At 62.8% G+C, this 113,394-nt stretch carries 107 protein-coding genes, 1 other RNA gene and 1 pseudogene (1 of these 109 only partly in view); 58 read left to right on the forward strand and 51 right to left on the reverse strand.

Annotated elements, in window-relative coordinates:
* Positions 1-287: 287 nt before the first annotated feature.
* Complete coding sequence (gene hexR / locus KZO25_RS13935; RefSeq protein ID WP_066449094.1) at positions 288-1,151, reverse strand: transcriptional regulator HexR; 864 nt, start codon at positions 1,149-1,151, stop codon at positions 288-290.
* Between the two features lie 211 nt (positions 1,152-1,362).
* Between hexR and KZO25_RS13940 the strand changes: the two genes are divergently transcribed.
* Positions 1,363-1,563, forward strand: a complete 201-nt coding sequence (locus KZO25_RS13940) for a PA3496 family putative envelope integrity protein (RefSeq protein ID WP_066449100.1) — start codon at positions 1,363-1,365, stop codon at positions 1,561-1,563.
* Between the two features lie 69 nt (positions 1,564-1,632).
* On the opposite strand, the gene KZO25_RS13945 is transcribed toward KZO25_RS13940, so the two are convergent.
* Positions 1,633-2,979 carry a sodium-dependent transporter gene (locus tag KZO25_RS13945; RefSeq protein ID WP_066449102.1) on the reverse strand — a complete coding sequence of 449 codons (1,347 nt, stop codon included), beginning with the start codon at positions 2,977-2,979 and terminating at the stop codon, positions 1,633-1,635.
* A gap of 723 nt (positions 2,980-3,702) precedes the next feature.
* Between KZO25_RS13945 and KZO25_RS13950 the strand changes: the two genes are divergently transcribed.
* Positions 3,703-4,305, forward strand: coding sequence for an undecaprenyl-diphosphatase (locus KZO25_RS13950; protein ID WP_066449104.1), 603 nt, complete (start codon positions 3,703-3,705; stop codon positions 4,303-4,305).
* 42 nt (positions 4,306-4,347) lie between these two features.
* Here the strand turns inward: KZO25_RS13950 and glmS are convergent, their stop codons facing one another.
* The 4 genes from glmS to KZO25_RS13970 form a co-directional block, all read right to left on the reverse strand.
* Positions 4,348-6,180: a glutamine--fructose-6-phosphate transaminase (isomerizing) gene (gene glmS / locus KZO25_RS13955; RefSeq protein WP_223137434.1), complete on the reverse strand. Its 1,833-nt coding sequence runs from the start codon at positions 6,178-6,180 to the stop codon at positions 4,348-4,350.
* Between the two features lie 10 nt (positions 6,181-6,190).
* Positions 6,191-7,558, reverse strand: coding sequence for a bifunctional UDP-N-acetylglucosamine diphosphorylase/glucosamine-1-phosphate N-acetyltransferase GlmU (glmU, locus tag KZO25_RS13960; protein WP_223137435.1), 1,368 nt, complete (start codon positions 7,556-7,558; stop codon positions 6,191-6,193).
* A 79-nt stretch (positions 7,559-7,637) separates the two neighbouring features.
* Positions 7,638-8,699 (reverse strand): FAD:protein FMN transferase, encoded by a 1,062-nt coding sequence (locus tag KZO25_RS13965; RefSeq protein WP_223137436.1) that lies wholly within the window; start codon positions 8,697-8,699, stop codon positions 7,638-7,640.
* 44 nt (positions 8,700-8,743) lie between these two features.
* Complete coding sequence (locus KZO25_RS13970; protein WP_223137437.1) at positions 8,744-9,541, reverse strand: undecaprenyl-diphosphate phosphatase; 798 nt, start codon at positions 9,539-9,541, stop codon at positions 8,744-8,746.
* Between the two features lie 162 nt (positions 9,542-9,703).
* Between KZO25_RS13970 and KZO25_RS20045 the strand changes: the two genes are divergently transcribed.
* Positions 9,704-9,826, forward strand: a complete 123-nt coding sequence (locus tag KZO25_RS20045; protein WP_262489027.1) for a hypothetical protein — start codon at positions 9,704-9,706, stop codon at positions 9,824-9,826.
* A gap of 17 nt (positions 9,827-9,843) precedes the next feature.
* Here KZO25_RS20045 and mgtE read toward each other — a convergent pair whose 3' ends face one another.
* The 19 genes from mgtE to argC all read right to left on the reverse strand — a co-directional run bounded on the left by mgtE (position 9,844) and on the right by argC (position 27,577).
* Positions 9,844-11,217, reverse strand: coding sequence for a magnesium transporter (gene mgtE / locus KZO25_RS13975; RefSeq protein WP_066452122.1), 1,374 nt, complete (start codon positions 11,215-11,217; stop codon positions 9,844-9,846).
* 160 nt (positions 11,218-11,377) lie between these two features.
* Complete coding sequence (locus tag KZO25_RS13980; protein WP_066452123.1) at positions 11,378-11,806, reverse strand: F0F1 ATP synthase subunit epsilon; 429 nt, start codon at positions 11,804-11,806, stop codon at positions 11,378-11,380.
* A gap of 25 nt (positions 11,807-11,831) precedes the next feature.
* Entirely contained in the window at positions 11,832-13,208 is a 1,377-nt protein-coding gene (atpD, locus tag KZO25_RS13985; protein WP_066452124.1) for a F0F1 ATP synthase subunit beta, read from the reverse strand.
* Positions 13,209-13,273: 65 nt separating this feature from the next.
* Positions 13,274-14,155, reverse strand: a complete 882-nt coding sequence (gene atpG / locus KZO25_RS13990; protein WP_066452125.1) for a F0F1 ATP synthase subunit gamma — start codon at positions 14,153-14,155, stop codon at positions 13,274-13,276.
* A gap of 68 nt (positions 14,156-14,223) precedes the next feature.
* Entirely contained in the window at positions 14,224-15,768 is a 1,545-nt protein-coding gene (gene atpA / locus KZO25_RS13995; protein ID WP_223137438.1) for a F0F1 ATP synthase subunit alpha, read from the reverse strand.
* 16 nt (positions 15,769-15,784) lie between these two features.
* Complete coding sequence (locus KZO25_RS14000) at positions 15,785-16,321, reverse strand: F0F1 ATP synthase subunit delta (protein ID WP_066452127.1); 537 nt, start codon at positions 16,319-16,321, stop codon at positions 15,785-15,787.
* A gap of 12 nt (positions 16,322-16,333) precedes the next feature.
* Complete coding sequence (locus KZO25_RS14005; RefSeq protein WP_066452128.1) at positions 16,334-16,804, reverse strand: F0F1 ATP synthase subunit B; 471 nt, start codon at positions 16,802-16,804, stop codon at positions 16,334-16,336.
* A 73-nt stretch (positions 16,805-16,877) separates the two neighbouring features.
* Positions 16,878-17,105, reverse strand: a complete 228-nt coding sequence (gene atpE, locus KZO25_RS14010; RefSeq protein WP_010625958.1) for a F0F1 ATP synthase subunit C — start codon at positions 17,103-17,105, stop codon at positions 16,878-16,880.
* Positions 17,106-17,170: 65 nt separating this feature from the next.
* Positions 17,171-17,998 carry a F0F1 ATP synthase subunit A gene (gene atpB, locus KZO25_RS14015; RefSeq protein ID WP_066452129.1) on the reverse strand — a complete coding sequence of 276 codons (828 nt, stop codon included), beginning with the start codon at positions 17,996-17,998 and terminating at the stop codon, positions 17,171-17,173.
* Between the two features lie 12 nt (positions 17,999-18,010).
* Complete coding sequence (locus KZO25_RS14020) at positions 18,011-18,415, reverse strand: ATP synthase subunit I (RefSeq protein ID WP_223137439.1); 405 nt, start codon at positions 18,413-18,415, stop codon at positions 18,011-18,013.
* 206 nt (positions 18,416-18,621) lie between these two features.
* A complete protein-coding gene (locus KZO25_RS14025) occupies positions 18,622-19,536 on the reverse strand; it encodes a ParB/RepB/Spo0J family partition protein (protein WP_066452131.1) in 915 nt (304 codons plus the stop codon).
* A 54-nt stretch (positions 19,537-19,590) separates the two neighbouring features.
* A complete protein-coding gene (locus tag KZO25_RS14030; protein ID WP_066452132.1) occupies positions 19,591-20,361 on the reverse strand; it encodes a ParA family protein in 771 nt (256 codons plus the stop codon).
* 28 nt (positions 20,362-20,389) lie between these two features.
* Entirely contained in the window at positions 20,390-21,055 is a 666-nt protein-coding gene (rsmG, locus tag KZO25_RS14035; RefSeq protein ID WP_223137440.1) for a 16S rRNA (guanine(527)-N(7))-methyltransferase RsmG, read from the reverse strand.
* A complete protein-coding gene (gene mnmG / locus KZO25_RS14040) occupies positions 21,052-22,947 on the reverse strand; it encodes a tRNA uridine-5-carboxymethylaminomethyl(34) synthesis enzyme MnmG (RefSeq protein WP_223137441.1) in 1,896 nt (631 codons plus the stop codon). The genes rsmG and mnmG overlap by 4 nt, the downstream gene beginning before the upstream one ends.
* A 542-nt stretch (positions 22,948-23,489) precedes the next feature.
* Positions 23,490-24,251 carry an amino acid ABC transporter ATP-binding protein gene (locus KZO25_RS14045; protein ID WP_262489028.1) on the reverse strand — a complete coding sequence of 254 codons (762 nt, stop codon included), beginning with the start codon at positions 24,249-24,251 and terminating at the stop codon, positions 23,490-23,492.
* A 35-nt stretch (positions 24,252-24,286) separates the two neighbouring features.
* Entirely contained in the window at positions 24,287-24,958 is a 672-nt protein-coding gene (locus KZO25_RS14050; protein WP_114478196.1) for an amino acid ABC transporter permease, read from the reverse strand.
* A 100-nt stretch (positions 24,959-25,058) separates the two neighbouring features.
* Positions 25,059-25,847 carry a transporter substrate-binding domain-containing protein gene (locus KZO25_RS14055; RefSeq protein ID WP_223137442.1) on the reverse strand — a complete coding sequence of 263 codons (789 nt, stop codon included), beginning with the start codon at positions 25,845-25,847 and terminating at the stop codon, positions 25,059-25,061.
* Positions 25,848-25,955: 108 nt separating this feature from the next.
* Positions 25,956-26,276, reverse strand: a complete 321-nt coding sequence (erpA, locus tag KZO25_RS14060) for an iron-sulfur cluster insertion protein ErpA (RefSeq protein WP_410505412.1) — start codon at positions 26,274-26,276, stop codon at positions 25,956-25,958.
* Between the two features lie 266 nt (positions 26,277-26,542).
* A complete protein-coding gene (gene argC, locus KZO25_RS14065) occupies positions 26,543-27,577 on the reverse strand; it encodes an N-acetyl-gamma-glutamyl-phosphate reductase (RefSeq protein ID WP_223137443.1) in 1,035 nt (344 codons plus the stop codon).
* A gap of 96 nt (positions 27,578-27,673) precedes the next feature.
* Between argC and KZO25_RS14070 the strand changes: the two genes are divergently transcribed.
* The 5 genes and pseudogenes from KZO25_RS14070 to KZO25_RS14090 all read left to right on the forward strand — a co-directional run bounded on the left by KZO25_RS14070 (position 27,674) and on the right by KZO25_RS14090 (position 33,565).
* The gene (locus KZO25_RS14070; RefSeq protein WP_223137444.1) at positions 27,674-29,431 is read left to right on the forward strand and encodes a chloride channel protein; all 1,758 of its coding nucleotides are present in this window, start codon (positions 27,674-27,676) and stop codon (positions 29,429-29,431) included.
* 65 nt (positions 29,432-29,496) lie between these two features.
* Positions 29,497-29,928: a protoporphyrinogen oxidase HemJ gene (hemJ, locus tag KZO25_RS14075; protein WP_223137445.1), complete on the forward strand. Its 432-nt coding sequence runs from the start codon at positions 29,497-29,499 to the stop codon at positions 29,926-29,928.
* Position 29,929: 1 nt separating this feature from the next.
* Positions 29,930-30,718: pseudogene (locus KZO25_RS14080) on the forward strand (bifunctional hydroxymethylpyrimidine kinase/phosphomethylpyrimidine kinase); the annotation flags it as partial.
* Between the two features lie 252 nt (positions 30,719-30,970).
* Positions 30,971-32,260 carry a glutamate-1-semialdehyde 2,1-aminomutase gene (gene hemL / locus KZO25_RS14085; RefSeq protein WP_223137532.1) on the forward strand — a complete coding sequence of 430 codons (1,290 nt, stop codon included), beginning with the start codon at positions 30,971-30,973 and terminating at the stop codon, positions 32,258-32,260.
* A gap of 60 nt (positions 32,261-32,320) precedes the next feature.
* Complete coding sequence (locus KZO25_RS14090) at positions 32,321-33,565, forward strand: AAA family ATPase (RefSeq protein ID WP_223137446.1); 1,245 nt, start codon at positions 32,321-32,323, stop codon at positions 33,563-33,565.
* A 72-nt stretch (positions 33,566-33,637) separates the two neighbouring features.
* Here the strand turns inward: KZO25_RS14090 and KZO25_RS14095 are convergent, their stop codons facing one another.
* Positions 33,638-34,309, reverse strand: a complete 672-nt coding sequence (locus tag KZO25_RS14095; protein ID WP_066446061.1) for a response regulator transcription factor — start codon at positions 34,307-34,309, stop codon at positions 33,638-33,640.
* Positions 34,310-34,982: 673 nt separating this feature from the next.
* On the opposite strand from KZO25_RS14095, the gene KZO25_RS14100 reads away from it, so the two are divergent.
* The 4 genes from KZO25_RS14100 (at position 34,983) to KZO25_RS14115 (ending at position 38,532) form a co-directional block, all read left to right on the forward strand.
* Positions 34,983-35,594 carry an XTP/dITP diphosphatase gene (locus KZO25_RS14100; protein ID WP_223137447.1) on the forward strand — a complete coding sequence of 204 codons (612 nt, stop codon included), beginning with the start codon at positions 34,983-34,985 and terminating at the stop codon, positions 35,592-35,594.
* Positions 35,591-36,793 carry a radical SAM family heme chaperone HemW gene (gene hemW, locus KZO25_RS14105; RefSeq protein WP_316935708.1) on the forward strand — a complete coding sequence of 401 codons (1,203 nt, stop codon included), beginning with the start codon at positions 35,591-35,593 and terminating at the stop codon, positions 36,791-36,793. The genes KZO25_RS14100 and hemW overlap by 4 nt, the downstream gene beginning before the upstream one ends.
* 27 nt (positions 36,794-36,820) lie before the next feature.
* A complete protein-coding gene (locus KZO25_RS14110) occupies positions 36,821-37,501 on the forward strand; it encodes an OmpA family protein (protein ID WP_066446054.1) in 681 nt (226 codons plus the stop codon).
* Positions 37,502-37,668: 167 nt separating this feature from the next.
* Complete coding sequence (locus tag KZO25_RS14115; RefSeq protein ID WP_223137448.1) at positions 37,669-38,532, forward strand: 23S rRNA (adenine(2030)-N(6))-methyltransferase RlmJ; 864 nt, start codon at positions 37,669-37,671, stop codon at positions 38,530-38,532.
* 12 nt (positions 38,533-38,544) lie between these two features.
* Here KZO25_RS14115 and mnmE read toward each other — a convergent pair whose 3' ends face one another.
* The 4 genes from mnmE to rpmH all read right to left on the reverse strand — a co-directional run bounded on the left by mnmE (position 38,545) and on the right by rpmH (position 42,359).
* On the reverse strand, positions 38,545-39,915 hold the full coding sequence (gene mnmE, locus KZO25_RS14120; protein WP_066446050.1) for a tRNA uridine-5-carboxymethylaminomethyl(34) synthesis GTPase MnmE: 1,371 nt from the start codon (positions 39,913-39,915) through the stop codon (positions 38,545-38,547).
* 121 nt (positions 39,916-40,036) lie between these two features.
* Positions 40,037-41,722 carry a membrane protein insertase YidC gene (gene yidC, locus KZO25_RS14125; RefSeq protein ID WP_066446048.1) on the reverse strand — a complete coding sequence of 562 codons (1,686 nt, stop codon included), beginning with the start codon at positions 41,720-41,722 and terminating at the stop codon, positions 40,037-40,039.
* Positions 41,723-41,839: 117 nt separating this feature from the next.
* Positions 41,840-42,211 carry a ribonuclease P protein component gene (rnpA, locus tag KZO25_RS14130; protein WP_223137449.1) on the reverse strand — a complete coding sequence of 124 codons (372 nt, stop codon included), beginning with the start codon at positions 42,209-42,211 and terminating at the stop codon, positions 41,840-41,842.
* 13 nt (positions 42,212-42,224) lie between these two features.
* The gene (gene rpmH, locus KZO25_RS14135; RefSeq protein ID WP_043514730.1) at positions 42,225-42,359 is read right to left on the reverse strand and encodes a 50S ribosomal protein L34; all 135 of its coding nucleotides are present in this window, start codon (positions 42,357-42,359) and stop codon (positions 42,225-42,227) included.
* Between the two features lie 501 nt (positions 42,360-42,860).
* Here rpmH and dnaA point away from each other — a divergent pair.
* From dnaA to gyrB, 4 genes are all read left to right on the forward strand, one after another.
* The gene (dnaA, locus tag KZO25_RS14140; RefSeq protein WP_066446042.1) at positions 42,861-44,327 is read left to right on the forward strand and encodes a chromosomal replication initiator protein DnaA; all 1,467 of its coding nucleotides are present in this window, start codon (positions 42,861-42,863) and stop codon (positions 44,325-44,327) included.
* 69 nt (positions 44,328-44,396) lie between these two features.
* Positions 44,397-45,500, forward strand: coding sequence for a DNA polymerase III subunit beta (gene dnaN / locus KZO25_RS14145; protein ID WP_066446039.1), 1,104 nt, complete (start codon positions 44,397-44,399; stop codon positions 45,498-45,500).
* Positions 45,501-45,581: 81 nt separating this feature from the next.
* The gene (recF, locus tag KZO25_RS14150; protein WP_066446038.1) at positions 45,582-46,706 is read left to right on the forward strand and encodes a DNA replication/repair protein RecF; all 1,125 of its coding nucleotides are present in this window, start codon (positions 45,582-45,584) and stop codon (positions 46,704-46,706) included.
* Between the two features lie 3 nt (positions 46,707-46,709).
* Complete coding sequence (gene gyrB, locus KZO25_RS14155) at positions 46,710-49,130, forward strand: DNA topoisomerase (ATP-hydrolyzing) subunit B (RefSeq protein ID WP_223137450.1); 2,421 nt, start codon at positions 46,710-46,712, stop codon at positions 49,128-49,130.
* A gap of 313 nt (positions 49,131-49,443) precedes the next feature.
* Here the strand turns inward: gyrB and gmhB are convergent, their stop codons facing one another.
* The 3 genes from gmhB to glyQ form a co-directional block, all read right to left on the reverse strand.
* The gene (gmhB, locus tag KZO25_RS14160) at positions 49,444-49,995 is read right to left on the reverse strand and encodes a D-glycero-beta-D-manno-heptose 1,7-bisphosphate 7-phosphatase (RefSeq protein WP_223137451.1); all 552 of its coding nucleotides are present in this window, start codon (positions 49,993-49,995) and stop codon (positions 49,444-49,446) included.
* A gap of 168 nt (positions 49,996-50,163) precedes the next feature.
* Positions 50,164-52,230 carry a glycine--tRNA ligase subunit beta gene (gene glyS / locus KZO25_RS14165; RefSeq protein WP_223137452.1) on the reverse strand — a complete coding sequence of 689 codons (2,067 nt, stop codon included), beginning with the start codon at positions 52,228-52,230 and terminating at the stop codon, positions 50,164-50,166.
* A 2-nt stretch (positions 52,231-52,232) separates the two neighbouring features.
* A complete protein-coding gene (gene glyQ / locus KZO25_RS14170) occupies positions 52,233-53,225 on the reverse strand; it encodes a glycine--tRNA ligase subunit alpha (RefSeq protein WP_223137453.1) in 993 nt (330 codons plus the stop codon).
* Between the two features lie 101 nt (positions 53,226-53,326).
* Between glyQ and rfaD the strand changes: the two genes are divergently transcribed.
* Together rfaD and waaF are read left to right on the forward strand one after the other, a co-directional pair.
* Entirely contained in the window at positions 53,327-54,292 is a 966-nt protein-coding gene (gene rfaD, locus KZO25_RS14175) for an ADP-glyceromanno-heptose 6-epimerase (RefSeq protein WP_223137454.1), read from the forward strand.
* Entirely contained in the window at positions 54,289-55,332 is a 1,044-nt protein-coding gene (gene waaF, locus KZO25_RS14180) for a lipopolysaccharide heptosyltransferase II (protein WP_262489030.1), read from the forward strand. Before rfaD ends, waaF begins: the two co-directional genes overlap by 4 nt.
* A gap of 6 nt (positions 55,333-55,338) precedes the next feature.
* On the opposite strand, the gene KZO25_RS14185 is transcribed toward waaF, so the two are convergent.
* Positions 55,339-57,015, reverse strand: coding sequence for a sulfatase-like hydrolase/transferase (locus KZO25_RS14185; protein ID WP_223137455.1), 1,677 nt, complete (start codon positions 57,013-57,015; stop codon positions 55,339-55,341).
* 161 nt (positions 57,016-57,176) lie between these two features.
* On the opposite strand from KZO25_RS14185, the gene KZO25_RS14190 reads away from it, so the two are divergent.
* Positions 57,177-57,956: a glycosyltransferase family 2 protein gene (locus KZO25_RS14190; protein ID WP_223137456.1), complete on the forward strand. Its 780-nt coding sequence runs from the start codon at positions 57,177-57,179 to the stop codon at positions 57,954-57,956.
* Here KZO25_RS14190 and KZO25_RS14195 read toward each other — a convergent pair.
* Positions 57,910-59,004, reverse strand: a complete 1,095-nt coding sequence (locus tag KZO25_RS14195) for a glycosyltransferase family 9 protein (RefSeq protein WP_223137457.1) — start codon at positions 59,002-59,004, stop codon at positions 57,910-57,912. The genes KZO25_RS14190 and KZO25_RS14195 overlap by 47 nt on opposite strands.
* A gap of 40 nt (positions 59,005-59,044) precedes the next feature.
* Between KZO25_RS14195 and KZO25_RS14200 the strand changes: the two genes are divergently transcribed.
* Both KZO25_RS14200 and KZO25_RS14205 read left to right on the forward strand, forming a co-directional pair.
* Complete coding sequence (locus KZO25_RS14200; protein WP_262489031.1) at positions 59,045-60,187, forward strand: glycosyltransferase family 4 protein; 1,143 nt, start codon at positions 59,045-59,047, stop codon at positions 60,185-60,187.
* Positions 60,184-61,227: a glycosyltransferase family 9 protein gene (locus KZO25_RS14205; protein WP_223137458.1), complete on the forward strand. Its 1,044-nt coding sequence runs from the start codon at positions 60,184-60,186 to the stop codon at positions 61,225-61,227. The genes KZO25_RS14200 and KZO25_RS14205 overlap by 4 nt, the downstream gene beginning before the upstream one ends.
* Here the strand turns inward: KZO25_RS14205 and KZO25_RS14210 are convergent.
* Positions 61,194-61,919 carry a 3-deoxy-D-manno-octulosonic acid kinase gene (locus KZO25_RS14210; protein WP_223137459.1) on the reverse strand — a complete coding sequence of 242 codons (726 nt, stop codon included), beginning with the start codon at positions 61,917-61,919 and terminating at the stop codon, positions 61,194-61,196. The genes KZO25_RS14205 and KZO25_RS14210 overlap by 34 nt on opposite strands.
* Between KZO25_RS14210 and KZO25_RS14215 the strand changes: the two genes are divergently transcribed.
* Genes KZO25_RS14215 through waaA form a run of 3 tightly spaced genes read left to right on the forward strand, consistent with a single transcriptional unit; the run spans position 61,918 to position 65,748 of the window.
* The gene (locus KZO25_RS14215; RefSeq protein WP_223137460.1) at positions 61,918-63,015 is read left to right on the forward strand and encodes a glycosyltransferase family 9 protein; all 1,098 of its coding nucleotides are present in this window, start codon (positions 61,918-61,920) and stop codon (positions 63,013-63,015) included. The two genes, KZO25_RS14210 and KZO25_RS14215, sit on opposite strands and share 2 nt — an antisense overlap.
* On the forward strand, positions 63,005-64,435 hold the full coding sequence (gene hldE / locus KZO25_RS14220; RefSeq protein ID WP_066446012.1) for a bifunctional D-glycero-beta-D-manno-heptose-7-phosphate kinase/D-glycero-beta-D-manno-heptose 1-phosphate adenylyltransferase HldE: 1,431 nt from the start codon (positions 63,005-63,007) through the stop codon (positions 64,433-64,435). The genes KZO25_RS14215 and hldE overlap by 11 nt, the downstream gene beginning before the upstream one ends.
* Entirely contained in the window at positions 64,435-65,748 is a 1,314-nt protein-coding gene (gene waaA, locus KZO25_RS14225) for a lipid IV(A) 3-deoxy-D-manno-octulosonic acid transferase (RefSeq protein WP_223137461.1), read from the forward strand. The genes hldE and waaA overlap by 1 nt, the downstream gene beginning before the upstream one ends.
* Positions 65,749-65,828: 80 nt before the next feature.
* On the opposite strand, the gene rpiA is transcribed toward waaA, so the two are convergent.
* The gene (rpiA, locus tag KZO25_RS14230; protein WP_223137462.1) at positions 65,829-66,503 is read right to left on the reverse strand and encodes a ribose-5-phosphate isomerase RpiA; all 675 of its coding nucleotides are present in this window, start codon (positions 66,501-66,503) and stop codon (positions 65,829-65,831) included.
* 265 nt (positions 66,504-66,768) lie between these two features.
* Here rpiA and ilvA point away from each other — a divergent pair, with 265 nt between their 5' ends.
* Complete coding sequence (gene ilvA, locus KZO25_RS14235; protein WP_066446004.1) at positions 66,769-68,283, forward strand: threonine ammonia-lyase, biosynthetic; 1,515 nt, start codon at positions 66,769-66,771, stop codon at positions 68,281-68,283.
* Positions 68,284-68,668: 385 nt separating this feature from the next.
* Here the strand turns inward: ilvA and KZO25_RS14240 are convergent, their stop codons facing one another.
* The 3 genes from KZO25_RS14240 to KZO25_RS14250 form a co-directional block, all read right to left on the reverse strand.
* A complete protein-coding gene (locus KZO25_RS14240; protein ID WP_223137463.1) occupies positions 68,669-69,304 on the reverse strand; it encodes a 5-formyltetrahydrofolate cyclo-ligase in 636 nt (211 codons plus the stop codon).
* 9 nt (positions 69,305-69,313) lie between these two features.
* A non-coding RNA gene (ssrS, locus tag KZO25_RS14245) (6S RNA) lies at positions 69,314-69,498 on the reverse strand.
* A gap of 36 nt (positions 69,499-69,534) precedes the next feature.
* On the reverse strand, positions 69,535-69,855 hold the full coding sequence (locus KZO25_RS14250; RefSeq protein WP_223137464.1) for a cell division protein ZapA: 321 nt from the start codon (positions 69,853-69,855) through the stop codon (positions 69,535-69,537).
* 156 nt (positions 69,856-70,011) lie between these two features.
* On the opposite strand from KZO25_RS14250, the gene KZO25_RS14255 reads away from it, so the two are divergent.
* From KZO25_RS14255 to KZO25_RS14270, 4 genes are all read left to right on the forward strand, one after another.
* Positions 70,012-70,587 (forward strand): UPF0149 family protein, encoded by a 576-nt coding sequence (locus tag KZO25_RS14255; RefSeq protein ID WP_223137465.1) that lies wholly within the window; start codon positions 70,012-70,014, stop codon positions 70,585-70,587.
* Positions 70,588-70,631: 44 nt separating this feature from the next.
* Complete coding sequence (pepP, locus tag KZO25_RS14260) at positions 70,632-71,969, forward strand: Xaa-Pro aminopeptidase (protein WP_223137466.1); 1,338 nt, start codon at positions 70,632-70,634, stop codon at positions 71,967-71,969.
* Positions 71,970-72,043: 74 nt separating this feature from the next.
* On the forward strand, positions 72,044-73,273 hold the full coding sequence (gene ubiH / locus KZO25_RS14265) for a 2-octaprenyl-6-methoxyphenyl hydroxylase (RefSeq protein WP_410505411.1): 1,230 nt from the start codon (positions 72,044-72,046) through the stop codon (positions 73,271-73,273).
* Positions 73,274-73,318: 45 nt separating this feature from the next.
* Positions 73,319-74,566 (forward strand): UbiH/UbiF/VisC/COQ6 family ubiquinone biosynthesis hydroxylase, encoded by a 1,248-nt coding sequence (locus KZO25_RS14270; RefSeq protein ID WP_223137468.1) that lies wholly within the window; start codon positions 73,319-73,321, stop codon positions 74,564-74,566.
* Positions 74,567-74,630: 64 nt separating this feature from the next.
* On the opposite strand, the gene KZO25_RS14275 is transcribed toward KZO25_RS14270, so the two are convergent.
* From KZO25_RS14275 to gpmI, 3 genes are all read right to left on the reverse strand, one after another.
* Entirely contained in the window at positions 74,631-75,923 is a 1,293-nt protein-coding gene (locus tag KZO25_RS14275; RefSeq protein WP_223137469.1) for a S41 family peptidase, read from the reverse strand.
* A gap of 71 nt (positions 75,924-75,994) precedes the next feature.
* The gene (locus KZO25_RS14280; RefSeq protein ID WP_223137470.1) at positions 75,995-77,161 is read right to left on the reverse strand and encodes a murein hydrolase activator EnvC family protein; all 1,167 of its coding nucleotides are present in this window, start codon (positions 77,159-77,161) and stop codon (positions 75,995-75,997) included.
* A gap of 19 nt (positions 77,162-77,180) precedes the next feature.
* Positions 77,181-78,755 (reverse strand): 2,3-bisphosphoglycerate-independent phosphoglycerate mutase, encoded by a 1,575-nt coding sequence (gene gpmI / locus KZO25_RS14285; protein WP_223137471.1) that lies wholly within the window; start codon positions 78,753-78,755, stop codon positions 77,181-77,183.
* A 224-nt stretch (positions 78,756-78,979) separates the two neighbouring features.
* On the opposite strand from gpmI, the gene KZO25_RS14290 reads away from it, so the two are divergent.
* The 16 genes from KZO25_RS14290 to KZO25_RS14365 all read left to right on the forward strand — a co-directional run bounded on the left by KZO25_RS14290 (position 78,980) and on the right by KZO25_RS14365 (position 94,402).
* The gene (locus KZO25_RS14290) at positions 78,980-79,402 is read left to right on the forward strand and encodes a rhodanese-like domain-containing protein (RefSeq protein ID WP_043511766.1); all 423 of its coding nucleotides are present in this window, start codon (positions 78,980-78,982) and stop codon (positions 79,400-79,402) included.
* 30 nt (positions 79,403-79,432) lie between these two features.
* Entirely contained in the window at positions 79,433-79,960 is a 528-nt protein-coding gene (secB, locus tag KZO25_RS14295) for a protein-export chaperone SecB (protein WP_043516760.1), read from the forward strand.
* Positions 79,961-79,980: 20 nt separating this feature from the next.
* Entirely contained in the window at positions 79,981-80,733 is a 753-nt protein-coding gene (locus tag KZO25_RS14300; protein ID WP_223137472.1) for a 16S rRNA (uracil(1498)-N(3))-methyltransferase, read from the forward strand.
* Between the two features lie 403 nt (positions 80,734-81,136).
* Entirely contained in the window at positions 81,137-82,114 is a 978-nt protein-coding gene (locus KZO25_RS14305; protein WP_223137473.1) for a Bug family tripartite tricarboxylate transporter substrate binding protein, read from the forward strand.
* Between the two features lie 86 nt (positions 82,115-82,200).
* A complete protein-coding gene (locus tag KZO25_RS14310) occupies positions 82,201-82,647 on the forward strand; it encodes a tripartite tricarboxylate transporter TctB family protein (RefSeq protein WP_223137474.1) in 447 nt (148 codons plus the stop codon).
* Positions 82,647-84,140, forward strand: coding sequence for a tripartite tricarboxylate transporter permease (locus KZO25_RS14315; RefSeq protein WP_223137475.1), 1,494 nt, complete (start codon positions 82,647-82,649; stop codon positions 84,138-84,140). Before KZO25_RS14310 ends, KZO25_RS14315 begins: the two co-directional genes overlap by 1 nt.
* A 236-nt stretch (positions 84,141-84,376) precedes the next feature.
* Positions 84,377-85,270: a 5-dehydro-4-deoxyglucarate dehydratase gene (gene kdgD / locus KZO25_RS14320; protein ID WP_262489032.1), complete on the forward strand. Its 894-nt coding sequence runs from the start codon at positions 84,377-84,379 to the stop codon at positions 85,268-85,270.
* A gap of 25 nt (positions 85,271-85,295) precedes the next feature.
* Positions 85,296-86,282, forward strand: coding sequence for a TRAP transporter substrate-binding protein (locus KZO25_RS14325; RefSeq protein WP_223137476.1), 987 nt, complete (start codon positions 85,296-85,298; stop codon positions 86,280-86,282).
* Positions 86,283-86,342: 60 nt separating this feature from the next.
* Complete coding sequence (locus KZO25_RS14330) at positions 86,343-86,882, forward strand: TRAP transporter small permease (protein WP_223137477.1); 540 nt, start codon at positions 86,343-86,345, stop codon at positions 86,880-86,882.
* Position 86,883: 1 nt separating this feature from the next.
* Positions 86,884-88,164: a TRAP transporter large permease gene (locus tag KZO25_RS14335; protein WP_223137478.1), complete on the forward strand. Its 1,281-nt coding sequence runs from the start codon at positions 86,884-86,886 to the stop codon at positions 88,162-88,164.
* A gap of 52 nt (positions 88,165-88,216) precedes the next feature.
* Positions 88,217-89,353 carry a mandelate racemase/muconate lactonizing enzyme family protein gene (locus tag KZO25_RS14340; protein WP_223137479.1) on the forward strand — a complete coding sequence of 379 codons (1,137 nt, stop codon included), beginning with the start codon at positions 88,217-88,219 and terminating at the stop codon, positions 89,351-89,353.
* A 4-nt stretch (positions 89,354-89,357) separates the two neighbouring features.
* Positions 89,358-90,221, forward strand: a complete 864-nt coding sequence (locus KZO25_RS14345; RefSeq protein WP_223137480.1) for an amidohydrolase family protein — start codon at positions 89,358-89,360, stop codon at positions 90,219-90,221.
* 30 nt (positions 90,222-90,251) lie between these two features.
* Entirely contained in the window at positions 90,252-91,052 is an 801-nt protein-coding gene (locus KZO25_RS14350) for an NAD-dependent epimerase/dehydratase family protein (RefSeq protein WP_223137481.1), read from the forward strand.
* A gap of 125 nt (positions 91,053-91,177) precedes the next feature.
* On the forward strand, positions 91,178-91,933 hold the full coding sequence (locus KZO25_RS14355) for a FadR/GntR family transcriptional regulator (protein WP_223137482.1): 756 nt from the start codon (positions 91,178-91,180) through the stop codon (positions 91,931-91,933).
* A gap of 56 nt (positions 91,934-91,989) precedes the next feature.
* Positions 91,990-93,567, forward strand: coding sequence for an aldehyde dehydrogenase (NADP(+)) (locus KZO25_RS14360; protein ID WP_223137483.1), 1,578 nt, complete (start codon positions 91,990-91,992; stop codon positions 93,565-93,567).
* Positions 93,568-93,655: 88 nt separating this feature from the next.
* Positions 93,656-94,402, forward strand: coding sequence for a S1 RNA-binding domain-containing protein (locus KZO25_RS14365; RefSeq protein WP_223137484.1), 747 nt, complete (start codon positions 93,656-93,658; stop codon positions 94,400-94,402).
* Between the two features lie 40 nt (positions 94,403-94,442).
* Here KZO25_RS14365 and KZO25_RS14370 read toward each other — a convergent pair whose 3' ends face one another.
* The gene (locus KZO25_RS14370; RefSeq protein ID WP_223137485.1) at positions 94,443-94,988 is read right to left on the reverse strand and encodes a VOC family protein; all 546 of its coding nucleotides are present in this window, start codon (positions 94,986-94,988) and stop codon (positions 94,443-94,445) included.
* A 164-nt stretch (positions 94,989-95,152) separates the two neighbouring features.
* Between KZO25_RS14370 and gshB the strand changes: the two genes are divergently transcribed.
* Genes gshB through KZO25_RS14395 form a run of 5 tightly spaced genes read left to right on the forward strand, consistent with a single transcriptional unit; the run spans position 95,153 to position 100,011 of the window.
* Entirely contained in the window at positions 95,153-96,136 is a 984-nt protein-coding gene (gene gshB, locus KZO25_RS14375) for a glutathione synthase (RefSeq protein WP_223137486.1), read from the forward strand.
* 45 nt (positions 96,137-96,181) lie between these two features.
* On the forward strand, positions 96,182-97,105 hold the full coding sequence (locus tag KZO25_RS14380) for an energy transducer TonB (protein WP_223137487.1): 924 nt from the start codon (positions 96,182-96,184) through the stop codon (positions 97,103-97,105).
* A gap of 38 nt (positions 97,106-97,143) precedes the next feature.
* Positions 97,144-97,716: a YqgE/AlgH family protein gene (locus KZO25_RS14385; protein ID WP_066445876.1), complete on the forward strand. Its 573-nt coding sequence runs from the start codon at positions 97,144-97,146 to the stop codon at positions 97,714-97,716.
* Positions 97,716-98,159 (forward strand): Holliday junction resolvase RuvX, encoded by a 444-nt coding sequence (gene ruvX / locus KZO25_RS14390; protein ID WP_223137488.1) that lies wholly within the window; start codon positions 97,716-97,718, stop codon positions 98,157-98,159. The genes KZO25_RS14385 and ruvX overlap by 1 nt, the downstream gene beginning before the upstream one ends.
* A 34-nt stretch (positions 98,160-98,193) precedes the next feature.
* A complete protein-coding gene (locus KZO25_RS14395; RefSeq protein WP_223137489.1) occupies positions 98,194-100,011 on the forward strand; it encodes a sigma-54-dependent transcriptional regulator in 1,818 nt (605 codons plus the stop codon).
* Between the two features lie 156 nt (positions 100,012-100,167).
* Here the strand turns inward: KZO25_RS14395 and KZO25_RS14400 are convergent, their stop codons facing one another.
* Positions 100,168-100,848, reverse strand: coding sequence for a phosphoenolpyruvate hydrolase family protein (locus tag KZO25_RS14400; RefSeq protein ID WP_223137490.1), 681 nt, complete (start codon positions 100,846-100,848; stop codon positions 100,168-100,170).
* 189 nt (positions 100,849-101,037) lie between these two features.
* On the opposite strand from KZO25_RS14400, the gene KZO25_RS14405 reads away from it, so the two are divergent.
* The 7 genes from KZO25_RS14405 to KZO25_RS14435 all read left to right on the forward strand — a co-directional run bounded on the left by KZO25_RS14405 (position 101,038) and on the right by KZO25_RS14435 (position 107,698).
* A complete protein-coding gene (locus KZO25_RS14405; protein WP_223137491.1) occupies positions 101,038-102,258 on the forward strand; it encodes a Tm-1-like ATP-binding domain-containing protein in 1,221 nt (406 codons plus the stop codon).
* Entirely contained in the window at positions 102,255-103,088 is an 834-nt protein-coding gene (locus KZO25_RS14410) for a phosphoenolpyruvate hydrolase family protein (RefSeq protein ID WP_223137492.1), read from the forward strand. Before KZO25_RS14405 ends, KZO25_RS14410 begins: the two co-directional genes overlap by 4 nt.
* Positions 103,089-103,159: 71 nt before the next feature.
* Positions 103,160-104,017 carry a branched-chain amino acid ABC transporter permease gene (locus tag KZO25_RS14415; RefSeq protein ID WP_066445864.1) on the forward strand — a complete coding sequence of 286 codons (858 nt, stop codon included), beginning with the start codon at positions 103,160-103,162 and terminating at the stop codon, positions 104,015-104,017.
* Positions 104,014-104,988 carry a branched-chain amino acid ABC transporter permease gene (locus KZO25_RS14420; RefSeq protein WP_223137493.1) on the forward strand — a complete coding sequence of 325 codons (975 nt, stop codon included), beginning with the start codon at positions 104,014-104,016 and terminating at the stop codon, positions 104,986-104,988. Before KZO25_RS14415 ends, KZO25_RS14420 begins: the two co-directional genes overlap by 4 nt.
* Positions 104,985-106,232: an ABC transporter substrate-binding protein gene (locus tag KZO25_RS14425; RefSeq protein WP_066445857.1), complete on the forward strand. Its 1,248-nt coding sequence runs from the start codon at positions 104,985-104,987 to the stop codon at positions 106,230-106,232. Before KZO25_RS14420 ends, KZO25_RS14425 begins: the two co-directional genes overlap by 4 nt.
* Positions 106,225-106,989 (forward strand): ABC transporter ATP-binding protein, encoded by a 765-nt coding sequence (locus KZO25_RS14430; RefSeq protein WP_066445855.1) that lies wholly within the window; start codon positions 106,225-106,227, stop codon positions 106,987-106,989. Before KZO25_RS14425 ends, KZO25_RS14430 begins: the two co-directional genes overlap by 8 nt.
* Positions 106,982-107,698, forward strand: a complete 717-nt coding sequence (locus KZO25_RS14435) for an ABC transporter ATP-binding protein (protein ID WP_158509925.1) — start codon at positions 106,982-106,984, stop codon at positions 107,696-107,698. The genes KZO25_RS14430 and KZO25_RS14435 overlap by 8 nt, the downstream gene beginning before the upstream one ends.
* 69 nt (positions 107,699-107,767) lie before the next feature.
* Here KZO25_RS14435 and KZO25_RS14440 read toward each other — a convergent pair whose 3' ends face one another.
* From KZO25_RS14440 to KZO25_RS14460, 5 genes are all read right to left on the reverse strand, one after another.
* The gene (locus KZO25_RS14440) at positions 107,768-108,205 is read right to left on the reverse strand and encodes an SRPBCC family protein (protein WP_066445851.1); all 438 of its coding nucleotides are present in this window, start codon (positions 108,203-108,205) and stop codon (positions 107,768-107,770) included.
* Positions 108,202-109,050 (reverse strand): phosphoenolpyruvate hydrolase family protein, encoded by an 849-nt coding sequence (locus KZO25_RS14445; protein WP_066445848.1) that lies wholly within the window; start codon positions 109,048-109,050, stop codon positions 108,202-108,204. The genes KZO25_RS14440 and KZO25_RS14445 overlap by 4 nt, the downstream gene beginning before the upstream one ends.
* Before the next feature lie 16 nt (positions 109,051-109,066).
* Positions 109,067-110,050 (reverse strand): branched-chain amino acid ABC transporter permease, encoded by a 984-nt coding sequence (locus KZO25_RS14450; RefSeq protein WP_066445846.1) that lies wholly within the window; start codon positions 110,048-110,050, stop codon positions 109,067-109,069.
* A 2-nt stretch (positions 110,051-110,052) separates the two neighbouring features.
* Complete coding sequence (locus KZO25_RS14455) at positions 110,053-110,940, reverse strand: branched-chain amino acid ABC transporter permease (RefSeq protein ID WP_066445843.1); 888 nt, start codon at positions 110,938-110,940, stop codon at positions 110,053-110,055.
* A gap of 74 nt (positions 110,941-111,014) precedes the next feature.
* Entirely contained in the window at positions 111,015-112,244 is a 1,230-nt protein-coding gene (locus KZO25_RS14460) for an ABC transporter substrate-binding protein (protein WP_223137494.1), read from the reverse strand.
* Between the two features lie 107 nt (positions 112,245-112,351).
* On the opposite strand from KZO25_RS14460, the gene KZO25_RS14465 reads away from it, so the two are divergent.
* Positions 112,352-113,197: a helix-turn-helix transcriptional regulator gene (locus KZO25_RS14465; RefSeq protein ID WP_083517431.1), complete on the forward strand. Its 846-nt coding sequence runs from the start codon at positions 112,352-112,354 to the stop codon at positions 113,195-113,197.
* Between the two features lie 6 nt (positions 113,198-113,203).
* On the opposite strand, the gene KZO25_RS14470 is transcribed toward KZO25_RS14465, so the two are convergent.
* On the reverse strand, positions 113,204-113,394 hold the 3' end of the coding sequence (locus tag KZO25_RS14470) for an ABC transporter ATP-binding protein (RefSeq protein ID WP_066445840.1). It continues 556 nt past the right edge of the window; only the last 191 of its 747 coding nucleotides appear in the window; its start codon lies off the right edge, out of view; it ends in the stop codon at positions 113,204-113,206.

The following is a 113,394-nucleotide window of genomic DNA, read 5'->3' on the forward strand; positions in this document are numbered from 1 at the left end:
ACTTCCACCGAGTTGTATGCACGCCTTCACGGGCGCACTTGGAGCGCTGCTCTGCATCGCGACTGGCGCCAGCAGGCGCCTTGGCGGAGGCGGCAACGGCAGTGGTTATCGGCAAGCACCGGCAACACCGCCGGGAGGCCTTCGGCCTCCAGTCGCGAGCTGAAGCTTCCTCCAACAGCGGCGTGGCATCGTCGGTGGGTAGAATCGCTGTTGGAGCGCTGCTCTGCATCGCGACTGGCGCCGTCAGGCGCCTTGGCGGAGGCCGCAGTGTTATCCCCAACGCTGGGCTACGGCTTGCCTTCCTGCTCCGGAAACCTGAGCGGCGTCAGGCTCTTCTTCACCGCCTTGAGCTGCTCGGCGAGCCTGGGGCCACGGGTCTTGGCCACCCCGACCGCCAGCACGTCGACCAGCACCAGGTGGGCGATGCGCGAGCTCATCGGGGTGTATATCTCGGTGTCCTCATGGACGTCGATATAAAGCGGCAGCGTCACCTCCTCGGAGAGCGGCGAACCGCTGGGGCAAAGGCCAATCACCGTGGCACCCGCCTCGCGGGCCAGGCGCACGCTGGCGACCAACGCCCGGGTCCGGCCGGTCTGGGAGATCGCCACGACGACATCTCCCTCCTTGAGGGTCACCGCCGACATGTTCTGCATGTGCGGATCGGCGTAGGCGGCGGTAGATATCTGCAGACGAAAGAACTTGTGCTGGGCATCGAAGGCAACCGCACCGGATGCACCGAAGCCATAGAACTCCACCCGGTTGGCCATGGCCAACGCCTGGATCGCCCGGCTCAAGGCTTCGTTATCCAGTCGATCACGCACAGAGAGCAAGGTGCCCACGGTGGAATCGAAGATGCTCTGGGAGAATTCGGCTACCGAATCGTCGTCGTTCATGGAGAACTGGGCGAACTGGCTTCCTGAAGCCAGCATCTGCGCAAGCTTGAGCTTGAAGTCCTGAAAGCCATTGCAACCGAGCGCCCGGCAAAAGCGCACCACGGTCGGCTCGCTGACCTTGGCCTCGGTAGCCAGATCGACGATGCGCATGTGGATGACTTCATCTGGATTGCGCAGGACATAGCGCGCCACCTTCTGCTCGGAGCGGCGAAAGTGCTCCATGCGGCGTCTCATTTCATCGAACAGGGCGCGGCTCACGCTGAACTCCTTGGTTGGCAGTCGCAGGGTTCAGTATGCCCCATCACGAAGGCGATATGGAATTTCGCCCTCCTGCGTGAAATGACCCACTTAGTCATCATCCTGTCAAGTAGGGTATAGTAGAAAAGCTTGGCCGCCATCTAGCAGGGTGACGGCATGCCGACAACCGTAGGCAAGAAGAGACGATAAAGAAGAAGAGGGAGAGTCGATCATGAGCAAGATCGAACGCGTAACTTCCGTCAAGAGTGAGCTTCTCGACATCTTCATGAGCTTGAAAGTCGCCGAACACGAGAAACGCTCACGCACCGCCGCTCAGCGCAATTTGCGGGCGCGCCGCGGCATCGAGCTGCACAACGAATTCAAGGAGCTGGAGCGAAATATCGCCGATCTGGCCGAAGACGAAAAGCATTGACGACGGCCGCCTGCCGGCGGCCGTCCAAGGCAGTCACTCAAGCCCCGTCTGGCGGGGCTCAGGGACCTGTCACCCCAGCAAGCTGTTGACAAACACCAGGATCACGCCCAGCGGCGCAATATAGCGCGCCACCACAAACCAGAGCGTCTCGCTGCCGGCGCTCAGGTTCAACTCCGCGGCAACGCTCTTTCGATCCAGGCACCAGGCCACGAAGACGATGGCGCCAAGACCGGTCAGCGGCAGCAGGATCGTGCTGGTGAAGGTATCCAGCAGGTCGAAGACATTGAGGCCGAAGATCAGGAACTCGTCCCAGACGTTGAACGACATCAATGCCGCGATACCCAGCGCCCAGACCGCAGCGCCGCCGGCAAGCGTGGCCATCACCCGGGTCAGGGGCGATCGCTCTTCGACGAACTCCACCACCGGCTCCAGCAGTGAAATCGCAGAAGTCAGGGCGGCGAAGGTCAGCAGCAGGAAGAACATCAGCCCGAGGATCATGCCACCGGTCATGTTGCCGAAGGCCAGGGGCAGGGTGACGAAGATCAGCCCCGGCCCTTCCCCGGCGCTGAGGCCGTTGGCAAAGACGATGGGGAAGATAGCCAGCCCCGCCAGCAGTGCGATCACGGTATCGAGAATAATCACCGTACGCGCCGTGCCGAGCAGGTTGACGTCCTCACCCAGGTAGGAGCCGTAGGCCATCATGATGCCCATCCCCAACGACAGGGTGAAGAAGGCCTGACCCATGGCGGCCAAAACGATATCGCCACTCAAGGCGCCCCAGTCAGGGCGGAACATGAAGGCCAGCGCCTCACCGAAGTGCCCCGTGGTCATGCCATAGCCCACCAGCACGATCATCAATACCACCAGCGCCGGCATCAGCGTGCGCACGGCCCCTTCCAGGCCCTTGGTCACACCGCGAGCAACGATCCATATCACCAGAGCCATGAAGGCGGTATGCCAAAGCAGCAGCACGCCGGGACTACCCAGCAGCCCACCGAAGATAGCACCGACACTGTCGGCATCCTGGCCGGTGAAAGTGCCGGTCACGGAGTTGAGGGTGTAGTAGAGAGACCAGCCACCAATGACGCTGTAGAAGGAGAGGATCAGGAAGGCGGCCAAGACACCGCTGACGCCGACCAGTGCCCAGGCCCTGGTTTGACCACTGCTGGACGCCAGTTTCAGCATGGCATTGACGGGGTTGTTCTGGCCACGCCGCCCGATCATCCATTCGGCGACGAGTATCGGTAGACCAATCACCGCGACACAGGCCAGATATACCAATACGAAGGCGGCGCCGCCGCTCTCTCCCACCATGTAGGAAAACCGCCAGATATTGCCCAGCCCCACTGCAGAGCCGGCAGCGGCTAGCACGAAGGTCATCTTCGACGACCACTGTGCGTGGACGAGTTTCGACATGAATCACCTATTATTGTACATGCGAGCGTTGGATGAGGTTATTGATATGCAACAAGACAAAAAACCAGTTTGAATGAGGTATTTTTGCCATTTAATCGGTAAATTTATCCGATAAATGGCCTGATGGCCAGTGATTGACCAATCCGATGCGGCTCTTCGGCAGTGATCGGGGCGAGTCGAACCTGCCATTTCCAGCGTGGCACGCCGGTGGTGAAGAGAAGGTAGGAGAGGCTGGTCATGCATGGAGGGTAGGCGCCACGGTGAGACGCCACGAATAGGTGCCGAAAGGACAAGAGAAAATAGAGTTTTCCCCCGTTTTATCCACAAGATGCATCGCTCTATTTTGAGTGTGGATTGGTGTCCGATAACCGCCTGATTGCACCAACGGGCGGTGTGATACGGAAGCTGCCCCCCGTGTAAAACGCGTGTAATGGGCCTTTCAGCGCTTCCGCCGCGCTAGTGGCACAAGCAGGTGGGGTTGAAGAGTCATGAGAACAGCGGACGAGGAGCGAGCCGTGTGGGACTACCCATCAATAGTTATCAACAGGCGCCATGACGGCACTCAAATGGCTCGCTGGGCAAAATCCGGATACAGTTCAGACATATCTGCATTTTTTCTGTAACAAAAAGAAGAGGCAGCGCCCCTCGCCTGGTGGCAGCATGGCCCTTCCGCGCCGTGGGGAGCATCAACCGGAGGCGTCAGTCTGGGAACAGTGGTGAATCATGGGAAAGAATCTAAACCTTGTTCTGTTCGAGCGCATCAATGCCGCTCCGGATAGCCAACCAGAATGGCTGATGATGGCCGAGATCTGTGCGGTCTATCTGATCTGGTTCATCCCTGCACTCTTGGTAATTGGCTGGCTGCGCGGCAGCGACCGGCTCAAGCAGCCCCTCCTCGAAGCCTTTATCGCCACGATGCTCGCCCTGGCGGCCAGCTGGTTGATCGGCTATCTGTGGCCCACGCCCAGACCTTTCATGGTGCCGCTAGGGCAGCATTTTCTCGATCATTCGCCAACCCCCGCCTTCCCCAGCAACCATATGACGATCATGCTGACCATGGCCTTCAGCCTCATGCTGCACGCGAAGACCCGGCGTATTGGTCGCTACCTGCTTCTCCTGGCTCTGCCCGTGGCCTGGGCGCGAGTATTCCTCGGCGTTCACTTCCCCCAGGACATGCTGGGCGCCACCCTGCTGGCCGCGGCCATGGCACTGCTGGTAGGAGCCAGCCGCAACTGGCTGATACTGCCCTTCTATCACCATGTGGCGAGACGACTCTATCATCTGCTTTTTGCACCGCTGATAGCCCGGGGCTGGGTACAGCGCTGAGCCCGATGCGGGCTCAGCGCCATCCCGGGGCTACTTCACGGGCTACTCGACGGTAACCGACTTGGCCAGGTTACGCGGCTGGTCGACGTCGGTGCCTTTGAGTACCGCCACGTGGTAGCTCAGCAGCTGCAGCGGAATGGTATAGAGAATCGGTGCCAGGGCATCATGCACATGGGGCAGCCTGAGCACACGTATGCCCTCTTCCTCTTCCAGCCCCACCGCTTCGTCGGCAAAGACGAACAGCTCGCCGCCACGGGCTCGCACTTCCTGAAGATTGGACTTCAACTTGTCGAGCAGTTCGTCGTTGGGCGCCACCGAGATCACCGGCATCTCGCTATCCACCAGGGCAAGGGGCCCGTGCTTGAGCTCACCGGCGGGATAGGCCTCGGCATGGATATAGGAGATCTCCTTGAGCTTCAGGGCGCCTTCCAGTGCAATGGGGAAATGCACGCCCCGGCCAAGAAAGAGCGCATGATTCTTCTCGGCAAAGGCCATCGACAGCGTCTCGATCTCGCCATCCAGTTTCAACACCTGCGACACCAGCCGCGGCAGGCCGCGCAGCCCGGCCACCAGCTCTGACTGAAGCTCGGAGGAAAGCCCCTTGATCCGGCCCAGGGCCAGGGTCAACAGCATCAGACCGGTGAGCTGGGTGGTGAACGCCTTGGTCGAGGCCACGCCGATCTCGGGGCCGGCCTGGGTCATCAGGGTCAGATCGGATTCACGCACCAGCGAACTGCCCGGCACGTTACAGATCGCCAGGCTGCCCAGATAGCCCTGCTCGCGGGCAAAGCGCAGCGCGGCCAGGGTGTCGGCGGTCTCGCCGGACTGTGACAGCGTCACGAAGAGGGTCCCTTCGGGCACGACCACCGTCCGGTAACGATACTCGGAGGCCACCTCGACCTGGGCCGGAATCCCGGCATAGCGCTCCAGCCAATAGCGCGCCACCATCCCGGCATGGTAGCTGGTACCACAGGCCACGATATGGATCTGCCGGACACGCGCGAACAGCGCTTCGGCTCCGGGTCCGAAACTCTCCACCAGTACCGACTTGTCGCCCAGCCGGCCTTCCAGCGCCGCGGCGATCACCGACGGCTGCTCGAATATCTCCTTCTGCATGAAGTGGCGGTAGTCACCCTTGCTGGCGGCGCCATCGGCGTGTTCGAACGTCTGGATCTCCCGCGCGGCCGGCCGTCCGGCTTCATCGACGACCTCTACGTGGCCACCCTCGGAAAGGCGAACGACATCGCCCTCCTGCAGATAGATGAAGCGGTCGGTGACCTGCAGCAGGGCCAGCGGGTCGGACCCCAGGAAGGCCTCGTCGATACCCACCCCCACCACCAGAGGACTGCCTTTGCGCGCGCCGACGATGACGTCGGGCTCATCGGCATGTACTACGGCCAGGGCATAGGCGCCTTCCAGCCGCTTCAGCACCCGCTGAACCGATGCCAGCAGGCCGTCGCCAAGACGATACTCACGCTCCAGCAGGTGGGCCACCACTTCGGTATCGGTCTGCGACGCGAAGACATAGCCGGCGTCCTTGAGCTCGTGTCGCAGCACCTCGTGGTTCTCGATGATGCCGTTATGCACCACCGCCAGCCGATCCCCCGAGGCGTGCGGGTGTGCATTGGCCTCACTGGGCTTGCCGTGGGTGGCCCAGCGGGTGTGAGCGATGCCACAGTGACCGGGCAGCGGTTCGGCGACAAGCCGCTGTTCCAGTGCGGCTACCTTGCCCAGCGCCCGGCAGCGCTGCAGCCCCGCCGAGGCAAGCACTGCCATGCCGGCCGAGTCGTAGCCGCGATACTCCAGGCGCCGCAGCCCCTCGAGCAAGATATTCTGCACATTGCGCTGGGCAACGGCGCCAACGATTCCACACATCGCGCTCTCCTCAGTAATCCTTTGCCTTGGTGGGCCGCGGCCAGTCCGCCTTGGCGATCTGCCGGCCTCGGGAGACCGCCAGCGCATGGTCGGCCACGTCCTTGCTGATCGTCGACCCCGCCCCCACGGTGGCACCACGACCCACGCTAAGCGGGGCCACCAGGGCGGTATTGGAGCCGATGAAAGCACCATCGCCGATCTCGGTGCGATGCTTGTTGGCGCCGTCGTAATTGCAGGTGATGGTACCGGCACCGACGTTGACGTTGCGGCCCAGTCGAGCGTCTCCCACATAGCTCAGGTGGTTGATCTTGCTATCCTCGCCCACCTCGACGTTCTTGGTCTCGACGAAATTGCCCACCTTGGCACCCACCGCCAGACGCGAACCGGGGCGCAGCCGGGCGAAGGGTCCGATACGGTTGCGGCCGGCGATCACGGCCCCATCGATGACACTATGGGCCTCGATCACCGATTCGGCACCGATATGGCTGTCGCGAATCACGCAGTGGGGGCCAATGCGAACACCTTCTCCGAGCTCGACCTCGCCCTCGAAGACACAGCCCACGTCGATCTCCACGTCGTGGCCGCAGGTCAGACGACCGCGCACATCGAGCCGCGCCGGATCGAGCAGGGCCACGCCCTGGAGCATCAGCTGCTCGGCGATGCGGGCCTGGTGTGCGCGCTCGAGCCGCGACATCTGCAGGCGGTTGTTGACTCCTTCCACCTCCAGCGGGTCGTCGGGCTGTGCGGTGGCGATCGCCACACCGTCGGCCGCCGCCATGGCGATGACATCGGTCAGGTAATACTCGCCCTGGGCGTTGTCGGCAGAGAGCCGCGGCAACCAGCGGCGCAGCTGGGCGGCGGTCATGGCCATGATACCGGTATTGCATTCGCGCACCGCCAGCTCCCCCTCGCTGGCATCCTTCTGCTCGACAATTGCCACGACCTCACCAGCATCGTTGCGCAGGATGCGTCCATAGCCATTGGGATCGTCAAGGGTCACGGTAAGCAGGCCCATGCGTGACTCGGTGACCTGATCGAGCAGTGCCGACAGGGTCTCGCGACGAATCAGCGGCACGTCGCCATAAAGCACCAGTACCTTGCCCTGGCCGAGGCCATCGAGCGCCTGGGCCACCGCATGGCCAGTGCCCTTCTGCTCCGCCTGCAGCGCCAAGCGTATCGGATACTCGCCGAGTGCCTGACGCACCCGGTCCGCCCCGTGACCGACCACGACATGCATCCGGTCTGCCTCGAGTCGCCGGGCGGTATCGAGGACATGAGACACCATCGGCTTGCCAGCCAGGCGGTGCAGTACCTTGGGCAGCTGCGAGCGCATTCGCGTCCCTTGCCCGGCGGCCAGAATCACCACGTCGAGGCTCATCTTGACTCCTTTTCCTTGGTTTATTGCGTGTCACGATAGTGTAACCGCCGACAGCTTCCGGTGCCGCCCGGTTTGCCTTTCAGCGAACCTCGATCTCCAATTCATCCATCTTCGACTGGCCAAAGTGGTCAGCAAAGGCAGGCGTGGCCACGCTGGCCCAGCCGTTCTCCTCACGGATCAGCATCAATACCTTGAGATCCTGGTTCCGAGCCAGCGCCAGGCCCTCTTCGTCGCCCAGTACCATCAGCGCGGTTGCCCAGGCATCCGCCCAGGCGTTGGAAGGATGCGCAACGGTGACCGATGCCAGGCGATGGTCGATGGGCCGTCCGGATCGCGGATCGAGAGTATGCGAGTAGCGCCGTCCCTCCTCCTCGAAGTAGTTGCGGTAGTCACCCGAGGTAGCCACCGAGATCGTCTCCAGCGGCAGGATATGCTGCGCCTCCTGGCGATCGTCCAGCGGCGCCTCGATACCGATACGCCAGGGCTGGCTCTCGGTATCGCGGTAGCCACGCACGATCAGGTCGCCGCCAAGGTTGACCAGGTAATGTTCGATGCCCTGGCCATCCAGATAGGCCCCCACCCGATCGGTGCCATGCCCCTTGGCCACCCCACCGAGATCCACCAAGACATCTCGCAGTCGCCGTGCCTGCAGGCCGTTCTCGTCAATCTCGATGCTGTCAGGCCCCACCTCGGCCAGGCGTTCGTTCAGCGTTACTTCATCCGGTACCTGCCGGGGGCGCGCCTCGGAGCCGAAGCTCCAAAGGTTGACCAGCCCGCCGATCGTTACATCGAAGGCACCGCCGCTGGCTTCGGCCACCGATTGGCTTATTGCAAGCACCTCGATCAGTTCATCGGAGAGCGGTTGCCACTCCCCCACCGGCGACTGGTTGAAGGCCATCAGTTCCGAATCGTCTCGGTAGATCGACATGGCGGCATCCACATCCTCGAGCACCTCGACCAATCCCTCCTCGAGCCGCTGAGCCTCTCCCTGAGTCAGGGCGTCGGCGATCGTAACCTGATAGAAGGAGCCGAAAATGGCACCTTCGAGCTGCACCGGCGACTCCAGGGGGCGGTCACCTTCCGAGCAGCCCATCAACAGCAGTAGCGCCGCAGAGGCAAGAAGGGGGGAAAGTCGGCTCATGATGATGAAGCTCTCCTCGAGAACAGCTGTGTTTCGCCTTGCGGCTACCAGAAGATCCATAGCAGCCAGAGGCCCAGAATGACGCGATAGACCACAAAGGGCTGCATACCGATCCGTTTGATGAACGCCAGAAAGTAATGAATACAGACATAGGCGCTGATACCGGATATTACCGCTCCCACCAGCAAAGCAGAAACCGCAATGGGTTCGGGATCCTGGATCAGTCCGAATATCTCGAGACCACCGGCCAGCACGATAACCGGAATCGACATCAGGAAGGAGAAACGTGCCGCACCCTCCCGGCTCATTCCCAGCAGCAGGGCTGCGGTAATGGTGATACCCGAGCGCGAGGTGCCGGGAATCAGCGCCAGCGCCTGGGCCCCGCCTATCAGGAGTGCATCTTTCAGCGTGAGTTGGTACTCACTTCGCCCCGCACGGCGCTTCCAGTCAGCATAACCCAACAGGAGACCGAAGCCGATCAGGCTCATGCCGATCACCAGCGGGGAACGCATCACGGTTTCGATGGGAGTCTTGAAAATCAGGGCGGCAAGCCCGACGGGGAAGGTGGCCAGCAGCACCCAGCCTGCCAGGCGCCCATCCGTATCCATGCCACGGCCGCGAGCGTAGCTCATCAGGCTCTGGCCCATACGTAACAGATCATGGCGGAAATAGACCACCACCGCCGCCAGGCTACCGATGTGCAGGGCCACATCGAAGGCCAGCCCCTGATCCTCCCACTGGGTCAGCACGGGTACCAGCACCAGGTGGGCGGAGCTGGAGATCGGCAGGAACTCGGTCAATCCCTGAACGAGGGCAAGTATCGCAACCTGAAGCCAATCCATATGGCAGTCTCCTGACTGGAGCGTCGTCAGCAGCGGCGATTGAACCCGCCAGACGCAGGGATGAAACGCTCCAGAGGATACACGCCCGATCGGCGGTTGACACGCCCCCGCCGCTCCGGGAGGCTATGCCTCCCCCTGCCCAGTGCTGACAAAGGAGTCCCCATGGCAGCCGAGATGATCAAGCCAGCCGTCCTGCTCATCGCCATCCCCTTCTCCATTCTGCTGACGGTCATCCTGATCTTCGGGATTCGTTCACTGTGGTTGCGGCACAAGGATGACGAATAGGCAGTAGCTGAAAGTGCTCAAAGTCCTGTCAGGATCGCCGTGGCAATGGTGAAATAGATCACCACGCCGCAGGCATCGATCAGGGTGGTCACCAGTGGCGCCGATGCAGTGGCAGGGTCCACCTTGAAACGCTCCAGCACGAAGGGCAGACACATGCCCAGCAGGCTGCCGAACAGCACGATGGTCACCATGCTCATGGCCACCACCATGGCCACCGCCTCACCGCCGCGCATCACCCCGATGGGGGCAACCGCCACCGCCATGGTCAGGCCCAGCGCACCGGCAACCAATAGCTCACGACCGAGAAGCTTGCTCCAGTCCTTGACACCGACATCGCCGGTGGCCATACCACGCACCATCAGGGTAGCGGCCTGAGCACCGGCGTTACCGCCACTGCCGATCAATAACGGCAGGAAGAAGACCAGCGCCACCTGAGCGGCGATGGTGTCCTCGAAGTAGGCGATGCCGGCGCCGGAGAATAGGTTGGCAAAGACCAGCAGTACCAGCCAGGTCACCCGCTTGCGATAGAGGCTCCATATCGGCACCCGGCTGACACCATCCTCGAGCTGGCCGATGGACATCCCCTTGTGGAAATCCTCGGTGGCCTCGGATTCCGCCACGTCCATGGCGTCATCGTGGGTGACGATGCCCACCAGCCGCTCATCATGGTCGGTGACCGGCATGGCCAGCAGGTCATAACGGGATATCAGTCGGGCGACCTCTTCCTGCTCCTCGTCCACCGAGATGCTGATCACATCCTTGATCATGAGGTCGTCGACCTGGGCTCCAGGCCTGGCAACCATCAGCTGACGCAGCGACATGGTGCCAGCCAGTCGGCCATCCCCGTCAATGATATAGAGCTGATAAACGGTCTCGGCATCCGGTGCGGTCTGCCGCACACGCATCATCGCCTGGGAAACGGTCATGCCACTGGGGATCGCCACGTAATCCGAGGTCATGATCGCCCCGGCAGTACCCTCCTCGTAGCTCGCCAGTCGCTTGAGATCCTCGCGTTCCTGACGCGCCATCCGGCGCAGCAGCGTCTCGCGACGGTCTTCACCCAGCAGGTTGAACAGGTCGACCCGCTCATCCGACCCCATCTCTTCGAGAATCAGCAGCAGCATGTCGTCGGAAATCGCCTCGGCAATCTCCAACTGTTCATCTCCCGGCAGGTAGCCGAGCACGTTGGCCCGGCGCTCGATCGGGAGACAGTCCAGCAATCCCAGCACGAGGGGAAGGTCATCCTCCTCCTCGATGATATCCTCAAGGATCTCCGCCAGGTCGGCGGCACGCAGTTCGGGGAGCAGCTCATCGAGGTGCTCCCTCTGCTCATCCTGCAGTGCCTCCAAAAGGGTATCTTTCTGTTCCTGAAGCGTTTCGTTCAGTGACATGGGCATCTCCTGGCGCAACCATGAAAGTCGATGACTTTCACCTGCTCGGGGCGGATGAGGACGTTTCGGGAGCGACCCGAGGCATGGGCGACATCATAGCAGAGACAAAAACGCCCCTCGAACAGTGTTCGAGGGGCGTTTTACACGGTAAGGGCTCGGTTCAGCCCTTGCCGGCCTTCTTGCGCAGCTGCTGGATGGTGCGCAGCTGGGCCACGGCTTCAGCGAGTTCAGCCGCAGCGCGGGTGTAATCCAGCTCAGACGACTTGTCGTTGAACGCCTTCAGCGCATGCTGACGGGCTTCCTCGGCGGCGGCCTCATCGAGGTCACCGGCCCGTGAAGCCGCATCGGCGAGGATGGTGACCACGTCCGGCTGCACTTCCAGGAAGCCGCCGGAGACGTAGAAGTTCTCTTCTGCGCCACCGTCGTGGATCACTCGAATCGGACCTGGCTGAAGCTCGGTCAGCAGCGGGGCGTGCCCGGGCAGTATGCCCAGGTCGCCCATCATGCCGGAAGCGACGAGCTGCTCGATCTCACCCGAGAAGATCGCCTCTTCGGCGCTGACGATGTTGCACTTGAAGCTGTTCGCCATAGCGAAGTCCCCCTGGTGGACGGCCTTACTTCATCTGGTTGGCTTTCTCGACGGCCTCGTCAATGCTGCCAACCATGTAGAAGGCCTGCTCCGGCAGATCGTCGTATTCGCCACCAAGAATACCCTGGAAACCACGGATGGTATCCTTCAGCGACACGTACTTGCCCGGAGCACCGGTGAATACCTCAGCCACGAAGAACGGCTGCGACAGGAAGCGCTGGATCTTACGCGCCCGGGACACGGCCAGCTTGTCCTCGTCGGACAGCTCGTCCATGCCCAGGATCGCGATGATATCCTTGAGCTCCTTGTAGCGCTGCAGCACGTTCTGCACGCCGCGCGCGGTGTCGTAGTGCTCTTCACCGACAACCAGCGGATCCAGCTGGCGCGAGGTGGAGTCCAGCGGGTCGATGGCCGGGTAGATACCCAGCTCGGCGATGGAGCGCGCCAGTACCACGGTGGCGTCCAGGTGCGAGAAGGTGGTCGCCGGCGACGGGTCGGTCAAGTCATCCGCGGGCACGTAGACGGCCTGTACGGAAGTGATCGAGCCGGTCTTGGTGGAGGTGATACGCTCCTGCAGAACGCCCATCTCCTCGGCCAGGGTCGGCTGGTAGCCTACCGCAGAGGGCATACGGCCCAGCAGTGCGGATACCTCGGTGCCGGCCAGGGTGTAGCGGTAGATGTTGTCGACGAACAGCAGCACGTCGCGGCCTTCATCGCGGAACTTCTCGGCGATGGTCAGGCCGGTCAGTGCCACACGCAGACGGTTGCCCGGCGGCTCATTCATCTGACCGTAGACCAGCGATACCTTGTCGATAACGTTGGATTCGGTCATCTCATGGAAGAAGTCGTTACCCTCACGGGTCCGCTCACCCACACCGGCGAACACGGAGTAACCGCTGTGCTCGGTGGCGATGTTGCGGATCAGCTCCATCATGTTGACCGTCTTGCCCACGCCGGCGCCGCCGAACAGGCCGACCTTGCCGCCCTTGGCGAACGGGCAGACCAGGTCGATGACCTTGATGCCGGTCTCGAGCAGCTCGTTGGAAGCCGCCTGCTCGGCATAGGTCGGGGGCTTGCGGTGGATCGGCATACGCTCGGCCTCACCGATGTCACCGGCCTCGTCGATCGGCTCGCCGAGGACGTTCATGATGCGACCCAGCGTCTCCTTGCCCACGGGCACGGAGATGGCGGCCCCGGTGTTGTTGACCTCCATACCACGCTTGAGGCCCTCGGTGGAGCCCATGGCGATGGTGCGCACCACGCCGTCACCCAGCTGCTGCTGGGTTTCGAGCACTGTCTCGGCAGCCGAGACCTTCAGCGCGTCGTAGACCTTGGGAACATCGTCCCGCGGAAACTCTACGTCAATCACCGCGCCGATGATTTGTACGATACGTCCGCTCATCTTGGTTCCTCTCAAATACCTGAAAATGAAACCTGCATGCCGGGAGGGTTATCCCTCCCCTGGCGCTATACGGCGGCGGCGCCACCGACGATCTCGGAGATTTCCTGGGTGATGGCGGCCTGTCGGGCCTTGTTGTACACCATCTCCAGGTCGTCGATCAGACCGCCGGCGTTGTCAGTGGCGCTCTTCATCGCGATCATCCGCGCTGCCTGTTCGCAGGCGCCATTCTCGACCACCGACTGATAGACCTGCGATTCGATGAAACGAACCAGCAGACTATCGAGCAGCGCCTTGGCATCCGGCTCATACAGGTAGTCCCAGCTACCGGGACGCTTGTTGTCTTCATCATGCGTTTCCGCTCCCATATCGGGAGACAGGGGCAGTATCTGCCTGACCACCGGCTTCTGCGTCATGGTGTTGACGAATTCGTTGTACACCACGAAAAGCCGGTCCAGGCGCCCCTCGTCATACGCATCCAGCATGACCTTGACGCTACCGATCAGATCCTCGACCTCGGGCGACTCGCCCAGCCCGCTCTTCGCCGCCACCAGGTTGCCCCCGTAGCTCTTGAAGAAGCCGCTGGCCTTGCTGCCCAGGGCGCAGAAATCGAGCTCTGCGCCCTTGTCGCGCCATGCCTTGGCATCCCTGAGCACGGCCTTGAACAGGTTGACGTTCAGGCCGCCGCACAGGCCGCGGTCGGTGGAGACCACGATATAGCCGACCCGCTTCGCGTCACGCTCGATCATGTACTCGTGGCGGTACTCGGGGTTGGCGTCGGCAATATGGCTCACGACGTTGCGGATCTGACGGGCATAGGGCTGGCTGGCCCTCATCAGATCCTGTGCCTTACGCATCTTGGATGCAGCCACCATTTCCATGGCGCTGGTAATCTTCTGCGTATTCTTGATGCTCCCGATCTGGGTGCGTATCTCTTTTGCAGCTGCCATAGCGATCTACCTCGTTCTTGACCCTCAGAAGATGTCCAGGGCCCACCCCCGCGGGTGGGCCGGCGGAATTACCAGCTCTGAGTGGCCTTGAACTTCTCGAGACCCGACTTCAAGCCTTCCTGGATCTCGCTGCTGTAGTCGCCGGTCTGGTTGATCTTATCGAGCAGCTCGGCATGTTCGGACTTCATGTAGTCATGCAGGGCACGCTCGAAGTCCAGCACCTTGCTGACATCGACGTCATCCAGGAAACCTTCGTTGGCGGCGTACAGCGTCACCCCCATCTCGGCCACGGACAGCGGCGAATACTGCTTCTGCTTCATCAGCTCGGTGACGCGCTGGCCGTGCTCCAGCTGCTTGCGGGTCGCTTCGTCAAGATCGGAGGCGAACTGCGAGAAGGCCGCCAGCTCACGATACTGAGCCAGTGCCAGACGCACGCCGCCACCCAGCTTCTTGATGATCTTGGTCTGGGCCGCGCCACCCACCCGTGATACCGACAGGCCGGCGTTGATGGCCGGGCGGACACCCGCGTTGAACAGGTCGGTCTCGAGGAAGATCTGACCGTCGGTGATCGAGATCACGTTGGTCGGAACGAACGCGGAGACGTCGCCGCCCTGGGTCTCGATGATCGGCAGTGCGGTCAGCGAACCGGTCTTGCCCTTCACTTCACCATTGGTGAACTTCTCGACGTACTCGACGTTGACGCGAGCGGCACGCTCGAGCAGGCGCGAGTGGAGATAGAAGACGTCACCCGGGTAGGCTTCACGGCCCGGCGGACGACGCAGCAGCAGGGATACCTGACGGTAGGCCCAGGCCTGCTTGGTCAGATCGTCATAGACGATCAGGGCGTCCTGGCCGCGGTCACGGAAGTACTCGCCCATGGTGCAGCCCGCATAGGGGGCCAGGAACTGCATCGGGGCCGGGTCGGCGGCGCCGGCGGCGACCACGATGGTGTGCTCCATGGCGCCGTGCTCTTCGAGCTTGCGCACGACGTTGGCAATGGTCGACTGCTTCTGACCAATGGCGACGTAGATACAGGTGACGCCCTTGCCCTTCTGGTTGATGATGGCGTCGACGGCGATGGCCGACTTACCGATCTGGCGGTCGCCGATGATCAGCTCACGCTGACCGCGGCCGATCGGCACCATGGCGTCGATCGACTTGAGACCGGTCTGGATCGGCTCGTCAACGGACTGACGGGTGATGACGCCCGGGGCGACCTTTTCCACCGCGTCGGTCATCTTGGCGTCGATATCGCCCTTGCCGTCGATGGGGTTGCCCAGCGGGTCAACCACGCGGCCGATCAGTTCGGGGCCCACCGGCACCTCGAGGATACGACCAGTACAGCTGGCGGTCATGCCCTCTTCCAGCTGCAGGTAGTCACCCAGTACCACGGCGCCCACGGAGTCACGCTCCAGGTTGAGCACCATGCCGAAGATGTTGCCGGGGAATTCGATCATTTCACCGAACATCGCATCTTCGAGGCCGTGAATCTTCACGATGCCGTCGGAGACGCTGACGATGGTGCCCTGGTTACGGGCTTCGGATGCGACATCCAGCTTTTCGATACGCTGCTTGATGATGTCGCTGATCTCGGAAGGATTCAGTTGCTGCATGCCATGTCCCTCAGACTCAGGCGGTAAGGGCTTCGGAGAGGCGATTCAGTCGACCGCGCACCGACCCGTCGATGACGGTATCGCCGGCGCGCAGGACGACGCCTCCGAGAAGCTTCGGATCCACCTGAGTGGTAATGGAGATTTCGCGATTCAGCCGCTTCTTGAGCGCGCCGGCGAGCTTGTTCTGCTGCTTGTCGTCGAGCGCATAGGCCGTGACCACAGTAACGTCGATGCGCTTCTCGTGGTCGGCGCGCAGGCGCTCGAATTGCTCGGCGATGGCACCCAAGGCCGATAGCCGCCCCTTGTCACCCAGGGCTTCGAGGAAGCGACGACCAGCATCATCCACGCTGATGTCGGCAACCTCGATCACCATGTCGACCTTGCGGTCGGTGGCAATCTTGGGGCTCGCGATCAATTTCTGAGCATCACGCTCCGCGACGACCTGGCCCAGCTTGACCAGCATGTCGGACCAGGCTTCAAGCGCCTTGTGGTCCCGCGCATACTCGAACGCGGCCTTGGCGTAGGGTCGTGCGACAGTAGACGTTTCCGCCATGGGTCACCTCCTTCACAGTTCGGCAGCAAGCTTGTCTAGCAGCTTGCGGTGTGCCTTCTCGTCGATGGAGGCTTCCAGAACACGCTCGGCACCGACGATGGCCAACGAGGCCACCTGGGCGCGAAGCTCTTCCTTGGCGCGATTGATTTCCTGATCGATCTCGGCACGTGCACCGGCCACCAGGCGCTCGCCTTCGGCGCGGGCCTGCTCGCGGGCCTCCTCGATCATCTGGCTGGAACGCTTGTTCGCCTGATCGAGAATCTGTGAGGCCTGCTCCTTGCTCTCGCGCAGGGTCTGAGCTGCCTGCTCCTGAGCAAGCTCGAGGTCGCGAGACGCCCGGCTGGCTGCGTCGAGGCCATCGGCAATCTTCTTCTGGCGCTCGTGAAGCGCGGAGCTGATCGGCGGCCATACGTACTTGATGCAGAACCAGACAAAGATCGCAAAGGCGATCGTTTGCCCGATAAGCGTCATGTTGATATTCACGGGTATGTACCTCTGACGGGTTCGTGGCGACCGGATAGAAGCGAACCGAGCGCCTCAGCGCTCGGTGCTGTCATTAACCGGCAACGACGAAGATCAGGTACATCGCGATACCAACACCGATCATCGGCACGGCGTCGAGCAGACCGGCCATGATGAAGGTACGAGTCTGAAGCTGGTCGCCAAGCTCAGGCTGACGCGCGGTGGACTCGAGCAGTTTGCCGCCCAGCATGGCGAAGCCAATGCCGGTTGCCAGTGCGCTGACGCTGATGATGATGGCGGCGGCAAGGTAAACGATTTCCATGATGTTGCTCCTAGTTTTACGTTGAGGTCAGGTTTCAAGTTACCGCGTTTGCAAAATTGCTTGGCTCAGTGGTGCTCGTGAGCGGCGCTCAGGTACACGATCGACAGCGTCGTGAAGATGAACGCCTGTAGTGACACCACCAGGATATGGAAGATGGCCCATGGCACATCCAGCACCCAGATCGCCCAGAATGGCAGCAGCGCGATCAGGATGAAGATCACCTCGCCCGCGAACATGTTGCCGAACAGACGCAGCGCCAGGCTGATCGGCTTTACGATCAGGCCGACGATTTCGAGGATCAGGTTGAAGGGGATCAGCAGCCAGTGATTGAACGGCGTGAGCGAGAGCTCCTTGGCGAACCCACCGGCACCCTTGACCTTGATGCTGTAGTAGACGATCAGGCAGAACACGCCCAGCGCCATGCCCAGGGTGGCATTGACGTCGGTGGTAGGCACGATCTTCATGTATTCGAGGCCCAGGCGACCGAACAGCTCCGGGAAGTAATCAACCGGAATGATCTTCAGCGTGTTCATCAGCAGGATCCACATGAACAGCGTCAGCGCTATCGGCGCGATGTTCGGATTCTTGCCATGGAAGGTGGAGCGGGTCAGGTTCTCGATGAACTCGATGACCATCTCGACAGCGTTCTGAAGCCCGCCGGGGACGCCGGTGGTGGCCATGCGGCCCGCCTTGTGGAACAGCCCCAGAAACAGCACGCCCATGGCGATGGACCAGCCCATGGTATCCAGGTGAATAGCCCAGAAGCCCATCTCGGTGGCTTCGGCAGAGGTACTGGCAAGCGACCAGCCATTCTCGGGATGCCTGCCGAAGGTCAGGTTCTGGAGGTGGTGCTGTATGTAATAGATGGCGGATATTTCATTATCTGCTGCCATACGCTGCTTACCTCAGGTTTGGTGGGTCGGCCGGTCACGCAAGAGCCAGGGTGTGAGCCAGTGCATGAGTTGAGCCGCCACATATGCGACAAAGAAAAAAGCCGGGTTTGAGGGGGGCACTGTGACGAAGACGATCACGAACAGTGCTACCGTCAAACCGAACTTGCCCATCGCTGCCTGATACAGATTCATCACGCTGATCCGCGGCCGGCGGCCATCCCGTACGCGAAGGCCACGCCAGACGAAATAGAACGTGGGCACCAGGCTGACCGCGCCACCGAGCAGGGCAGACAGCACCCCCTCGTGGCCGTGCCGCAGGCCAGCCAGCAATGCGACCATCAGGGTGGCCAGACCCTGAGCCAGGAACAGGCGTGTGAAATCCGGGCGCCGGCGCCTTGTGGCAACGTGTCTGTGCATCCTGTCGACATTTCCTGCCCCGCCTTGGCAGGGTTCGGGTGCCGGCTGTACCGAGCATGACACTCAGGCAAACAACGGCGGATTATAGGGAAGCGCCTCTGGGCCTTCAACCGAACAACGCTCATTTGCTGTCGAATGGTGCGACTTTGCGACCAAAGGTGCAAGGATTGTCGACACTCGTACCCCAGCTAACTACATGACAGCGCCTAGCGTATGTGCTCGAGGATACCGTCGAGTTCATCCAGGCTCGAATAGCGAATCGTCACCCGTCCCTTGCCGCCACGGCCATGCTGAATCTTGACCGGCGCACCGAGTACTTCACCAAGCCGGGTCTCGAGGCGGGCTACGTCGGGGCTGGTTGCGGCCGCCTCTGCCTTCCTCGGCTCACCGTTCACCAGGCGCTTGACCAGGGCCTCCGTGTCGCGAACCGTCAGGTCCTTGTTAACCACCTCATGGGCGGCCTTGCGCTGCCTGGCACCGGAGAGTGCCAGCAGGGCCCGGGCATGCCCCATGTCCAGGTCGCCGCGTTCGAGCAGGGTCTGCACTTCCGGATCCAGCGTCAACAGACGCAGCAGGTTGGCCACCTGGGCACGGGAACGACCAACGGCATCCGCGACCTGCTGCTGGGTCAGCTCGAACTCCTCGAGCAGCCGCTTGAGCGCCATCGCCTCCTCGACGGGGTTGAGATCCTCGCGCTGGATGTTCTCGATCAGGGCCAGAGCCAGGGCCACTTCGTCGGTAACTTCGCGGATTACCGCTGGAATGGTGTCGAGTTCAGCCAGCTGGGCGGCCCGCCAGCGCCGCTCCCCGGCGATGATCTCGTAGCGCGCCTCGCCGATAGGCCGCACCACGATGGGCTGCATCACCCCCTGGGCACGGATCGAGTCAGCCAGCTCTTCCAGCGCTTCGGGCTGGATATCCCGGCGTGGCTGGTACTTGCCGCGAGACAGCTGGCCCACCGGCAAGCGCTCGAGCCGATCCTCGGCTACCACCGTGGGCGGCGGCTCGCCTTCCTTGAGGGCATCGATCTCGACCTCAGGCAGTTCGAGGCTCTCGCGGCGGCGGGCACCGGCACCGATCAGGGCATCCAGGCCGCGGCCCAGGGCGCGTTTTCGCGTCATTTATCTTCCCTCATCATCACAACGAGCAAGTATCGGCAAAGCGACGAACCGACGTTACAGCGACAGCCGACGTATCAACTCCTTGGCCAGTACCCGGTGGGCCTGGCTGCCTCGCGAGAAGCGCGCATACTTGGTCACCGGCAGCCCATGGCTCGGCGCCTCGGCCACGCGCACGTTACGCGGGATGGTGGTCTTGAGCAGGGCTTCGCCGAAATAGTCCCGCAGCTGCTTGCTGACGTCGCGGGTGAGGCTGTTGCGCGAGTCGAACATGGTGCGCAGGATACCGTAGATGGCCAGTCCCGGGTTCACCCGATCCTTGATCTGCTCGACGGTATCGAGCAGTGCCGAGAGCCCCTCGAGGGCATAGAATTCGCACTGCAGGGGGATCAGCACGCCATCGGCTGCGGTCAGGGCGTTGACCGTCAGCATGTTGAGCGACGGCGGGCAGTCGATCAGCACCACGTCGTATTCACCGGCGACCGGCTTCAGGGACTCGATCAGACAGCGCTCGCGCCCTTCGTGGCGATCGAGCAGCTCCACCTCGGCAGCGGTGAGATCACCGTTGCCCGGCAGCAGGGCGTAGCCGGCCGCGGGGCAATCCAACATCACCTCCAAAGCGCTCTTGTCGCCCAGCAGCATGTCGAGCACGCTGCCATCCAGGCTGTGCTTGTCGATACCGCTGCCCATGGTGGCATGACCCTGGGGATCGAGATCGACCAGCAGCACGCGACGGTCCAGCGCCGCCAGGCTGGCGGCCAGGTTGACGGCGGTGGTGGTCTTGCCCACGCCGCCCTTCTGGTTGGTCAAGGCGATTATCTGGGTCACGGGCGACATCCTTGCGTCGATGGCACGCTCACCGGCGGCCAGGGTTGGAATCGGATCGCTCGACGATCAACAGCTGACGAACTCCCGTCGTGAAGGGAACCGTCAGGCCATGACGCTCACGGATCACCACCGCGTCGGGCAGCCCGGTCAGCTCGTCATCCACGGCGGGGCCCTTCATCGCCAGCCAGCGCCCTGTGGGCGAAGGCAGGTGCCGGGTCAGCGACACGAAGTCGCCGAGGCTGGCAAAAGCCCGGGAGACGACTTGGCCGTAGCCTCCTGCGGGCGGCTCGAAGGACTCCACCCTAGCCTGCACCGGCGTGACGTTGCCGAGTCCGAGTTCCATCACCGCCTGACGTTGAAAACGCACCTTCTTGCCGTTGCTGTCGAGCAGCGTGACCGCAAGCCGGGGCTTGAGGATCGCCAGAACGAGCCCCGGGAGCCCCGGCCCCGACCCCACGTCGAGCAGTGGTTCGTCGGTGACGAAAGGCAGCACGGCGGCACTGTCGAGCAGGTGCTTGGCCACCATTTCCTCGGGTGAGCGTATCGCGGTGAGGTTATAGGCGCGATTCCACTTGTGCAACAACCCCACCAGGTCCAGCAGCTGCTTGCGCTGGGCCGACGTTGCGACTACGCCCAAGGCCTCGAGGCCCTGGTCGAGCTGTGTTTCTACCGCTGTGGTCGAGTCCGTCGTCATCCGTTGGCCACTCGGCTGTCGTCAAGCAGTCGACGCTTCTTCAAGTGAATCAGCAGGATGGAGACCGCCGCCGGGGTGACACCGGCAATACGTGACGCCTGGGCCAGCGTGGCCGGTCGCGCTTCTCCGAGCTTCTGGCGGATCTCGTGGGAGAGCCCCTCGACCCGGTCATAATCGAGTTCGGCCGGCAGCGGCGTGGCTTCGTGCCGCTTGAGACGATCGATCTCATCCTGCTGGCGGTCGATGTAGCCCTTGTACTTGGCCTGGATCTGCACCTGTTCGGCGACTGCCTCGTCGCTCACCGGTTCGCCGCCCACCTGGGCAAGATCGCCGTAGCTCAGCTCCGGACGCTTGAGCAGGTCCATCAAGCTGTACTCCCGAGAAAGCGCCTTGCCGGTCTTCTCCGCGATGGCATCGGCAGCCGCGGTACCGGGCTGCACCCAGGTTGCCGCAAGACGGGCGCTCTCGCGTTCGATGGCCTCCCGCTTGGTGGCGAAAGCCGCCCAGCGGCCCTCGTCGACCAGGCCTAGCTCGCGGCCGGCCTCGGTAAGGCGCAGGTCGGCATTGTCCTCGCGCAGCAGCAGGCGATACTCGGCCCGCGAAGTGAACATGCGGTAGGGCTCCTTGGTGCCCATGGTGATCAGGTCATCCACCAGCACGCCAAGATACGCCTCGTCCCGCCGCGGCCACCAGGCTTCCAGCTCCCTGGCGCGGCGGGCCGCATTGAGCCCGGCGAGCAGGCCCTGGGCGCCGGCCTCTTCGTAACCGGTGGTGCCGTTGATCTGCCCGGCAAAGAACAGGTTGTGGATAAATTTCGTTTCCAGCGAGTGCTTGAGGTCGCGCGGATCGAAGAAATCGTACTCGATGGCGTAGCCGGGCCGGGTGACATGGGCGTTTTCCAGTCCGGGGATCGAGCGTACCACCTGCAGCTGCACGTCGAAGGGCAGCGAGGTGGAGATACCGTTGGGATAGAGCTCGTTGGTGTCGAGCCCTTCCGGCTCGATGAATATCTGGTGGCTCGCCTTGTCGGCAAAGCGGTGCACCTTGTCCTCGATCGAGGGGCAGTAGCGCGGACCGACCCCCTCGATGACGCCGGAATACATCGGTGAACGATCCAGGTTGGCCAGGATGATCTCGTGGGTGCGCTCGTTGGTATGCGCGATATGGCAGCTCACCTGCCGCGGATGCATCTCGCGACTCCCCAGGTAGGACATCACCGGAGTGGGGGTATCACCGGGCTGCTCTTCGAGCACCGAGAAATCGACGCTCTTGGCATCGAGTCGCGGCGGCGTGCCGGTCTTGAGCCGATCGACCCGGAACGGCAGTGCTCGCAGACGCCTGGCCAGGTCATTGGAGGGCGGATCCCCGGCACGACCGCCACGACTCTGGTCGAGGCCGATATGGATCACGCCGCCGAGGAAGGTTCCGGTGCAGAGCACCACCGTTTCGCCGAGGAAACGGATACCGGTCTCGGTCACCACGCCACGCACGGTGTCGCTGTCGACGATCAGGTCACCGGCGGCCTGCTGGAACAGCGTCAGATTGGGCTGATTTTCCAGCATGCCGCGAATGGCTGCCTTGTAGCGGACCCGGTCGGCCTGGGCTCGTGTCGCCCTCACTGCCGGTCCCTTGCGTGCGTTTAGTACACGGAACTGGATACCGCCCAGGTCAGTTGCCAGGCCCATGGCACCACCCAGGGCATCGATTTCCTTGACCAGATGACTCTTGCCGATCCCTCCGATGGCGGGATTGCAGGACATCTGTCCCAGGGTCTCGATGTTGTGGGTCAGCAACAGGGTCTGACAGCCCATGCGAGCGGAGGCCAGGGCGGCTTCGGTTCCCGCATGGCCGCCGCCGATGACGATGACGTCAAAGCGGTCGGGGTAATCCAAGGTGCACCTCATTGCGCTTCTGCGCGGATATTGCGTAGGGGATGAAAATCAGCCTGGCAGTATAAACCTCCTGTGGGTAAGCGTCAGGGGTTTTCCACACCCGGTCTTCCAGAAGCCCTTGTCGTTTAAGGTTTCTATAAAATAAATAGAATGATTTAAAGGTAGTTCTGTTGATGTTGTTACTACTAGTGTGGACAGATTCTGTTGATAAGCACTTATTCAGTATATTTTTCAATGGTTTGAAGTGTTGACTATTGCCGTGAAAAGGAGCGTGCCTCCTGAGGGCTACCGGTGACGAGCCTGTGGATGGATTGCAAGGTTACGCACAGCCGGGATACTGCACCGCTTGTCCACCGGCGGCTACCTGCCTTGTCACCATGGCTGTGAACAAGCTGCTTGATGATTAGACAATGCCCCTGCGGCGGGGCTTGCAGAGCGAAAAGGGAGCCTGCGGGAAAAATCTTATCCACAGCCCGAAAAAGGCCCTGTCGATAACCCGACAGGGCCTTTTCAACGCTTTCATCAAGCAAAGCTGTGCTGATTCAGTGCTTGAGCACCCGCGACAGGAAGCTCTGAGTGCGCTCATTTGCCGGAGAGTCGAACACCTGCTTCGGTGGGCCTTCCTCGACGATTTCGCCTCGATGAATGAAGATCACCCGGTCGGCGACCTCTCTGGCGAAGCCCATCTCGTGGGTCACGATAATCATGGTCATGCCCTCGCGGGCCAGCTCGCGCATGGCATCGAGAACCTCGCCGATCATCTCGGGGTCGAGTGCCGAGGTGGGTTCGTCGAACAGCATGAGCCGGGGCTCCATGGCCAGTGCCCGGGCCAGGGCGACCCGCTGCTGCTGTCCCCCGGACAGCTGGCTAGGGTATTTGGACGCCTGGTCGCTGATGCCGACCCTGTTGAGCAGCCGCTCAGCCGTCTCGGTGGCATCCGCCCGGTTCCAGCCGCGCACCTTCATGGGTGCCAGGGTCACGTTGTCCAGCACGCTGAGATGCGGGAAGAGATTGAACTGCTGGAAGACCATACCCACCTCGGTACGAATTCGCTGCAGTGCCTTGCTGCTCTTTCCATCGGGCACCAGTTCATTGCCGTCGACCTCGATATGGCCCTGCTGGAACTCTTCCAGGCCGTTGATACAGCGGATCAGGGTGGACTTGCCGGAACCGCTGGCGCCGATGACGACGACGACTTCACCGGGCTTCACCGCCAGTTCGATATCCTTCAGCACGTGCAGGTCGCCGAAGTGCTTGTTGACCCGCTCCATGCGCACGATGGGATCGGATGTGGACGCTGTCATGCAAAGCTCCCTTGTTTCTCTTTATTGACCGACCATTATTGACCGACGAGGCCCTTGCGCTCGAGCATGCGCAGCGCGATGGACAGGCTCCAGGTAATGGCCAGATACATCAGCGCCACCATGAAATAGACCTCCAGGGCGGTAAAGGTCGTGGCAATGTAGATCTGGCCCTGTCGCACCAGTTCACCGACGCCGATCACCGAGAACAGTGAAGTATCCTTGATGCTGATGATGCCCTGGTTGCCCAGCGGTGGAATCATGCGTCGAAATGCCTGGGGCCAGATGATGTAGCGAAACGCCTGGCTGCGAGACAGGCCGAGTGAAAGGCCCGCCTCCCGCTGCCCCCGTTCGATGGATTGCACGCCACCGCGCACCACTTCCGAGATGTAGGCCCCGGAATTCACCGCAATGGCGGCGATACCGGCGGTAAGGGCGTTGATGGGGCCGCCCAGCAGCTGGGGCAGGCCGTAGAAGATGAACAGCACCTGAACCAGGATGGGGGTCCCACGAAACACCTCGATATAGAGGATGGCGGGCCAGCGCAGCCAGCGTATCGGGCTGATGCGCAACAGGCCGAAGAAGATGCCGATGAAGAAGCCGATGGCCAGGCCGCCGAAGGAGATCAGCAGTGTCCAGGGAATGCCTGGCAGAAGATGGGGGATTGAGCGAAACGCTGCCGCCCAGTCGAATTGAAAGGTCACTTCCACGGGTGTCACTCCAGAAACTCAGAGGCTGAAACGTAGACGCAGGCGGGGCCGGGGGTCTTGCCACCCGGCCCCGCTGAATGGGCCGATCAGCCCTGGGAGATCATTCGTCGTCGGGGGTTTCGCCGAACCACTTCTCGTAGATCTCGTCGTAGGTGCCATCTTCCTGCATCTCGGCGAGGGCCTCGTTCACCGGTTCTACCCACTGGCTACCCTTGTGGAAGACGATGCCGTACTGCTGGCCTTCGTAGAGGGGGCCGACGACCTTGGTACGGCCCTCGCCACGGGTCTGGGAAAAGTAGGAGACGTTGGGGGCGTCATAGAAGGCGGCGTCCACGTTACGTCCCAGCAGCGCCATGTACATGTCGCTGTTGCCCGGGTAGGGGGTGATGTCGGCACTGTCGCCAAGGGTGTCCTGCAGGAAGTCGTAGCTGGTGGAACCAATGCGGGTGGCAACGGAGAGTCCTTCGAGGTCCTCGATGGTTTCCACGCTGTCGTTGTCGGCGCGCACGATGATCTGCAGGCCGGAGTCGTAGTAGGGGTCCGAGAAGTCGACGATCTCGGCGCGCTCTTCGGTGATGGTGACACCGGCGATGGCGATTTCCTGGCTGCCGGTCTGTACCGCCGGGATGATGCCGGCGAATTCCATGGTGGTCAGGTCGACCTCGAAACCGGCCCGCTCGGCGACTTCATTGATGATGTCCATGTCGAAACCGATCATCTCGCCGGTATCGGGATCGAGCATCTCGAAGGGGACGAAACTGGGGTCGGTGACCACCTTGACGGTGGGTCTGTCGGCCAGGGCGGCCGCGGAAAAGCCAAGGCCGAGCGCGAGTGAAGAGACCAGGAGGGTTTGCTTGAATTGGGCTGAAGTGAAGCAAGAACGTTTCATTGAACTCCCCGTTATAGGACGTTTTCATGGGATTCACCCCATTCAACATGGTTAGAATCCCGAAAAGCGTCAAGTCGGAGAGTAAGAAATCGCTAAAATGATGGCAGGCTAGACCATGAAGGAAGCACCGCAGCCGCAGGTGGTGGTGGCGTTGGGGTTCTGGACCAGGAAGCGGGCGCCGGCCAGGCCCTCTTCGTAATCCACGGTGGAACCAACCAGGTACTGGTAGGAGAGCTCGTCGACCACCAGGGCCACTTCACCGAACTCAATCAAGGCGTCGTCCTCCGCCACATCCTCGGCGAAGTCGAAACCGTACTGGAAGCCCGAACAGCCGCCACCGGTCACGTAGACCCGCAGCTTGAGTCCCGGTTTGCCTTCCTCCGCGATGAGCGCCTGCAGTCGTTTTCTGGCACTGTCGGAGAGCATCATGGGAGTGGGCACGAAGGTTTCTGCGCCGCTCATGGGCATCCTCCCCTGTGGAAACGCCGCTCAAATGGCTGCACGAGCGAATCGCTGCGTTGCGCGAAGCTCAGAATCCTCACATATACCCCATATGCTCCGGTTCTTGCGCTTCGTGCGCCTTGCGTTTCATCTCGTTCGCCGATTTGTCCAGCATTTCCTTGAGCTGAATGAATGGGTAACAGGGGATTATCCCTAATCCCTAGCAAAAGGGTCAACTATTCATACTACACGGTTCAGGGCATCAGTGCCGGCGCGGCGAGTCCTGCGTGCTCGTCGAATCCGAACATCAGGTTGAGGTTCTGGATCGCCTGGCCGGAGGCCCCCTTGACCAGGTTGTCGATCACCGCCAGTACCACCACGGTGTCGCCGTCGCCCGGACGATGAACCGCCAGGCGGCAGACGTTGGCCCCCTTGACGCTGCGGGTTTCCGGGTGGCTGCCGGCCGGCATTACGTCGACGAAGGGCTCGGCGGCAAAGCGGCACTCGAAGAGGCTCTGCAGATCGCCGGGGTCACGGGTCAGCCTGCCGTAGAGGGTGGCATGGATACCGCGGATCATTGGCGTCAGGTGTGGCACGAAGGTCAGCCCCACCGGCCCCCTGGCGGCGTCGCCGAGACCCTGGCGAATCTCCGGCAGGTGGCGGTGGCCGGCGGCGCCGTAGGCCTTCATCGATTCGCTGGCCTCGGCCATCAGTGACGGCACCTTGGCACCCCTGCCGGCGCCGGTGACGCCGGACTTGCAGTCGGCGATGATATGGTCGACATCGATCAAGCCGGCTTCGAGCAGCGGCAGCAGGCCGAGCTGCACGGCGGTGGGATAGCAGCCGGGTACGGCGATCAGGCGCGCCTTGCGGATGCGCTCCCGGTGCATTTCCGGCAGTCCATAGACGGCTTCATCGAGCAGTTCCGGTGCGCCGTGGGGTTGACCGTACCAGTTCGCCCACTCCTCGGCGTCACGCAGGCGGAAATCTGCAGAGAGGTCGATGACACGGGTGCCCTTGGCCAGTAGCTCACCGGCCAGGGCGTGGGCCACACCGTGAGGCGTGGCGAAGAACACCGCATCGCAGGCGCCCAGTCGCTCGGCATCGGGTTCGCTGAAGGCCAGATCATCGTAATGGCCGCGCAGGTTGGGGTACATCTCGCTGACACCCATGCCCGCCTCGGATCGCGAGGTGATGGCCTCGACCTCGACACCGGGGTGCTGAGCCAGCAGCCTGAGCAGTTCGACGCCGGTATAACCGGTGCCGCCGACGATTCCGACCTTGATCACGATGGACTCCTCTTGTTGGGTCTACGAATATGATACACAAGAGAGAGGGCTGCCACCCAGCCGTCCCCTGAAAACGCTTCATACAGGAAAACCGCCGTGCCGCTCCCGTCACTGCCCGACCTGACCCTGGAAGGCTTTCGCCGCAAGCTGGCCAATGTGGACGCCCTTCCCCAGCTCTGCGTGCTTGGCGTATTGTCCGGACTCCTGACGGGTGCCGTGATGGTCGGCTTTCGCCTGTTGCTGGATCTGGGGGCGCTGACCTTCATGCCTGACGGCGATCCGGAGAACTTCGAGGGACTCTCGCCGCTGCTGCGCTCTTCCCTGCCCCTGCTGGCGGTCCTGATCATTGGCATCTTCCTGTGGCGCCAGCCGGCGGCCGCTCGCAAGATGGGGGTGGGCCACGTCATCGAGCGCCTCTCCTATCATCAGGGTCGTTTCCCCCTGCGCAACTGGATCAACCAGTGGTGGGTCGGGGTGGTATCGGTGATCGGCGGCCTGTCGGCGGGCCGTGAGGGCCCCGCCATCCATCTCGGTGCGGCGGCGGCCAGTGGCATCGGTCAGCGCCTGCGACTTCCCCACAACAGCCTGCGCGTGCTGGTGGCCTGTGGCACCGCGGCGGGGATCTCGGCCTCCTTCAATACGCCTATCGCCGGGGTCATCTTCGCCATGGAAGTGGTGATGCTGGAGTACACCATCGTTGGTTTCATGCCGGTGATCCTGGCCTCCACCATGGGTGCGCTGGTGGCCATGCTGGTCTACGGTTCCGAACCGGCCTTCCAGGTGCCCAGCGTCAGCATGGGGTCGCTGATGAACCTGCCCTGGATCGTGGTCACCGCGCTGTTTGTTGGCTTGCTGGCAGGTCTTTTCATCCATGTGGCGAAAAGCACGACCATCAGGGAGCTACCGGTCTGGCTGAGACTGATGCTCGTGGCGGTGGCCACGGCCGGCGTGGCCTGGTGGTATCCCGAGGTACAGGGAATCGGCTATGACAGCCTGGATGCGTCACTGACCGGTGATCTGGCCGTGGATATACTGTTCGCCCTGGTGGTGGGCAAGCTGCTGCTCACCGGCCTTACCGTGGCCAGCGGCATTCCCATCGGCATTATCGGCCCTGTGTTGGTGGTGGGTGCCGCCGCGGGCGCCCTTGCCGGCCTGGTTGGTGCCCAGCTGTGGCCGCAGCTGGCCGCCGATCCGGGTTTCTATGCCATGCTGGGCATGGCGGCGATGATGGGCGCGGTGCTGCAGGCGCCGCTCGCCGCCCTGATGGCGCTGCTCGAGCTCACCCATAATCCCAATATCATTCTGCCCGGCATGCTGGCGGTGGTCGTCTCGGGGCTGACCGCCCGGCAGCTGTGCCGCTGCGACGGCTTCTTCGTCAGCGTGACCCGCCAGGGGCTACACCCCCTGCAGCAGCCTCTGATGCAAGCCCTCTCCCGGGTGTCGGTGCCTGCGGTGATGGAACGCAGCCTGGTGCGTACCCAGCGCATGGTGACCCGGGAACAGGCCCGGGCCCTGCTCGATGCCAAGCCGGTATGGATACTGATCATGCGCTCGACCGATGACAAGCCGACCCTGGCGCTCAAGGCCGCGGATCTGGCACGGGCGCTGATGGACGAGCAGCTGGCCGAGGAGGTTGAAACTTCAAGTCAGCTGATCGACCTGCTGGAAGTGCCCGGCCAGCGACTGGAGATGGCACCGATCCACCTGCAGGCGACGCTGTCGGAGGCCTTCGAGCGGCTCAACGATCAGGCGGTGGATGCGCTCTTCGTGGAGCACGGACACCGGCCGAAGCAGAAGCGGATTTCCGGTATCATCACCCGCGGCGCAATCGAGCGTTACTATTCGCTCAAGTAGTGGCTCAAGTAGGCATTCGCTCACGTGGTCGATGCTTCATCGACTCGCCCCCGTCAGGAGACCCCATGTATCTGTGGCTGAAGGCTCTGCATATCGTTGCCGTGATCACCTGGTTTGCGGCGATGTTCTACCTGCCGCGACTCTACGTCTACCATGCCATGGCGCGCGACAAGGGCGAGCATCAGGCCATCGAGTACTTCACGGTGATGGAGCGAAAGCTCTATCGTGGCATCATGACGCCCTCCATGATCGCCGTGCTGGGGCTGGGTGTCTGGCTGCTCTACCTGATGCCGCACTGGCTCGGCATGGGCTGGATGCACGTGAAGCTGCTGTTGGTCCTGCTGCTGGTGATCTACCACCATGTCTGTCTGATCTACCTGAAGCAGTTTGCCGCCGGGCGCTGCAGCCGCAACCACGTTTACTTTCGCTGGTTCAATGAGGTGCCGGTGATCGCCCTGCTGGCCATCGTCGTCCTCGCCGTCCTCAAGCCGTTCTGACATGGGCGACCGTATGCAGTCTCCGCCGGTCGTACTGATATTGGCGGGACATGATCCCACCGGTGGCGCCGGGCTGGTCGCCGACAGCGAAGCCGTGGCGGCCTGCGGTGGCTGGGGTGTCACGATTCCGACCGCGCTGACGGTGCAGAACTGCCGCGATGTCGAGCGGGTGGTGCCGGTCCCGGTTCGGCTGGTCCGCGAGATGGGCGACGCCCTCGATGAATTCTCCATCGCGGCCATCAAGGTGGGCCTGATCGCGAGCGAGGACGTGCTCGATGCGGTGGTGGATATCGTGCGAGCTCACCCCGGGGTGCCGGTCGTGGTGGATCCGGTGCTCAAGGCGGGGGGAGGAACTGAGTTATCCACAACCGCCCTGCTGGATGCCTTCCGTGTGCGCCTGCTGCCGCTTGTGGATATTCTGACACCCAATCGGCTGGAATTGGCCCGGCTGGCGGGTGGCGAGGCGAGCGACGATGCGGCCCGGGCGAAGCGACTGCTGGCGCTCGGCTGCCGTGCCCTGCTGGTGACGGGTACCGATGACCCCGATGAGCAGGTAGCGCCCGACCAGGTACAGCAGGTGCTCTACTCCAGTGAGCAGAGTTGCCGCTGGCAATGGCCTCGGTTGCCGGGGCACTATCATGGGTCGGGCTGTACCCTTGCCGCAGCGCTGGCGGCGCGCCTGGCGTGGGGGGAGCCGCTGCCGCTTGCCTGTGAACAGGCACAGTCGTTCACCTGGCAGGCACTGGCCAATGGATGGCGTCCGGGCAGCCACCAGTCTTTGCCCCGACGCATCGACAGTGGCGACGGGTGCTCCTTCGACTTGACCGGTGGCAAGGAGAGGCGGCTTGGCAGTCGTTCGGACTGGCCATGTCCCGCCGGGGCAGACAGAATGACACCAGGGATGGCCGATTCGCGTGAGATGCTCGTGAATCAGGAGTTATCCAACACTCACGACAAGGTTATCCAAGATTCTATCCACAGCCTGGCAGCGTCAGGCGGGAACCCTTTCGACCTTCGTTTCAGCGACAGCAAAGAGGCTTTCATGACCACATCTGCACAGCTCTTCGAACAGGCCTGCCGTCACATACCCGGAGGCGTCAACTCCCCGGTGCGTGCCTTCAAGGGCCTGCATCGGCCGCCGGTGTTCATGGAACGGGCCAAGGGAGCTTATCTCTATGACGTCGAAGGCAAGCGCTATGTCGATTATGTCGGCTCCTGGGGGCCGATGATCACCGGTCACGCCGACCCCGACGTGCTCGGTGCCGTGCGGGACCGGCTCGACAATGGCCTCTCCTTCGGCACGCCAACGGCCATCGAGACCACCATGGCCGATCTCATCTGCGAGATGATCCCCTCCATCGAGATGGTGCGTATGGTCAATTCCGGCACCGAGGCCACCATGTCAGCCATTCGCCTGGCGCGGGGGTTCACTGGCCGTGACAAGATCGTCAAGTTCGAGGGCAACTACCATGGCCACTCCGACTCGCTGCTGGTGAAAGCGGGGTCCGGCGCTCTGACCCATGGCGAGCCCAGTTCGCCCGGCGTACCCGCCTCGCTGGCCGAACATACCATCACCCTCTCCTATAATGACCTCGATGCCGTCGAGGCCTGCTTCGAGGAGATCGGCAGCGAGATCGCCTGCATCATTGTCGAGCCGGTAGCCGGGAACATGAATTGCATTCCTCCGCAGCCAGGCTTTCTGGAGACCCTGCGTCGGGTCTGCACCGAATATGGCAGCGTGCTGATATTCGACGAGGTAATGACCGGCTTCCGGGTCGCCATGGGCGGTGCCCAGGCCCACTACGACATCGAGCCCGACCTGACCTGCCTGGGCAAGATTGTCGGTGGTGGCATGCCGGTGGGAGCATTCGGCGGCAAGCGCGAAGTCATGGAGCAGATATCACCGCTGGGGCCGGTCTATCAGGCGGGTACGCTATCGGGCAACCCGCTGGCCATGGCCGCCGGCATTGCGCTGTTGACCAAATTGCGTGCGCCGGGCTTCCATGATGCGCTGGCACAGCGGGTTGAGACGCTCTGCCACGGGCTTCAGGAACGTGCCGATGCCGCCGGTGTCGATATGATCACGCAGCGTGCAGGGGGCATGTTCGGGCTTTTCTTCACTGGGCAGTCTCGGGTCGACAACTTTGCCCAGGCGACTGCCTGTGATGCCGATGCGTTTCGTCGCTTCTTCTCGGCGATGCTGGACGAGGGTGTCTATCTGGCCCCGTCGGCCTACGAGGCGGGATTCATGTCCAGCGCGCACAGTCCGGAGGACATTCAGGTGACCCTGGATGCCGCGGTCAAGGCCTTCGACCGGGTTCGTCAGGGCTGACCGGACGCGGGACGATCCTTTCGAGGGTCTGTTTTCGAGGACTGTTTTCGAGGAGCCATCATGGCCAAGCCATCAGTGACGTCGACATCTCACCCATCCGGTGCCCTCAGCCTGGATGAGCTGATCGACTCACTGGTGGTGGCGCACCGGTCGGGCGCCGATCCGCTGCCTTTTTCCGGCCCCTCCACATGCCTGGCCTCGACTCGCGCCCTGGTCGAGGAAGAGCTGGGTGCCCTGGTCTCACGGATGCGGGGCGAGGAGGACCTGGCGCAGCTCGATCGTCTGCGCGAATGGCTGGATCAGGAACTGGTGCGACTTCAAGCCTGCTTTGCCGAGCGAAGAGAGCCGAGGCCCAGTTGGGCGGCGGGGCATCCACCGACGGCGCTCCGCGACAATCAGCGCCTGGTCATGCTCGATGCCCTTGATCTCGCACCAGAGGATTCGCTGGCCCGGCGCACCCTCGATCCCGGTTTCGATGTGGCGTCATTACTGGTGGGCCTGGCGATTCGTGGTGAATCCCGGCTGGCCAATCGCGCCCTGGATCGCTACTTGTTGCTCTCCGGTGACTATGCCCTGACCAGGTTACTGTCGGTATTCCAGGTAGCCCGTGCCCTGTCTTGTGCGCGGCGGGCCTTGCAGCGTCGCAGCGAGATGATGGAAGGAGAGCCGTTGGCTCATATTGCCGATGCCGTGGGGACGAGTCGTCGCTATCTTGCCTTGGCAGAGAAGATCTCGGTGTTCCGCTTCCCGCCTCTGATCATCGGTACAGGGGTTTCGGGAAGCGGCAAGAGTCGTTTTACTGCCAACATGGTCGAGAGGCTGGGCGCTGTCAGGCTCTGTTCGGATGTAGAACGACGGCGGCTGTTCGGTATCAGTCCACAGGACATGAATGCGGAACCGCCTGTGGATATCTTTACCGACGATGCCACTTCTCGTACCTATCAACGTCTGGCCGAACTCGCAGGAACCCTGCTCGACGCGGGTATTACCACGTGCGTGGATGCCACTTGTCTTGCTCGCAGGCAGCGCAAGCTGCTCTGCCAACAGGCCGAGGCGCGAGGTCTACCGGTGCTGATCGTCAGCTTCGAGGCCGACGACGAGACCCTGGAGGCGCGTATTGTCAGGCGTGCTCAGCGGCAGGGCGTATTGCCGCAGGCCAGTCTGGACGTGCTGCACCGTCAGCAGTCGCTCTTCGAACCGTTTGATTCGGAAGAGCGGCAGCATCTGGTTTATCTGGATACCACGGCGGCTGATGCCACCGACACCCTGGCTTCCCTGATAGAACAACGTATCTACGCTGGTTGATAGAGATACCAACTCATACACATATTTTGCACCAATCTCTCATTAGCCGTGGCGCTATGGGGTGTCGTACGGTCAGTGCTTCATTTCCCTGCGAAAACTCGGCGGTACGCTGAAAAGATTTCTCCTCGCCCAGTTCATCGCCTGCAACCTGTTATGTACCTTGATTTTTCTGAAAATATTGTAGAGGTGAGACTTTACCGTATGCTCACTGACGAACAGTTTTTCAGCAATTTCCGAGTTGGTAGAACCAGTGCCAAGAAGCCCTATTATCTCCAGCTCACGCTGTGTCAGCCCACAGGCGGGCCGGTATGAATTCATTTGCTGGCGTCGGAGCAGCAGAATCATTCTTGACATGAGTGCGCGGGACATCCAGAGGCTTCCATCCTGCAAGGCCTGCATACCTTTGCAGATCAGCTCGATGCTGTCGTTACGATAGAAGATGCCCTGGAGGTTGAGCGTCGAGAGCAGCTCGACGGCATGGTCCTCACCCCGGACATTGAACGCAGCGAGACTGATATCCTCATGCTCATCGGCTATACCCTGCCAGCGTTGCATGCTGGCTTCGCTCAGATGATCCAGGTCGAGAATGACCAGCATCGGCTGGTTTTCATCGATTTTCGGTTCCTCGCTGTCGCTGACGGCAACGATGTCATGCTCGAATTTCTGCTGAATGTATTCGATAAACAGCTTCGACTGCGGGTTGATGTCTGTCACCAGCAGAACATGACGGTCCATGTTGTCCATGATGCTTTCTCCTCCCTTCAAAAGCTCTAATTCTTGAGAATTGTAACATAACGTGAACGAAACACCTGTTGGAGTTTTGTACATAAAGTGTAAATTTGTTAATAACTAATTATTATTACCTTATAACTTTATTATGCAACTCCTGTACTGCAAGGCTCTGCAACAAAGGCTAGCTAATCCTTATGGTGCATGAAATTGCTCTCCTGGCAATGGGTTTCATCAGGTATTAGACAACCCTTACGACAATATACACAAGTAGCAGGGCTCTGTGTAAGTCTCATCCCGAATAATCTCATGGCAATATAATTTCCTTTTAAAACAACGAATTGAATTATGGAGAAGTTCTTTTTTCCTTTCAGTTTTCGATGCATTAGTGTTTCAGGTTTTTGATGCCTCCTTGTTTCTTCTAATGCTTGATGTATTAAGATTCTCGTACTTTGTTTATATACATTCATATCTTCGTAAGCTTTTTTTCTAGTTCATCTCATGAATTAAATGTGTGTCATTAAGATGGACGAGTACATGCAATCCTGATGGGCTCTGACAGCATGGTAGCTATCCCTACTTTTGTAAAGTTGTGTCACAGTTCTGTTGACTCTTGCCTGCTTCGTACCCTGCGGATGCTCTCTATGGCATACTCTTGTTCATTCTCTCTGCGTTGCGAGGTGACCTTGTGTCGGGTCGAAAAACATTGGTTCTGGCCAGTGGAAATGCCGGAAAAATCAAGGAGTTCAACCAGCTATTGAGGGAGCTTGGAATCCATGTCCGGCCGCAGGCGGAATACGGAGTGGCCGATGTCGAGGAGACCGGGCTGACATTCGTCGAGAACGCCCTGCTCAAGGCACGCGAAGCGAGCCGAGTCAGTGGACTGCCCGCCCTGGCGGACGATTCCGGCCTGGAGGTGGATTACCTCCAGGGTCAGCCTGGTATCTACTCCGCCCGATACGCCGGGGAGCCGAAAAATGATGCGCGTAATAATGACAAGCTGCTTGCGGCGCTTGCCGGGATACCGTCGGCCCGTCGTACCGCCCGCTACTGGTGTGTTCTGGCCTATCTACGCCATGCCGAAGACCCGGTACCCCTGATCGTGCAGCGCAGTTGGGAGGGTGAGATTCTGACCGCACCACGCGGTGACGGCGGCTTCGGGTACGATCCGCTGTTCTGGTTACCTTCCCTGGGCAAGAGCGTGGCTGAGCTCAGTGCCGAAGATAAGAACCGGCTTAGCCACCGGGGAAGGGCTCTGCAGTCGCTGGCGGCGGCCCTTGGTGAGACGTCGGCAAAGTGAGCGCTCTGTCCCGGCGAGTCGGGCTGCCGCCGCTGGCGCTCTACGTGCATGTGCCCTGGTGCGTGCGTAAATGCCCCTACTGCGATTTCAACTCGCATGGGGTAGGACACGGCGCCGACCTCCCCGAAGCAAATTATCTGGCTGCGTTGCTCCAGGACCTCGAGGCCGAACTGCCATTGGTTGGTGGGCGCGAGCTGACCAGTATCTTTATCGGCGGAGGCACACCGAGCCTGATGTCTGCCGGCTTCTATGAACGGTTGTTCGATGTACTGGCCACGCAGTTGTCACTGGCCTCCGATGTCGAAGTCACGTTGGAAGCGAACCCGGGAACCCTGGAACGCGGTCGATTCCAGGGCTATCGGGCAGCGGGCATCAATCGGCTCTCCCTGGGGGTACAGAGTTTTCAGGATGGTCAACTTCATGCCCTGGGCCGTATCCACAGCGGTGGCGATGCGATAGCTGCAGTGGACGAGGCGCGCTATGCCGGGTTCGATAACATCAACCTCGACCTGATGCATGGCTTACCGGGCCAGACACCGGCTTTGGCGCTTGATGACCTCGACCTTGCTCTCTCCCTCTCTCCGGAGCACCTTTCCTGGTACCAGCTCACGCTGGAACCCAATACCGAGTTTCATTCACGCCCTCCGGTCCTGCCCGAAGAGGAGATGCTGTGGGAGATCCAGGACCTTGGCCATGAGCGACTCGAGGCGGCCGGGCTGGTTCGCTACGAGATATCGGCTTACGCCCGGCCGGGTATGCAGTCGCGTCACAATCTTAACTACTGGCGTTTCGGTGACTATCTGGGGATCGGTGCCGGCGCTCATGGCAAGCTGAGTGCCACCGATCCCCAGGGCGAACTGCATATCGAACGGCGATGGAAGGCGCGTCAGCCGGAAGCCTATCTGCGTCGCTCTGAGGACCCCCGCGGCTTTGTCGCTGGACGCACCGAGGTGGAGGAGGAAGAGTTGCCGCTGGAATTTGCCATGAATGCGCTGCGCCTGGTTGAGGGTGTGTCGATGGCAGACTGGGAGGCGCATACTGGACGTCCGGCCGCCACCCTGGAGGCTCGCCTCCTGCCGGCGCGAAAAAAAGGACTTCTTGTGGAAGATGGCCGGCGACTGCAGGCATCGCCTCAAGGTCTATTATTCTTGAATGAGTTGCTGGTTATGATTGGCGAAGCCGATGCCGGCACTGAATGAATGACTCCCTGACCTCCGGAGATAACTATGTTCAAACCCCTTCGTCTTGCTGTGCCGCTCGCGGCCGCTGCCCTGCTGATCGGCTGTGCCACGACTGACCCCTACGGCGGCCAGACCCAGCGCTCCAGCACCATGACCGGTGCCGGTGTGGGTGCAGCCGTCGGAGCCGCAGCCGGCGCCCTGTCGGGCAGCGGCAGCACCAGTCGGCGCGATCGTGCGCTGATCGGCGCCGCGGTGGGTGCTGCTGCAGGCGCCGGCGTCGGTGCCTATATGGACCGGCAGGAGCAGCAGCTGCGCGAAAGCATGAGGGGCACCGGCGTCGACGTGGAGCGTCGCGGCGATGATATCGTGCTCAACATGCCAAGCAGCGTAACCTTCGGCTTCGACTCCAGCGAGCTGACCCCGAGCGCCCGCAACGCACTCAACGATGTTTCGTCGATCCTGACGCAATATACCGATACGCGGGTCAATATCGCCGGGCATACCGACAGCACCGGTGATGCCGGCTACAACCAGCGGCTTTCCGAGCGCAGGGCCGAGTCAGTCGGCAACTATCTGGCTCAGAACGGCGTAACACGCAATCGGCTCTATATGACCGGCTATGGCGCAAGCCAGCCGGTGGCGAGTAACGCAACCGAGGATGGCCGCGCCCAGAACCGGCGCGTCGAGATTACGCTCACTCCGATCGAGAGCCAGTTCCAGCAATAGACCGGCCATGCCTGTCGCTCGAACCGGGCCCGTCACTGACAGTGGCGGGCCTTTTCGATAGTCTTTGCCAGGAATCGTCACTTTCCAGACAAGACGCCGAGGCTGGTCTCGTTGCCAGCCTGGTGTGAAGCCCTCCAGCCGATTCGCCACCTCAAGGACCCGTGGCCATGCTTTCCTATCAACACGCCTACCATGCCGGCAACTTCGCCGATGTGCACAAGCACCTCATGCTCTTTGCCGTTACCGGCTACTTGCTGTGCAAGGCGTCACCGATCACCTATATCGATACCCATGCCGGGCGCGGGCTCTACCCGCTATCCGCGGCGGAGAGCCAGAAGCTGCAGGAGCATCGCCAGGGTGCGGAGCGACTCTGGCAGGAGAGACAGGCGCTGGCGGCGGAGCCCCTGATCGGCGACTGGCTGTCACTGCTGGCCGAGGCTCAGTTGACCGCTGGCAAGCAGGCGTCACCAACGCTGGACTGCTACCCGGGATCCCCCTGGTGGCTCACAAGGCAGTTGCGAGACGTGGATCGGCTGGCGCTTTTCGAGCTGCATCCCGGCGAGCACGAGCACCTGGCCGCTCAGCGCCTGCCGAAGAACGTGAAGCATATCCATGGCGATGGCCTGAAGGGCCTGCTGCAGCGATTGCCGGTAGCCACGCCGCGGCTTTGCGTATTGATCGATCCCAGCTATGAACGCAAGTGCGAGTACGTAGAGGTGGCCGAGACCGTGCTGGCGGCCATGCGCAAGGTGCGGCACGGCGTGGTACTGGTGTGGTACCCGCTTTTGCCTGCCGGTCGCCACAGCGAGCTGCTGGAAGGGCTGCGCAATGGGGGCCTGCGCAAGATCTGGCGCAGCGAAGTTGTCCTGCGCGAGCCAAGCAGCGAGGAGCGAGGCATGTATGGCAGCGGCATGCTGGTCATCAATCCGCCCTGGGGGCTGGAGGAGCAGCTGGTATCTGCCATGAAGCGGATCGAGCCGCTGCTGGGTCCTGATGCCAGTCACCGTGGCGAGTGGTGGGTAGCGGAGTAGGGCGGTAGCGACCTACTTGCCGATACAGAAGCTGCCGAATATTTCTCCCAGCAGATCGTCGGCACTGAACTCGCCGGTGATCTCGCCCAGCGCCTGTTGGGCATCGCGCAGGTCCTCGGCGAGCAGTTCCCCGGCGCCGTAGCCGCTGAGCTGCTCTTCGCCGTTGGTGAGGGCTCGCTTCGCCCTGTCGAGTGCATCGAGGTGGCGCCGTCGAGCGGAGAAGCGCCCTTCCGTGGTGCTGGCATACCCCATCACCTCCTTCAGGTGTGACTTCAGGTTATCCACACCCTGGCCGGTCTTGGCTGAGAGCCGGATGACCGGCGTGGCTGTGGATAACTCGATGCCGGCCACTTCCTCGTTCGTATCGATCTTGTTGCGAACCAGTGTCAGCCGGCTGGGGTCGCTGAGTCGCTCGACGAATTCGGGCCAGATCGCCATGGGGTCGGTGGCGTTGGTCGTGGTGGCATCCACCAGCAGCAGCACCCGGTCGGCCTTCTCGATCTCGCTCCAGGCACGCGCCACGCCGATGCGTTCCACGGCGTCCGGGGTGTCGCGCAGGCCGGCCGTATCGATCACATGCAGCGGCATCCCATCGATATGGATGTGTTCGCGCAGAACGTCCCGGGTGGTGCCCTCGATTTCGGTGACGATGGCCGTCTCCTGCTCGGTCAAGGCATTGAGCAGGCTCGACTTCCCGGCGTTGGGGCGCCCCGCGATGACCACATTCATGCCTTCGCGCATCAGCGCGCCCTGAGCGGCGGCGGTGCGCACCGCCGCCAGCTCCGCTTTCACCGCCCCCAGCATCTCGGCCACTCTGCCGTCGGCGAGAAAGTCGATCTCCTCTTCGGGGAAGTCGATGGCCGCTTCCACGTAGATACGCAGCTCGATCAATTGCTCGACCAGCGCCGAGACCCGGCGCGAAAATTCGCCCTGGAGCGAGCGTAGCGCATTCTCGGCGGCAGACCGGGAACTCGCCTCGATCAGGTCGGCGATGGCTTCGGCCTGTGCCAGGTCGAGCTTGTCGTTGAGAAAGGCGCGTTCGGAGAACTCCCCCGGTCGTGCCAGGCGTGCGCCCAGCTGCACGCAGCGCTCCAGCAGCAGGTCCATGATCACCGGTCCGCCGTGTCCCTGCAGCTCCAGCACGTCCTCGCCGGTAAAGGAGTGTGGCGCCTGGAAGTAGAGCCCGATGCCTTCGTCGATCACCCGCACGTCGCCCTGGAAGGGTGCGTAGTGGGCATGGCGGGGCGGGGGACAGCGACCGAGCACCCCCTCGGCGATGGTCCGACAGCCGGGGCCGGACACACGAATGATGCCGACACCGCCTCGTCCCGGTGGGGTGGCAAGAGCAGCGATGGTGTCCGGAATATAGAGGCGATCTGCCATGGTGGGCTCCTCACAGCCAGGGTGGCCGGGTGGCCGGGTGGCGGCTATTGTCCTTTTCACGGGCCGGAAACGCCAGACCCCTGCCGTGGCAGGGGTCTGGTGGTTCGAGAAAGAAGAAGGTCTATTTGGTCTTCATTCCCTTGCCGACGGTGGGATCATTCTCGATCTTGCGCGTGATCACGTACTGCTGTCCGATCGAGATCAGGTTGTTGACCACCCAGTAGATGACCAGACCCGCCGGGAACCAGAGGAAGAAGAAGGTGAAGACGATCGGCAGCATCTTCATGATCTTCGCCTGCATCGGGTCCGGAGGCGTGGGGTTGAGCATCTGTTGAACGAACATCGAGGCGCCCATCAGGATCGGCAGGATGAAGAACGGGTCCCTCATCGACAGATCCTGAATCCAGAACATGAAGGGCGCATGGCGCAGCTCCACGGATTCCAGCAGCATCCAGTACAGCGCAATGAAGACCGGCATCTGCACCAGTATCGGCAGACAGCCACCCAGAGGATTGATTTTCTCCTTCTGGTAGAACTTCATCATCTCCTGGGACATCTTCTGGCGGTCGTCGCCGTACTGCTCCTTGAGGCGCTGCATCTCCGGGCCCAGCTTGCGCATGCGGGCCATGGACTTGTAAGCCTTGGCGGAGAGCGGCCACATGACCAGCTTCACCACGATGGTCAGGAACACGATCGACCAGCCCCAGTTACCGATCAGGCTGTGGATCTGATCCAGCAACCAGAACAGCGGATTGGCGATAAACCATAGCCAGCCGAAGTCGACGGTCAGGCGCAGGTTGGGCGCTACCTGCTCGAGGTAGCTCTGCACCTTCGGCCCCATGTAGAGGGTCGCACCCAGGCGGGCTTCGCTATCCGGTGCCACCGTACTCACGGAGCCGGCAAAGGCGGCGACATTGCGATCGCGTGAGTCGGTGGAGGCATACTGCAGATTCTGCTGGTTCTGCGGTGGCACCCAGGCGGTGACGAAGTAGTGCTGCAGGATGGCCACCCAGCCACCCTGGACGTCCCGATTATTGAAGCGCCCACGCTGGATGTCGTCGAAATCGACCTTCTCGTAGCGATCTTCCGGTGACGAGTAGGCCGCCCCGAGATAGGAGCTCATGCCAAGGGCCACGCCACTTGAAGGGTCGGGGCTGTTGTCACGAGCGAGCTGACCGATGAAGCGCGCGGTAACCGGCTCTTCTGTGTTGTTGGCCAGATAGTAATGAACATCTACCGCGTAGCTACCCCGCTCGAAGGAGAAGCGCTTGATGATGTCGACACCATTGACCTCGGCAGCGAGGTCGACGTTCAGGCGATTCTCATCGTCGCTCATGCGGTAGCTGGTGCTTTCCGGTGTAAAGCCGATACGACCGGAGTGCCCGTCAAGCTGAAGTCCCGAGCGGGCCACATAGCTGCGTATCTCGCTATCGGAGAGCAGCACGTAGGGGCGGTCGGAGTCCAGGGTCATTCGGTGCTGGGGCAGCGCGGCGTAAACGATATCGCCCCCCTGGGGATCGATACGCAGGTCCAGGACATCAGTGACCACGGCAATCAGGTCGCGGGTACCCGTCGCACGTGCCGGTTCGCCAGGCATGTCCCCCGGCACCTCTTCTTCGGCGCGGGGCGCGGCAGGGACGGCCAAGTCATCGTCCGGATCCACGCTCTCTTCCCCGGGCGCAGGCGCGGTGAAGGTGGGTGCTTCAGGCTCAGGAGCAACCTGGCCGTAGTCCTGGTTCCACTGAATGACGAGCAAGTAGGCAAGCACGGCCAGTGGAATCAACAAAAGGAGTCGTTTTACGTCCATTGAGAGTTCTGCCCGGTGGGTAGTGAACATGCCGCTGGAACGGTATGCGCTGCCACGTTGATATGCGAAAGCCTGCCCAAGGCAGGCTATCGTGGCGGCGACAGGCACCGCATCCGGTCAGGATGCCATCGACTTGCGTACGTCTCGCTCCAGCCGACGCCACATGCCGGAGAGCAGGCGGTGCAGTGTCGCATTATCCAGCTCATTGGCGCCCCGTCGAGCCAGTACCACGATGTCGACGGCGGGAAGCTGATGCTGCTGAAGGCGAATGGACTCGCGAGTCAGCCGCTTCAGGCGATTGCGATCCACGGCTCTACGAACGTTCTTCTTGCTGAAGACCAGGCCGAGACGGGGGTGGCCCAGTCCGTTGGGACACGCCAGGGCCATTAGCCCATTGCCATGTACCTTGAATGCAGCGTGATCGAAGACAAATCGATAGTCCCCGGCAGTCAGTAAGCGCAGCTGCGGGGGGAAGTCATGACCGGACACGCGCAATCCGCGATCAGGCGCTCAGGCGCTTGCGGCCCTTGGCGCGACGGCGCGACAGTACGGCACGACCGTTCTTGGTGGCCATGCGAGCACGGAAGCCGTGCACACGCTTGCGCTTGAGAACGCTGGGTTGAAAGGTGCGTTTCATAACTCTTGATTCCCACGTGGTGTGTTTGGACGGAATGTCTTACAGGAAATGCCCGGGCTCCTTGCGGGAACCTGGGGAGATTCGGTTCAAGACCGGAAATTGTAGTGACTTCGGGGCTCCGACGCAATTCCTCAGCCGCCCAAATTTCAATTGGCATGCCGCCAGCGAATCTATAGTTACTAAATGAATTTTTACTGAAGCTGTTATTAATACTGGGGATGCTTTCTGTTGATAAGCTACAAAAGCGCTTGATAAACAATAGTGTGCAGTGCAGCATGGCTTGTGGAAAAGCTCTGTGCTTCCGGTAGGGTTTCTGTTGATTCCTTGTGTGAAATTGTCGTTTTTGTCCACAGCTTGGGCCGCCTTCCTGGCTATACAAGGGTTATCCTGTTGATCCATGTGTGATTTTCCACAGCGCTTTTCGACGGCTGCTGCGTGTGGATAACCCGACGGGTGAAGGATACAATGGCCGGTCATGCATCAACCGGATGGTGAGGTCGAGTGTCGCTTGCTCTTTGGCAAAAGTGTTTGGATTTCCTGCAGGATGAGCTGAACGCCCAGCAGTTCAACACCTGGATCCGTCCGCTTCAGGCGGAAGAGGGGGAGTCCAATGAGCTGCTTCTTCTGGCACCCAATCGCTTTGTTCGCGATTGGGTTGGGGATAAGTATGCCAAGCGGATCAACGAGCTGCTGCGCGACCTGGCCCCAGCCAAGCCTCCCCGCGTGGTATTGACGGTCGGCAGCCGCCGCGCCGCTGCTCCCAGGCCGCGAGAGCTCGGAGCGCCGGTCTCGGCCAGTCCGCGATCGCCCCTCGGGCCTGCCGTACATACCCCCCCACGGGGAGATATCGGCGACGAGCGTGAGATCGATCGACAGCGAGAAGAGGGGCGTTCGGCACGACGCGCCACTGGTGAACGAGAGGTACAGGTCGAGGGTAGCCTCAAGCACAACAGTGGCCTCAACCCCAATTTCACTTTCGAGACCTTCGTCGAGGGCAAGTCGAACCAGCTGGCCAGGGCGGCTTCCCGTCAGGTCTCGGAAAACCCGGGTGGCGCCTACAACCCGCTGTTTCTCTATGGCGGTGTCGGCCTGGGCAAGACACACCTGATGCACGCCGTGGGTAACGCACTGGCCACCCGCCGGGAGAATGCCACGGTGGTCTATCTCCATTCGGAGCGTTTCGTCGCCGACATGGTCAAGGCGCTTCAACTGAACGCGATCAACGATTTCAAGCGTTTCTATCGTAGCGTCGATGCGCTGCTGATCGACGATATCCAGTTCTTTGCCGGCAAGGAGCGCTCCCAGGAGGAGTTCTTCCACACCTTCAATGCCTTGCTCGAGGGTGGCCAGCAGATGATCCTGACCTCCGATCGCTATCCCAAGGAGATCAGCGGCGTCGAGGAGCGACTCAAGTCGCGTTTCGGCTGGGGATTGACGGTGGCGATCGAGCCGCCGGAGCTGGAGACGCGGGTGGCTATCCTGATGAAGAAGGCCGATCAGGCCAAGGTCGACCTGCCCCACGATGCGGCCTTCTTCATTGCCCAGAAGATTCGCTCCAACGTGCGCGAACTGGAAGGGGCGCTGAAAAAGGTCATTGCCGACTCCCACTTCATGGGCAAGCCGATTACCCAGGATTTCATCCGCGAGTCGCTCAAGGATCTGCTGGCCCTGCAGGACAAGCAGGTGGGGGTCGACAACATCCAGCGCACCGTTGCCGAATACTACAAGATCAAGCTGTCCGACCTGCTGTCGAAGCGCCGTTCCCGTTCCGTTGCCCGGCCTCGCCAGGTGGCCATGGCACTGGCCAAGGAGCTGACCAATCACAGCCTGCCGGAGATTGGCGATGCCTTCGGTGGGCGTGACCACACAACGGTACTGCATGCCTGCCGCAAGGTGCTGGCATTGCAGGAAGAGAACGCGGATATCCGCGAGGACTACAAGAACCTGCTGCGGCTCTTGACCAGCTGAGCCGCGAGGTTCCCTGGCCATTGATGCCAACGCCCGACACCTTTCTTCAGGATTAGACGTGGAGCCGACATGAGATTTTCCATTTCCCGCGAGGCGCTGCTTCGGCCATTGGCGCTGGTTGCCGGCGTGGTGGAGCGCCGCCAGACCCTGCCGGTGCTGTCCAACGTGCTGATACAGGTCGATCATGAGCAGGTGGCGCTGACGGGCACCGACCTGGAAGTCGAGCTGATCGGGCGTACCGCCGCGTCCCTGGTGGAGGTGCCCGGATCGGCCACGGTCCCGGCGCGCAAGCTGATGGATATCTGTAAATCGCTGCCCGACCAGGCCGAGCTCCAGTTCAGCCTGGAGGATGGTCGCGCCGTGTTGCGTAGCGGTCGCTCCCGTTTCACCCTGTCGACGCTGCCGGTGGCGGAGTTCCCCAATATCGAGGATACCCAGGGCGATGTGGAGCTGAGCCTGCCCCGTGGAACGCTCAAGCATCTTATCGATGCCACCTCTTTCGCCATGGCCCAGCAGGATGTCCGCTATTACCTCAACGGCATGCTGCTTGAGCTGCGCTCGAACCTGGTCCGCACGGTGGCCACCGATGGCCACCGGCTAGCCGTCTGTTCTCGCCCCGCCGAGATCCAGGTCGAGCCGGCCCGCAAGCTGATCGTGCCGCGCAAGGGCGTGCTCGAGCTGGTGCGCCTGCTCGATGACAGCGACGAGCCGGTTACGCTGACATTGAGCGCGAGCCACGTGCGTGCTCACACCGGCGACTTCACCTTTACCTCCAAGCTGGTTGACGGCAAGTTCCCCGATTACGAGCGCGTGGTGCCAAGGGGAGGGGACAAGGTGTTCATCGCCGATCGCACGGAGCTGCGCCAGGTGCTGTCGCGTACCTCCATCCTCTCCAACGAGAAGTATCGGGGGGTGCGCCTGCACCTGAAGGAAGGCAACCTTCAGGTCATGGCGAACAATCCCGAGCAGGAAGAGGCCGAGGAGAATGTGGCCGTCGAGTACGGCGGCGATGCGCTGGAGATAGGCTTCAATGTGGGCTACCTCATCGATGTGCTCAACGTGCTGGATGAGGATCGCATGCAGATGACGCTGGCGGATTCCAATAGCAGTGCCTTGATGGAGGAGCCGGGCGGCGGCGATGCACTTTACGTTGTCATGCCGATGCGCCTCTGAATGGATATGCCGGATCGCTGCCCGGCTGCGCGTACGGCACCACTGCCGTTACGGGCCGTGGTAGCGGTGTTAGCGTGACACATGCTGATTAACCGCTTAAATTTCAATGGCTTAAGAAATCTCTCTGCAGTCGATTTCGAGCCGGGGCCGGGCATCAATCTCATCGTGGGCGCCAATGGGAGCGGCAAGACGAGCTTGCTGGAAGGCATCCACATCCTTGGCATGGGGCGCTCCTTCAGGACTCGCCAGCTGAGGAACGCCATCTCCCATGATGCGCAGTCCATGACACTCTTCGCTCGCCTCGACGGCGAGCCGCCGGTGCCGATCGGCATTCGTCGTTCCCGCGATGCCCCCGAGCTGGAAATACGTATGGGAGGGGAGCGCGTCGAGCGACTGTCGCAGTTGATCGAAACACTGCCACTCCAGCTGGTTAACCCCGATGCATTCCGGCTGCTGGAAGGGGCTCCGGCCGGTCGACGGGAGTTCCTCGACTGGGGAGTGTTTCACGTGAAACATGGATTTTTCGATGCCTGGCGGCGCGCGCGGCGCGCCCTCAAACATCGGAATGCATTGCTCAGGCGTGATAGAATGGATGCCAAATCGCTGTCGGCCTGGGAGCACGAATTGGCACACTGGGGCGACCGCGTCGATAGCCTCAGAAACGACTGGATGGCAGAGTTCCTGCCTGTCTTCGAGGAAACGCTGTCGCAACTACTGGCGCTGCCCGACCTGACGCTGGGTTACTCACGCGGTTGGGATAGAAAGCGCAGCCTGCTCGATATTCTCGAACAGGGGCGCGCGACGGATCAGCAGATGGGCTTTACCCAGCAAGGGCCACAGCGGGCCGACCTGCGTATTCGTCTTGGACGGCATCCAGCAGTCGAGGTTTTGTCGCGTGGCCAGCAAAAGCTGGTCGTTACTGCGCTCAAGCTGGCGCAGGGTAGGTTGCTGGAGCAAACGACCGGCCAGTCGTGCCTCTACCTGGTCGATGACTTGCCGGCGGAACTCGATGCCAGGCATCGGCAGGTATTCTGCCGTTTGCTGGAATCGATGCGCTGCCAAGCCTTCATTACAAGTGTCGAACACGATGCCCTGGTGGGACCCTGGCAGTCTCAAACCCCGCTGGAGATGTTTCACGTGAAACATGGCAGTGACGGGTCAGGAACGCTGGTGCCACAGGCACAGATAGACTTCATGACGGAGTAGTCAATGAGCGAGCAGGCTTACGACTCAACGAGCATCAAGGTACTCAAGGGCCTGGATGCCGTTCGCAAGCGTCCCGGCATGTATATCGGGGATACCGATGATGGGACAGGCCTTCACCATATGGTGTTCGAGCTGGTGGACAACTCCATCGATGAAGCCCTGGCCGGCCACTGTAGCGAAATACGCGTGGTCATCCACCCCGATGAGTCGGTCACTGTCAGCGACAATGGTCGTGGCGTGCCCACCGATATGCACGAAGGCGAGGGCGTATCGGCGGCCGAAGTGATCATGACGGTGCTCCATGCCGGAGGCAAGTTCGACGACAACTCCTACAAGGTGTCCGGCGGCTTGCACGGAGTCGGTGTTTCGGTGGTCAATGCGCTTTCCGAAGAGCTCCGCCTGACAATCTGGCGTGCCGGCCAGGTTCACGAACAGATCTACCATCATGGCGTGCCCCAGGCCCCGCTCGGCGTCGTGGGAAAGACCGAGAAGACCGGAACGCGTGTCCATTTCAAGCCATCGACGGATACCTTCCACAATATCGAGTTCCATTACGATATTCTGGCCAAGCGTCTACGCGAACTCTCCTTCCTGAACTCCGGGGTGGCGATTCGCCTGATGGACGAGCGTTCAGGGAAGGAGGAGCTGTTCCACTACGAAGGGGGCCTCAGGGCTTTCGTGGACCATCTCAACACCAACAAGACGGTGCTCAACCCGGTCTTTCACTTCAATGCCGTGCGCGAAGATGGCGTCGAGGTTGAAGTGGCGATGCAGTGGAGTGATTCCTTCACTGAAAACATCTTCTGCTATACCAACAACATACCCCAGCGCGATGGTGGCACCCACCTTGCCGGCTTCCGCGCGGCGCTGACGCGCACCATGAACAACTACATCGAAGCGGAAGGCCTGCTGAAGAAGTCCAAGGTCAATACCGCCGGTGATGATGCTCGAGAAGGCCTGACGGCCATCATCTCGGTGAAGGTGCCGGATCCGAAATTCTCCTCGCAGACGAAGGAGAAGCTGGTCTCCTCAGAGGTGAAGACGGCGGTGGAGCAGGAGATGGGGCGGCTGTTTGCCGAGTACCTCATCGAAAAGCCCAATGAGGCGAAAGCCATCGTCAACAAGATGCTGGATGCGGCGCGCGCCCGTGAGGCGGCGCGCAAGGCGCGGGACATGACGCGCCGCAAGGGAGCCCTGGACATTGCTGGCCTACCCGGCAAGCTGGCCGACTGTCAGGAGAAGGACCCGAGCCTGTCTGAACTGTTCCTTGTCGAGGGTGACTCGGCGGGTGGCAGCGCCAAGCAGGGGCGTGCCCGCCGCACCCAGGCGATCCTGCCGCTGAAGGGCAAGATCCTCAACGTCGAGAAGGCACGCTTCGACAAGATGCTCTCCTCCGCGGAAGTCGGCACCCTGATCACGGCGCTGGGTTGCGGCATCGGCCGGGAAGAGTTCAACCCCGACAAGCTGCGCTACCACTCCATCATCATCATGACCGATGCCGATGTCGATGGGTCGCATATCCGCACCTTGCTGTTGACCTTCTTCTTCCGTCAGATGGGCCAGCTGATTGAGCGGGGGCACGTCTTCATCGCCCAGCCACCCCTCTACAAGATCAAGCGGGGCAAGCAGGAGACCTATCTCAAGGATGAGCAGGCGCTTATCGATTACCTCACTACCACCGCGATGGATGGTGCCCGACTCTATGTCAATCCCGACGCACCCGCGGTGACCGGTAGCCAGCTGGAATCCCTGGTCAAACAGTATCGTGACGTGATGAAGCGGATCGATCGCCTGTCGCGAGTCTATCCCAACGTGGTGCTGCGCAAGGTCGTCCATGCCGCGACGCTTGAGGGTGAGGCGAGCCTCAAGGACCGCGGCACTATGCAGAACTGGATCGAGTTCCTGCAGGCCGAGATGGATGCGCTGGTGGCCTATGAAGGCGGACCTCGCTATACGTTCCGCCTCGAGGAGGACACCGAGCGTGAGCTGTACCTGCCGGCGGTGACGCTGACCGCGCACGGTGTCAGCACCGACTATGTCTGGGGCATCGATTTCTTCACCAGCGCCGACTATCGCGCCATGGCTGCCCTTGGCACCACGCTCGATGGCCTGCTGGAGGAGGGGGCCTATATCGCCCGGGGCGAGCGCAAGAAGTCCGTGGAGAGCTTCTATCAGGCGCTGGACTGGCTGATGGCGGAAGCCCAGCGTGGCCTGGCCGTACAGCGCTACAAGGGGCTGGGCGAGATGAACCCGGACCAGCTCTGGGAAACCACCATGGACCCCGATACTCGCCGCTTGCTTCGTGTGACCATCGAGGATGCCGTTGCGGCCGACATGATGTTCAACACCCTCATGGGTGATGAAGTGGAACCGCGCCGCGCCTTCATCGAGCATAATGCCCTGGTTGCCAACCTCGATGTCTAGCCATGCGATGAGATGTTTCACGTGAAACATCGGCACTGTCCGACGCCGAGCGTCGGGTAACCAAGAAAAGAGGGCCCGCGAAAGCAGGCCCTCTTTTTTGCTGTGAAAAAGTGCGATGACAATAGGTTATGAGCTGTAATAAAGCGAGAGGCGGTGCAGGGGGTCGATAAAAGCTGGCGCGACTACCAGAGGGAGTGGGGCGTGTGTCGATTGATAGAGCTCGCAGGGGAGTGCAACGGCTTGGGGCAAGAGTCGAGTCGCCTTGGGGATCACCGTATGCGTACCAGGGGAAACCGTAGCCAGTCTCACGAGTTTATTGCGACAGCAGCCAGTCGGTAAAGGCCGCCAGGTCGTCGAAAATCATTGCCTGTTCCAGCCCGCTACCCTTGGTCTCCGTCCGCTTGCCCTTGCCGGTTCGCACCAGCACAGAACGACAGCCCATCGCTTCACCGGCCTGCAGGTCTCGCAGGCTATCCCCCACTATCCAGCTCCCGGAAAGGCTACTTAACCCCAGTGCCTGACGGATCTGCACGAGCAGTCCCGGGCGGGGCTTTCGACAGTCGCAGCCTTCGTCGGGTCCATGGGGGCAGTAGGCAATATGCGCGATGCGGCCGCCAGCGGCCGCCACGAGACGGTTGAGCTCATCGTGCATGCTCGCCAGCGTCGCTTCGTCGTAGTAGCCGCGAGCGATTCCCGACTGATTGGTCGCTATGGCAACACTCCAGCCGGACTGGCTCAGGCGGGCAATCGCATCAATGGAACCGGCGTAGGGAATCCACTCCTCGAGTGACTTGATGTAGTTGTCGGAGTCGTGATTGATGACACCGTCTCGGTCGAGAATGACAAGCTTGCTGGCATCGTACATGGCACATCCGTATATGGCAGATCGGAACCTGGCGGGCAGGGGAATAGTGTTTCACGTGAAACATCCGGCGCCAAGCGGTGGTTGCCGAGGGTGAATGTTTCACGTGAAACATCAGACAAGAAAAAGCCGGCGAGAGGTTCTCGCCGGCTCTGGCACATCAAGCGAAGGCTACTGCTGGAGCAGGGCGATATCCGCCACTTCGAGAAACAGCCCCTGGAGGCCAGCCAGCAGGGCCAGGCGATTGGTGCGGGTGGCTTCATCCTCCGCCATGACCATGACCTGGTCGAAGAAGGTATCGACGGGATCACGCAGGCTCGCGAGGGCATCCAGCGCCTCACGGTAGCGGCCCTCGGCAAACAGCGGCATAACAGCCTCGCGCTGGGCGGCGATGGCCTTGAAGAGCGACTCTTCGGCCGATTCCTGCAGCAATGCCGGGTCAACGCTGGTGACGACTCGGCTGTCCTGCTTGGCGAGGATGTTGGCGACACGCTTGTTGGCAGCGGCCAGGGCGGAAGCCTCTTCACGCTGGGCAAAGGCATGAACGGCACGAAGACGCCGGGCAAAGTCCAGTGGGCGAGTCACCGGCCGGGCACGCACGGCGTGATAGACCTCGGCCTCGATCCCTTCATCCTGCCCCCAGGCGCGGAAGCGGTCGAGCATATAGGTCAGGACTTCCTCGACCAGGCTCTCGGCGTAGGGGAGCTCCTGATGTTGCGCAGCAGCAAGTTCCAGCAGCTCGCGGAGATCCAGATCGAGTTCGCCCTTGACCAGGATGTTGAGCACCCCGATGGAGGCGCGGCGGAGGGCGAAGGGGTCCTTGGTGCCGGTGGGTCGTGCGCCGATACCGAAGATGCCGGTCAGGGTGTCGAGCCGGTCGGCCAGCGCCAGTGCGAGACCGGTACGGGTCTCGGGAATGGCGTCGGTAGCGAAGCGTGGCAGGTACTGCTCCTCAAGCGCCTGGGCGACGTCGGCCGGCTCGCCATCCTGGCTGGCATAGTAGCGGCCCATGATGCCCTGAAGCTCGGGGAATTCGAGCACCATTTCGGTGATCAGGTCGCACTTGCCGAGCTCGGCGGCGCGCCGGGCATGGGCCACGTCGCCGCCGATGCGGCCGGCGATGAAGGCGGCGACCGCCGCCGTGCGATGCGCCTTGTCGGCCAGGGTGCCGAGCTGTTGCTGGAACAACACGCTGGTGAGACCGTCGATGCGGCTGGCGAGCGGCTGCTTGCGGTCGGTGTCGTAGAAGAAGGCGGCATCGGCCAGGCGGGGGCGAATCACCTTCTCGTTACCCTCGATGACCTGCTGCGGATCCTGGCTATCGATATTGGCGATGGTGATGAACAGGGGCTTGAGCTTGCCGGCATCGTCGAGCAGATGGAAGTACTTCTGGTTGGCCTTCATCGAGGAGATGAGGCACTCGGCGGGAACCTCGAGGAAGCGTTCGTCGAAGCTGCCGGCCAGCGCCACGGGCCACTCCACCAGGCCGCTCACTTCGATGAGCAGATCCTCGTCGATGACCGCCGTGGCCTCCTGGACCTCCGCCTCGGACAGCACCTGCTCGCGAATGCGCTCCCGGCGCTTATCACGATCGGCCAGCACCCAGGCGTTTTCCAGGGCGACAAGGTAGTCGTCGGCATGGGCCAGATCGATGGCTTCGGGGGCGTGGAAACGGTGCCCGCGGGTCCTGCGACCGGCGGATAGGCCGAGGACCTCGGCGTCGACGATGTCGCTGCCATAGAGCATCACCAGCCAATGCACCGGGCGGGAGAACTCGATGCGCGAGGCCCCCCAGCGCATGTTCTTGGGCACCGGAAGGGCGGCTACCGCCTTGGCGGCGATAGCGGGCAGCAGTGCCGTCGTCGCTTCACCCGACTGCCGCTCGCGGTAGCCGAGCCAGGTGCCCTTGTCGGTCTCCAGGTGAATCAAGTCGGCCACATCGACGCCGCATGAGCGGGCAAAGCCCTGGGCGGCCTTGGTAGGCTCGCCATCCTTGTAGGCGGCGGCCAGCGCGGGTCCGCGACGCTCGACTTCGCGGTCGGGCTGCCTGTCGGCCAGCTCGGTGACCTGCACGGCCAGGCGGCGGGGGGTGGCCCAGGCGTGAACGTCGGCAAAGGCGATATCGGCATCGGCGAGACCACGGCGGATGCCGTCGGCCAGGGCGTCGGAGAGCGCATCGATGGCCCCCGGCGGAAGCTCCTCGGTCCCCAGTTCCAGCAAAAAGGTATCAACAGCCATGTTCAAGCGTCTCCCTGTTCAGCAAGCGGCTCTTTGGCGAGCAGTTCCTGGCGCAGGGCCTCGGGGGCCATGGGGAAACCGGCGGCCTTGCGTGAATCGTAGTAGGCGTGTGCCACGTCGCGGGCCATGGTGCGCACGCGCAGGATGTAGCGCTGGCGTTCGGTGACGGAAATGGCGTGGCGTGCATCCAGCAAGTTGAAGGTATGGGACGCCTTGAGTACCTGCTCGTAGGCGGGCAGCGGCAGGCTGGCTTCGAGCAGCTTGGTGCACTCCTTTTCCTGATGGTCGAAGGCGGTGAACAGCGCGGGCACATCGGCCTGCTCGAAGTTGTAGGCCGACTGCTCCCGCTCGTTCTGCAGGTAGACGTCGCCGTAGGTGACCCGGGAACCATCCGGTGCAACGGTCCAGACGAGGTCATAGACGCTGTCGACGTTCTGCAGGTACATGGCGATACGCTCGAGGCCATAGGTCAGCTCGCCGGTGACGGGGTAGCATTCGATGCCGCCGGCCTGCTGGAAATAGGTGAACTGGGTCACCTCCATGCCGTTGAGCCAGACCTCCCAGCCGAGCCCCCAGGCACCCAGGGTGGGCGACTCCCAGTTGTCCTCGACGAAGCGAATGTCATGTACCAAGGGGTCGATGCCCAGGCGCTGGAGGGAGCCCAGGAAGAGCTCCTGCAGGTCGGCGGGGGAGGGCTTCATGACGACCTGGAACTGGTAATAGTGCTGGAGCCGGTTGGGGTTCTCACCGTAGCGACCGTCGGTGGGCCGGCGGGAGGGCTGCACGTAGGCGGCATTCCAGGTCTCGGGTCCGATGGAGCGCAGGAAGGTGGCGGGATGAAAGGTGCCTGCGCCGACCTCCATGTCCAGGGGCTGGAGCACCACGCAGCCCTGTTCGGCCCAGTATTGCTGCAGGGCCAGGATCAGGCCCTGGAAGGTCGTCGCGTCCGGCGTCGACCCCGGGGTCGAAGTCGACGATAGTGTCGAGAGTGTCATTGGGAAAGCACCGTTGGCCATGAATTCACGAGGCGTCAAGTATACAATCACAGGCACATCGGTTATAGGCGCAGTCAACGGCGCCGCAGCGAGGAACCCTAATGATCGTAGTGACAGGTGGTGCCGGCTTCATCGGTTCGAATCTCGTCAAGGCTCTCAACGAGCGTGGTCGCACGGACGTGCTGGTCGTCGACGACCTTCTCGACGGCACCAAGTTCGTCAATCTGGCCGACTGCACGCTCGGAGATTATCTGGACAAGGATGACTTTCGCGAGCGAGTCGAGGCGGTATTGCGTGGTGAGCCTTCGCGGTTGCCCCCCATCGAAGCCATCTTCCATGAGGGGGCCTGCTCGGACACCACCGAGTGGGATGGCCGCTTCATGCTCGACAACAACTTCGAGTATTCCAAGGTGCTGCTGCATTTCTGCCAGCTGCAGGGCATCCCCTTCATCTACGCCTCCTCGGCGGCGACCTACGGAGGCAGCCAGGTCTTTCGCGAGGAGCCCGAGTACGAGAAGCCGCTCAATGTCTATGGCTACTCCAAGCTGCTCTTCGACCAGTACGTGCGTGAGCACTGGCATGAGCTGACGAGCCAGGTGGTGGGGTTCCGTTACTTCAATGTCTACGGCCCGCGGGAGCAGCACAAGGGCAAGATGGCCAGCGTCGCCTTCCACCACCACACCCAGATATCGGCGGGTCAGGACCTCAAGCTGTTCGGCGCCTGGGATGGCTACGAGGCCGGCATGCAAAGTCGTGATTTCGTCTATGTGGGCGACGTGGTGAACGTCAATCTGTGGTTCCTCGACAACCCCGGGAAGTCCGGAATCTTCAACCTGGGCTCGGGGCGTGCCGAGCCCTTCAAGGCGATCGGTGAAGCCGTCATCGATTTCCACCGCCAGGGCAGGATCGAGTACATCGATTTTCCCGAAGAGCTCAAGGGCCGCTACCAGAGCTATACCCGGGCCGATATCTCACGCCTGCGGGAGGCGGGCTATGATGGCGAGTTCCGCACAGTGGCCGAGGGGGTGGGGGAGTACCTGCGCTGGCTCGGCGGAGAGACTGGATGAGTGCAGTGCCTTTGTCGGGCGAGCGCATCCTGGTGGTCGGCCCATCCTGGGTCGGTGACATGGTAATGGCTCAGAGCCTGCTGAAGACACTCAGGCAGCGCCAGCCCGATTGCCATATCGGCGTCGTGGCGCCCGGCTGGTCGCAGCCGATCCTGGAGCGCATGGAAGAAGTCGCCGAGGTGGCGACGCTGGACGTGACCCACGGTGAATTCGGCTGGGGCAGCCGGCGGGCGCTGGCGAAGCGGCTTACGGGTCGCTTCGACCGGGCGATCGTGTTGCCCCGCTCCTGGAAATCGGCGCTGGTCCCCTTCCTGGCGCGCATACCCCGGCGCACCGGCTATACCGGTGAGCAGCGCTTCGGGCTGCTCAACGAGCGACGCCCGCTGGACAAGACGGTGCTGGACCAGACCGTCAAGCGTTTCGTGGCGCTGGGCCTGCCAGCTGATGCTGATCTGGAAGCTCTGAGCGTGCCGCGTCCGCGGCTGCGGGTCGATACAGAGAACCTGGCTGCCGTGCGCGACAGCCTGGGGCTCTCGTCACGGCCGGCCATCGGCATGATGCCCGGGGCCGAATATGGCCCGGCCAAGCAGTGGCCGTTGGGACACTTTCGTGAACTGGCACAGCGCCTGGTGGCGGAAGGCTTCGAGGTGCGTGTGCTCGGCGGCCCCAAGGATGCCGAGGCCGGCGCGGTGATAGCAGAAGGGCAGACGGGCGTGCATAACCTGTGCGGCAAGACACGGCTGGCCGACGCCGTGGATCTGCTGGCCGACTGTCGGCAGGTGGTCACCAATGACTCGGGATTGATGCATGTGGCGGCCGCCGTTGGGACCGGCGTCCAGGCACTGTATGGTTCGTCGTCGCCGCGCTACACCCCGCCCCTGACCGACGAGGCCACGATTCATACCCTGGCGCTGGTGTGCTCGCCCTGTTTTCAGCGTACCTGCCCGCTGGGCCATACCAACTGTCTGGTGCAGCTCTCGCCCCAGCGGGTCCTGCAGGCGGTACTGGCCTCGCGAGCAGAGCTCATCGGCCGTAGCTGAAGCGTATCACTGGACCGAGGCGGGCTCCTCACCGGTAGCGTCCTCGGGGGTCTCCACCACCTGCTCTTGCGGTGCCGCTTCCGTTTCTTCGCGCTGCGGTGCTAGCCCTTCCCATAGGCGCTGCTGCAGGGCGTTCTCCTCGCGCATCCGAGCGTTCACGAACTCCATGCTGTGCTCCTCGATCAGGGTGGGTTCATCGGACAGCAGCGACACGCCGAGACCTGCCCGGTGCCAGTCGATGGTGAAACCCATGGCTTCCAGGATGGTGGGGAAAACGTCCACCATGGACGCCTCCCGTGTCTGCCTGTCGACGGGGATTCCGGGACCCAGCAGCATGAAGGTATTGTCGCGCTTGCTCTGGATCAGCTGCTCCCAGGCCGAGACTCGCATGGTCAGGTGGTCGCTGGCGATGACCACCAGGGTATTTTCCAGCAGCCCCTCACTATCCAGGCGCTCGACCAGGTCCCGGGCCAGCCAGGCCGAACACTCGACCGAATACAGGATATCTTCGCCATCGAATTCGCCCTGGCGATCGATACAGCGCTGGGCAGGATAGCCACGAGGGGCATGACCGGCCAGCGTGAGGTTGACCAAGCCCCAGGGGCCTTCCTCTTCGTTCAGGCGACGAATCTCCTCGACGGTGAAGTCGTAGAGCGAGTCGTCGTAGAGGCCCCAGTTGTTGAGGTAGTCGGGGTCGTCGAGGCGGGGCTGGAGGTCTTCGCGCCCCAGAATCGTTTCGAAGCCGTGATCCTGGTAAAACAGACCCTTGCCAGCGAAGGCAGTGCTGGCGCCGCCCATATAGGTGAGCCGATAGCCCTGCTCGGAGAGCAGGTCGCCCAAGCAGTCGACGCCGGGCACCACCGTTTCCAGCGGCGAGAACTGCCGATCATGTAGCAGGCCGGCCGGCATCAGTGGGGTGCCGCACTGGCTGGCGATCATGCCCGCCATGGTCCAGCCGGTATTGTCGAGCTGGTAGACACCCTCATAGACCAGACCCTCCTCGCCGATGGCCTCCAGGTCGGCATAGGCGTCGCCGAAGCGTTCACGATCGGCATAGGTGCGCTCGATGCTTTCCAGATAGAGCAGCAGGAGATTGGGCGGGTCGTCCCGAGCGTCGAGAATCATCGGCCTTACGTACTGGCGGTCCATCCAGGCACCGTCATCGGTAACGATCGCCGCGCCGCGCTGGGTTACTCCATAGAGCAGGGGGTTGCTGGCCAGCAGCAGCAGGGCCAGGAAAAGTTCCACGCGACGCCAGCGGTGGTCGTGGCGGAGGAGCCAGAGAAACGATACGAACAGAGCCGCCATGGAGAGCGTATAGAAGAACGCGGCCCCGACCCGACTGACACCGCCATGATCGGCCATGCCGGCCTGTAGGTGAAAGAATACGGCGCTCAGGTCGACAATACCGAAGCTCTCGGAGAGATAGATATAGAGGCCCCACAGCGCAATGGGTATCAATGCCCAGGACCAGATACGGGGGACGACGGGACGCTGCGGGGAACGAGGCGCGCCCCAGCGAAGCCAGTATCCCAGGGCCAGCCAGGCCGCAGTGACGAAGGGGAGCCCCCAGATCGGCAGTCGTGTCAGGGAGGTGATGGAATAACCCAGACACAGGCCGATAATCAAAAGCGAACAACCACGGGGGAAGTTGATGTCTCGAAACGAGAAGGAAGAGGGCATGGCACAGTGCGCACGTAGTGAGTTCAGGTAGCAGCTTATCAAGTCGCGACCCATTTGCACCAAAAGTCGTGCTCCGTGCCCGGTGGTAGAAAGGTGTCGTTTGCCGCCTCGGCGCTGGCACCAGTAAACTGAGGCCCCGCTCAGCTGACAAGGAAGGGCCCATGAGCCTGGCTGCCGTATTGATCGTCAAGAACGAGGAGGCGCACCTCCGAGCCTGTTTGGAGACGCTGAGCTGGGCGGACGAGATCGTGGTGGTGGATGCCGGCAGTGTGGATGCCACCCGCGACATCGCCAGGGCCTTCACCGATAAGGTCGTGGTCGAGGACGACTGGCAGGGCTTCGGCGTGCAGCGCCAGCGCGCCGAGGCGCTGGTGGAGAGCGACTGGATCCTGATGATCGATGCCGATGAGCGGGTAACGCCCGAGCTGAGTGACAGCATCCTGGCCGCCGTGGCCTTGAACGAACCGGCCATCTATACGCTGCCGCGCCTCTCCTGGTGTTTCGGGGCCTTCATTCGCCACTCGGGCTGGTATCCGGATCGTGTGGCACGGCTCTATCCGCGCCAGCGTGCCGGGTACAACGCCTCCCTGGTGCACGAGAAGCTGGAAAATCCGGAGCGGCTGACGGTGAAACCGCTTCAGGGCGACCTGCTCCACTTCACCTACCGCGACCTGCGCCATTACCTGGAGAAGTCCGCCCACTACGCCCAGGCCTGGGCCGAGCAGCGTGCGGCGCGGGGCAAGCGGGGCAGCCTGGCGGCCGGCATCGGGCATGGCATCGGCTGCTTTCTGCGCATGTATCTGTTCAAGGCCGGCTTCCTGGACGGGCGCCAGGGCCTGCTGCTGGCGTTGCTCTCGGCCCACTCGACCTTCGCCAAGTATGCTGACCTCTGGGTCAGGACTCGGACGTCGCCTCCTCCCGACGACGCACCAGGTCGCTGATGACACTGGCCGCCGCGTCCAGGTCGATCGTGGCCATGTCGGACTCGGCGGCACCCGTCGGGGGGCTGAAGGCGAGGCGCCGCGACTCGCTGTTGCAGGTCTGCCAGCGCAGCGGGGTGGCGGAGCGGCGGGCCGGATAGAAGCCTGCGGTGGGCCGGTCGAGACAGCCGGCAATATGCAGTGGACCGGTGGAGCCGGCGATGAGCAGGTCGGCCGCCGCGAGAGCCATCGCGAAGTCGCCCAGCCCCTTCCGCGGCGGCAGCACGACCGCTTCGAGGCCATCGCCCACCAGGCGGTTGCGCAGCTCACCGGCGGTGGCCTCCTCGCCGGGCCCCGCCGTCATGACCCAGATGGGCCTGCCTTCGCCTGCGCGCTCATCGATCAGGCGAGCCAGCTCGGCGTACTGCCCGGGTGTCAGGTTCACCGCCGAGCCGCCGCTGCCGGCATGCAGATAGACCCAGGGGCGGGTCGTATCGATGCCCAGCTCCTGGCCGAGGAGGGCCCTCTGGGCGGTGGCCGTGCCGGCAGGAAGCGGCCAGTAGGGTGGTTCCGGGCGAGCGGCTGGCGCCATGCCCAGGGCGAGCAGCAGCGCGTCGGCCAGCTCGACGTTGTAGACATACTCCGGCCGGGTGGAGCGGGACCTGCGTTGGGTGACGCGATGGTTGTAGAATAGCTGCGCCCACTTGGTGGCAGGCGCCAGGCGTAGTGGAATGCCGGCACGCCAGCCCAGCCAGCCGATACGCGGCGTCGAATAGAGGGTCAGCAGGGCCGCAAAGCGACCCGCTCGAAGCCGCTCCAGCAGAGAACGCTGCGCATCGCGACCGGCGTCGGCGCCCGGGTCCAGGATCACCTCGTCGACCCAGGGACACAGCCGGGCCAGAGGTGCCGTATAGGTTGGGACCAGGACGCAGACATGCAGGGTGGGCGCTGCGGCCTTGAGGCAGGCAAGCGCCGGCCAGGCCAGCATGAAGTCGCCGACCTTGTCGTTACGCACGACCAGTATACGGGTCGATTCGCGGGGATTGCCCCCGTTGGAAGAAGACGTCATCTGGGCTCCCGTGCCCCGGTGGCCGAAGAAGGAGACAACCTTGTCGCACAAGGTAATGCATATCTGCCTTTCGGATGGCTGGGGCGGACTGGAAATGTATCCTGGACGGATTATACCCGAGCTGAAGCGCCAGGGGTGGGAGCCCCATGGCCTCGCGCTGGCCGGCTCTGCGGTGGCTGCCAGCCTGGTCGAGGCGGGCATCGAACCGCTGACGGTGCCCAGCCGGGGTCGGGCACTGCTGCAGGTCGGCCGGGTGCTTGCGTACCTGAAACGACAGGGCATCGACGTGCTGCACTGCCACAAGTCCAGCGATTTGCGCTTGGGAGCCCTGCTGGCGACACTGAAGCCGGGGCTGAAGCTGTTCTTCACCGACCACATGGGGGTCACCCGCGCCAAGAAGGACCTCTACCACCGCTGGGCCTATGGCAGGGTCACCCGGCTGTTTGCCATCAGCGAAGCGACGCGGGCGCGCAATGTCGCGGCCTTCCCCCTGCCGGCGGAGCGGATCAAGCGCCTCTATCTCGGCATCGACCCCGAGCCCTATCGCCCCCGGCTGAGCGAGGCGGTGTGCGACGCCCTGCGCCGCGAACTCGGTGTGCCTGCCACGAGTGTGGCCATCGGCCTGCCCGGTCGGCTGACCGATGGCAAGGGCCAGGACCTCTGGATCGAGGCGCTGGGCCTGCTGCGCGAGCGCTATCCGGATCTGGCCTGGCATGGCGTCGTCATCGGTGGCCTCACCGCCGCCGAGGGCAGCGATGAAGCCTATGTATCGCGGCTGCAGGCTCAAGTCGCGTCGTTGGGCCTGGAAACGCGAATTCACTTTGCCGGCTTTCGCCGCGACCTGCCGAGGCTGTTCGAAGCGCTGGATATCGTCTGCGTACCGTCACGCAACGAGGCCTTCGGTCTCACGGTCATCGAGGCCATGGCCGCCGGCAAGGCCGTGGTCGGTACCGATAGCGGCGCCATTCCGGAGTTGCTCGATAATACATGCGGGCGTCTGGCGTCACCGCAAGCCCCCGGGGACTGGGCCGAAGCCATGGCAGAGCTGGGGCGTGACCCCGAGCTGCGACGTCAGCTGGGGCAGGCGGCACGCCACCGGGTGCTGGCGGACTTTACCTTGGCGGCCCATGTGTCCAGCCTGGTCGATGAATACGAAAATTCTCAGGGAGCTCGAGACGAGTGAGAGCCTGGACCGACAAGTGCGCCTACCTGAGCCGGCGCGGACGACGCTGGCTGGAGAGCACGGCGGTAGAGCAGGTGAGACGTATCCTGGTGATCCGCCAGTGTGCCTTCGGCGACTACATGGCCGCGCGGCCCTTCCTGGTGGAGCTGCGGCGGCTGTTCCCCGAGGCCCACGTGACCCTGGCCACCGTCAGCCGCTACCGTTATGCCGTGCCCGAGGACCTGGTGGATGAGGTCTTCGTGCAGGAGACGGCAGGAAGCCTCACCGAGCAGTGGCGCTCGCTGCGGGCCCTCGAGCCCGTGGATATTCTCTTCGACCTGGCGGATACCTCGCGTTCGCGGGTGTTGGCCCTGACGACTCCGGCTGGCATCAAGCTGGGGTTTCCCTACCGTGGACTGATGAACTACCTGCTCTATGACGTGGGACTGCGGCGTTCGAACTATCACTATGAAGCCGAGGTGCTGCTGGACTTCCTCAAGGTCATGGGGCACAAGCCACGCTACCCGCTGGAGTTCGCCATGCCGCGTCATCGGCCGTCGTCGGCAGAGGCCACGATCGTCTACTTCCCCTTTGCCTCGGTGGCGGGCAAGTCCCTCTCCCTGGACTCCTGGTGTCGCCTGATCGACCAGGCCGCCCGCGAGTTTCCGAGCTACCGCCACGTTCTGCTGGAAGGACACAGGGCCGAGGAGTCCGGCGACTTCCTGGCCGACGTGGCGGCCAGGCACACCAACGTCGATATTCAGCCTCGCCTGTCCCTGGAGGCGCTGGCCCCCTGGATGGCCGCGGTCTCGGTGCTGGTCTGCGGTGATACCGGGGTGCGCAACCTGGCCCTGGCCACCCACACCCCGACTCTGGGGATCTTCTTTCGCACCTTGCCCTATCGCTACTGGCCTCGCTACGAGGAGTGCCACGAGGCGGTGTTCCTGCGCAGTGGCGAAATGCCGGGCAAGACGGACATCCTGCTGGGTCTCGAGGAGCTGCTTCAGCGGGTCTATCCCGAGCGCGGTCAACCTCGCCAGGCGGTGGTGACGTCCGCATAACCCCGGCGAATCGTCGCACCGGCTTCGCCGGCGCCGAACTTCGCCAGGGAGCGGTCAAGGCGTCGAAGGTTGGCCTCCTGCCAGCTGCCGGGCGTGCGCAACCGGCAGCGATCCAGATCGATCAGCCAGACCCGCTCCTCGGCATCGACCAGCAGGTTGCGGGCATTGAGATCGACATGATCGAGGCCGGTGTCGTGGAAGCGACGGATGGTGCGACCCACCGCCTCGAGGAGTGCATCGCTGGCGCTGCCTTCGATGAGGCGGTCGGCAAGGGAGCGGGCGGCGGTAATGCGCACCGTGATCAGCGCCGCTTCATAGCAGAGTCCGTGGCGGGTGACGGCGGCGGCCACCGGCCTGGGCACGGGCAGGCCCCGGGCGTAGAGCTCGGCGGTCAGGCGCAGTTCGCGAAACGCTCGGGTTCGCTCCAGGCCGGTCCACAGGTAGCGTTGCCGGGCAAACCGCGCCACCAGCCCGCCGCGGCGGTAAGGGCGCAGCACCCACTGTGCGCCGTCCGCGTCGAGGAACAGGCTGCTGCCGCGGCCAGGCGCTTCGCCCAGCACACGGCCCGCTTCACGCCAATGGGCCGGCGAGAATAGCAGCGGGTCGATTTGTGGCGTCAGGTTGGCGTCACATAGACTGTCCGCATCATATAGAATGAAAACCTTTCCCGTCCGACATGTTGCCAAGTGCATGAAGCATCCTCTGCCTGCCCAACCTCGCCATATCGCCGTGCTGCGCCTCTCCGCACTGGGCGACGTGTGCAATCTGGTCCCCACCATCCGAGCGCTGCAGCGGCAGTGGCCCGATGTTCGCATCACCTGGATCATCGGCAAGGCGGAACACAGTCTACTGGCCGGCCTCTCGGGGGTCGAGTTCGTCGTCTACGACAAGGCCAGCGGCCTTGCCGGGATGCGGCGCCTGTGGCGCCAGCTCGGTGATACCCGCTTCGACGTGCTGCTGCACATGCAGCAGGCGCTGCGGGCCAGCGTACTCTCCCTGGGGCTGAAGGCCGACGTGCGGGTGGGGTTCGACAAGGCGCGGGCCAAGGATGCCCAGCACTGGTTCACCCATCGCCAGCTGGCGCCACATCCACAGGCCCATGTGCTGGAGTCGTTCATGGACTTCGCTCGCCTGCTGGGCGTCGAGGATCAGGGACTGGCGTGGGACCTGCCGGTGCCGGCCGAGGCCGAGGAGGAGGCCCGCAGGCTGACCGGTGACCACCCCTACCTGCTGATGAGCCCCTGTGCCAATCCACGGCTGCGCAACTTCCGCAACTGGTCCGCCGAGGGCTATGCGGCGGTCATCGAGCACGCCTGGGCACAGTTTGGCCTGAAAACGGTTCTCACAGGCGGTGGCAGCACCCAGGAGCGGGAAGTGGGCGAGCGCATTCGGGCATTGAGTCGAGCGGAGGCGGTGATCGACGTCATCGGCGAAAGCTCGCTCAAGGGCCTGCTGGCCCTCATCGGCCGGGCACGGGTGGTGATCGCCCCCGATTCCGGGCCGGTGCATATGGCCAACGCCATGGGTACCCCGGTCATCGGTCTGTATGCCACCACCAATCCCGACCGGGCGGCGCCCTACCTGTGGCGCGAGCATGTGGTCGATCGCTACCCCGAGGCGGTACGCGCCTACCTCCACAAGGAGCCCGATGAGATCACCTGGGGCCAGCGCGTGCGTCATCCCGACGCCATGTCCCTGGTTCGTGTCGACGATGTCGTGCAACGGCTCGATGCATTGCTGACAGGGCCGAACGAGAGCAAGGAAACGGAGACACCCGATGAAGCTTGATCTGACTGCGCTGGAGCAGGCACATGTACTGGTGGTAGGGGATGTGATGCTCGACCGGTACTGGCACGGCGCCACCTCACGTATCTCGCCGGAGGCGCCGGTACCGGTGGTCCGGGTCGAAGAGTGCGAGGACCGCCCCGGTGGCGCGGCCAACGTGGCGCTCAACATCGCCTCCCTGGGGGCTCACGCGGCCCTGAGCGGCATGGTCGGTGACGATGACAATGCCCGGCGCCTGATCGCCCGCATGGAGGCCGCCGGGGTGGAGACCTACTTCGAGAGCAGCGCAGGCATCCCCACCATCACCAAGCTGCGGGTGATGAGCCGCAACCAGCAGCTGATTCGTCTCGACTTCGAGGATGGCCTGGAAAATGTCGACACCTCCGGCCTGCTGGCCCGGGTAGAGCAGGGCCTGCCCGATAGCGACCTGGTGATCCTCTCCGACTACGGCAAGGGGACCCTCAATCAGGTGGAGGCGTTGATCCAGCGGGTGAAGGCTGCGGGGAAGCGCGTACTGGTCGATCCCAAGGGCAGCGATTTCCGCAAGTACCGGGGGGCCAGTGTGATCACGCCCAACCTGGCCGAGTTCGAAGGTGTGGTCGGTCACTGCCGCGACGACGCCGAGCTGGCTGCCCGGGGCGAGGCGCTGTGCGTGGAGCTCGAACTCGAGGCCCTGCTGATCACCCGCAGCGAGAAGGGCATGACGCTGATCCGGGCCGGGCACGACCCCCTGCATATTCCCACCCGGGCCCGCGAGGTCTACGACGTGACCGGTGCCGGCGACACCGTGATCGGCGTGCTGGGGCTGGCGCTGGCCGCCGGCCACGGTTTCCCCGAGGCCATGACCCTGGCCAACCTGGCCGCCGGCCTGGTGGTGGCCAAGCCGGGCACGGCGACGCTCTCCATCGCCGAGCTCTACACGGCCCTGCACGGCGACAAGCTGGCCGAGTTCGGTGTGATCGAGGAGCCCGCGTTGATCGAGGCGGTGCGGGCCGCCCAGGCCCGCGGCGAGCGGGTGGTGATGACCAACGGCTGCTTCGATATCCTGCATGCCGGCCATGTGGCCTACCTGGAGCATGCCCGCCGGCTCGGCGATCGACTGATCGTGGCGGTCAACGACGACGCCTCCATTGGTCGTCTCAAGGGCCCCAAGCGGCCCATCAACCCGCTGCTGCGGCGCATGCAGGTCCTGGCGGGGCTGGGGGCGGTGGACTGGGTGGTGCCCTTCGGGGAAGACACGCCGCAGCGCTTGATCGAGGCGGTACTCCCGGATGTGCTGGTCAAGGGCGGCGACTATCGCCCCGAGGAGATCGCCGGCGGCGATGCGGTCCGTGCCGCCGGCGGCGAGGTGATGGTGCTGGGCTTCGAGGACGGCGTGTCGACCACGGCGATGATCTCGACGATCCTGGATCGCGAGAGCTGATGCAACGCCGAGGCCGACCCTGGGCACGCCACCTCTATTCGACGGCGCTCTATCTGCTCTCACCGCTGATATGGCAGCGCGTCTGGCGTGAGCAAGTGCTCACAAACCCCCGGCGGGAGCGGCTCGGGCTGCTGCCCCGTCGGTCCGCCGTGGAGCCTGGCCTCTGGCTGCACTGCGCTTCGGTGGGGGAAGTCCTGGCGGCCAGGCCGCTGATCGAGGCCCTGCTGGCTCGCTACCCCGAGCACCGCCTGATCGTCACCACCATGACCGCGACCGGCGCCGAGCGTGTCCTCGCCCTGAGCCAGGCGCTGCGAGAGTCGGCGACCCCAGATGCGGCCGATGGACCGCTCGACCACCACTTCGTGCCACTGGACTTTCCCGGTGCGACCCGCCGCTTCATCGACCGGTTGAATCCGGCGCTGGCGATCTTCTTCGAGACCGAACTCTGGCCCAACCTGCTGGCGGCCTGCCACCAACGAGGAATACCGACGGCGGTGGTGAATGGACGTCTCTCCCCCCGGGCCTACCGCGGCTATCGCCGGCTGCGTCCGCTGATGCAGGATGCCCTGAGCCACGTTGACTGGCTTGCCGCCAAGTCCGCTGCCGATGCCGAGCGTTACCGGTCGCTGGGCATGGCCCAGGTGGCTATCGATGTGGTGGGCTCGCTGAAGTACGACCTGACACCCACCGCCGGGACCGAGGCATTGAGCCGACAGCTAAGTCTCAGACTTGGCTCGCGCCCGGTATGGGCCGCCGGCTCCACTCACCCGGGCGAAGAGGAGCTGCTGCTGCAGGCCCATGCCCGGCTCCGACAACATTACCCCTCGGCCCTGCTGATCCTGGTGCCCCGCCACCCCCAACGCTTCGATGCCGTGGCGGCCCTGTGCCAGGAGCGCGGCCTGGCCATGGCACGCCGCTCCCGGGATGAGCTGCCTGACGCCCGTACGGCGGTCTACCTGGGCGACACCATGGGGGAGCTGCTCTCCCTATACGGCGCGGCGGACCTGGCCTTCGTCGGCGGCAGCCTGGTGCCGATCGGTGGACACAATTTGCTGGAGCCAGCGGCCATGGGGGTGCCCGTGCTCACGGGACCCGAGCTTGCCAATTTCGAGGACGTGGCGGAGACACTGCGTGAAGCCGCCGCCCTGGTGGAAGTCCCCGACAGCGAAGCCCTGGCCGAGGCGCTGGTCGCCCTGTTCATCGATGAAGCCGAACGCCATCGTCTGGCCGAGGCCGGCCAGGCGGTGATGGCGGCGAACCGGGGCGCCCTGGGGCGCACCATGTCCGGTTTGTCTGCGCTGCTGGGTGAGTAAGTGCTTACTTCCATGGTCTGGAGTCGCGTCTGGATTCGCCTGCCTGAAAGCCAGCGGAATGATCCCGGTATCCGGGCACCTCAGGCCGGCGTCAGCCGCTCCACGCCGGCGTCGCTGCCCAGCAGCAGCACGTCGGCTCCACGGGCGGCAAACAGGCCGTTGGTGACCACACCGACGATGGCATTGATCCTGGCCTCCATGGCCACCGGGTCGTCGATCATGAATTCGTAGCAGTCGAGAATCTGGTTGCCGTTGTCGGTGACCACCCCTTCGCGATAGACCGGATCTGCGCCCAGCTTGACCAGCTCGCGGGCGACATAGGAGCGTGCCATGGGTATCACCTCCACCGGCAGCGGGAAGTCGCCCAGCCGTTCCACCCGCTTGGAGGCATCGGCAATGCAGATGAACCGGTCGGCGCAGGCGGCGACGATCTTCTCGCGGGTGAGGGCCGCCCCGCCGCCCTTGATCATGTGAAGGTGAGCGTTCACTTCGTCCGCACCGTCGATGTAGTAAGGCACGGTGCCGACGCTGTTGAGTTCGAAGACCTCGATGCCATGACCGCGCAGGCGCTCGGCACTGGCCTCGGAGCTGGCCACCGCGCCCTTGAAGTCGTCACGTAGCCGGGCCAGGCGATCGATGAACCGATTGGCGGTAGAGCCGGTGCCGATGCCGAGAATGGTATCGCGCTCGAGCCAGGGCTCGATCTCGTCGATGGCGGCTGCGGCTACTGCGTCCTTCAGTTCGTCCTGGGTCATGTGATGCTCGCTGTCTGTGATGAGTGGCGATTGCCGCGACATTATAGGCCAGTGGCCCTCTTCTGCCGATGGCAGCATCGCTCGGCACTGTTCCGTCGACAGGGCTGCGAGGAGGCGCCCTCCCCCCGGCGTCCCTGCCATGGGTGACTCCGATTATCCTGGTCCTGCAGCCTGTGCGCTGGACGCCATGCCTGCGAGGATGCTACCAATAGGGGTTCTCTGCACTGCAGCACAGCCCTCCGCGTCACTCCTCTGGGATATCAGGATGCTAGAAGCCACCGTCAAGAAGATTCTCCAGGCCCGGGTCTATGAAGCTGCCCGGGAAACGCCGATTTCACCGGCCCCCTTCCTCTCGCGGCGCTTCAACAACACCATCCTGATCAAGCGGGAGGACCTGCAGCCGGTCTACTCCTTCAAGATCCGCGGCGCCTACAACAAGATGGCGCAGCTGACCGAGGAGCAGAAGGCCAAGGGGGTCATTGCGGCGTCGGCAGGCAACCATGCCCAGGGGCTCGCCATGGCGGCGAAACTGATGGGCGTCAAGGCCATCATCGTCATGCCGCGCATCACCCCTGAGATCAAGGTCCAGGCGGTACGCGCCCGGGGCGCCAAGGTGGTGCTCAAGGGCGATGCCTTCGCCGCCGCGGCCGAGCACGCCCAGGAGCTGATCGCCGAGCACGGCTACACCTATATCCCCCCTTTTGACGACATCGATGTCATCGCCGGCCAGGGCACCATCGCCATGGAGATCCTCCACCAGCACAGTGGGCCACTGGATGCCATTTTCGTGCCGGTGGGCGGCGGGGGCCTGATCGCCGGGGTGGCGGCCTACATCAAGTATCTGCGCCCCGATATCAAGGTCATTGGCGTGGAAGCCGAGGACAGCGCATGCCTCAAGGCAGCGCTAGCCGCAGGCAAGCGCGTGACACTCAGCCAGGTTGGCGTCTTCGCCGAAGGCGTGGCGGTGGCGCAGATCGGCAAGGTGCCGTTCAAGATCGTGCGCGATCTGGTCGACGACGTCATCACTGTCACCGCCGACGAGATGTGCGCCGCGGTGAAAGACATTTTTGATGACACCCGGGCGGTGTCGGAAACCTCCGGCGCCCTCTCCCTGGCGGGCCTGAAGAAGTATATTCAGCAAACCGGCGTCGAAGGCCAGACCCTGCTGTGCATCAACTCCGGGGCCAATACCAATTTCGATCGTCTGCAGCACATTGCCGAGCGTACCGAGCTCGGCGAGCAGCGCGAGGCGATCCTGGCCGTGACGATTCCCGAAAAGCCCGGCAGTTTCAAGAAGTTCTGCAAGACGCTTGGCCGGCGCATGGTGACTGAGTTCAACTATCGCTATGCCGACCCCGAGGCGGCCCATATCTTCGTCGGGGTTCAGGTCAAGCCGGGCGGCGAGGATCGCCAGGCGGTGATCGAGAAGCTGCGCGAGGCAGGCTATCCGGTAGAGGACCTCACCGATAACGAGCTGGCCAAGCTGCATATTCGCCACCTGGGCGGCGGTCGGCCCAAGGAGCACTTCGAGGAGGAGGTCTACCGCTTCGAGTTCCCCGAGCGCCCCGGTGCCTTGATGAACTTCCTCACCCATCTGCCCCAGGACTGGAACATATCGCTGTTCCACTACCGCAACCACGGTGCCGCCTATGGCCGGGTGCTGGTGGGCATGCAGGTGCCTAACGGCGACCGCTGCCATGTGGAGGAGTACTTCGACGAAATTGGCTACCGCTATTGGAAGGAGTCCGACAACCCGGCCTATCGCCTTTTCATGGCCTGAGCAGCGAGCCTCGCCCCGCCTGCCCAAGTTAGTAGCGGCTTACAGCAAAGCCCCGAAATGGCGAGGGTTTCATTATGTAATCGACGCCTGAATCGGTTGTATTGGCGGTGCCTCAGGGCCTATAGTCCCCCTGTCGCGGTACGCTGCGGCGCCTTCCATGCAGACAATTCAGGGGAGCAGGCAATGAAGCGAAAGCCCGATCTGGTCATGGCACTGGTGCTGGCCTTCGGCATTGGCGTTGTGGTGACTGGCTATGCCCAGGCGCTGACGGGTGGGTAATACGGCAGTCAGTGCCATGATCAGATAAAGCAGGATCAAAAAAACAATGTTCTAGAACAAGCCGGCCGGTGCTCATGCAACGGCCGGCTTTTTCATGACAGGTTTTTCACCTGCGGGGGCGAACGACCCGCTTGTCGGTGACGATGGCGTCCAGCGGAACGTCCCAGGGGGCAACCGGTAGCCGCTCCACCCGCTGGCAGTCGTGGGCCAGGCCGATCAGCCGCGGCCGAGGGCCATGACGGCGGGTAAACGCCAGGCTGCGGTCGTAGAAGCCGCCACCCATGCCCATGCGCTCGCCCTGGTCGTCGAAGCCCACCAGGGGCAGCAGGATAAGATCCAGGGCCCAGGTCGACAGGCGTCGTGCCCGGTGGGCGCCGTGCCGCGTCTCGGGTTCGGGAATGCCGAACCGATTGCGAACCATGGGTGTGCCCCGGTGATAGTGAACGAACCACAGGGTGTTGTGCGACAGGGGCTTGAGTACCGGCAGGTAGGCCCGGGCCGAGCGGCTCGCCAGCCAGGAGAGCAGCGGCTGCGGGTCGATTTCACCGTCGTTGGGCAGGTAGAGCGCCACGCGGCGGGCGCGAACCACTTCGGGCAGCCGGCGCAGGCGACGGCAGAGCGCCTGCGCCGCGGCGTGCTGTTCACGCGGGCTGAGCGATCGGCGGCGGCGCCGCAAGGCCTGGCGCAACTGGCGCCGGGAGTCGGGCAGATCGGATGAGAAGGGATTGGACAGGTTGCTCATGATGCGATGGGGTTCCCCAGAGTGCCGCTGTCATTCTGGCCCTTGAACCCTTGGTTCAAGGTGGGTGGCCGCAGCCGAACCGTCAGGCTTTCCGTCGCACGGACATGCACACGGGTCCGGCTAGCAAATGGCCGCCCTGGGTATTGCGCATAGGCTCGAGGGACTATAACGACTGGCCAACACCCCAGGGAACACCTTCATCCTATCAGAGCTGGCCAGTCCGTCCAACGTCATTCGGCGGGGACCCGATCAGGCGGCAACGTATTCGCCAGGGCGCGCTCCAGTTGCTCGCTGAGTCGGTTGAGCTCCTGTTCGCCGCTGCGACGCTCTTCCAGCACTTCCAGCAACTCGTGGGCAATATTGAGTGCCGCCATCAGGGCGACGCGTTCGCTACCCAACAGGGTATTCTGGGAATGGATGCCAAGCATGGCTCGGTCCAGGTAGCGCGCGGCACGGTCCAGCTTGTGCTCTTCGCCTGGATTGCAGGCGAACACATAGTGGCGACCCAGCAGGGTGATCTCGGCGGTTGGCCGAGAGGCGTCATCGCTCATGGAGGGCTCCGGTGTCGGCTTGTCAGCCCGATGCGTTAACATCCTATCAATCAAGACGTGGCATCCGGACACTATAAGAGAGGCTCTCACGGGCGGTCAACGCGCGGTGGGATGGTCCGGATGCCCCACTTCACAGCCTGTCATACGGAAGTTGTCATGTCATCGATCGACGAACGGCCCGATTTTTCCACCATCGCCGACCTGTTCCTGCTGCACGGCAGCATGCAGTCGCCCGCTTTTCTCGACGGCAGGCTCTGCGCCTCGCTGGCCCTGAACGAGCTGAGCGCCAGTGGCTGGCTGGAGGAGGTCTGCCTGGGACTGGGGGTAGAACAGCCAAGGGATCGTGAAAGCGGTGAAGCCCTGCTGGAGTGGCGGCGACTCACCCTGGAGACGCTGGCGGACAGTTCGCTGAATTACGAGCCGCTGCTGCCCGATGAACTCTACTCCCTGGCCGAGCGCGCCCAGGGGCTGCGTGAATGGACACTGGGGTTTCTCGAGGTGATCGAGGATGCCGGCTCCGAGCCCCGCGAGGGCTGGTCGGCGCCACTGCGCGAAGCCATCGATGACCTGACGGCACTGGCCGCCATGGATACCGATATCGATGACAGCGCCGAGAACGAGAATGACCTCTTCGCGCTGACCGAACACGCCCGCATGGCCGCCATGCTGCTGTATACCGAACAGCGGCCGGGGCAGCCGCAGGTGGAAGCGGGTGAGCCCACCCAGCACTGACCGCCCGAGTCCCAGAAGTCTCCCTACCGATGCCAGGAGCCGACATGCTGCCAGACCCCCTGCCCCGCCCCGCGGCCATCTCCAACGACGAGTATCGCACCCGCCGCGCATCGCTGATGGCGCAGCTGCCCGCCGACAGTGCCGTGCTGCTGATGGGGGCCTCCCTCGTCACCCGCTCGCGTGATAGCGACTACCCGTTTCGCCAGAACAGCGATTTCCATTACCTGACGGGATTTCCCGAACCCGACGCGCTGCTGCTGCTGCTGCCGGGGCGCAGTGACGGCGAAAGCGTCCTGTTCTGCCAGGACCGTGACCCGACGCTGGAGGCCTGGACCGGTATCCGGCTTGGGGCGGAAGGCGCGGTACGCGAGCACGGGGTCGACCAGGCCTTCGAGAATGCCGAGCGCGACGACCTGCTGGCGGCACTGCTCGATGGGCGCACCACGCTCTACCTGATGCTGGCGGACCCTGAAGCCATGGCGCTGGCCGACGAGGTGCGGGGCCAGTTGGCCGCAAGGGCGCGCCAGGGTGCGCGGCCGGCCGATGCCTTTGCCGACCTGGCCCCCCTGCTGCACGAGGCGAGGCTGATCAAGAGCCAGGGTGAGCTGGCGCTGATGCGACATGCGGCGGAAATATCGGCGCGGGGGCATGTGCGCGCCATGCGTGCGTCTCGGCCGGGTCTCGCGGAGTATCATCTGCAGGCCGAGCTGGAGCACGAGTTCCGCTGGCAGGGCGCCAGCGGCCCGGCCTATGCCACCATTGTGGGTGGCGGTGCCAGCGCCTGTGTGCTGCACTACATCGAGAACAACCAACCGTTACGTGATGGCGAACTGGTATTGATCGACGCCGGCGCCGAGCTGGACCTCTATGCCGGGGACATCACGCGCACCTTCCCCGTTGGTGGACGATTCAGCGAGGCCCAGCGCGCCCTCTACGAGGTGGTGCTCGAGGCCCAGGAGCGTGCCGTGGCGGCTATCCAGCCAGGGGTTACCCTGATCGAGATCCACGAGGGTGTGGTGCATGACCTCACGGCGGGCCTGATTCGCCTGGGTCTGCTGCAGGGCGAGGTGTCGGCGCGGATAGAGGACGCGAGCTTCAAGCGCTTCTACCTGCATTCGACGTCCCACTGGCTGGGGCTCGACGTGCATGATGTGGGTGCCTATCGCCAGGGCGGCTCGCCTCGTCCCCTGGCGCCGGGGATGGTGCTGACCGTCGAGCCCGGACTCTATATTCCTGCCGATGACGATATACCGGCCGAGTTCCGCGGTATCGGTATCCGTATCGAAGACGATGTGGCCGTGACCGATTCCGGTCATGAGGTGCTGACGGCTGGCGTTCCCAAGGGAGTGCGCGAAATCGAGGCCTTGATGGTGAAGAAGTGATCACCCGGAATGGAGGATGGAATGCCATTATGTAATTTACATTACGAACCATGTCTTGCGGCAGGATGCGTAAAATGAACAGTGCTGAGGCCCAGCGGCGTAATGAGCCACGTAACGTGGATATCGCCATCGTCGGTGGTGGCCTGGTAGGGGCCAGCCTGGCCTGTGCGCTTGCCCCGCTGATCGAGCGACATGGGCTCCGGGTGGCCGTGATCGAGGCGGCGCCGATGCTGGATGCGGTGAGTGCGCCCTGGCAACCCAGCTTCGACGCCCGATCCAGCGCCATCGCCCAGGGGTCTGCCCAGCGCTTCCGCGACATGGGGCTCTGGCCGGCGATGGCCGAGCAGGCCGCCTCGATCTCGCGTATCCATGTCAGTGAGCGGGGGCGGCTGGGCGTGACGCGGCTGCTGGCCGAGGAGCTTGGCCAGACGGCTCTGGGCTATGTGGTTCCCAACGCCTGGATGGGGCGGGTGCTTCACCATCGCCTGGCCGAGCTTCCCCTGGCCTGGCACTGCCCTGCCAGCGTGGAGCGCATCGAGCCCGAATCGGAGGGCTACTGTCTCACCTTGTCTGACGACAGCGAGCTTGTGGCGGGGCTCACGGTGCTGGCCGATGGAGGACGCTCCGGTCTCAAGGAGCGAATGGGGATCGGAAGCGACGAGGTTCCCTACGATCAGGTGGCGTTGATCGCCAACGTCGAGATGAGCCAGCCCCATGGCGGTACGGCCTACGAGCGTTTCACCCGGGAGGGTCCCATTGCCCTGCTGCCGCTGCCGGGACAGCAGATGGCGCTGATCTGGACCCATGAGGCGGGACGTGAAGGGCCGCGGCTGGCGCTGGGGGAAGGTGACTTCCTGGCCGAGCTGCAACGGGCCTTCGGCGATCGTGCCGGTCGCTTCCGGAGGGTCGGCAGTCGTCACGCCTATCCGCTTTCGCTGGTTACCGCACGTGAAGCGATCCGGCCTGGGCTGGCGGTGCTGGGCAATGCCGCCCATTCCTTGCACCCTGTTGCGGGCCAGGGGTTCAACCTGGCGCTGCGAGGCGTGACGGACCTGGTGGCCGCCCTGGAGCTGGCACTGGACAATGGGGAAGCCGTGGGTGGCATGCTCACCCTGCGCGACTTCGAGGCTCGGCGCATCGTCGACCGGCACAATGTCGTTCGCTTCAGCGATGGCCTGGTGCGGCTGTTCGGCATCGACAATACTCCGTTGTCACATCTGCGGGCGGCAGGACTGGTGGGACTCAATCTGGTCGGCCCGCTACGGCGGGGGCTGGCCCGCCGCGCCATGGGACTGGAGCGTTGATGGTTACCGCAGTCGGAAGCAAGCATGACAAGAAGGGAGTGTGAGATGACGCAAGCGGATGGAGAAGCGCGCACGCACTTCGAGGTCATCATCGTTGGCGCTGGCATGGTGGGCGCGACCCTGGCGGCCCTGCTGGGCCAGGCCGGGGTATCGGTGGCGCTGCTTGATGCCCGCGCCGAACCGCTGGCCGCCGAGGCGGTGGGGCGCGGCCGGCCGGCGATGCGGGTCAGCGCGCTGACGCCGGTGTCGCAGCGCCTGCTGCAGGGCCTGGGTGTCTGGTCCTGGATGCAGACGCGGCGGGTGACCCCGTACCACCATATGCAGGTGTGGGACAGTGAAGGCAGCGGTGAAGTCGCCTTCACCGCCGAGCAGGCCGGCGTGCCGGAGCTGGGGCATATCGTCGAAAATGATGTGATCCTGGCGTCGCTGGAGGCCCGCCTGAACGAGCTGTCGACCGTAGCGGTTCGGTACGGCGCACGGGTCTCCGGGCTGGAAACGACATCGGCGGGGCGTGAGGTGCTGCTGGAGGATGGCCAGCGCCTCTCGGCGCCGCTGGTGGTGGCCGCCGACGGGGCCCAGTCGCCATTGAGGACCCTGGCCGGGATCGAGGTCAGCGCCCATGACACCGGGCACATGGCCGTGGTGACCACCGTACGCACGGAGCGTGCCCATGGCAGTGTGGCACGGCAGGTCTTCCTGCCGACCGGCCCGCTCGCCTTCCTGCCCCTGACCGTCGATGGTGACGACCGCTACTGCTCCATCGTCTGGTCGACGTCGCCGCCGGAGGCCGCAAGGCTGGTCGAGCTGACGCCGGATGCGCTGGGCCATGCCCTGGCCGCGGCCTTCGAGTCGCGCCTGGGCGGGGTAGAGGTCGTGGATCGGGCTCTTGCCGTACCGCTGACCCAGCGCCATGCAAAGACCTATGGGCAGCCGGGTCTGGTGCTGGTGGGCGATGCCGCCCACAGCATCCATCCCCTGGCCGGCCAGGGGGTCAATCTGGGGCTGATGGACGTGGCGGTGCTGGCCGAAGAGGTGCTCACGGCGCGGCGACGTGGAATGTCGATCGGGCACGAGAGTGTGCTGGCCCGCTATACGCGGCGGCGGCGCGGCGACAATGCAACCATGCTGGCGCTGATGGATGGCTTTCGCCTGCTTTTCGGCAGCCGCCATCCGGCCCTGACCCTGGCACGCAACCTCGGCCTTTCGGGCGTCGATCGCCTGGTGCCGGTCAAGCGGCTGTTGATGCGCCAGGCGACTGGTCACCGCGGGCGCCTGCCCGCCGCCTGCCGTTAGGAGCCTGTCGGACTTAACGCTGATCTACGGCGAGAGCCGGTCAAATCCGACAGACGCCTAGCGGCTACCTGTCGCGCCGGTCGAGCACGTTCAGCGCCTTGAGCAGGTTGAGTGCCTCGCCCAGCTGGTAGTCCTCGCGCAGTCGCTCCGTCATTGCCTGGCGATCGCGGGGGTCGTCGCGTGAGCGAAGATGGCCCTCAAGGTCGGCTTCGCGCAGCTGGCGGCCCGTTTCGGTCACTTCCACCCGGCCGCGAACCACCTCCACGTCCGGCTCGATGCCGAGCGCCTGGATCGAGCGTCCGTTGGGTGTGTAGTAGAGCGCGGTGGTCAGCTTGAGGCCTTCACCGTTGCCCAGGGGCATGATCTGCTGCACCGATCCCTTGCCGAAGCTATCGGTGCCCATGATCACACCGCGACGCTGATCCTGCAGAGCGCCGGCGACGATCTCAGCCGCCGAGGCGCTGCCGCCGTTGATCAGCACTACCAGGGGGACGTCGGGAGCTGCCGTCTCGCGACTGGCGGAGAAGCTCATCTCGGTGTCGGGCAGGCGCCCTTCTGTGTAAACGATCAGGCCGCCTTCGAGGAAGACATCGGCCACGGCCACGGCGGCCTGGAGAACGCCCCCGGGATTGTTGCGCAGGTCGAGTATCAGGCCGTCCAGCGGGCCGTCACGCTCCATTCGGCGAATGGCGCTGTTGACCTGCTCGCCAGTGCGGTTCTGGAACTGGCTGACCCGCAGGTAGCCGTAACCCGTCTCCAGCAGTTCGCTGCGCACGCTTTCGGTACGAATGATCTCGCGGGTCAGGGTCACATCGAAGGCGCTCTCTTCCCCGCTGCGCAGGATGGTAACGGTGATCTCGCTGCCCGGCGCACCGCGCATCAACGAGACGGCTTCCTGCAGCGACAGGCGTTCGGTGGAGGTGTCGTCGATGTTCAGGATGGTGTCCCGGGCCTGCAGGCCGGCACGGGAAGCGGGGGTATCATCAATGGGGGTGATGATCGTCAGCCGGCCGTTTTCCAGGCCCACCTCGATGCCGATGCCGCCGAACTGCCCTTCGGTGGTTTCCCGCAGGCTCTGGAACTCATCACGGTCCAGGTAGGCGGAGTGGGGGTCGAGTTCACTGAGCATGCCGCGCATGGCGTTACGTAACAGCGTGCGATCATCGACCTCTTCGACATAGGCCCGCTTGATCCGCTCGAAGACTTCGGCAAAGGTCTGGATCTCCTCGAGCGGCAGCTCATCGGCCGGTGCAGTGGCCTTGACGGTCAGCGGTAGGGCGGCAAGCGGCAGTGCCAGCAGCAGCGCCGCCATCAGGCGCCGGGAGGCGGTCAGTAAGCCGACAGAACGTAAAAACATGCGAACTCCGCGGTATCGAGACGAGGCTGACCAGCATAGCCCTTGCTCCGGGGCTTGTGAAATAGCGTATCTCATCGTCTGGCAATCCAGGCCTGGGGATCAATGGGGTCGCCGTTACGACGGACCTCGAAGTACAGCGCCGAAGACTCGTGCCCACCGCTTGTGCCCACCGTGCCGATCGTATCGCCCTTGGAGACGGCCTGGCCTACCTCGGCATTGAATTGTTGAAGGTGTGCGTGCAGCGTCATGACCTGATCGCCGTGGTCGAGTATCAACAGGTTACCGAAACCACGCATCCAGTCGGCGAAGACGACCCGGCCGGCATGGACGGCCTTGACCGGCGTGCCTTCGCGAGCCTGGATCAGCATGCCGTTGTGGTGTACCCCGTCGCCACGGCGGAAGCTCGAGGTGACGCTGCCCTGGACCGGCCAGGGCAGTTCGCCCTGGGTCTGCTCGATGGCGGTGGAGGGAGGAGGGCGCTGCAGCCGGGCCATCTCCTGGCGCACCTGCTCCAGCACTCGCTCGGCTTCGGTCCGGTCCCGGTCGAGGGCCGACAGACGTGTCTGCTCATCGCTGTAACGATCCTGCAGGTCCGACACCAGCCGCTCCCGCTCTCCCATGCGGCGCGAAAGCTCCGCGCTACGCGAGGCCAGCTCGTCCGCCAGGGCGTCGAGCCGTTGACCGCGTTCGTGCTGCTCGCGGCGGTTCTCGGCCAGCTGGGCGTCGAGGCTGGCGATCTCGTCGAGGCGGGCATTGCGGGCGCGTGCCAGGTGGTTGAGGTAGGTCTGCAAGCGATCGAGCCGTGCCGGATCATCCTGATTGAGCAGCAGCTTCAACTGGGGGGTTAGGCCCAGCCGATACAGCGCATCGAGCTGGACCTGCAGGGCCTCGCTCTGCTCGGCGCGCTCCTCCTCGAGCGTTTCGCGGGCCGCCTCCAGCGCGGCGATCTCCCGGCTCAGGCCCTGGCGGTCGGCCTGGATCGCGTCCAGGCGGCCGTGGGTTTCGGCCAGCGCCGTCTCCACCTGGCGCAGCTCCTGGGTTGCCTCGTCCTGTGCCTCCCGGGTCGCGCCGAGCCGCCGGCTGACCGCCTGGATCTCGCTGCCGATGGCATCCAGGCGCTCACGGGCTTCACGCTCGCTCGGCTGGGCGGCCTGTGTCGCAGCCGGGCCCATCGCCAGCGCGACGGCAAGGCTCAGCAGCAGGAGCCGCCGGGTCGGGCGGAGGCGTTTTCGGCTCATGGTTTCCAGGCCTGACTCATCATGCCGGCTCGATCAATACCCGGCCGGTCATCTCCTCGGGGATGGACTGGTTCATCAGCGTGAGCAGGGTCGGGGCGATGTCGCAGAGACAGCCATCATCGAGCAGGCGTAACGGCTGGGTGCCGACATAGATCATGGGCACGTCGAAGGTGGTGTGGGCGGTCTGCGCCACGCCGGTTTCCGGATTCACCATCTGCTCCGCGTTGCCGTGGTCGGCGGTGACCAGGCAGGCGCCGCCTACGCGTTCGATGGCTTCCACCACGCGACCGACACAGGCGTCCACCGCTTCGATGGCCTTGACCGCGGCATCGAACTTGCCGGTGTGGCCGACCATGTCGCCGTTGGCGTAGTTGCAGACGATCAGGTCGTAGTCGCCGGAGTCGATGGCCTCCACCAAACGGTCGGTGACCTCTTCGGCGCTCATCTCGGGCTTCTCGTCGTAGGTTTTCACCTCCTGCGGGGAGGGCACCAGCACCCGGGTCTCGCCGCGATACGCCTCCTCGCGACCACCGGAAAAGAAGAAGGTGACGTGGGCGTATTTCTCGGTCTCGGCAATGCGCAGCTGGGTCAGGCCGCGCTGCTCCATGACTTCACCAAGGGTGTTGTGCAGTGTCGCCGGAGGAAAGGCGGCCGGAGCGGGAATGTCGGCAGCATACTGGGTCAGGGTAACCAGGCTGCCGCCTGCCAGGGTAGGGCGAGCCCGGCGCTCGAAGCCGCTGAAGTCATCCTCGACGAAGGCCCGGGTCAGCTCCCGGGCGCGGTCGGCGCGGAAGTTCATGAAGATGGCGGCATCGCCGTCGACGATGCTGGCGGGCTCGCCGTTGGTGCGGATAACGGTGGCGCTGACGAATTCGTCGTTCTCGCCACGCTCATAGGCGGCGCGCAGCCCTTCTTCGGCACTGGCCGCCTCGTACTCGCCGCGGCCTTCGGTGAGCAGGCGGTAAGCCTTCTCGACACGATCCCAGCGGTTGTCGCGGTCCATGGCGAAGTAACGGCCGATGAGCGAGGCGACGCCGCCATTGTCGGCGCCGACCAGTTCGGCCAGCTTCGCATTGGTGCGTTCGATCGAGGCCTGTGCGCTCCTGGGCGGCGTATCCCGGCCGTCGAGAAAACCGTGCACGTAGATACGCCTGGCCCCGCGTCGAGCGGCCAGCTCGGCCATGGCGAGAATATGATCCTCATGGCTATGCACCCCACCCGGAGAGAGCAGGCCCAGCAGATGCACGGCCCTGCCCTGTGCCACTGCGGCATCGATGGCATCGGTGAGGGAGGCGTTGCCGTCCAGGTCGCCGTCCTCCACCGCCTTGGTGATGCGGGTGAGTTCCTGGTAGACGACGCGCCCTGCACCCAGGTTCATGTGGCCGACCTCGGAGTTGCCCATCTGGCCCTCGGGTAGCCCCACATGGCGACCATCGGTGTGGATCAGGGTATGGGGCCGTTCCCGCCACAGCCGATCCATGACCGGCTTGTTAGCGGCGGCCACGGCATTATCGGCAGTGTCCGGGTTATGGCCATAGCCATCGAGAATGATCAGGGCGACAGGACGAGGGGTGGCATGGTTCGGAGTCGTCATCGGGGTATATGGCCTCGTTTGGTATTGGCGCGACCCACGGCCTCCTCGACCGTCGGGAACGACGGGGGTCGCGACTTGATTCGGCTTGCGGCATCATAACGCACGGCATGGTCGAGCGTCATATCAGGTAAAGCGCTGGGCATGCCGCCAGGGGCCATGGCTTGGTGTATACTGTCCGCCTCCAGATTGCCCTAAACGTGTATCGAGAAGAGTGTTCCGGACCCATGATCGATCAGCTGTTCGAATTCGTGCAGAATCACCCGCTCCTGGTGGGTGCCTTCCTGTTGGTGCTGACTGCCTGGATCGCCTACGAGGTCCGCAACAGTGCCGCCAGTGGTGTAACTTCCGGTCAGGCAACTCAGCTGATCAACCGCGAGGATGCCGTGGTCGTTGATACCCGCGAAGCCGGGGATTTCAAGGCCGGGCACATTGCCGGTGCGCGCAACATCCCCCAGAGTCGTATCGACGACAACATGCGGGAGCTGGAAAAAGCCAAGGACAAGCCGATCATCGTCGTCTGCAAGAACGGCCAGTCAGCGGGCATCACGGTTGCCAAGCTGACCAAGGCAGGCCTCCCCCGGGTACTCAAGCTCAAGGGTGGCATGATGCAGTGGCAGGCCGACGGTTTGCCGGTGGTCAAAAAATAGTCAAACACAAGACGCAAAGGATATTTTTACATGGCCGAAGAGAATAGCCAGAACGCCAACGCCGCCGGTGGCAGCCAGGCCGCCGACCAGAACAAGCAGCAGCTGCAGTTCGCCGTCCAGCGCATCTACGTCAAGGATATCTCCTTCGAGGCGCCGAACTCACCGGCCGTTTTTCAGCAGCCGTTCAAGCCCAAGGTCAGCCTGGATCTCAACACCTCCAGCCGCAAGGTGGGTGATGACCTGTTCGAGGTGGTGATCAAGGTCACGGCCCAGGTCAAGCACAGCGAGGAGGGCACTACCTCCTTCCTGGCCGAGATCGAACAGGCCGGCCTGTTCCGTATCAGCGGCATCGAGGGCGCGCAGCTCGAACACACGCTGGGTGCCTTCTGCCCCAACGTGCTGTTCCCCTACGCCCGCGAATGCGTCGACAACCTGGTCAACCGCGGCGGTTTCCCACCCCTGATGCTGGCGCCGGTCAACTTCGAGGCGATTTACGCCCAGAAGAAGAAGCGCGAGGCCGAACAGGCCCAGCAGCAGGGCGAGCAGACCACCCAGTAAGATTGGGGGAAGCACTGCCAATGAAGACCGAGGCCAAGCCCTTGGCTCGCGCCCCGCGTATCCACGTCGCCGCCGACTTCACCGTCGGCGGCGACGTCGTTCTTCCCGAAGGGCCGGCACGGCACGTGGCGCGGGTACTGCGCATGGGCGAAGGCGCCCCTGTGCGGCTCTTCGACGGCCACGGCCGGGAAGCCAGCGCCGTGCTCATCGAGTCGGGCCGCAAGCGGGTAGTAGCGCGTATCGATGCCGTCGAGGCGGGCACCGGCGAGTCGCCGCTCGGTGTTCACCTGGGCCAGGCGATATCCAAGGGCGACCGCATGGACTACGCGATCCAGAAGGCCGTCGAGCTGGGTGTGGCGGCGATCACGCCGCTGTATACGGAGCATGGCGACGTGCGCCTCAAGGAGGAGCGCGAAGCGAAAAAGCTCGCCCATTGGCAGGCGGTGGCCGTCAGCGCCTGCGAGCAGTGCGGCCGCGCCACCGTACCGCCAGTTCACTCCCCCATGCCGCTGGCCGACTGGCTCGACGAGCGCGACGAAGCCCTGCGTCTGGTGCTTCATCCCGCCACCGACCGTGCCCTGGCACGGGAAACCACTCCGGCCAGCGTGGCGCTGCTGATTGGCCCGGAAGGCGGCCTCTCCAGTATTGAAGTCGACGCCGCCCAGGCTGCCGACTTTTCACTCCTCTCCCTCGGCCCGCGTATCCTGCGTACCGAAACCGCCCCGGTGGTGGCACTCTCCCTGCTGCAGTATCGCTTCGGGGACCTGGGCTAATTCGCCTCCACTTTCCAATCGTGTCTCTCATCGCGATGAGTATTCACTACGGTGAGATGGGCCTAGCGCTTCTCGATTAAACTTTGGTCTATAGCGCGCTTTCAGGCCTTGCATGGGGAATGATCGGTCGCTAAGTTGTCACTTGTATGATGTATGACATTAAGCGAAGCCGACAGCCCTTCCTCTCAAGCCAGGCTGTTCAACTTGGCTATGACGACTTGGAAATAACCATGAGGAAAAATCCGTGAATTTCTCCTGAGCCGTGGTAGAAGCCAAAGGCGATGGTCTGTTGTCTTTCCCTATTATGTAAGAGTGGTAAGTTAATAAAAAACCGTGAAAGGGTTATTTGTTAATGAAAAACTATAAATCTGCCTGCTAACCATTTACTATCAGGAGAAATACAATGATAAACTCTTCAAGCACGCTCACCGGTATTGCCATCGCCATCATCGCGTTAACGGCGCCGATTACTGGCATGGCTCAAGAATTTCAGGGGCCCGTCAGGCTGGTCGTTCCATTCGCACCAGGTGGTACCTCAGACATTTTAGCACGACACATAGCCCCAGAGCTTTCGGATGCCATTGGACAGCCGGTTATCGTCGAAAATAAGGCAGGAGCCGGGGGAAATATCGGTGCCGATTTCGTCGCCAAGGCGCAACCGAATGGTCACACTTTGTTGTTGTCGGATCTTACCTCGTTGCTTACTGCGCCCAGCATCATGGAGAATGTATCATATGATATTGAGAGTGATCTTTCTCCAGTAACTATGGTTTCATATTCGCCCTATGTGCTTGCAACTGCGAAAGGGCTTCCCTATGAAAGTTTTGATGCACTCGTGGAATACTCCCTGGATAATCCAGGGTCTATTTCAGTAGCAACTTCTGGTATCGGTTCTAACAATCACATTACGACCGAGCGTCTGGCAAACCACTTTGATATCGATTGGAATATTATTGCCTATAGGGGTGGTTCGGATGCGACACGCGCGGTGGTGTCGGAGGAGAGTGACATGCTCCTTAACGGCACTACAGCCACGTTGCCTTTCGCATTGAATGATCAAATAACTCCACTTGCGGTGACTGGCGAATCGCGTTTAGAAGAGTTGCCCGAAATTCCTACTTTTCGTGAAATGAATTTGCCCGGGGAGTTGGACGGCACTTATCAAGGCATTCTGGTCACCACGGGAAGCCCTGATGCCATCGTGGAGCGCCTGCATCGTGAACTAGTTGCAATTCTCAGCACCCCTGACATGCAAGAAAAAATTGCTCAGCAGGGGGGGCAGGCAAGACCCTCAGATTCCCCAGAAGATTTGAGGGTTTGGCTGGCAGAGCAAAAAGAGGAGCTTTCTAGCTTTATACAAGAAGCAGGAATCGGCCAATAGATAAGTATATAGTTATACAATACGATGCAGTCTCCTGCCCGATGTGGGCAGGAGCTCGAAGCAGACGTTACGAAGGGCGAGCCACAATGAGACTACAAGCTAACAGAGATTTTCTTGCCGGCTTTGCCTGCCTTGTCATGTCAGTCTTAGTGTTATGGAAAAGCCAAGAGTATGCTTTGGGCAGCTTGCAAAGGATGGGTCCAGGTTTCATGCCGACAGTGCTGGGCCTTATGCTGGCTGCCTGCGGTGTGATCATCATGGTTTTCTCCAGAAAAACTACGGGAAATTTTCCACGTATCAATGTCCGCGCTTTATTCTTTATTATCCTGGGTATTCTGGTGTTCTCGTTACTCATGGACAGGCTTGGTGTGTTTGTCGCCACTATATTTCTGGTAGTTATAAGCCGTCTCAGTGAAGCAAGGAGTCGCCTATTATCTACGCTGGCGTTGTCACTGGCGCTATGTGTCTTGGTTTATCTTATCTTTAGCTTGGGCTTGGGTATGCCTTTGCGCTTATTTCCATGGAGTTTTTGATGGAGCTCCTTGATAATCTCGCCCTGGGTATTTCAGTCGCATTTACATTGGAAAACCTCATTTACTGTGCCGTCGGTGTTACCATCGGCATGTTTATTGGTGTAATTCCCGGCGTAGGCCACCTCGCCGCAATTTCCATGCTATTGCCATTGACTTTTTATGTGCCAGCGACTACCGCATTGGTAATGCTCGCCGGGATATATTATGGCGCTCAGTATGGAGGCTCGACGGCTGCAATCTTGCTTAATTTGCCCGGAACGCCTTCGTCTGCAGTTGTGTGCCTGGATGGCTACCCCATGGCAAAGGAAGGTCGGGCAGGCGTAGCGCTGCTAATGACCACAGTAGCTTCATTCGTCGGCAGCTTCATCACTGTCATCGTACTTGCCGCCTTTGCACCCCCCCTAGCAAATTTTGCCGTAGCCTTCAATTCAGCTGATTATTTTTCAATGATGCTCCTCGGTTTAGTGGCTGCCGCTATTCTCGTTCAGGGGTCGCCGGTCAAAGGTATCGCTGCGGTCCTTTTTGGTCTTATATTCGGTATGGTGGGTACCGATGTCAGTACGGGTATTCAGCGTTATACTTTCGGGATGACCTTTCTTTATGATGGTATCAATATTGTTGCTATTGCAATGGGGATTTTTGGCGTTACTGAGGTGATTGCCAATGTTGGCAAGGTCAATAATGCTGTGTCATCAAAGAAAATAACTTTTCGATCATTACTGCCTACTCGAAGGGATGTAAAAGAGAGTTTGTTTCCTATGCTGAGGGGAACGAGCATTGGCACCGGAGTGGGGATTTTACCTGGTACTGGCACATCAATAGCCTCTTTTCTCGCCTATGCAGTAGAGAAAAAAATCTCGAGGACACCATCAAAATTTGGCAAGGGTGCAATTGAGGGAATTACAGCACCGGAAAGCGCTAATAATGCTTCGGCGCAGTCAGCTTTTATACCTACGCTGACACTAGGTATACCGGGGGATGCTGTCATGGCGCTCATGCTAGGAGCATTGCTGATCCATGGTATTACCCCAGGGCCCAATGTTATTTCCGATAACCCTGATCTCTTCTGGGGGCTGGTGGTAAGCTTTCTGATCGGTAATGTGTTGCTTCTCGTTTTGAATATTCCCTTGATAGGTCTTTGGGTTAGGATCTTGAAAGTGCCTTATCCTGTTCTTTATCCATCAATTATTCTTTTTATCGCCATCGGTGTTTATAGTATCAACTATTCTTCTATGGATATAATGATGGTCGCTTTTTTTGGCATAGCCGGCGTTATACTGCTTCTTTTGGGGTTCGAGCCGGCACCACTCTTGTTGGGCTATATTTTAGGTCCGATGATTGAGGAAAATTTTCGAAGAACAATGCTGCTTAACCGTGGCGATATGATGGTGTTCCTGGAGCGTCCGGTGAGTGCAGCATTTATTGCCATGACTGTGCTGCTTTTACTATGGACTGCTTACTCGATGTACAAGGTAGCGAAAAACAGGTCATGAGGGTCGTGCCGCTCTTCCTTGCCCGGCCATCACCTCTACATCTTTAGTCTATATGCAGATATTGGTGCTTGCGTGAGTGTTCCGGCCTTATTAACTTGTACGTTGTATGATGTATGACATTAGTGTGGTCAGCCGCTCCTTGCCCGATGTCGCAGGGCTCGTTATGGCTGAGCGCGGGACCAGCGATGGGCTGTAACCAAGAGGATGTATCCGTGAAGTTTTCTAGAGCAGCCGTAATGGAAGCCGTAGGCGATGGGTTGCTGTCCTTCCCCATTACCGATTTCGACAGCGAGGGCGAATTCGATGCGGCTAGCTATCGTCGACGCCTTGAGTGGTTTGTGAGCCATGAAATTTCGGCCATTTTCGTGGCAGGAGGTACCGGCGAGTTCTTCAACCTCTCACTGGAAGAGTACCGCGAGGTGGTTCGGGTAGCGGTGGAGACGGTCGATGGCAAGCTGCCAGTAATCGCCAGCGCAGGCCTTAGCGTGGAGAGCGGCAAGGCCTACGCCAAGGCCGCCGAGGAGGCGGGTGCAGATGGTATCCTGCTGATGCCGCCATACCTGACCGAATGCCCCCAGGACGGGCTTGTTGAGTATGCTCGACGAATCTGTGATTCGACCTCGCTCAGTGTCATCTATTACAACCGTGCCAACGGTATTCTCGATGTTGCTTCGGTAAGCCAGCTTGCCGAAAGTTGCCCAAACCTGGTCGGCCTGAAAGATGGCAAGGGGGATATCCAGGCGCTCAACAAGATCGTCAAGACCGTGGGTGACCGGCTTGTCTATGTCGGCGGCGTACCGACGGCGGAAATCTTTGCCGAGGCTTATCTCTCTATTGGCGTCAACACCTACTCCTCGGCTGTCTTCAACTTCGTGCCGGACATGGCCGTCACGTTTTACAAGGAGCTGCGCAAGGGAAACCGCGAGGTCGTAAAACAGATTACCAACGATTTCTTCATCCCCTTCGTCGATCTGCGAGATCGAAAGGCGGGATATGCCGTCAGCCTGATCAAGGCCGGCGCAGACATTATCGGCCGACCGGCCGGGAGTGTCAGGGCACCGCTGGTGATGCCCACGATGGAAGAGCGAAACCAGCTGGAGGCCCTGGTGGGAATCGCTCAAAAACTATAACGTCAATAAATGAAGGAAGTGCGTCATGAAAACAACAAGCAAGACGTGGAGTGCTGTTGCCGTATCCGTTGCCATGGTAGCCATGGCGCTTCCGGCACAGGCAAACAATTGGCGTGGATGGAACATCCACCCGCCGGGCTATCCGAATACCGTTGCTCTGGAAGCCTTCGCCGAGGGCGTGACCGAAAGAACAGAAGAGCGCCTCAAGGTTCAGGTTTACAACAATGGCGTGCTTGGCGACCAACCCGATGCCATCGAACAGACGCGCAGCGGCGCGCTGGATTTTGCCAATTTCAACATGGGGCCCATGGGACCCATCGTCAAGGAAACCAATGTTCTCTCCCTGCCATTCATTTTCAGCAGCATCGAACATATGCATGAGATCATGGATGGCGAGATCGGCCAGCAGTTCGCCGATGCCCTGGCGGAAAGGAACCTGATCGCGCTGTCCTGGTTCGATTCCGGTGCTCGCAGTCTTTATAACACCGAACGTCCAATCAATACGCCTGATGATGTTCGCGGCCTGAAGATTCGTGTCATGAACAACGATATTTACGTTGATATGATCGAAGCGCTGGGTGGCAATGCAACCCCAATGGCCTATGGCGAAGTGTATCAATCATTGGCAACTGGGGTGCTGGATGGTGCGGAAAACAACTATCCCTCGTTCGAGTCCAGCAACCACTATGAGGTCGCTGAGTACTACTCGTTGACTGAACATCTGATCATCCCTGAATGCCTCTGCATCGCCAAGTCCAGCTGGGAGGCGCTCTCGCCAGAAGATCAGGAAATCGTACGCGAAGAGGCCATCAAGGCATCTGCAATGCAGCGCGAGCTCTGGGTCGAAGGGTCGCGGGAGAGCCATCAGAAGGTCGTGGACGCTGGTGTCCAGATCAATGAAGTGGAAGACAAGTCGGCCTTCCAGGAAAAGATGGACCCTGTTTATGCGGGCTTCATCCAGTCCAATCCTGAGCTCGAAAGTCTCGTCGAAGCCATTCGGTCCTCGAACTGATCTCCAACGTCAGAACTCCCCCCGGTGACCGGCGTCACCGGGAGGTAGGAGATGTACGCTATGAGTATCTACGCTGATCCAGGGGCCGCCGTGTATTTTCCACGATTTCACAAGCTGGTTAGCCGAGTGCTCGATGGCATCGCCAACCTGTGTCTGGCGACAGCTGGCGTGCTGCTTGTCTTTCTGATCGCCATCTTCGGCTGGTTGGTATTCGGGCGTTATGTACTCAACAACACGCCAACCTGGGTGGAACAGGCATCCCTGCTTCTCGTGGTCTACATCACGTGCCTGGGTGCGGCGGCAGGCGTCAGGGGCAATACGCACCTGAGTATCGACTTCGTTCGTGAAAGCATGCCCGAGCCTTTCAGAACGATCTGTCGCTATGTCTCGGATCTCTTCATCGTGCTCTTTGGTGGCTTCATGGCGTACCAGGGCTGGGGCCTGGTCATGAGCAATCTCGAGCGCGCAATACCGCTGATCAGGCTTTCCGAAAGCTGGCGTGCGGCGCCGCTGGTGATCTGTGGCGGCCTGCTGGTGCTGTTCGCCACCGCCAATATCGTATCGCGTCTCTTTCATCGCGACCGTGCCGAGGATAGCTGACATGGGCCTTGCCATTCTTTTTGGTGTTTTCTTCCTGGGCCTGCTGGTAGGTGCGCCTGTCGCGTTTGCTGTAGGGCTGGCCGCGGTCGTTACCTTTATCTACGAAGGCCTGCCGCTATTCGTCGCCTTCCAACGGATCCTGTCGGGCATTTCCGTCTTCTCTCTGCTGGCCATACCGTTCTTCATCTTTGCCGGGGAGCTGATGCTGCACGGCGGAATCTCCACGCGACTGGTGAGACTGGCGTCGGCTGCGGTGGGAAGGATGCGCGGCGGTCTGGGGATCGTCAACGTCAGCTCGTCCATGCTGTTCGGCGGCATTTCCGGTTCCGCCGTTGCCGATACCTCGGCGCTGGGCTCGCTGTTGATTCCCGTTATGAAGGAGAAGGGCTACGACGCCGACTACGCCGTCAATGTCACGGTGACGTCGTCGGTAGCCGGGGTGGTGATACCGCCGAGCCATAACATGATCCTCTACGCCGTGGCAGCCGGGGGCGGTATCTCGGTCACCCAGCTGTTCATCGCCGGCATCGTGCCGGGCATCCTGATGTGCCTCACGCTCGCGGTGGCGGCCTATGTGGTCGCGGTGCGACGCGGCTACCGTGGCGAGACCTTCCCGGGGTGGGACGTGCTGGTCATTAGCCTGGCCGCAGCCCTGCCGGGGCTAATGACGGCGGTGATCATCGTCGGGGGCGTGCTGTCGGGCATTCTCACCGTGACCGAATCCGGCGCCTTCGGGGCCATCTATGCCATCGTCGTCACCTCGCTGGTCTATCGCGAGCTGAGCTGGGCGTCGTTCCAGGCCGCGGTGGTGCAATCGGTAAAGACGACGGCGCTGGTCATGATCCTGGTTGGCTGCGCCGCGGCCTTTTCCTACCTGCTGGCCCTGTACAACGTGCCGCTGTTGCTGACCGAGGTGCTGATGGGGATCTCGGACAAGCCCATCGTCATCTTCCTCATGCTGAACCTGCTGTTGCTGGGGCTTGGCATGCTGATGGACATGGCCGCTCTGATCCTGATCTGCACGCCGATCTTCCTGCCGGTGGCCATGCAGTTCGGCATGGACCCGATCCAGTTCGGCATCATCATGATGATGAACCTGGGGCTGGGCCTGTGCACGCCGCCGGTGGGAGCCTGCCTGTTCGTCGGCTGCGTGATCGGCAAGATCAAGATCGAACAGGCCGTGCGCACCATCTGGCCTTTCTATCTGGCGCTGTTCGTCGCCCTGATGCTGGTGACTTACGTGCCGGCGGTGTCGCTGACGCTGCCCCACTTCTTCCGCTAGATAACAGAACAGTGCCTCACTCGATCACTACGTACCGACAGGACCCGACCTGATGAAGGTAGCAGCCGTATATACCCATATTCTCGACCATGTACTCGATGCCACCTTCGAGAGCGCATCCATGCACTTCTCGCGGCGTCAGCACTGTCTGGTCGAGGTCGTATGCGACGACGGCACCACCGGCTGGGGCGAGTGCCTGGGGCCGGCCCAGCCCAACGCTGCCGTGGTGAAGGCCTATGCCGCCGCCCTGGTCGGTCAGGACCCGCTGCAGACGGAGAAGATCTGGCTGGATCTCTACAACCGGCTGCGTGACCAGGGCCAGCGGGGCCTGACCGTCACCGCCCTGAGCGGCATCGATATTGCCCTGTGGGACATCAAGGGCAAGCGCTTCGGCGTGCCGGTTTCGACCCTGCTGGGGGGGCGCTTTCGCGACAGCGTGCGTGCCTATGCCACCGGCTCTTTCCGGCGCGAGGGGGTCGACCGGGTAGAGGACATCGCCCGTGAGGTGGCGGGCTATCGCCGGGAAGGCTTCCATGCCGTGAAGATCAAGATCGGCTTCGATGTGGAGGAGGACCTGCGTGTGATCGAGGCGGTGCGGGAGGCGATCGGCCCCGACCTGCGCCTGATGATCGACGCCAACCACGGCTACGACTACCTGGAAGCGGTCGAAGTGGGCCGGCGCGCGGCGAAGTTCGGCATCGACTGGTTCGAGGAGCCGGTGCTGCCCGAGCACGTCTCGGCCTACCGCGCCGTGCGTGCCGATCAGCCGATCCCAGTGGCTGGCGGCGAGACCTGGCACGGCCGCTACGCCATGCACGAACCGCTCGCGACCCGGGCCGTGGATATCCTCCAGCCCGATATCTGCGGCGTTGGCGGCTTCACCGAGATCCGCCGGGTGGCCGACATGGCGGCGCTGCATGGCGTGCGCCTGGTGCCGCACGTCTGGGGCACGGCGGTGTGTCTCGCGGCCAGCCTGCAGTTCATGGCCGCGCTACTCCCTAATCCACCACGACGTGACCCGATCGAGCCGATTCTCGAGTTCGACCGCACCGAGAATCCGTTTCGGCAGGCGGTGGTGCAGTCACCCATCGAACATGTCGCTGGCGTTGTGACCATTCCCGACGGCCCTGGCCTTGGCATCGACATCAATCGCGAGGCACTCAAGCGCTTTGCGCTCAAGGAGGCATGACGACGTGACCGCGATACCTGCCAATACCCGGCCGCTGAGCGGGCCGCCGCCACGGCTAGAGACACCGCCGGGGGCTACCGATTGCCATATGCACCTCTATCTTCCCGGCTACGCGGCGCAGCCTGGCGGGCCGGCTATTGCCGAGCTGGCGACGATAGCGGATTACCGCCAGGTGCAGCAGCGCCTGGGGTTGGAGCGGGTGGTGGTCACCCAGTCGAACGCCTATCAGCGCGACAATGGCGCACTCATCGAGGCGTTGACCCAGTTGGGCACGGCATCCGCCCGCGGCGTAGCGGCCGTGGCGCCGGGGACGCCTGGCAAGCGCCTGCGCGAGTGGCATGAAAAAGGGGTGCGAGGGGCGAGGATAATGAATCTGCCCTGCGGTGCCGTGACCCATGCGGAAATGCCCGAGGTGGAACGTCTCATTCGGCCGCTTGGTTGGCACCTGATGGTCCAGTTCAACGGTCGTCACCTGGACGACTATGTTGAGGGCCTGCAGCGCCTCGAGGTCGATTACATCATCGATCATATTGGCAAGTTCATGCCCCCGGTACCGGCTGATGATCGCCGTGTCGACGAGATCCTGAGGCTGCTCGATCGCGGCAATGCCTGGTTCAAGATCTGTGGCGGCTACGAGACGAGCGTGACCGGCGGGCCATGCTACGAGGACGTGGAAGCGATCGCCCGCCGGGTCATCGCCCATGCCCCGGAGCGGGTGATCTGGGGCAGCAACTGGCCTCACGTCGGTGTGCCAAGGGAAGGGTATCCGGATGACGCCGAACAGCTCGACGTGCTGCTCGAATGGACCAGCGCGGATGACCGGCAGCGGATTCTGGTCGACAACCCCGCCGTGCTCTACGGCTTCTGATCTCTTTATCTGCCTGGAAGGAGGAAACGTATGATCGACCGTCTATTGGTAACGGGTGCCGGCGGTGGCATGGGGCGAATCATTCGACCGCACTTGTCGAAGCTGGCCCACAAGGTAAGGCTTTCCGATATCGCCGATCTGGGCGAAGCGGCCAGCCACGAAGAGCTCGTACAGTGCGATCTCTCCGATGCCGGTGCCGTCAGCGGCCTGGTCGATGGCTGCGATGCCATCGTGCACCTGGGGGGCGTCTCCTTGGAGAAGCCGTGGGACAGCCTGCTCCAGGCCAATATCATCGGCACCTATAACCTGTACGAAGCGGCTCGCCAGACGGGTAAGCCGCGCATCGTTTTCGCCAGCTCGAACCATGTGACCGGCTACTACGAGCGTACGCGCCGGATCGATGCCGATGTGCCGCATCGTCCCGATTCACTGTACGGTGTGACCAAGTGCTTCGGTGAAAATTTGGCCAGCCTGTATCATGACAAGTTTGGCATCGAGACCCTGAGTGTTCGCATTGGTTGGTGCCACCCCAAGCCGACCGATACGCGCAAGATGGCCATCTGGCTCAGCGCCGAGGATTTCGTCAGCCTGGTTCAACGCGCCATCGTCACGCCGCGTTTGGCCCACACCGTGGTCTACGGTTTTTCGAACAATGCCGAGCGATGGTGGGACAACAGCAAGGCCGCTTTTCTGGGCTGGGTGCCCAAGGACAGCTCGGAGCCATGGCGCGCCGAGATGGAGGAACTCGATGCGGGGCTCGACCCCGAGGATCCGGCGGTCATCTTTCAGGGCGGCCCGTTCGCCACATCCGGCCATCCCGATGATGCCTAGGCATTGCCGGAAAAGGCAGCGAGCGCAGCCAGTTTTCGGACAGAGCCTCGCGATGTCGGATGGATATGCATGAGCACGAATCCACTGACCCGATAGAACCAGTTTCCCGATGGATGGAAGGCGATATGACAGGTAAACCCGCTGTTGCAGCTGGCATAAAACAGCTGAATATTCAGAAGCTTTCACGCGAAGGCAGCCTGTCCCTGCATGTTGCCGACCAGTTGGAAGCGCTGATCGTCAACGGTGGCATCCCCGTAGGGGAGAAGCTGCCGACCGAGAACGGTCTCTGTGAGGCGTTCGGCGTCAGCCGCACGGTGATTCGTGAAGCCATCACCCACCTCAAGTCGCTCGGTCTGGTCGAGACACGCCGTGGCGTCGGCACCACGGTACTGCGCTCCACGACCATCGAAGCCAGGCCGGCCAAGCAAATCAATCCCACCACCGTGGAAGATATTCTCCATGTACTCGAGCTGCGCCTGACCCTGGAGCCCTCTGCGGCTGAACTGGCGGCACTGCGCCACAGCGAGGCGGATCGCCGGATCCTGAAGGCACGGCATGATGCCTTCATCAAGGCTCAAGAAGAAAAGTCACAGGCACGCGTGGAGGACTTCGATTTTCACTTGGCAATTGCCAAGGCTACACAGAATCCGTTCTTCGCGCAGTTCTACGAGCAACTGAGCCAGAGCGTGATTCCCCGTGCCAAGCTACTCAGCATCGAGATCAATCCTGTGACATCGGAGCGCTATCTCGAGCGGGTGCGGCAGGAACACACCTATATTCTCGAAGCCATCCTGATGCGGGATGCCGAGGCGGCCCGGGAAACCATGTTTCAGCACCTTAACCGCGCCAGAAACATGTATGCCAAATATCGCACCCAGTGACCGCTAGCCGCGTCATGCCTGGACAGGTCCCTGAGAGCAGCACAAGGAGTTCGTTTATGACCCTGCAAGGCAAGATGCTGATCGGCCAGGAAGCCGTCAGCGGCAGTTCCACGACCATCCATGCCGTCAATCCCGCCACCGGCGAGACGCTTGAACCCACCTTCGGTGGCGGCAGCAAGGCCGAGGTCGAGCGCGCCTGCGAACTGGCCGAGGCGGCCTTCGGCGCCTATCGTGAGACCACCCTCGAGCAGCGCGGCACGTTCCTGGAAACCATCGCCGCCGAGATCGAGGCCATCGGCGACGAGCTGATCGAGCGCGCCATGGCCGAGTCCGGCCTGCCCCGGGCGCGCCTGGAAGGCGAGCGTGGACGCACCTGCGGCCAGCTGCGCCTGTTCGCCAGCGTGGTGCGCGCCGGCGAGTGGCTCGACGTGCGCCTCGACCCGGCCCTGCCGGATCGTGAGCCGATGCCTCGCGCCGACCTGCGCCAGCGCCACATTCCGCTGGGCCCCGTTGCCGTGTTCGGCGCCAGCAACTTCCCGCTGGCTTTCAGCGTAGCCGGTGGCGATACCGCCTCGGCGCTGGCCGCCGGCTGCCCGGTGATCGTCAAGGGCCACTCCGCCCACCCCGGCACCTCGGAGCTGGTGGGTCGTGCGGTGCAGAACGCTGTCAAAAAGAGTGGCCTGCCCGAGGGCGTCTTCTCGCTGCTGTTCGGCTCAGGCCGGGAGATCGGCCAGGCGCTGGTCAGCGATCCGCGCATCCAGGCGGTGGGCTTCACCGGCTCCCGTAGCGGTGGCACCGCGCTGATGAAGACGGCACAAAGTCGCCCGCAGCCGATCCCGGTCTACGCCGAGATGAGCTCGATCAACCCGGTGTTCCTGCTGCCCGAGGCCTTGAAGGCGCGCGGCGACAAGATCGCCGAAGGCTTCGTCGCCTCGATGAACATGGGCGCCGGGCAGTTCTGCACCAACCCCGGCCTGGTGATCGCGGAGAAGGGGGCCGAGCTCGATGCCTTCGTCGAAGCCGCCGGCGATGCCGTGAAGGCAAGCGCCGCCCAGACCATGCTCACCCCGGGCATCCACGATGCCTATCAGCAGGGCGTGGGCCGGCTTTCCGGCAACAGCAAGGTCAGGGAAGTGGCCCGCGGGCAGGCCGGCGAGTCGGCCCACCCCTGCCAGGCGGGGCTGTTCGTCACTTCGGCGGCCGACTTCCTCGTTGATCCCGAGCTGCAGGAGGAGGTGTTTGGCGCCACTTCGCTGGTGATCGAGTGCCAGGACGCGCAGGAAATGCAGCGCGTGGCCGGCGAGCTCGAAGGCCAGCTCACCGCCACCCTGCAGATGGGCGACGGCGATCTCGCCGTGGCCAGGGGGCTGCTGCCCATTCTCGAGCGCAAGGCGGGGCGGATCCTGGCCAACGGCTGGCCCACTGGCGTGGAGGTGTGCCATGCCATGGTCCACGGCGGCCCCTACCCGGCGACCTCGGACTCCCGCACCACCTCGGTGGGCAGCGCGGCGATCTTCCGCTTCCTGCGCCCGGTGTGCTACCAGGCGCTGCCGGAGGGCCTGCTGCCGGAGCCGCTCAAGAACGGCAACCCCTGGGGCGTATCGCGGCTGGTTGATGGCAAGCGCGAGGCCTGAAGCAGGAGAGTTCTCTATTGGCGGCCCGGGCAACCCGGCGCCGCCTTTTTTTGCCATAATGCCCGCACACTCCTGCGGAACCCTCGCCATGTCCTCCTCCTTTCACGATCGTCGTAACGGTCGGCCCACAGCGTCCCGCCCGCCTCAACCCTCCGGCCGTGAGAGTCGGCCTCGTGCCCCGAAGGCAGCGGTGGGGGAGGTGGCCTACCTCGAGGTGGTGACGGTCAACGAGACCGGTGCCTTCCTCGACTGGGGGCATCCGAGGGACCTGCTGCTGCCCTACGGTGAGCAGCGCTTCCGGCCCACGCCCGGCAAGCGGGTACTGGTGATTATCTATGAGGATCAGCAGGGCCGGCCGGTGGCCTCCCAGAAGCTTGACCGCTTCGTTCAGGACGAGGCCACTGGCTACGCCGCGGGTGATGAGGTCGTGCTGGTCATCGCCGACCGCACCGACCTTGGTTACAAGACGGTGGTCGACCATCGCTTCTGGGGCCTGCTCTACCAGGATGACGTGACCCGGCCGCTGCGCCGGGGCCAGCGGGTGCCCGGCTTCGTCAAGCGGCTGCGCGAGGATGGTCGCCTCGACCTTTCGCTGTTGCCGCCGGGGCCGGCCCGGCTCGATGTGGTGGGGGAGCAGGTACTCAAGGCGCTGCGGGAAAGCGGCGGCTACCTGCCGCTCTCCGATGCCAGCCCGGCCCACGTGATCAAGGCCCGGCTGGGGGTGAGTAAGAATGCCTTCAAGCAGGCCATCGGGCGGCTTTACAAGCGCCGACTGATCGTCATCGAGGCGAGCGGTATTCGCCTGGTGCCCGGGGCAACGAGCGACCCAGCCTGACCCCACGGATCGCCAGAGCCGGTCTGCCTCGAAGGGGCGCTCAGTCGAGCGCCTTGAACTCCTCCTCATGCAGCCAGGCGGCGTGCTTCGGCGCACGCTTGGTCCTGGACCACTCCTCGACCATGGCCGGGGCCACTTCCCGAAGCTGCTTCATCTGTGCCGGGGTGCCCTTCTCATAGGTCAGCTCCAGGCGATGCCCGTTGGGATCGAAGAAGTAGATCGAGCGGATGATGCCGTGCTCGGTGGGGCCCAGCACCTTCACGCCCTTGCTCTCCAGCTCCTCCTTGGCCGCCAGCAGGGCGGCCTCATCGGCCACGCGGAAGGCGATGTGCTGGACCCACTCCGGGGTATTGGGGTCGCGGCCCATGGGCGGTGAATTGGGGATCTCGAAGAAGGCCAGGATATTGCCGTTGCCCGCATCGAGGAACAGGTGCATGTAGGGGTCGGGCTCCTTGGTGGAGGGCACCCGGTCCTCGGCGATGGCGACCAGGAAGTCCATGTTGAGCTTGTCCTGGTACCACTCGACGGTCTCCTTGGCATCGCGGCAACGATAGGCGACGTGATGAATCTGCTGGATATCGATCATGGCGTGGGTCTCTTGGCGGCGCGCTATAATAGTTTCAACTGAAACTAAATCTAGTGACAGTGATTGATGAAGTCAAGCGCAACGCATCGGGTCCACCTTGGTGTTGCCCTCGAGCCTGCGGCATACTTCGCCCACACCAATCCATTCGTGGAAGCCCGGAGCCGATGAGCAAGCCGAGTAGCAAGCCGACAAGCGAACGTGCCCTCAGGGTAGGGGTGGTGATGGATGCCATCGCCGACCTCACCTACAAGAAGGACACGACACTGGCCATGCTGTGGGCCGCCCAGGAGCGCGGCTGGTCGCTGTACTACATGGAGCAGGAGGATCTATTCCTGAAGGATGGCCGCGCCCATGCGCGGATGCGCGACCTGACCGCCTTTCGCGACCCCGAGCGGTGGTATGCCCTGGGCGCACCGGAACCCACCCCGCTCGCCGAGCTCGACGTGATCCTGATGCGCAAGGATCCGCCGGTGGACAGCCACTTTCTCAATGCGGTGCACCTGCTGGGCTTCGCAGAACGCGAGGGCGTCTTGGTGGTCAACCCTACGGTGGCGCTGCTCGCCTGCAACGAGAAGCTCTTCGCCCAGGAGTTTCCGCAGTGCTGTACGCCGACCCTGGTCTCCTGCAGCGAGCCGGTGCTGCGTGACTTCCATGCCGAGCACGGCGACGTGATCTTCAAGCCGCTGGACGGCATGGGCGGCAGCGGCATCTTCCACGTGCAGCCGGAAGGGCGAAACCTGGGGGCGATCATCGAGACGCTCACCGAGAGAGGCCAGCGACAGATCATGGCCCAGCGCTACATTCCCGAGATCAGGGATGGCGATACCCGCATCCTGTTGATCGACGGTGAGCCGGTGCCCTATGGCCTGGCCCGGGTGCCCATGGCCGGCGAGACCCGCGGCAACCTGGCCGCCGGGGGCACCGGCGTCACCCGTGAGCTGACCGCGCGCGACTATTGGTTGATCGAGCAGGTGCAGCCGATGATTCGCGAGCGGGGGCTGATGTTCGTTGGCCTCGACGTGATCGGCGACTACATCACCGAGATCAACGTGACGAGCCCCACCTGCGTGCGCGAGATCGATGACCAGCGCGGTACCGATATCGCCGGGCTGTTGATGGATGCCATCGAGCGACGCCTGGAGCGGTAACCCAATATAGCCACACATCCAGTACGAGGAGAGCCTGCGAATACCATGGCGGTCACCATCAGCGATCCCATCCGCTATGCTCCGGTCACGCGCTCCTATCGCCGCTGGCTGGCGCTCTCGGTTGCGCTGCTGCTGCATCTGGCCCTGATCGGTGTGGTGGCCAGCTTCCGGTTTGCGCCGGCCCCGGCGGAGCGCTCGAGCCTGGATGTGGTGCTGGTGACACAGCCCGCCGAGATACCGGTGGAGGCGGACGCCATGGCCGAGGCCGATCAGCAGGCTGCCGGGGAGCCTTCCGAAGAGGCTCCCGCCGAGTCGCGGGCGGCGGCCATGGAGGAGATGCCCGTGCTGGAGGCGCCGGAGAGCGCGGTTGACCCGGCCACCACGGCGGAGCCGGAGCGTGCAGCGCAAAGCGAGACGGAGCCGGCCCCCGCTGAGGAGGCGCCGCCATCGGCAGAAGTGGCCCGTGATGAGAGCGCCGTTCCCGAACCCCGCGAAAGCGCGCCCCAGGCGAGTGAATCGCCATCCGCCCCGGCCGCGGCGGCCCCATCGGCATCGGGGCGAGACCTGCTGGCCCAGGCCACCAGCAGCATTCGCGAGCAGGGGCTGGCGCCCAGCGTGGAGGGTCCCGCCGCCGATTCGCAGCGGCCGGCGGCCCAGCAGGCCGCCGAGGCCCGCTATATCGACGACTGGACGCGGCGGGTCGAGGACTACGGCAACCGGGTCCACCCGGCCCCTCGCCATCTGGACGGACAGCTGCGCATCCGCGTGGTGATTGGACGAGATGGTCAGCTCCGTCAGGCGGAGGTGGTACAATCGTCAGGACATACCGAACTCGACCAGGCGGCACTGGATACCGTCCATGGCGCGGGCCCCTACCGGCCCTTCGACAGCGGCATGGGAGAGCTCGACAGCCTCTCCATTACCCGGGTCTGGCGGTTCGGACAAGGCAATCATTTCGGCGTGCGGTAGGGTCCTGTCACGAGCTGGGCCTGCCGTCCGGGAGTCACATGCAATCTGCGCAAAGCTTAGGCTTGAAACACCATTTTCTGATGGCGATGCCACATCTGGAAGATCCGAATTTTGCCGGCTCTCTCAGTTACCTGTGCGATCACGACGAGAACGGCACCATGGGTGTTATCGTCAATCGGCCGCTGGATATCAGCCTGGATGCCCTGTTCGAGCAGCTGGAGCTGGAGGCGGAAGAGAGCCCACACCGCAATGCACCGGTCTACTATGGCGGACCGACGCACAAGGATCGCGGCTTCATCCTGCATCGCGGCTCGAGCGAAGGCTGGGACTCCAGTATTCAGGTGGACAGCGATATCGCCCTGACCACCTCCATGGATATCCTGCTGGCGCTGGCGGCCGGTCGCGGGCCGAAGGAGTTCCTGGTCTGCCTGGGCTGTGCCGGCTGGGAGGCGGGGCAGCTCGAGGCCGAGCTGCTCGACAACGCCTGGCTGACCGTGGAAGGGCGCGCCGACATCCTCTTCGAGGTGCCGCCGGAGCAGCGCCTGACGGCCGCCGCCGGTATCCTCGGCGTGGACCTCAATCTGATGACGCGGGAAGCCGGGCATTCATAATGTCCGGCAAGCGCCTGATCCTGGCCTTCGACTTCGGTACCCGGCGCATCGGCGTGGCGGTGGGCAACGAGATGATCGCCAGTGCCCGCCCCCTCGACCCGCTGTCGGCACGGGATGGCATTCCCGACTGGAACCGGGTCACGCGCCTGGTGGAGGAGTGGCGGCCGGACCTGTTCGTGGTGGGGTTGCCGCTCAACATGGACGGCACCGAGTCGGCGATGAGCTTGCGTGCGCGCAAGTTCGGCAAGCGGCTCTACGGCCGCTACGGCAAGCCCTGCGAGATGGTCGACGAGCGTGGCTCCACCCGGGAAGCCAAGGCCATCGCCCGCGAGGCGGGACACCTGCGCGATCGTGACAAGAGCTATCGCGACGACGGTGTCGACGGCATCGCGGCGGTGTTGATACTCGAAAGCTGGTTCGCCCACCAGGAGGGGCTGCCCTGAAACGGTAACATTGCCGCCCGGAGAGACAAGGCACATGGCCAAGGTGGAGACTCTCGACAATCGCCGCTTCCTGGTGGGAGCCGCCATCGGCACCGGCATGACCGCCAAGGCGGCGGCCCAGGGAGGCGCGGATTTTCTGCTCGCGCTCAACGCCGGGCGCCTGCGGGTGCTGGGCGGGCCCTCGATCTCCTGCATGCTGCCGCTGGCCGACAACAACCGTGCGGTAATGAACTTCTCCCGCGCCGAGATACTGACGCGTGTCACGCTGCCCGTCTATTTCGGCGCCTGCGTCTTCGATCCGGCCTGTGACCTGGAGGCGCTGGTGCGACAGGTGCGCGATGCGGGCTTTCAGGGTATCTGCAATTTTCCCACGGCGGTGCACTTCGACGGCCCGATGCGGGCCTGCCTGGAGCGGGCCGGCGTGGGGTTGGAGCGTGAAGTCGCGCTGATGCGCCTGGCCCGGGAGGCTGGCCTGCAGACCTGCGCCTATGTGCGCCAGCTCGACGAGGCCCTTGCCATGGCCGACACGGGGGTCGACCTGCTGTGTATCAACTATGGCTGGAATGCCGGCGGAGCGGATGGTGTCCCCAGTCGATACAGCCTGGACGAGGCTGCGGAACACGCCAGGGCGGTGTTTGAAGCTGTGCGCAGCCGTCATCCCGGCCTGCTGTGCACCGTCGAAGGCGGCCCCATCACAACCCCCGATGAGGCGCAGAAGGTGGCGGAGATATCCGGCGCCAACGGCTATATCGGGGGCTCGACCATCGACCGTATCCCGCTCGAAGCCGCGGTGGCGGAAACCACCTCGGCCTACAAGGCCGTTGCCCAGCTGCAGAGCCACATCCACAGCCTGAAGAGCGAATGGCTGGGCGATGGCCACGAGTTCGGCCTGATCGGTCGCTCGGCTGCCATCACCGAGGTCGTGCAGATGATCCGCAAGGTGGCGGAGAGAGATATCACGGTGCTGGTAACGGGCGAGAACGGCACCGGCAAGGAGCTCGTGGCCCGTGCCATCCACCTGGTCAGCCGGCGTCGACACCAGCGGATGGTGGCGGTCAACTGCGCGGCGATACCCCGCGATTTGCTGGAAAGCGAACTGTTCGGCCACGAGGCCGGGGCCTTCACCGGCGCCCTCAAGGCCCGGCTCGGGCGTTTCGAGCAGGCACACGGCACCACCCTGATGCTGGACGAGATCGGTGATCTGGAGCTGGCGCTGCAGGCCAAGCTATTACGGGTGCTGGAGGACGGTAGCTTCGAACGGCTGGGCAGCAATGAGCCACGCTTCACCGATGCGCGACTGATCTGCGCCAGCAATCGTGCCCTGCGCCGCATGGTTGCCGAGGGCCAGTTCCGCGAAGACCTCTTCTATCGCCTGAATGCGGTGGAGATCCCCCTGCCACCCTTGCGCGAGCGCATCGAGGACATCCCGCTGCTGGTGCGTCATTTGCTGCCGCGTATCGCCGGAGAAATGAATCCACGGGTACGCGAGATGGACGCCTCGGCCTACCGGGCCCTGATGCAGCACCATTGGCCGGGCAACGTGCGCGAGCTGCGCAACGTGCTGGAGCGTGCCGTGGTGATGTGCGAGCGGGAGGTTGTCTCGGTCCGAGACTTGCCCGTTCTGCACGCTAAACCACCGGGTGAAAGGGAGGGCCTACCTCGGCTATCGGCGCGTTCGGACGAGGTGTCCTGGCAGGCAGCTTCCAGCAACGGGGCGCTGCCGGAGACCGAGCGGGAATGGATACTCGATGCCCTGCGTCGCAACCGCTTTCGACGCCAGGAAACCGCGGCGGAGCTTGGCTTGGCGCGCAAGACCCTCTACAACAAGATGCGCCATTACGGCTTGCTCTAGGTGCCTGTCGGACTCAACGCTGATCTACTGCGAGATCCGGTCTTTCGGCCAATTTCATTCGATCTGATTCGTTAAATAGCGGGCTATTCGCCTCATCAGATCGATAAACTTGTCTCGAAATCCAACTCTCTCGTGACGATCAAATCCGATAGGCTCCTAGCGCTCCACCGCCTGTGGGTGACGTATCACGACCTCCGCCACCGGGTGCAGGGCAGCCATGAGCTCGGCCACGCCGTCATGTTCGTAGCACCATACCGCTTTGCCCTCTGCCTTGATTTTCTGCGCCAATACCTGCAGTTCCCTTCGCTCCACTGACGGTGACGTGTCCACGCTCGCCGACAGGCCGGCGGCAATCATCAGCTGCGTGGGCTTCGTGGCCATTGCCAGCGGCAGCTGTGAAGGCTGTGAAACGATAGCCAGGGTCGCGAAGCCGCGCTTTCGTGCCTGAGTCAGGAAAGCCATCTCCTCTCGGTACCCCAGCCCCGAATGGGTGAGCGTCTCCGCCAGCTCGCCGCTGAGCAGGGCAGTAGAGGGCCAGTTTGCCACGCGCTTGCAGCCCAGCCTGGCCAGCATTTCGAGCAGGTCGTCCGCTAGCCGGAAAGGATCGTTGGCCAGTACGCCGGCATAGGTCGTTTCGGGAAAAGCCGGACTGTTGCGCAGCGCGTCGAGCAGCTCACCGTTGGCATCGCCAATGGGAAGGCTGCTGCCGAGATCGGCCAGCGTTGCCGGCAGGCGGGCGGTCATGGGGCTCAGCAGGGAAGGGCCGCCACGCTGCTGCCGGGCTTCCTCGAGGCTGGCCACCAGGTGACCAATCGTGCCGTTGAACGCTTCTGTCATTGGAATCCCTGCGTGTCATATCGGGTAATTTAGGGTATCTGGGTACCCATTTATACCCATACTGGCCAGACCGGTTGGCTCGAAATCCCGTCATACGGCGGCTCGCCAACCTGGCACGCTTACTGCAACCCTCTGTGCAAACAAGAAGGCCGCTGCGAAACGATGGCGGCCAGGAAGTGGAGACATGCCATGGGCTTCAAAGCTTACATTATTGGAACCTGCGACACGAAAGCCGCCGAGCTGCGCTATGTTCGCGGCCTGCTGCAGGCGGCGGGCCTGGACACGGTCATCGTCGACGTGGGAACGCGTGGCGGTGACCACGGCACGGCGGATATTCGTGCCGTGGATGTGGCCGCCTGCCATCCCGATGGTCCCCAGGAGGTGTTCGTCAACGACCGTGGCCGTGCGGTGGCGGCCATGGCCGAGGCCCTGCGCGGGCTGCTTGCCAGCCGCTCCGACATCGGCGGTGTCATCGGCTTGGGGGGATCGGGCGGAACGGCACTGATTACCCCGGCCATGCGCGACCTGGATGTTGGCGTACCCAAGGTGATGGTGTCGACGGTGGCGTCGGGCAATGTGGCGCCCTATGTCGGCCCCAGCGATATCGCGATGATCTATTCGGTCACCGATGTGGCGGGCATCAACCGGATCTCTCGCCGTGTTCTCGGAAATGCGGCCAACGCCCTGGCCGGCATGCTGAAGGGCCACATCCCCGAGGTGGATGATGGCAAGCCGGCGATCGGCCTGAGCATGTTCGGGGTGACCACCGACTGTGTCGGTCAGGTGACCCGCGTGCTGGAATCGGACTACGACTGCCTGGTCTTCCATGCCACCGGCACCGGCGGCCAATCCATGGAAAAGCTCGCCGACAGCGGCATGATCACCGGGCTGCTCGATATCACTACCACCGAAATCTGCGACCTGTTCATGGGTGGCATCTTCAGTGCTGGCGAGGAGCGTCTGGATGTCGTGGCCCGCACCGCGGTGCCCTATGTGGGCTCGGTGGGAGCGCTGGACATGGTTAATTTCGGTGCCTTGGATACGGTGCCGGCAGCGTATCGCCAGCGCCTTCTCTATGAGCACAACCCGCAGGTCACGCTGATGCGCACCACGCCGGAAGAGAACGCGCGCATGGGCCGCTGGATCGGCGAGAAGCTCAACCGCTGCAAGGGGCCGGTACGCTTTCTGCTCCCTGAAGGCGGCGTCTCGCTGCTCGATGCCCCCGGGCAGCCCTTCCACGATCCTGAAGCCGATGCCGCGCTGTTCGAGGCCCTGGAGGAGACCGTGGAACAGACCGCCCAGCGTCAGCTGATTCGTTATCCCTTCAATATCAACGATCCCGAGTTTGCCACCGCCCTGGTCGAGCATTTCAGGGACATCATGTCTACGGACCCGAGGAGGCCCAATTGAAAAAGTGGAATCGAGAGGAACTGGTGGCGCATTTCCAGGCGATGGTGGCACGCAACGAGCCCATCGTGGGCGGCGGTGCGGGAACAGGCCTGTCGGCCAAGTGTGAGGAAGCAGGCGGCATCGACCTGATCGTGATCTACAACTCGGGGCGCTACCGCATGGCCGGGCGAGGCTCGCTGGCCGGGATCATGCCCTACGGCAATGCCAACGAGATCGTCAAGGAGATGGCGCGGGAGGTGCTGCCGGTCACCCAGAAGACCCCGGTGCTGGCGGGGGTCTGTGGCACCGATCCTTTCGTCTTCATGGAGCCCTTCCTGGCCGAGCTCAAGGCGATGGGCTTCGCCGGGGTGCAGAACTTTCCCACCGTGGGCCTGATCGATGGCACCTTCCGCGCCAATCTCGAAGAGACCGGCATGAGCTACTCCCAGGAAGTGGAAATGATTCGGCAGGCGCGCAAGGCAGGGCTGCTGACCACACCCTATGTCTTCAGCGCCGAGGACGCCCGAGCGATGACGGAGGCCGGCGCCGACATCATCGTCTGTCATCTGGGACTGACCACGGGTGGCAGCATCGGTGCCGAGACCGCCATGAGCCTGGATGACTGCGTAGAGGCCATCAACGATTGGGCAGCAGCGGCCCGAGAGGTACGTGACGACATCATCGTGCTCTGCCATGGCGGCCCCATCGCCGACCCCGAGGACGCCGAATACGTGCTCGCGCGCTGCCCCGACTGTCACGGCTTCTATGGGGCATCGAGCATGGAGCGCCTGCCGACCGAGCGCGCCCTGACCGAGCAGACGCGTGCCTTCAAGAACGTTCGCCGAGGCTGAATCGCCATGTGCTTCAACGACAACAACAGCACGCCGGAAACGCCACGCTCGATCAGTCGGGAGGCGAGGCCATGAACACCTTCTATTTTCTGACCCTGAACGGCCTGACCATGGCGGCACTGCTGTTCATCATGGCCAGCGGCCTGACCCTGGCTTTCGGCCTTATGCGGGTGGTCAACCTGGCCCACGGTGCCTTTTACCTGCTGGGCGGCTACTTCGGGGTCCAGGTGATTCGAGAGACCGGCAGCCTGACGCTGGGCATTCTCGCCGGTGGCGGTATCGCCCTGGTGGGCGGCCTGCTGATGGAGCGCTTCCTGCTGCAGCGGGTACGCGGCATGGATCTTTCCGAGGCGCTGCTGACCATCGCCGTGGGCCTGATCATCGCCGACGCCCTGCTGGTGGTCTACGGCGGGCAGCCGGTGAGCCTGCCTCTGCCTCCCGAGCTGCGGGCGCCGGTGGACCTCGGCGTGATGATGTATCCCTACTTCCGGGTGCTGATCATGGGCTTTGCCGTGCTGCTGGGTATCGCCCTGTGGCTGGTGATGACCTACACCCGCATCGGCGCGGCCATCCGCGCCGGGGTCGACGATCGCGAGACCGCCATGTCACAGGGCATCAATGTGCCACTGCTGTTCGGCGGGGTCTTCGCTGTCGCCAGCTTCCTGGCCGGTGTCGCCGGGGTGGTCGGTACCTCCTACATGTCGCTGACCCAAGGGCTCGACGTACGGGTGCTGATGCTCTCGCTGGTGGTGATCATCATCGGCGGCATGGGCTCGCTCAAGGGGGCGGCAGTGGGTGCGCTGATCACCGGCATGGTGTCGAGCTTCGCTACCGGCTACCTGCCGCAGTTCGCGCTCTTTTTCCTGTTTCTACCCATGACCCTGATTCTGGTCTTTCGGCCCCAGGGCCTGTTCGGGAGGACGGCATGAAACGCGAACATCTGTTCATTCTGTTTATCGTTGCCGCCCTGGTGGCCTGGCCACTGGTAATGGGCAACTATGCGGTCTCCCAGGCCAATCGGGCGATGATCTACGCCCTGGCGGCGCTGAGCTTTTCGCTGCTGGCGGGCCGTCTGGGCTGGTTCTCGCTGTGCCAGACCACCTTCGCCGGCATCAGCGGCTATACCATCGCCATTCTCGGCGTGCGCTTCGGCCTGCCCTTCCCGGTTGTCGTTCTGTTGGCGCTGCTGTTCACCACGCTCAGCGCCGTCATCTTCGGCCTGCTGACCGTGCGCTCGCGCAAGGTGAGCTTCCTGATGCTGACGCTGGCGCTGGGGCAGATGGTCTGGGCGCTGTCGTTCCAGTGGGTCGACGTCACCGGCGGCTACAACGGCATCGCCGGGGTGCGCATGCCGGTCTATGGTGGTGTCGATCTCAATGATACCCGGGTCTTCTATGTGCTGGTCACCACGGTCACGGTGGCGATCTTCCTCGCCGTATGGCGGCTTTACGGTTCGCCCTTCGGCCTGCTGCTGCTGGGGATTCAGGAGAATGAGCAGCGCATGCGCGCCCTGGGTCATCCCGTTTATCTGGCGCGCTTCACCGCCTTCGTGCTGGCCGGAGCCATCGCCGGCGTGGCGGGCGTCTTCCTGGTCTACGACATGGGCATCATGTCGCCCTCCCCGCTGGGCCTGGGTCACGCCGTCTGGGTGCTGACCGCCGCGGTCCTCGGCGGTTATCGAAGCCTGCTGGGCCCCGCTATTGGCGTGGCTGTCCTGATCGCCCTGGAAACCCTGGTCTCCCAGTACACCGACCGACACATGATGGTGATTGGTCTGGTTCTGCTGCTCTCGATTCTGCTGATGCCGCGCGGGCTGGCAGATGTACTCGAGCAGCACTTCAAGCGCAAGTCGAAGCCACAGGCTTCCGTGACAACAACAACCCGAGGAGAAGAGCCATGAAGCACGCCAAGACCCTTATCATTGGCGGTATTTCCGCCCTGACGGTGGGCGCTACAGCCCATATCCAGGCCGACGACACCCTGCGTATCGGTGTCATCGGGCCCACGACCGGGGTGTTCTCGTTTTTCGGCGAGCAGCAGCGCATGGGCGTGGAGCTGGCCCAGGAGGAGCTTGCCGAACGTCTCGAGGCGCTCAATATCGAAGTCGAGTTCTACGACTCCCAGGGCGATGCAGAAACCACGGTGGATCGCCTGCGCGCCATGGAGTCCCGTGACGATGTCGACCTGGTAGTCGGCCCGGTGCTGGGCGGTACCGGCCTGGCCGGGCTGGAGTGGGCCAAGGGCTCGGGGATGCCGACGGTGATCTCCTACTCGGCCCCCGAGGACATCACCATGCGCGACCGTGCCGAGAACGTGGTGCGCGCCGGCTGGACCGGGGCGCAGCCCATGTTTGCCTTCGGCGAGTACGTGGCCGAGGAGCTCGGTCATCAGCGCATCATCGCGGTCGGCCAGGATTACTCCTTCCCCTATAACCAGCTGGGTGGATTTCTCAAGGGATTCTGCGCCGCCGGCGGGGAATCGGTGGAGCGCATCTGGCACCCCACCGGTACCTCGGACTACAGCTCGATCCTGGCGACCCTGCCGGACGGCGATGCGGTACTCTACAACGGCGCGGGCAGCGACGGCCTGGCGTTCTTCCAGCAGTATCACGACTTCGGCATCGACGCGCGCATGCCGTTGCTCGGGGGCTCCAACTTCTTCGCGGTGGGCGACCTGCCGGAGATGGGCGAGCAGGCTATCGGCGGCCTCTCGGCGCTGCAGTATGCCGAGGGCCTGGAGAGCGATACCTTCCTGGCCTTCCGTGACGCCTTCTGGGACATGCACGGCGATGACGTCATGCCGCTGGCACCGGCCGAGCATGGCTATGTGGCCTTCAAGATGGCGGTGAACGCCTTCGAAAGCGCCAACGGCGGTGACCGTGACGCCGTGATTGCCGCCCTGCGCGAGACCGAGATGCCGGATGCGCCGCGCGGCCCCTTCCACCTCGATGAGTACGGCAACCCGGTACAGAACATCTACATCAATGAGGTCCAGGAAGTCGACGGCCGCCTGGTCAATGTGCCGATCAAGACCTACGAGAATGTCAGCCAGTTCGGCCCCTTCGATGCCGAGACGTATCTGGCCGGAGAGCCGGATAGCCGCGACTTTCCCCCGGGCGACTGTTCGGATCCCTACTATGACTGAAGCTCAGCTTTCGATGAGCCCAGAGCCGGCGCTGGAGGTCGCCGGCCTGGCCAAGTCCTTCGGCTCGCTGATGGTGGCCAGCGACGTGCATCTGCGGGTGGCGCCGGGCGAACGGCGTGGCCTGATCGGGGTCAATGGCGCCGGCAAGACCACGCTGTTCAACATGATCGCCGGCGAGCTCAAGCCCGATCGAGGCAAGATTCGATTCTTCGGCGACGATATCAGCGCGGACTCGGTCATCCAGCGTACCCTCAAGGGGCTGGGTCGTACCTATCAGGTGTCGACCCTGGTGCCCTCGGTCACGGTCAGGGAGAACCTGGCGCTGGCGAGGGGGGACGGCCGGCTGCCATCGCTGTGGCAGCCCTGGCAGTCGCGCCTGGACGATGACCTGATGACCACGGCCGACCAGTTGGGGCTGACGCCAGTGCTCGACGAGGCGGTGGCCAACCTCTCCTATGGCACCCTGCGTCAGCTGGAGCTGGCCATGGTGATGGCCCAGAAACCGCGACTGCTGCTGCTCGACGAGCCTGCGGCCGGGCTCTCCCATGCCGAGCGCCAGGTGTTACAGGGTATTCTCAAGGACCTGCCACAGGAGGTGACGCTGTTGATGATCGAGCACGACATGGAGATGGTGCTGGCACTCAGCGACCGTATCTCGGTGCTGCATCAAGGTGAAATGTTCGCCGAGGGTTCTCCTGACGAAATTGCCGCCCATGAGGGCGTGCGTGACATCTATCTGGGGCGTGCCAATGGCTGAAACGATGATAAGCGTCGAGCGCCTCGAAGCCCATTACGGCCTGGGGCTGGCGCTGCAGGACATCAACTTCCGTGTCGGCAAGGAGTGCGTTGCGGTCATGGGGCGCAACGGGGTCGGCAAGACCACGTTGGCGAGGGTCCTGATAGGGCTCGATCCGCCCCAGGCAAGCGGTTCGGTGGAGCTGCTGGGCCATCAGGTGCTGGGCATGCCGCCACACCGCATCGCGCATCTGGGAGTGGGCTATGTGCCCCAGGGAAGACGGCTGTTTCCCTCGCTCAGCGTCGACGAACACCTCCAGCTCAACTCCCGCAAGGGGCCCGCCGGGCAGCGCTGGTCAACCAGCCGCGTGTTCGAGCTGTTTCCCTCGCTGGGGCGTCGGCGAAAGGCATTTGGGGATCAGATATCCGGAGGCGAGCGCTCGATGCTGGCCATAGGCCGGGCGCTGGTGACCAACCCGGGCTGCCTTATCCTCGACGAACCTACCGAAGGACTGGCACCGGCGGTGGTCGAGGATGTCGCCTCGAGCCTCAAGGAGCTCAGCCGAGAGGGGGTGGCGGTGCTGCTGATCGAGCAGAACGTGAAGGCGGCGGTACTGGCGGCCGATCGCGCCTACTTCATGTCGGAAGGTCGGATCGTGCATGAAACCGCCGACGGCGAGTCGATGTCCGACGAAGCGACCCTGGGGCGCTATCTTGGCGTGTCGGTCTAGTCGCATAGAACGACTAGCGCCCGGGCCTTGTGGCCGGGGCGCTTGTTGCAGGTATCGTGATGTTTACTATCAGCTGGTAAAACGCTCAGCGGCCCCTTCGAAGGCCAGCCGGAAGGTGTCCGATACGCGCTGCATGACATCCTCGCGATCGGCCTCTGCGACCTCGAACTCCGCCCACCATTCGCCGAAACACTGCCCGCTGGTGGTGATCGGCTTCAGGCGCATTTCCGCCACGTAGCCTTGTACCGGCAGGGCAGGGGCTTCGAGAATACGGTAGCAGCAGAGGTGGTCGCGGTCCGAGAGCGAGAGCAACTCTTCGCGGATGTGGTTCCCATCGTGGTCGTGGAAATGGCGTACGCAGCCGAGCTGGTCGGCGGGTTTGCCTTCCTCGATGTAGCTCTTGGCGAAGAAAGGGTGATAATCCGGCAGGCCGTTGAAATCGCGCAGCACGCTCCAGGCCTGCTCAAGGGAGATTGGCATCACTGCGCTGACGTATACCCGGGTCATGACGAGGTCTCCTGATAGTCGGTGATGGCCTTGAATTTGCGAATCTGTTCAGTTAGTGCGATTTCCGTGGGTAGGCGCTCCATGCTGCTGGCGCCATAGAAGCCGTTGCAGTGCTCGCTCTGTTTCATGACATAGGTGGCATCCTCGGGAGTGGCGATGGGGCCGCCGTGACAGAGGATGATCACGTCCCGGCGCACGCGCCTGGCTGCCTCGGCCCAGTCATCGATCAGGCGCACCGATTCGTCGAGGCTCTTGGCCGACTCAGCGCCGATGGTGCCGCCCACGGTGACGCCCATGTGCGCCACGATGATGTCGGCACCCGCCTCCGCCATGGCCACGGCCTCGTCGGCCGAGAACACGTAGGGCGTGGTGAGCATGTCCATCTCGTGGGCCAGGCGAATCATGTCGACCTCGCTACCGTAGGTGATGCCGGTCTCCTCCAGGCTGATGCGGAAAGTACCGTCGATCAGGCCTACGGTGGGAAAATTCTGCACCCCCGAGAAGCCAAGCTCCTTAAGCTCACGCAGCAGCTTGGGCATGATCACGAAGGGGTCCGTACCGTTGACCCCGGCCAGCACCGGGGTGTGCTTGACCACCGGCAGTACTTCGAGGGCCATCTCCTGAACGATCTGGTTGGCGTTGCCGTAGGCCAGCAGGCCGGCGGAAGAGGCGCGCCCCGCCATGCGGTAGCGCCCCGAGTTGTAGATCACGATCAGGTCGATCCCACCGGCTTCCTCGCATTTGGCCGAGATGCCGGTACCGGCGCCGCCGCCGATGATCGGCTGGCCGCGGGCGACCATGTCCTGGAAGCGGGCCATGAGGGTCTTGCGGTCGAAGGCAGGCATGGCGATTTTCTCCTTGTTATTGCTGATGGGCATGCGAACGACGCTGGCCCTTGGCTGAGGTCATCGAGGTGCGGCGAGAGCGAAGCCAGAGATTGAGCTGACCCACGACACCCTGGCGGAAGGCCAATACGCAGGTCATGAAGACCACGCCGGTGATGACCGTGACCCAGGCGCCGAAAGGGTCGAGATAATGGTTGAGTGCGGAAACCAGTGCTGCACCGACTGCTGGGCCGAAGACCGTGTTCATGCCGCCCAGCAGCGTCATCAGGATCACGTCGCCCGAGGTGTGCCAGTGCACGTCGTAGAGTGCCGCGAGCTGGAAGACGATCGCCTTGAGTGAGCCGGCGATCCCGGCGAGACCGGCCGAGATGGTGAACACCAGTACCTTGTAGCGGGCCACGGGGTAGCCCAGCGAGATGGCTCGGGGCTCATGCTCGCGGATGGCGCGCAGCACGTTACCGAACGGCGAGTTGACGGTGCGCCACACCAGCCACAGGCCGGCCGCGACGATGCCCAGCACCACGTAGTAGAGCGCCGTGTCGCTGCGCAGGTCGATCACCCCGAGGAAGGTGCCGCGGGGAATCCGCTGCAGGCCGTCCTCGGCGCCGGTGAAGGGCGCCTGCAGGAAGAAGAAGAAAACCAGCTGCGACAGGGCGAGAGTGATCATGGCGAGGTAGATGCCGCTGCGGCGAATGGCCAGAGCCCCGATGATAGTCCCTAGCGCTGCCGCCACCAGGCCGCCGGCCAGGATGCCGAGATCGGTGGGCACACCGTACTCCTTGACCAGCTGCCCGGTCACGTAGGCCCCCGTGCCAAAGAAGGCGGCGTGGCCGAAGGAGAGAATCCCGGTGTGCCCAAGCAGCAGATTGAAGGCGCAGGCGAACAGCACGAAGCACAGCATCTTCATGACAAAGACGGAATAGACGAGCTGGGGTACGAAGGGAACGACCAGCAGCGCCAGCAGGACCACAGCGATTGCAGCGATGTACAGGGTGCGCATGCTCAGCTCTCCTCTCTACCGAAGAGGCCTGCCGGGCGCAGCAGCAGTACCAGCACCATGACCAGGAAGACGATGGTGGAGGAGAACTCTGAATAGAACACCCGGGTGAAGCCCTCCACGACGCCAAGCCCCAGGCCGGTAACGATGGCTCCCATGATCGAGCCGAGCCCGCCGATCACCACGACGGCGAAGATGATGATCACCAGGCTGGATCCCATCGAGGGGTTTACGTGGAAGATTGGTGCGGCCAGCACGCCGGCGAAGGCCGCTAGCCCCACGCCCACGCCATAGGTCAGGGTGATCAGGCGTGGCACGTTGATGCCGAAGGCCTGGGTCAGCTCCGAGCGCTCGGTCGCGGCACGCAAGCTGGCGCCCAGTGAGGTGCGCTCGATGATGAACCAGGTGGCCAGGCACAGCGTCAGCGCCGCGGCAATCACGAAACCGCGATAGATCGGCAGGATCATGAAGCCCAGGTTGATGGTGCCTCGCAGCAGCTCTGGCGTGGCGAAGGGTTGGCCGGAAGAGCCGAATGCCACCCGGAAGCCCCCTTCCAGCACCAGCACCAGGCTGAAGGTCAGCAGCAGCCCGTAGATCGGGTCGAGGCCATAGAGCCGACGCAGGAAAAGGAACTCGAACAGCATACCGAACAGGGCAACTGTCAGCGGAGCGATGAACAGCGTGACCCAGTAATTGGCGCCCATGTACTGGGCCAGCAGAAAGGCGGTGAAGGCACCCAGCATGAAGAAGGCACCGTGGGCAAAATTGACGATCTTGAGGACGCCGAAGATGATCGCCAGGCCAAGGCTGAGTACCGCATAGAAGGAGCCATTGACGATGCCCAGCATGAGTTGCCCCAGCAGGGCCTGAATGGGAATACCGAAAATATCCATGATCACGTGCTCGCGAGGCTAACGGTAGGAGAGAGTTGTGGTGCCCGGCCAGAGGCCGGGCACGCAGTCGCACATCAATCGTTATCGAGCAGGTAACAGGTGCTGTCCTCCAGCGGCTGGAAGGCTTCCTCGCCGGGAATGGTGTTTACCAGGCGCAGGAAGTCGTAGTCGTACTCCGACTCGTCGGGGGATTTCACCTCCCACAGATACTGGTCATGCACCATGCGGCCATTGGGGCGGATATAGCCACCGGTAGCGAAGAAGTCGTTGATCTCCAGCTCACGCATCTTTTCGGAGACTGCGGTGGCGTCATCGGTGCCGGCGGCCTCGACGGCGTTCAGATAATGCATGGTCGACGAGTAGTTTCCGGCATGCGCCATGTTGGGCATGCGTCCTGTGCGCTCATAGAAGCGCTGGGAAAACTCGCGAGTCTCCTCATTGGCGTCCCAGTAGAAGGCATTGGTCAGCAGCAGGCCCTGGGCGGTGTCGAGACCCAGGCTGACGATGTCGTCGTACCACAGCAGCAGGGCTGCCGGGCGCTGATCCGGCGTAACGCCGAATTCCGCCAGGGCGTTGATGGCGTTGATGGCATCCGCCCCGGTAGAAGCAATACCGATGATCTCGGCACCGGAGGCCTGGGCCTGAAGGGCGTAGGAGGAGAAGTCGGTGGTGTCGAGGGGGTGTCGTGCAGCACCAACCACCTGGCCGCCGGCCTCGCGCACGACATCGGATACCTGCTCCTCGAGCCCGATGCCGAACGCGAAGTCCACGGTGAGGAAGAACCAGGTATCGCCACCGTCCTCGACGATCGTCTTGCCGGTGCCTTGTGCCAGCGAATAGGCGTCGTAGGTGTAGTGAGTCACATAGGGCGAGCAGTAGTCGTTGGTCAGCCCGATGTTGGACGCCGAGTTGGAAATGGCATGGCGCTGGCGCTCCTCGGCCACTGCTGCCACGGCAAGGGCGACACCAGAGTTGGACAGATCGTTGATCATGTCCACGCCCTCGTTGTCATACCATTCTCTTGCACGGCTGGCGCCAGTGTCGGCGCGATTGCGGTGATCGCCGTAGATGACTTCGATGGGTACGCCGTTCACCTCACCACCGAAGTCTTCGACGGCCATGCGTACGGCGGTCACGGCCGCTTCGCCGGAGAGGTCGGTATAGATGCCCGACATGTCGGTCAGCACGCCGATTCGCACCACGTCGTCGGAATAGTTGGCGCTTGCCATTCCGCTGGCGAGGCCCCCCAGGCCGAGTACGGCTGAAGACATCATCAGCGTTTTCAAGGAGTTTTTGGCTGGCATTGGTTTCTCCTGTTCACTTGGGAAGTTATTGTTGTACTTTGCTCTGATTAGAACGTTCTTGTTTTCCATTGCCACTATCAGTTAGGGCCAATCAGGGCGATTACGCCATGGCTATAGAACACGAACAGCTATCCGAAACACACATAGTCGGCGCCGACACCCAGCAGTGGATCGTGCGTGCCGAGGACTGCCCGGTGCTGGCGCAGCGGCATATCTCTCACCTGGGAGTGGGCGATGCCGCCGTGCCTTACCGCATCGTGCGCACCCGCTTGAGCGGCGCTTATATCCACGGCTCCCTGAGCGGCGAGGGGCGCATGCTGCTCGACGGGCGCTGGTGCATCATGCGGCGCAACATGATGTCCTTCGCCCCGGCCCATGCGCTGCATGCCTTCCATGCCGTACCGGAGAAGCGCTGGCAGTACTGCTGGCTGCGCTACCTGCCGAGCGCCCCGCGCTCGGTGGTGGGTACCATCGCGCCTATCATGCAGGACTTCGATCCAGAGCCCATGAAGTACGCCATCCTGGGCCTCTACAGCGAGGTGTTTCATGGCAAGGGCGATGCTGCCAGCTGCGTCATGTGGGTCGATACCATCGAGCGCTATATCGCTCGCTTTGCCGACCCGTGGCGGCGCGATCCCCGGATCGTCGCCGTTTTCGAGTCGGTAATGCCGACGCTGGAGCGCCAGTGGACCATTGAGGAGATGGCCGAGATCGCCCACGTCAGCACCGAACATCTGCGGCGTATCAGCCGCAAGGTATTCGGCCGCAGCCCGATGCAGCAGTTGACACAGTTACGCATGCAGCATGCTTCGCATCTGCTGGCGACCAGCGATCTCCCCGTGGAGGAGATCGCCGGGCGGGTGGGGTATCAGAGCCCTTTCGCCTTCTCCAAGACCTTCAAGCGCATGAACGGCGTCTCGCCCTCCCATTTCCGGCTGCACACCCGCGAGTAACTTCGACTAGACGCCGAGCCGCGCCAACAGCGCGTCAATATCCTTCTCGATGCCATCACGATCATAGTGAGCCGCGACCTGGCCGTGGTCGATCAGATAAAACTGGTCGGCAACCTCCATGGCGAAGCGCAGATTCTGCTCCACCAGCAGAATGGTGTAGCCCTGGGACTTCAGCTTCTTGATGGTGTCGCCGATCT

This window comes from Halomonas sp. ANAO-440, from assembly GCF_019915905.1.
Classification (GTDB): Bacteria; Pseudomonadota; Gammaproteobacteria; order Pseudomonadales; family Halomonadaceae; genus Halomonas; species Halomonas chromatireducens.

Bases quoted from the DNA above. Each gene is read 5' to 3' on its own strand.
- KZO25_RS13940 (WP_066449100.1), top strand. From the start codon at position 1,363: ATGAGCAAGATCGAACGCGTAACTTCCGTCAAGAGTGAGCTTCTCGAC.
- KZO25_RS13945 (WP_066449102.1), bottom strand. From the start codon at position 2,979: ATGTCGAAACTCGTCCACGCACAGTGGTCGTCGAAGATGACCTTCGTG.
- KZO25_RS13950 (WP_066449104.1), top strand. From the start codon at position 3,703: ATGGGAAAGAATCTAAACCTTGTTCTGTTCGAGCGCATCAATGCCGCT.
- glmS (WP_223137434.1), bottom strand. From the start codon at position 6,180: ATGTGTGGAATCGTTGGCGCCGTTGCCCAGCGCAATGTGCAGAATATC.
- glmU (WP_223137435.1), bottom strand. From the start codon at position 7,558: ATGAGCCTCGACGTGGTGATTCTGGCCGCCGGGCAAGGGACGCGAATG.
- KZO25_RS13965 (WP_223137436.1), bottom strand. From the start codon at position 8,699: ATGAGCCGACTTTCCCCCCTTCTTGCCTCTGCGGCGCTACTGCTGTTG.
- KZO25_RS13970 (WP_223137437.1), bottom strand. From the start codon at position 9,541: ATGGATTGGCTTCAGGTTGCGATACTTGCCCTCGTTCAGGGATTGACC.
- KZO25_RS20045 (WP_262489027.1), top strand. From the start codon at position 9,704: ATGGCAGCCGAGATGATCAAGCCAGCCGTCCTGCTCATCGCCATCCCC.
- mgtE (WP_066452122.1), bottom strand. From the start codon at position 11,217: ATGTCACTGAACGAAACGCTTCAGGAACAGAAAGATACCCTTTTGGAG.
- KZO25_RS13980 (WP_066452123.1), bottom strand. From the start codon at position 11,806: ATGGCGAACAGCTTCAAGTGCAACATCGTCAGCGCCGAAGAGGCGATC.
- atpD (WP_066452124.1), bottom strand. From the start codon at position 13,208: ATGAGCGGACGTATCGTACAAATCATCGGCGCGGTGATTGACGTAGAG.
- atpG (WP_066452125.1), bottom strand. From the start codon at position 14,155: ATGGCAGCTGCAAAAGAGATACGCACCCAGATCGGGAGCATCAAGAAT.
- atpA (WP_223137438.1), bottom strand. From the start codon at position 15,768: ATGCAGCAACTGAATCCTTCCGAGATCAGCGACATCATCAAGCAGCGT.
- KZO25_RS14000 (WP_066452127.1), bottom strand. From the start codon at position 16,321: ATGGCGGAAACGTCTACTGTCGCACGACCCTACGCCAAGGCCGCGTTC.
- atpE (WP_010625958.1), bottom strand. From the start codon at position 17,105: ATGGAAATCGTTTACCTTGCCGCCGCCATCATCATCAGCGTCAGCGCA.
- atpB (WP_066452129.1), bottom strand. From the start codon at position 17,998: ATGGCAGCAGATAATGAAATATCCGCCATCTATTACATACAGCACCAC.
- KZO25_RS14020 (WP_223137439.1), bottom strand. From the start codon at position 18,415: ATGCACAGACACGTTGCCACAAGGCGCCGGCGCCCGGATTTCACACGC.
- KZO25_RS14025 (WP_066452131.1), bottom strand. From the start codon at position 19,536: ATGACGCGAAAACGCGCCCTGGGCCGCGGCCTGGATGCCCTGATCGGT.
- rsmG (WP_223137440.1), bottom strand. From the start codon at position 21,055: ATGACGACGGACTCGACCACAGCGGTAGAAACACAGCTCGACCAGGGC.
- KZO25_RS14045 (WP_262489028.1), bottom strand. From the start codon at position 24,251: ATGACAGCGTCCACATCCGATCCCATCGTGCGCATGGAGCGGGTCAAC.
- KZO25_RS14055 (WP_223137442.1), bottom strand. From the start codon at position 25,847: ATGAAACGTTCTTGCTTCACTTCAGCCCAATTCAAGCAAACCCTCCTG.
- erpA (WP_410505412.1), bottom strand. From the start codon at position 26,276: ATGATGCTCTCCGACAGTGCCAGAAAACGACTGCAGGCGCTCATCGCG.
- hemJ (WP_223137445.1), top strand. From the start codon at position 29,497: ATGTATCTGTGGCTGAAGGCTCTGCATATCGTTGCCGTGATCACCTGG.
- hemL (WP_223137532.1), top strand. From the start codon at position 30,971: ATGACCACATCTGCACAGCTCTTCGAACAGGCCTGCCGTCACATACCC.
- KZO25_RS14090 (WP_223137446.1), top strand. From the start codon at position 32,321: ATGGCCAAGCCATCAGTGACGTCGACATCTCACCCATCCGGTGCCCTC.
- KZO25_RS14095 (WP_066446061.1), bottom strand. From the start codon at position 34,309: ATGGACAACATGGACCGTCATGTTCTGCTGGTGACAGACATCAACCCG.
- KZO25_RS14110 (WP_066446054.1), top strand. From the start codon at position 36,821: ATGTTCAAACCCCTTCGTCTTGCTGTGCCGCTCGCGGCCGCTGCCCTG.
- KZO25_RS14115 (WP_223137448.1), top strand. From the start codon at position 37,669: ATGCTTTCCTATCAACACGCCTACCATGCCGGCAACTTCGCCGATGTG.
- mnmE (WP_066446050.1), bottom strand. From the start codon at position 39,915: ATGGCAGATCGCCTCTATATTCCGGACACCATCGCTGCTCTTGCCACC.
- yidC (WP_066446048.1), bottom strand. From the start codon at position 41,722: ATGGACGTAAAACGACTCCTTTTGTTGATTCCACTGGCCGTGCTTGCC.
- rpmH (WP_043514730.1), bottom strand. From the start codon at position 42,359: ATGAAACGCACCTTTCAACCCAGCGTTCTCAAGCGCAAGCGTGTGCAC.
- dnaN (WP_066446039.1), top strand. From the start codon at position 44,397: ATGAGATTTTCCATTTCCCGCGAGGCGCTGCTTCGGCCATTGGCGCTG.
- recF (WP_066446038.1), top strand. From the start codon at position 45,582: ATGCTGATTAACCGCTTAAATTTCAATGGCTTAAGAAATCTCTCTGCA.
- gyrB (WP_223137450.1), top strand. From the start codon at position 46,710: ATGAGCGAGCAGGCTTACGACTCAACGAGCATCAAGGTACTCAAGGGC.
- gmhB (WP_223137451.1), bottom strand. From the start codon at position 49,995: ATGTACGATGCCAGCAAGCTTGTCATTCTCGACCGAGACGGTGTCATC.
- glyS (WP_223137452.1), bottom strand. From the start codon at position 52,230: ATGGCTGTTGATACCTTTTTGCTGGAACTGGGGACCGAGGAGCTTCCG.
- glyQ (WP_223137453.1), bottom strand. From the start codon at position 53,225: ATGACACTCTCGACACTATCGTCGACTTCGACCCCGGGGTCGACGCCG.
- rfaD (WP_223137454.1), top strand. From the start codon at position 53,327: ATGATCGTAGTGACAGGTGGTGCCGGCTTCATCGGTTCGAATCTCGTC.
- waaF (WP_262489030.1), top strand. From the start codon at position 54,289: ATGAGTGCAGTGCCTTTGTCGGGCGAGCGCATCCTGGTGGTCGGCCCA.
- KZO25_RS14185 (WP_223137455.1), bottom strand. From the start codon at position 57,015: ATGCCCTCTTCCTTCTCGTTTCGAGACATCAACTTCCCCCGTGGTTGT.
- KZO25_RS14190 (WP_223137456.1), top strand. From the start codon at position 57,177: ATGAGCCTGGCTGCCGTATTGATCGTCAAGAACGAGGAGGCGCACCTC.
- KZO25_RS14195 (WP_223137457.1), bottom strand. From the start codon at position 59,004: ATGACGTCTTCTTCCAACGGGGGCAATCCCCGCGAATCGACCCGTATA.
- KZO25_RS14215 (WP_223137460.1), top strand. From the start codon at position 61,918: ATGAAGCATCCTCTGCCTGCCCAACCTCGCCATATCGCCGTGCTGCGC.
- KZO25_RS14210 (WP_223137459.1), bottom strand. From the start codon at position 61,919: ATGCACTTGGCAACATGTCGGACGGGAAAGGTTTTCATTCTATATGAT.
- hldE (WP_066446012.1), top strand. From the start codon at position 63,005: ATGAAGCTTGATCTGACTGCGCTGGAGCAGGCACATGTACTGGTGGTA.
- waaA (WP_223137461.1), top strand. From the start codon at position 64,435: ATGCAACGCCGAGGCCGACCCTGGGCACGCCACCTCTATTCGACGGCG.
- rpiA (WP_223137462.1), bottom strand. From the start codon at position 66,503: ATGACCCAGGACGAACTGAAGGACGCAGTAGCCGCAGCCGCCATCGAC.
- ilvA (WP_066446004.1), top strand. From the start codon at position 66,769: ATGCTAGAAGCCACCGTCAAGAAGATTCTCCAGGCCCGGGTCTATGAA.
- KZO25_RS14240 (WP_223137463.1), bottom strand. From the start codon at position 69,304: ATGAGCAACCTGTCCAATCCCTTCTCATCCGATCTGCCCGACTCCCGG.
- KZO25_RS14250 (WP_223137464.1), bottom strand. From the start codon at position 69,855: ATGAGCGATGACGCCTCTCGGCCAACCGCCGAGATCACCCTGCTGGGT.
- KZO25_RS14255 (WP_223137465.1), top strand. From the start codon at position 70,012: ATGTCATCGATCGACGAACGGCCCGATTTTTCCACCATCGCCGACCTG.
- pepP (WP_223137466.1), top strand. From the start codon at position 70,632: ATGCTGCCAGACCCCCTGCCCCGCCCCGCGGCCATCTCCAACGACGAG.
- ubiH (WP_410505411.1), top strand. From the start codon at position 72,044: ATGAACAGTGCTGAGGCCCAGCGGCGTAATGAGCCACGTAACGTGGAT.
- KZO25_RS14270 (WP_223137468.1), top strand. From the start codon at position 73,319: ATGACGCAAGCGGATGGAGAAGCGCGCACGCACTTCGAGGTCATCATC.
- KZO25_RS14275 (WP_223137469.1), bottom strand. From the start codon at position 75,923: ATGTTTTTACGTTCTGTCGGCTTACTGACCGCCTCCCGGCGCCTGATG.
- KZO25_RS14280 (WP_223137470.1), bottom strand. From the start codon at position 77,161: ATGAGCCGAAAACGCCTCCGCCCGACCCGGCGGCTCCTGCTGCTGAGC.
- gpmI (WP_223137471.1), bottom strand. From the start codon at position 78,755: ATGACGACTCCGAACCATGCCACCCCTCGTCCTGTCGCCCTGATCATT.
- KZO25_RS14290 (WP_043511766.1), top strand. From the start codon at position 78,980: ATGATCGATCAGCTGTTCGAATTCGTGCAGAATCACCCGCTCCTGGTG.
- secB (WP_043516760.1), top strand. From the start codon at position 79,433: ATGGCCGAAGAGAATAGCCAGAACGCCAACGCCGCCGGTGGCAGCCAG.
- KZO25_RS14300 (WP_223137472.1), top strand. From the start codon at position 79,981: ATGAAGACCGAGGCCAAGCCCTTGGCTCGCGCCCCGCGTATCCACGTC.
- KZO25_RS14305 (WP_223137473.1), top strand. From the start codon at position 81,137: ATGATAAACTCTTCAAGCACGCTCACCGGTATTGCCATCGCCATCATC.
- KZO25_RS14310 (WP_223137474.1), top strand. From the start codon at position 82,201: ATGAGACTACAAGCTAACAGAGATTTTCTTGCCGGCTTTGCCTGCCTT.
- KZO25_RS14315 (WP_223137475.1), top strand. From the start codon at position 82,647: ATGGAGCTCCTTGATAATCTCGCCCTGGGTATTTCAGTCGCATTTACA.
- kdgD (WP_262489032.1), top strand. From the start codon at position 84,377: ATGGAAGCCGTAGGCGATGGGTTGCTGTCCTTCCCCATTACCGATTTC.
- KZO25_RS14325 (WP_223137476.1), top strand. From the start codon at position 85,296: ATGAAAACAACAAGCAAGACGTGGAGTGCTGTTGCCGTATCCGTTGCC.
- KZO25_RS14330 (WP_223137477.1), top strand. From the start codon at position 86,343: ATGAGTATCTACGCTGATCCAGGGGCCGCCGTGTATTTTCCACGATTT.
- KZO25_RS14335 (WP_223137478.1), top strand. From the start codon at position 86,884: ATGGGCCTTGCCATTCTTTTTGGTGTTTTCTTCCTGGGCCTGCTGGTA.
- KZO25_RS14340 (WP_223137479.1), top strand. From the start codon at position 88,217: ATGAAGGTAGCAGCCGTATATACCCATATTCTCGACCATGTACTCGAT.
- KZO25_RS14350 (WP_223137481.1), top strand. From the start codon at position 90,252: ATGATCGACCGTCTATTGGTAACGGGTGCCGGCGGTGGCATGGGGCGA.
- KZO25_RS14355 (WP_223137482.1), top strand. From the start codon at position 91,178: ATGACAGGTAAACCCGCTGTTGCAGCTGGCATAAAACAGCTGAATATT.
- KZO25_RS14360 (WP_223137483.1), top strand. From the start codon at position 91,990: ATGACCCTGCAAGGCAAGATGCTGATCGGCCAGGAAGCCGTCAGCGGC.
- KZO25_RS14365 (WP_223137484.1), top strand. From the start codon at position 93,656: ATGTCCTCCTCCTTTCACGATCGTCGTAACGGTCGGCCCACAGCGTCC.
- KZO25_RS14370 (WP_223137485.1), bottom strand. From the start codon at position 94,988: ATGATCGATATCCAGCAGATTCATCACGTCGCCTATCGTTGCCGCGAT.
- gshB (WP_223137486.1), top strand. From the start codon at position 95,153: ATGAGCAAGCCGAGTAGCAAGCCGACAAGCGAACGTGCCCTCAGGGTA.
- KZO25_RS14380 (WP_223137487.1), top strand. From the start codon at position 96,182: ATGGCGGTCACCATCAGCGATCCCATCCGCTATGCTCCGGTCACGCGC.
- KZO25_RS14385 (WP_066445876.1), top strand. From the start codon at position 97,144: ATGCAATCTGCGCAAAGCTTAGGCTTGAAACACCATTTTCTGATGGCG.
- ruvX (WP_223137488.1), top strand. From the start codon at position 97,716: ATGTCCGGCAAGCGCCTGATCCTGGCCTTCGACTTCGGTACCCGGCGC.
- KZO25_RS14395 (WP_223137489.1), top strand. From the start codon at position 98,194: ATGGCCAAGGTGGAGACTCTCGACAATCGCCGCTTCCTGGTGGGAGCC.
- KZO25_RS14400 (WP_223137490.1), bottom strand. From the start codon at position 100,848: ATGACAGAAGCGTTCAACGGCACGATTGGTCACCTGGTGGCCAGCCTC.
- KZO25_RS14405 (WP_223137491.1), top strand. From the start codon at position 101,038: ATGGGCTTCAAAGCTTACATTATTGGAACCTGCGACACGAAAGCCGCC.
- KZO25_RS14415 (WP_066445864.1), top strand. From the start codon at position 103,160: ATGAACACCTTCTATTTTCTGACCCTGAACGGCCTGACCATGGCGGCA.
- KZO25_RS14420 (WP_223137493.1), top strand. From the start codon at position 104,014: ATGAAACGCGAACATCTGTTCATTCTGTTTATCGTTGCCGCCCTGGTG.
- KZO25_RS14425 (WP_066445857.1), top strand. From the start codon at position 104,985: ATGAAGCACGCCAAGACCCTTATCATTGGCGGTATTTCCGCCCTGACG.
- KZO25_RS14430 (WP_066445855.1), top strand. From the start codon at position 106,225: ATGACTGAAGCTCAGCTTTCGATGAGCCCAGAGCCGGCGCTGGAGGTC.
- KZO25_RS14435 (WP_158509925.1), top strand. From the start codon at position 106,982: ATGGCTGAAACGATGATAAGCGTCGAGCGCCTCGAAGCCCATTACGGC.
- KZO25_RS14440 (WP_066445851.1), bottom strand. From the start codon at position 108,205: ATGACCCGGGTATACGTCAGCGCAGTGATGCCAATCTCCCTTGAGCAG.
- KZO25_RS14445 (WP_066445848.1), bottom strand. From the start codon at position 109,050: ATGCCTGCCTTCGACCGCAAGACCCTCATGGCCCGCTTCCAGGACATG.
- KZO25_RS14450 (WP_066445846.1), bottom strand. From the start codon at position 110,050: ATGCGCACCCTGTACATCGCTGCAATCGCTGTGGTCCTGCTGGCGCTG.
- KZO25_RS14455 (WP_066445843.1), bottom strand. From the start codon at position 110,940: ATGGATATTTTCGGTATTCCCATTCAGGCCCTGCTGGGGCAACTCATG.
- KZO25_RS14460 (WP_223137494.1), bottom strand. From the start codon at position 112,244: ATGCCAGCCAAAAACTCCTTGAAAACGCTGATGATGTCTTCAGCCGTA.
- KZO25_RS14465 (WP_083517431.1), top strand. From the start codon at position 112,352: ATGGCTATAGAACACGAACAGCTATCCGAAACACACATAGTCGGCGCC.